This window comes from Pedobacter sp. AC212 (assembly GCF_979258625.1).
Genome location: NZ_OZ409870.1, coordinates 1,268,774 through 1,384,116 on the forward strand (window position 1 = coordinate 1,268,774; position 115,343 = coordinate 1,384,116).

84 protein-coding genes (1 of these 84 cut by a window edge) are annotated in these 115,343 nt (G+C 38.2%); 49 read left to right on the plus strand and 35 right to left on the minus strand.

The genetic code is table 11. The features are described from left to right. Positions 1-553, plus strand: partial view of a PKD domain-containing protein gene (locus tag ACZZZC_RS05565; protein WP_463486704.1) — the end only. The gene continues 572 nt to the left of window position 1, outside the view; 553 of the gene's 1,125 nt are visible here — the last part of the coding sequence; its start codon lies beyond the left edge, outside the window; its stop codon occupies positions 551-553. 199 nt (positions 554-752) lie between these two features. Here ACZZZC_RS05565 and ACZZZC_RS05570 read toward each other — a convergent pair whose 3' ends face one another. The 5 genes from ACZZZC_RS05570 to ACZZZC_RS05590 all read right to left on the minus strand — a co-directional run bounded on the left by ACZZZC_RS05570 (position 753) and on the right by ACZZZC_RS05590 (position 5,847). Next, the gene (locus ACZZZC_RS05570) at positions 753-1,889 is read right to left on the minus strand and encodes a M42 family metallopeptidase (protein ID WP_463486705.1); all 1,137 of its coding nucleotides are present in this window, start codon (positions 1,887-1,889) and stop codon (positions 753-755) included. 136 nt (positions 1,890-2,025) lie between these two features. Continuing rightward, positions 2,026-2,439 (minus strand): GNAT family N-acetyltransferase, encoded by a 414-nt coding sequence (locus ACZZZC_RS05575; RefSeq protein ID WP_463486706.1) that lies wholly within the window; start codon positions 2,437-2,439, stop codon positions 2,026-2,028. Between the two features lie 2 nt (positions 2,440-2,441). After that, a complete protein-coding gene (locus ACZZZC_RS05580; protein ID WP_463486707.1) occupies positions 2,442-3,035 on the minus strand; it encodes a hypothetical protein in 594 nt (197 codons plus the stop codon). Then, positions 3,032-4,210, minus strand: coding sequence for an MFS transporter (locus ACZZZC_RS05585; RefSeq protein WP_463486708.1), 1,179 nt, complete (start codon positions 4,208-4,210; stop codon positions 3,032-3,034). The genes ACZZZC_RS05580 and ACZZZC_RS05585 overlap by 4 nt, the downstream gene beginning before the upstream one ends. A gap of 95 nt (positions 4,211-4,305) precedes the next feature. Next, a complete protein-coding gene (locus ACZZZC_RS05590) occupies positions 4,306-5,847 on the minus strand; it encodes an acyl-CoA carboxylase subunit beta (protein ID WP_463486709.1) in 1,542 nt (513 codons plus the stop codon). A gap of 376 nt (positions 5,848-6,223) precedes the next feature. Between ACZZZC_RS05590 and ACZZZC_RS05595 the strand changes: the two genes are divergently transcribed. The 3 genes from ACZZZC_RS05595 (at position 6,224) to ACZZZC_RS05605 (ending at position 8,960) form a co-directional block, all read left to right on the plus strand. Then, the gene (locus ACZZZC_RS05595) at positions 6,224-6,568 is read left to right on the plus strand and encodes a hypothetical protein (RefSeq protein ID WP_463486710.1); all 345 of its coding nucleotides are present in this window, start codon (positions 6,224-6,226) and stop codon (positions 6,566-6,568) included. Positions 6,569-6,693: 125 nt separating this feature from the next. Beyond that, positions 6,694-8,298 carry a SulP family inorganic anion transporter gene (locus ACZZZC_RS05600; RefSeq protein ID WP_463486711.1) on the plus strand — a complete coding sequence of 535 codons (1,605 nt, stop codon included), beginning with the start codon at positions 6,694-6,696 and terminating at the stop codon, positions 8,296-8,298. A 5-nt stretch (positions 8,299-8,303) separates the two neighbouring features. Next, entirely contained in the window at positions 8,304-8,960 is a 657-nt protein-coding gene (locus ACZZZC_RS05605) for a carbonic anhydrase (protein WP_463486712.1), read from the plus strand. A gap of 53 nt (positions 8,961-9,013) precedes the next feature. On the opposite strand, the gene ACZZZC_RS05610 is transcribed toward ACZZZC_RS05605, so the two are convergent. From ACZZZC_RS05610 to ACZZZC_RS05655, 10 genes are all read right to left on the minus strand, one after another. Continuing rightward, entirely contained in the window at positions 9,014-9,274 is a 261-nt protein-coding gene (locus tag ACZZZC_RS05610) for a hypothetical protein (RefSeq protein WP_463485179.1), read from the minus strand. A gap of 1,165 nt (positions 9,275-10,439) precedes the next feature. Continuing rightward, positions 10,440-12,074, minus strand: a complete 1,635-nt coding sequence (gene pruA / locus ACZZZC_RS05615) for an L-glutamate gamma-semialdehyde dehydrogenase (RefSeq protein ID WP_463485181.1) — start codon at positions 12,072-12,074, stop codon at positions 10,440-10,442. A gap of 98 nt (positions 12,075-12,172) precedes the next feature. Then, positions 12,173-12,721: a 4'-phosphopantetheinyl transferase family protein gene (locus ACZZZC_RS05620; RefSeq protein ID WP_463485182.1), complete on the minus strand. Its 549-nt coding sequence runs from the start codon at positions 12,719-12,721 to the stop codon at positions 12,173-12,175. Then, positions 12,711-12,971, minus strand: a complete 261-nt coding sequence (locus ACZZZC_RS05625) for an acyl carrier protein (RefSeq protein WP_463485183.1) — start codon at positions 12,969-12,971, stop codon at positions 12,711-12,713. The genes ACZZZC_RS05620 and ACZZZC_RS05625 overlap by 11 nt, the downstream gene beginning before the upstream one ends. Next, positions 12,964-14,244: a beta-ketoacyl-[acyl-carrier-protein] synthase family protein gene (locus ACZZZC_RS05630; protein ID WP_463485184.1), complete on the minus strand. Its 1,281-nt coding sequence runs from the start codon at positions 14,242-14,244 to the stop codon at positions 12,964-12,966. Before ACZZZC_RS05630 ends, ACZZZC_RS05625 begins: the two co-directional genes overlap by 8 nt. Beyond that, entirely contained in the window at positions 14,237-14,683 is a 447-nt protein-coding gene (locus tag ACZZZC_RS05635; protein ID WP_463485185.1) for a 3-hydroxyacyl-ACP dehydratase FabZ family protein, read from the minus strand. The genes ACZZZC_RS05630 and ACZZZC_RS05635 overlap by 8 nt, the downstream gene beginning before the upstream one ends. 1 nt (position 14,684) lies before the next feature. Further along, positions 14,685-15,737 (minus strand): type III polyketide synthase, encoded by a 1,053-nt coding sequence (locus ACZZZC_RS05640; RefSeq protein ID WP_463485186.1) that lies wholly within the window; start codon positions 15,735-15,737, stop codon positions 14,685-14,687. Beyond that, entirely contained in the window at positions 15,734-16,447 is a 714-nt protein-coding gene (locus tag ACZZZC_RS05645) for a methyltransferase domain-containing protein (protein ID WP_463485187.1), read from the minus strand. The genes ACZZZC_RS05640 and ACZZZC_RS05645 overlap by 4 nt, the downstream gene beginning before the upstream one ends. Beyond that, on the minus strand, positions 16,447-17,577 hold the full coding sequence (locus ACZZZC_RS05650; protein ID WP_463485188.1) for an NAD(P)/FAD-dependent oxidoreductase: 1,131 nt from the start codon (positions 17,575-17,577) through the stop codon (positions 16,447-16,449). Before ACZZZC_RS05650 ends, ACZZZC_RS05645 begins: the two co-directional genes overlap by 1 nt. 76 nt (positions 17,578-17,653) lie before the next feature. Continuing rightward, positions 17,654-18,793 (minus strand): sterol desaturase family protein, encoded by a 1,140-nt coding sequence (locus tag ACZZZC_RS05655; RefSeq protein ID WP_463485189.1) that lies wholly within the window; start codon positions 18,791-18,793, stop codon positions 17,654-17,656. Between the two features lie 427 nt (positions 18,794-19,220). Here ACZZZC_RS05655 and lpxK point away from each other — a divergent pair, with 427 nt between their 5' ends. From lpxK to ACZZZC_RS05670, 3 genes are read left to right on the plus strand one after another with little or no spacing between them, the layout of a single operon-like run. Beyond that, positions 19,221-20,282, plus strand: a complete 1,062-nt coding sequence (gene lpxK / locus ACZZZC_RS05660) for a tetraacyldisaccharide 4'-kinase (protein WP_463485190.1) — start codon at positions 19,221-19,223, stop codon at positions 20,280-20,282. Then, positions 20,254-21,069 (plus strand): purine-nucleoside phosphorylase, encoded by an 816-nt coding sequence (locus ACZZZC_RS05665; RefSeq protein ID WP_463485191.1) that lies wholly within the window; start codon positions 20,254-20,256, stop codon positions 21,067-21,069. Before lpxK ends, ACZZZC_RS05665 begins: the two co-directional genes overlap by 29 nt. Further along, positions 21,056-23,068: a putative porin gene (locus ACZZZC_RS05670; protein ID WP_463485192.1), complete on the plus strand. Its 2,013-nt coding sequence runs from the start codon at positions 21,056-21,058 to the stop codon at positions 23,066-23,068. Before ACZZZC_RS05665 ends, ACZZZC_RS05670 begins: the two co-directional genes overlap by 14 nt. A gap of 82 nt (positions 23,069-23,150) precedes the next feature. Here the strand turns inward: ACZZZC_RS05670 and ACZZZC_RS05675 are convergent, their stop codons facing one another. Both ACZZZC_RS05675 and ACZZZC_RS05680 read right to left on the minus strand, forming a co-directional pair. After that, positions 23,151-23,858, minus strand: a complete 708-nt coding sequence (locus ACZZZC_RS05675; protein ID WP_463485193.1) for a porin family protein — start codon at positions 23,856-23,858, stop codon at positions 23,151-23,153. Positions 23,859-24,096: 238 nt separating this feature from the next. Beyond that, entirely contained in the window at positions 24,097-25,278 is a 1,182-nt protein-coding gene (locus ACZZZC_RS05680; protein ID WP_463486301.1) for an asparagine synthetase B, read from the minus strand. A 234-nt stretch (positions 25,279-25,512) separates the two neighbouring features. Here ACZZZC_RS05680 and ACZZZC_RS05685 point away from each other — a divergent pair, with 234 nt between their 5' ends. Next, on the plus strand, positions 25,513-25,971 hold the full coding sequence (locus tag ACZZZC_RS05685) for a peptidylprolyl isomerase (RefSeq protein ID WP_010601314.1): 459 nt from the start codon (positions 25,513-25,515) through the stop codon (positions 25,969-25,971). 73 nt (positions 25,972-26,044) lie between these two features. Beyond that, entirely contained in the window at positions 26,045-26,587 is a 543-nt protein-coding gene (locus tag ACZZZC_RS05690) for a DUF5606 family protein (protein WP_265798985.1), read from the plus strand. A 55-nt stretch (positions 26,588-26,642) separates the two neighbouring features. Here ACZZZC_RS05690 and ACZZZC_RS05695 read toward each other — a convergent pair whose 3' ends face one another. Both ACZZZC_RS05695 and rlmH read right to left on the minus strand, forming a co-directional pair. Beyond that, positions 26,643-26,765 (minus strand): hypothetical protein, encoded by a 123-nt coding sequence (locus ACZZZC_RS05695; protein WP_463485194.1) that lies wholly within the window; start codon positions 26,763-26,765, stop codon positions 26,643-26,645. A 68-nt stretch (positions 26,766-26,833) separates the two neighbouring features. Continuing rightward, positions 26,834-27,307, minus strand: a complete 474-nt coding sequence (gene rlmH, locus ACZZZC_RS05700) for a 23S rRNA (pseudouridine(1915)-N(3))-methyltransferase RlmH (RefSeq protein ID WP_265798984.1) — start codon at positions 27,305-27,307, stop codon at positions 26,834-26,836. Between the two features lie 43 nt (positions 27,308-27,350). Between rlmH and ACZZZC_RS05705 the strand changes: the two genes are divergently transcribed. Then, entirely contained in the window at positions 27,351-29,165 is a 1,815-nt protein-coding gene (locus tag ACZZZC_RS05705) for a MutS-related protein (protein WP_463485195.1), read from the plus strand. 1 nt (position 29,166) lies between these two features. Here the strand turns inward: ACZZZC_RS05705 and ACZZZC_RS05710 are convergent, their stop codons facing one another. Beyond that, entirely contained in the window at positions 29,167-31,713 is a 2,547-nt protein-coding gene (locus ACZZZC_RS05710) for a PKD domain-containing protein (protein ID WP_463485196.1), read from the minus strand. Between the two features lie 97 nt (positions 31,714-31,810). Between ACZZZC_RS05710 and ACZZZC_RS05715 the strand changes: the two genes are divergently transcribed. After that, positions 31,811-33,148 carry a GH1 family beta-glucosidase gene (locus ACZZZC_RS05715; protein WP_463485197.1) on the plus strand — a complete coding sequence of 446 codons (1,338 nt, stop codon included), beginning with the start codon at positions 31,811-31,813 and terminating at the stop codon, positions 33,146-33,148. 111 nt (positions 33,149-33,259) lie between these two features. Then, positions 33,260-33,673 carry a putative signal transducing protein gene (locus ACZZZC_RS05720; protein ID WP_463485198.1) on the plus strand — a complete coding sequence of 138 codons (414 nt, stop codon included), beginning with the start codon at positions 33,260-33,262 and terminating at the stop codon, positions 33,671-33,673. Between the two features lie 204 nt (positions 33,674-33,877). On the opposite strand, the gene ACZZZC_RS05725 is transcribed toward ACZZZC_RS05720, so the two are convergent. From ACZZZC_RS05725 to ACZZZC_RS05735, 3 genes are all read right to left on the minus strand, one after another. Next, on the minus strand, positions 33,878-36,157 hold the full coding sequence (locus ACZZZC_RS05725; protein WP_463485199.1) for an aconitate hydratase: 2,280 nt from the start codon (positions 36,155-36,157) through the stop codon (positions 33,878-33,880). 191 nt (positions 36,158-36,348) lie between these two features. Next, a complete protein-coding gene (locus ACZZZC_RS05730; protein ID WP_463485200.1) occupies positions 36,349-39,114 on the minus strand; it encodes a bifunctional aconitate hydratase 2/2-methylisocitrate dehydratase in 2,766 nt (921 codons plus the stop codon). A 437-nt stretch (positions 39,115-39,551) separates the two neighbouring features. Further along, entirely contained in the window at positions 39,552-40,208 is a 657-nt protein-coding gene (locus tag ACZZZC_RS05735) for a polysaccharide deacetylase family protein (RefSeq protein ID WP_463486713.1), read from the minus strand. 20 nt (positions 40,209-40,228) lie between these two features. Between ACZZZC_RS05735 and ACZZZC_RS05740 the strand changes: the two genes are divergently transcribed. From ACZZZC_RS05740 to ACZZZC_RS05755, 4 genes are all read left to right on the plus strand, one after another. Beyond that, on the plus strand, positions 40,229-41,641 hold the full coding sequence (locus tag ACZZZC_RS05740; RefSeq protein ID WP_463485202.1) for a TolC family protein: 1,413 nt from the start codon (positions 40,229-40,231) through the stop codon (positions 41,639-41,641). Between the two features lie 134 nt (positions 41,642-41,775). Next, positions 41,776-43,116, plus strand: a complete 1,341-nt coding sequence (locus ACZZZC_RS05745) for an efflux RND transporter periplasmic adaptor subunit (protein ID WP_463485203.1) — start codon at positions 41,776-41,778, stop codon at positions 43,114-43,116. A gap of 172 nt (positions 43,117-43,288) precedes the next feature. Further along, positions 43,289-44,287, plus strand: coding sequence for an NAD(P)H-dependent glycerol-3-phosphate dehydrogenase (locus ACZZZC_RS05750; RefSeq protein WP_463485204.1), 999 nt, complete (start codon positions 43,289-43,291; stop codon positions 44,285-44,287). Positions 44,288-44,488: 201 nt separating this feature from the next. Next, positions 44,489-44,830 (plus strand): hypothetical protein, encoded by a 342-nt coding sequence (locus ACZZZC_RS05755; protein WP_056848597.1) that lies wholly within the window; start codon positions 44,489-44,491, stop codon positions 44,828-44,830. 66 nt (positions 44,831-44,896) lie between these two features. Here ACZZZC_RS05755 and rimO read toward each other — a convergent pair whose 3' ends face one another. The 6 genes from rimO to rpmB form a co-directional block, all read right to left on the minus strand. Beyond that, entirely contained in the window at positions 44,897-46,228 is a 1,332-nt protein-coding gene (gene rimO, locus ACZZZC_RS05760; protein WP_463485205.1) for a 30S ribosomal protein S12 methylthiotransferase RimO, read from the minus strand. A gap of 83 nt (positions 46,229-46,311) precedes the next feature. Continuing rightward, the gene (locus ACZZZC_RS05765) at positions 46,312-46,686 is read right to left on the minus strand and encodes a GxxExxY protein (RefSeq protein ID WP_463486714.1); all 375 of its coding nucleotides are present in this window, start codon (positions 46,684-46,686) and stop codon (positions 46,312-46,314) included. 65 nt (positions 46,687-46,751) lie between these two features. Next, positions 46,752-47,714: a signal recognition particle-docking protein FtsY gene (gene ftsY / locus ACZZZC_RS05770; protein ID WP_463485207.1), complete on the minus strand. Its 963-nt coding sequence runs from the start codon at positions 47,712-47,714 to the stop codon at positions 46,752-46,754. Positions 47,715-47,796: 82 nt separating this feature from the next. Further along, positions 47,797-47,952 (minus strand): DUF4295 domain-containing protein, encoded by a 156-nt coding sequence (locus ACZZZC_RS05775; RefSeq protein ID WP_010599808.1) that lies wholly within the window; start codon positions 47,950-47,952, stop codon positions 47,797-47,799. 90 nt (positions 47,953-48,042) lie between these two features. Beyond that, positions 48,043-48,225: a 50S ribosomal protein L33 gene (gene rpmG / locus ACZZZC_RS05780; RefSeq protein ID WP_010599807.1), complete on the minus strand. Its 183-nt coding sequence runs from the start codon at positions 48,223-48,225 to the stop codon at positions 48,043-48,045. A gap of 44 nt (positions 48,226-48,269) precedes the next feature. Beyond that, complete coding sequence (rpmB, locus tag ACZZZC_RS05785; RefSeq protein WP_010599806.1) at positions 48,270-48,503, minus strand: 50S ribosomal protein L28; 234 nt, start codon at positions 48,501-48,503, stop codon at positions 48,270-48,272. A gap of 205 nt (positions 48,504-48,708) precedes the next feature. On the opposite strand from rpmB, the gene acs reads away from it, so the two are divergent. Beyond that, positions 48,709-50,619, plus strand: coding sequence for an acetate--CoA ligase (gene acs, locus ACZZZC_RS05790; RefSeq protein WP_463486302.1), 1,911 nt, complete (start codon positions 48,709-48,711; stop codon positions 50,617-50,619). 68 nt (positions 50,620-50,687) lie between these two features. Here acs and ACZZZC_RS05795 read toward each other — a convergent pair whose 3' ends face one another. Together ACZZZC_RS05795 and ACZZZC_RS05800 are read right to left on the minus strand one after the other, a co-directional pair. Then, complete coding sequence (locus ACZZZC_RS05795) at positions 50,688-52,058, minus strand: RagB/SusD family nutrient uptake outer membrane protein (protein ID WP_463485208.1); 1,371 nt, start codon at positions 52,056-52,058, stop codon at positions 50,688-50,690. Between the two features lie 20 nt (positions 52,059-52,078). Continuing rightward, entirely contained in the window at positions 52,079-55,084 is a 3,006-nt protein-coding gene (locus ACZZZC_RS05800) for a SusC/RagA family TonB-linked outer membrane protein (RefSeq protein ID WP_463485209.1), read from the minus strand. A 197-nt stretch (positions 55,085-55,281) separates the two neighbouring features. Here ACZZZC_RS05800 and ACZZZC_RS05805 point away from each other — a divergent pair, with 197 nt between their 5' ends. The 7 genes from ACZZZC_RS05805 to ACZZZC_RS05835 all read left to right on the plus strand — a co-directional run bounded on the left by ACZZZC_RS05805 (position 55,282) and on the right by ACZZZC_RS05835 (position 68,656). After that, a complete protein-coding gene (locus tag ACZZZC_RS05805; protein ID WP_056848604.1) occupies positions 55,282-55,467 on the plus strand; it encodes a CsbD family protein in 186 nt (61 codons plus the stop codon). Between the two features lie 151 nt (positions 55,468-55,618). Next, positions 55,619-59,749: a hybrid sensor histidine kinase/response regulator transcription factor gene (locus ACZZZC_RS05810; RefSeq protein ID WP_463486715.1), complete on the plus strand. Its 4,131-nt coding sequence runs from the start codon at positions 55,619-55,621 to the stop codon at positions 59,747-59,749. Positions 59,750-59,864: 115 nt separating this feature from the next. Beyond that, a complete protein-coding gene (locus ACZZZC_RS05815) occupies positions 59,865-62,939 on the plus strand; it encodes a SusC/RagA family TonB-linked outer membrane protein (RefSeq protein WP_463486716.1) in 3,075 nt (1,024 codons plus the stop codon). 20 nt (positions 62,940-62,959) lie between these two features. Continuing rightward, a complete protein-coding gene (locus tag ACZZZC_RS05820) occupies positions 62,960-64,444 on the plus strand; it encodes a RagB/SusD family nutrient uptake outer membrane protein (protein WP_463485212.1) in 1,485 nt (494 codons plus the stop codon). A gap of 109 nt (positions 64,445-64,553) precedes the next feature. Beyond that, on the plus strand, positions 64,554-65,612 hold the full coding sequence (locus tag ACZZZC_RS05825; protein ID WP_463485213.1) for a glycoside hydrolase family 130 protein: 1,059 nt from the start codon (positions 64,554-64,556) through the stop codon (positions 65,610-65,612). Then, a complete protein-coding gene (locus ACZZZC_RS05830) occupies positions 65,602-66,888 on the plus strand; it encodes an MFS transporter (protein ID WP_265798959.1) in 1,287 nt (428 codons plus the stop codon). Before ACZZZC_RS05825 ends, ACZZZC_RS05830 begins: the two co-directional genes overlap by 11 nt. A 52-nt stretch (positions 66,889-66,940) precedes the next feature. Further along, complete coding sequence (locus ACZZZC_RS05835) at positions 66,941-68,656, plus strand: hypothetical protein (protein ID WP_463485214.1); 1,716 nt, start codon at positions 66,941-66,943, stop codon at positions 68,654-68,656. Positions 68,657-69,002: 346 nt separating this feature from the next. On the opposite strand, the gene ACZZZC_RS05840 is transcribed toward ACZZZC_RS05835, so the two are convergent. Further along, the gene (locus ACZZZC_RS05840; protein ID WP_463485215.1) at positions 69,003-71,936 is read right to left on the minus strand and encodes a M16 family metallopeptidase; all 2,934 of its coding nucleotides are present in this window, start codon (positions 71,934-71,936) and stop codon (positions 69,003-69,005) included. 205 nt (positions 71,937-72,141) lie between these two features. Here ACZZZC_RS05840 and surE point away from each other — a divergent pair, with 205 nt between their 5' ends. The 22 genes from surE to ACZZZC_RS05950 all read left to right on the plus strand — a co-directional run bounded on the left by surE (position 72,142) and on the right by ACZZZC_RS05950 (position 108,495). After that, on the plus strand, positions 72,142-72,987 hold the full coding sequence (surE, locus tag ACZZZC_RS05845; protein ID WP_265798956.1) for a 5'/3'-nucleotidase SurE: 846 nt from the start codon (positions 72,142-72,144) through the stop codon (positions 72,985-72,987). A 19-nt stretch (positions 72,988-73,006) separates the two neighbouring features. Beyond that, positions 73,007-73,279, plus strand: a complete 273-nt coding sequence (locus ACZZZC_RS05850) for a stationary phase survival protein SurE (RefSeq protein WP_463485216.1) — start codon at positions 73,007-73,009, stop codon at positions 73,277-73,279. A gap of 100 nt (positions 73,280-73,379) precedes the next feature. Next, positions 73,380-74,489 (plus strand): lipid-A-disaccharide synthase, encoded by a 1,110-nt coding sequence (gene lpxB, locus ACZZZC_RS05855; protein ID WP_463485217.1) that lies wholly within the window; start codon positions 73,380-73,382, stop codon positions 74,487-74,489. Between the two features lie 249 nt (positions 74,490-74,738). Continuing rightward, on the plus strand, positions 74,739-77,840 hold the full coding sequence (locus tag ACZZZC_RS05860) for a SusC/RagA family TonB-linked outer membrane protein (protein WP_463485218.1): 3,102 nt from the start codon (positions 74,739-74,741) through the stop codon (positions 77,838-77,840). 10 nt (positions 77,841-77,850) lie between these two features. Further along, the gene (locus ACZZZC_RS05865; RefSeq protein ID WP_463485219.1) at positions 77,851-79,494 is read left to right on the plus strand and encodes a RagB/SusD family nutrient uptake outer membrane protein; all 1,644 of its coding nucleotides are present in this window, start codon (positions 77,851-77,853) and stop codon (positions 79,492-79,494) included. A 204-nt stretch (positions 79,495-79,698) separates the two neighbouring features. Continuing rightward, positions 79,699-80,700 carry a LacI family DNA-binding transcriptional regulator gene (locus ACZZZC_RS05870; protein WP_463486717.1) on the plus strand — a complete coding sequence of 334 codons (1,002 nt, stop codon included), beginning with the start codon at positions 79,699-79,701 and terminating at the stop codon, positions 80,698-80,700. Positions 80,701-80,904: 204 nt separating this feature from the next. Continuing rightward, positions 80,905-83,349, plus strand: a complete 2,445-nt coding sequence (locus ACZZZC_RS05875) for a glutaminase family protein (protein ID WP_463486718.1) — start codon at positions 80,905-80,907, stop codon at positions 83,347-83,349. A gap of 92 nt (positions 83,350-83,441) precedes the next feature. After that, positions 83,442-86,627, plus strand: a complete 3,186-nt coding sequence (locus ACZZZC_RS05880; protein WP_463486719.1) for a SusC/RagA family TonB-linked outer membrane protein — start codon at positions 83,442-83,444, stop codon at positions 86,625-86,627. A gap of 12 nt (positions 86,628-86,639) precedes the next feature. Further along, positions 86,640-88,460: a RagB/SusD family nutrient uptake outer membrane protein gene (locus ACZZZC_RS05885; RefSeq protein WP_463486720.1), complete on the plus strand. Its 1,821-nt coding sequence runs from the start codon at positions 86,640-86,642 to the stop codon at positions 88,458-88,460. 106 nt (positions 88,461-88,566) lie between these two features. Continuing rightward, positions 88,567-89,733 carry a glycoside hydrolase family 76 protein gene (locus tag ACZZZC_RS05890; protein WP_463486721.1) on the plus strand — a complete coding sequence of 389 codons (1,167 nt, stop codon included), beginning with the start codon at positions 88,567-88,569 and terminating at the stop codon, positions 89,731-89,733. A gap of 8 nt (positions 89,734-89,741) precedes the next feature. Continuing rightward, entirely contained in the window at positions 89,742-91,919 is a 2,178-nt protein-coding gene (locus tag ACZZZC_RS05895) for a hypothetical protein (RefSeq protein ID WP_463486722.1), read from the plus strand. Positions 91,920-92,128: 209 nt separating this feature from the next. Beyond that, positions 92,129-94,396, plus strand: coding sequence for a GH92 family glycosyl hydrolase (locus ACZZZC_RS05900; protein WP_463486723.1), 2,268 nt, complete (start codon positions 92,129-92,131; stop codon positions 94,394-94,396). 57 nt (positions 94,397-94,453) lie between these two features. Then, positions 94,454-95,341, plus strand: a complete 888-nt coding sequence (locus ACZZZC_RS05905; protein ID WP_463486724.1) for an ROK family protein — start codon at positions 94,454-94,456, stop codon at positions 95,339-95,341. Between the two features lie 785 nt (positions 95,342-96,126). Next, positions 96,127-96,687, plus strand: coding sequence for a discoidin domain-containing protein (locus ACZZZC_RS05910; RefSeq protein ID WP_463486725.1), 561 nt, complete (start codon positions 96,127-96,129; stop codon positions 96,685-96,687). Positions 96,688-96,715: 28 nt separating this feature from the next. Continuing rightward, positions 96,716-99,919, plus strand: a complete 3,204-nt coding sequence (locus ACZZZC_RS05915; RefSeq protein ID WP_463486726.1) for a SusC/RagA family TonB-linked outer membrane protein — start codon at positions 96,716-96,718, stop codon at positions 99,917-99,919. A gap of 10 nt (positions 99,920-99,929) precedes the next feature. Beyond that, positions 99,930-101,762, plus strand: coding sequence for a RagB/SusD family nutrient uptake outer membrane protein (locus ACZZZC_RS05920; protein ID WP_463486727.1), 1,833 nt, complete (start codon positions 99,930-99,932; stop codon positions 101,760-101,762). 165 nt (positions 101,763-101,927) lie between these two features. Next, on the plus strand, positions 101,928-102,908 hold the full coding sequence (locus ACZZZC_RS05925; protein WP_463486728.1) for a basic secretory protein-like protein: 981 nt from the start codon (positions 101,928-101,930) through the stop codon (positions 102,906-102,908). 4 nt (positions 102,909-102,912) lie between these two features. Then, the gene (locus tag ACZZZC_RS05930) at positions 102,913-103,584 is read left to right on the plus strand and encodes a basic secretory protein-like protein (RefSeq protein ID WP_463486729.1); all 672 of its coding nucleotides are present in this window, start codon (positions 102,913-102,915) and stop codon (positions 103,582-103,584) included. Positions 103,585-103,783: 199 nt separating this feature from the next. Next, positions 103,784-104,455 carry a basic secretory protein-like protein gene (locus ACZZZC_RS05935; protein ID WP_463486730.1) on the plus strand — a complete coding sequence of 224 codons (672 nt, stop codon included), beginning with the start codon at positions 103,784-103,786 and terminating at the stop codon, positions 104,453-104,455. A 102-nt stretch (positions 104,456-104,557) separates the two neighbouring features. Continuing rightward, positions 104,558-106,846 carry a GH92 family glycosyl hydrolase gene (locus ACZZZC_RS05940; RefSeq protein ID WP_463486731.1) on the plus strand — a complete coding sequence of 763 codons (2,289 nt, stop codon included), beginning with the start codon at positions 104,558-104,560 and terminating at the stop codon, positions 106,844-106,846. 428 nt (positions 106,847-107,274) lie between these two features. Next, positions 107,275-107,955: a ribose-5-phosphate isomerase RpiA gene (rpiA, locus tag ACZZZC_RS05945; RefSeq protein WP_463486732.1), complete on the plus strand. Its 681-nt coding sequence runs from the start codon at positions 107,275-107,277 to the stop codon at positions 107,953-107,955. Positions 107,956-108,105: 150 nt separating this feature from the next. Beyond that, on the plus strand, positions 108,106-108,495 hold the full coding sequence (locus tag ACZZZC_RS05950) for a LiaF transmembrane domain-containing protein (RefSeq protein ID WP_463486733.1): 390 nt from the start codon (positions 108,106-108,108) through the stop codon (positions 108,493-108,495). A 208-nt stretch (positions 108,496-108,703) separates the two neighbouring features. Here the strand turns inward: ACZZZC_RS05950 and ACZZZC_RS05955 are convergent, their stop codons facing one another. Then, entirely contained in the window at positions 108,704-109,690 is a 987-nt protein-coding gene (locus ACZZZC_RS05955; RefSeq protein WP_463486734.1) for a GlxA family transcriptional regulator, read from the minus strand. A gap of 232 nt (positions 109,691-109,922) precedes the next feature. Between ACZZZC_RS05955 and ACZZZC_RS05960 the strand changes: the two genes are divergently transcribed. From ACZZZC_RS05960 to ACZZZC_RS05970, 3 genes are all read left to right on the plus strand, one after another. After that, entirely contained in the window at positions 109,923-110,339 is a 417-nt protein-coding gene (locus ACZZZC_RS05960; protein ID WP_463486735.1) for a VOC family protein, read from the plus strand. A 421-nt stretch (positions 110,340-110,760) separates the two neighbouring features. Further along, on the plus strand, positions 110,761-112,080 hold the full coding sequence (locus ACZZZC_RS05965) for an alpha/beta hydrolase (protein WP_463486736.1): 1,320 nt from the start codon (positions 110,761-110,763) through the stop codon (positions 112,078-112,080). 383 nt (positions 112,081-112,463) lie between these two features. After that, positions 112,464-113,441: a YihY/virulence factor BrkB family protein gene (locus tag ACZZZC_RS05970; protein WP_463486737.1), complete on the plus strand. Its 978-nt coding sequence runs from the start codon at positions 112,464-112,466 to the stop codon at positions 113,439-113,441. A gap of 103 nt (positions 113,442-113,544) precedes the next feature. On the opposite strand, the gene ACZZZC_RS05975 is transcribed toward ACZZZC_RS05970, so the two are convergent. Together ACZZZC_RS05975 and ACZZZC_RS05980 are read right to left on the minus strand one after the other, a co-directional pair. Beyond that, complete coding sequence (locus ACZZZC_RS05975) at positions 113,545-113,967, minus strand: secondary thiamine-phosphate synthase enzyme YjbQ (protein ID WP_463486738.1); 423 nt, start codon at positions 113,965-113,967, stop codon at positions 113,545-113,547. Between the two features lie 8 nt (positions 113,968-113,975). Further along, the gene (locus ACZZZC_RS05980) at positions 113,976-115,280 is read right to left on the minus strand and encodes a peptidoglycan DD-metalloendopeptidase family protein (RefSeq protein WP_463486739.1); all 1,305 of its coding nucleotides are present in this window, start codon (positions 115,278-115,280) and stop codon (positions 113,976-113,978) included. Positions 115,281-115,343: the final 63 nt, after the last annotated feature.

Here is a 115,343-nt window from a genome sequence, read left to right on the forward strand (position 1 = left end):
TCCACCCTATGCTTTTGCAGAGCCGGGTATTGTAATGGTAAGTCAGGATAAAAACGGTAATGGTTTGCCAGATGATGAGTGGTTTGAACTGGCTGGAAGCGAGTACGAAAAGACAACTACTATTAAAAACTATGAAATTACTTACACTAACCCAAAAGCTGCTGCAAATGTTGCTTGGACAGATAACCAAGGCAATAGTGGTGTTGTAAATAACAGTGCGAAACGCATCAATTTTTATCCTTTGTTTGCTTCCAATCAAGATAAGATTACGTTCAAAGGAACCTTATTGCCTTCGACACTCAGTACTTCGGGCATTGTAACCAATGCTGCGTTCGATTGGGGATACACCGATAGCTATTCAACTGGCGATGATTATAAAACCAAATTGTACAATAGTTTCGATATCGCTTGGGCGGTTGATGGCGCAGGTAAAAAGGTTAGCTTAAGTACAATTGATTTTGTTAAAATTTACACCGCACAGAATGTAAATGCTGGGATTCTCGGAGAAATATCTACCGATGTTAAGGGGGCAACCGACTTAAATATTAAGTAATTTTTTTACGTTTCTCATCAATGACAAAGCGCTGCTTATGGAAACATTTGTAGCGCTTTTGTTTTCAAGAACCTACGGCCTCCGAAAGGTTGCTAACAGTCGTCGAAAGGCTTGTCGAAATTACAATGATGTATTTCGACAAGCTCAATGAGACTAAAATTTGAAAAGGTTGGTCAGCTAGTCAGCTTTTCCCAAATTTTTATTTAAATTCTCTAAAATCCTGACCGTCTTTAATGTTCAACAAGCTTTCGTAAATTAAGCTAATCACATTATCAACATCTTCTTTGTGCACCATTTCTACTGTGGTATGCATGTAGCGTAAAGGCAAAGATATTAAAGCCGAAGGAACCCCACCGTTTGAGTAAGCAAATGCATCGGTATCCGTTCCCGTTGAGCGTGAAGAAGCCTGGCGTTGGAATGGAATTTCGTTTTTCTCAGCCGTTTTGATTAGTAATTTATTCAAATTGGTTTGAACTGCCGGAGCGTAAGAAACCACCGGACCTTTACCTGCTGATAAATCGCCTTGCGTATTCTTGTTGATCATTGGCGTGGTTGTATCATGGGTTACATCAGTTACAATGGCCACATTTGGTTTAATGCGTTGCGCAATCATTTCTGCTCCACGTAAGCCTATTTCTTCCTGTACAGAGTTTACAATGTATAAACCGAAAGGTAGTTTTTTCTTGTTCTCTTTCAATAAACGGGCAACTTCGGCAATCATAAAACCACCAACGCGGTTATCTAAAGCACGACCAACATAATAGCGATCGTTTAATACCATAAATTCATCTTCGTAGGTGATTACGCAGCCCACATGGATGCCCAATTTTTCTACTTCTTCTTTTGTAGTGCAACCGCAATCCAGGAAAATATTTTTCAATTCTGGCGCCTGTTCCTTTTCGCCATGACGCGTATGGATAGCTGGCCAGCCGAAAACTGCTTTAACCAGGCCTTTCTCCGTATGGATATTCACACGTTTCGATGGCGCAATTTGATGGTCAGAACCACCATTACGGATGACATAAATTAAACCATCACTGGTAATGTAGTTTACATACCATGAAATTTCATCGGCATGCGCTTCTATTACCACTTTGTAAGGAGCTTTCGGGTTAATTACACCGACTGCAGTTCCGTAATTGTCTACAAAATGCTCATCAATGTATGGTTTTAAATAGTTTAGCCATAATTTTTGGCCTTCCCATTCGTAACCTGTTGGAGCAGGATTGTTGATGTATTCTTCTAAAAATTGTAACGAATTTTTGGTTACAACAGTTACATGTTTTTTCTTATCCTCCGTTTTTGGCAGGTTAGCGTCTTCTTTTTTCTTAGCCATATTTATTTATGATGTTAGATTCACGATTTTGGATCTGCAGGTAGCAGACCAAGTCATCAATCAGATTATATTTATGATTTTAGCTTTACAAATTCGAACAGGCGAGGTATTAAATCGTCATTCGTCAATCTACAATCTAAAATTCTTTCTCCATTACTACGAAATCATAACCATCTTTAAAAAATGTTTTGTCGGTTTCATAGAATCCAAATTTATAATAAAATTCCTTAGCATTTACCCTTGCATTGCACCAGAGCTTGCTTGCTTTCTGAATTTTACAAAAATCCAAGATATATTCCATTAGTTGTGATCCATAACCAGATTTTTGTGCTTCGTTTAAAATAGCGAGTTTTCTAAATTGGTAAACATCGCCATCATGAAATAATGAAACAACGCCAGTTAATTTGTGATCGGCGTATAAGCCAAAGTGAAGTCCATCAAAATCCTCTGGAAGTTTTACAGCCTCAAAAGGAAGTTCCGGATACATTACTTCATGACGGATACGCCAGGTTAGCGAAGGGAATATTTGTTCGATCTGTACTAGAGGCATGATTATAAAAGAAAGTTAAATCCTAGTTTTCCCCCAGCATTAAAATAGGTATCTACTTTTGTAAATGAAACGATTGGACCAAGTGCTAATTCGAAATTTATTTTTCTGCCTATCCAGGTTTGAAAGCCCCATTGTGGCATTACGTTAATTTGATAGCCATAAATTGTATTGCTTTCCGTTGGAATAATTCCTAAAACATCCAAGCCTAGATAACCGGCATTGTTGTTTATTGTTTTTCTGCCCTTTTTTACTCTTTTCTCGAAGTTGTAATAATGCCTAAATCCTGCATTCAAAACTGGATAAATCTTAAAATCGGATTTTGTATTAGTGGTGAAATTAAAATCGTTATCAAAAAATATCTCTGTTTGATAGATAAAAGTTCCCTCTGCACCACCACCAAAGTAAACTGATGTTGTTTTGCCTACTTTTTGTTCTCTTTCGAAATTAAGACCAAGTAGCGATAGCCTTATTTTATTCAAAGAAACTACTTCTACCGGTTGCGTAACCGTTGTACTATCTTGGGCTTTAGATTTAGAAATAGATAAGCTACAAATTAAAATAGCTAGTGTAAGTTTGATTGCGTTTTTAGATGTCATGTATTGAGTATTGATTTAGATAATTTTTTTCTGCCGTAGAATAGATAAATTAAAATATTGATGAGGATAATTGCCGTCAAGCCGTAGCAAAACATAGCCCAGCCGCCTTGTGACCAAAGCCATAAGCCTAAGGCCGAACCACAACTGGCGCCAATAAAACTAACCGACATAAAAATTGTATTTAAGCGATTTCTCGCCTCGGGTATGAGGGTGTAAATTCTGGTTTGGTTGGTTACATGAATGGCTTGCTGACCAATATCGATGAGTACAATGCCAATCACAAAAAGGTATAAGTGGTTGCCAGTGAAGTAAAATAAAGCTACACTGATGAGTTGCAGGATAAACCCGATCATTAAATTTTTGCGAGGGTTGTTGCCATCGCTTAGTTTGCCTACAAGCGGTGCAGCTAGTGCACCGGCAGCGCCGGCAATGCCAAACAAACCAATTTGCAAGGTTTGAAAATTAAACGGGGGATTGGCTAAAAACAAAACCATGGTTGTCCAGAAAGCACTAATAATAGCGAAGGCCAAAAAGTTGATAATGGAAGTTTCGCGGAGCACAGGTTGAGATTTAATATAGCTAAACATCGAGCTCATTAATTGCTTGTAACTTCCCTTAAAAGCCGGAAAGCTTTGAGGAAAGCGTTTCGCCATTAAGGCAATAAGTAATAAACAAATACCTGCGGCGATATAATAAACTGCCCTCCAGCCAAGCCAGAAACCAATACTTCCGCTTACTGCTCGAGAGGCCAGAATACCTACCAGCAAGCCGCTCATAATCATGCCAATGTTGGCACCACGATTTTCATCAGTACTCAGATTGGCGGCTAAAGGCAGTATTAATTGAGGTACAATGGAGCAGATGCCAATCAGCAGAGAGGCGATTTCCAATAAGAAAAAAGAATGTGAAACGGCTGCTGTTAACAGTGCCAAAATAGCCATACCTGTTATAATCAAAATCTGCTTTTTTCGCTCAAACATATCGCCCAGCGGCACAAGTAAAAACAAACCAAAAGCATAACCAATCTGAGTGATGTAGGTAATTCTGCCTGCGTAAGTTTCGGTTAATTTAAACTCTTCTGCAATTAAAATAACTAATGGTTGGCAATAATAAATATTAGCAACAATGAGGCCGGTGCAGAAGGCCATGAGGAGGATGTCTATGCGTTTTAGCATCTAAAGGAAAAGTTTAAAGTAAAGAATTCAAAGTTGAAAGTGCGGGGGACGAAGGTAGCTAAAGGTTAATGTTTGCTCTTTTATCTTTACTCCATTTACAAAGGTATATTTCCATGTTTTTTACGAGGATTGTTAACCACTTTGTTTTCCAACATTTTAAAAGCTTTAATTAGTTTTATCCGGGTTTGCGAAGGTTCGATAACTTCATCAATAAAGCCACGTTCGGCGGCACGGTAAGGGTTGGCAAAGATATCCGAATACAGTTTTTCTTTCTCCAGCCATTTCTCCTGAGGGTTTTCTGCAGTAGTAATTTCCTTTTTAAAGATAATTTCTGCAGCTCCTTTCGCACCCATCACCGCTATTTCAGCACTTGGCCACGCATAGTTCATATCAGCGCCAATGTGCTTGCTGTTCATCACATCGTAAGCACCGCCATAAGCTTTCCTGGTAATTACAGTAATTCGTGGCACAGTAGCCTCGCTAAAAGCATAAAGCAATTTCGCACCGTTGGTAATAATGCCGTTCCATTCCTGATCGGTTCCTGGTAAAAAACCTGGAACATCTTCAAAAACCAGTAGAGGAATATTAAAACAATCGCAGAAACGAACAAAACGAGCCGCTTTAGTTGAAGAATTGCTATCTAAAACGCCTGCCAGATAAGCAGGTTGATTGGCTACAATACCAATGCTTCGTCCAGCCAAACGGGCAAAACCAACCACAATATTTTCAGCAAAGTCTTTATGAACTTCCAGAAAACTATCTGCGTCAGTAACCTCTGCAATAATTTCGCGAATGTCATAAGGGTGAGATGCATTTTGAGGCATAAAAGTATCTAAAGCAGTTCTGCTTTCGTCGCTACTTTCGTAATGAAGTGGAGTGGGTATTTCCTCGCAGTTCTGAGGCATATAACTCAGGAGTTGCTTAACATGGTTAATGGCTTCAACTTCATTGGCGCAGGCAAAATGTGTCACACCCGATTTTGTGGCATGCGTAGTTGCACCACCCAATTCCTCCGAGGTTACTTCTTCATGCGTTACCGTCTTCACTACATTTGGCCCGGTTACAAACATGTAGGAAGTGTTCTCTACCATCAAAATGAAATCGGTAATGGCAGGTGAATACACCGCACCTCCGGCACATGGCCCCATAATAGCAGAAAGTTGCGGGATAACACCCGAGGCCTGAACATTTTTATAAAAGATATCAGCATAACCGCCTAAAGAAACTACTCCTTCTTGAATTCGGGCACCTCCGCTGTCGTTTAAGCCAATTAAAGGTGAACCATTTTTCATGGCCAAATCCATTAACTTGCAAATTTTTTCTGCATGCGTTTCAGAAAGCGATCCTCCAAAAACAGTAAAATCTTGAGAGAACACATAGGTAAGCCTGCCGTTAATGGTTCCATAGCCGGTGACTACACCATCTCCCAGAAATTTTTCGCGTTCCATCCCGAAATCCGTACTGCGATGGGTAACGAGCATACCAATTTCTTCAAAACTACCTTCATCCATTAAAAAGTGAATGCGTTCCCGGGCCGTAAGTTTACCTTTTTTATGTTGGCTATCTATTCGAGCCTGGCCGCCACCAAGCTTTGCCTGGTTAATTTTATCTTGAAGTAATGCTATTTTCTTATCCATTGCTGATAATATGTGGATTTAAAATTAAAAATTAACAACGGTAATGCAAGCTTAAGTGGAGAAGTTTGTAAGAGAGGGGTCTTCATCTTTCCACTTATAGTTTAATGTCTATAAAACGAAAACTGATGGGACTTTTAATTCTATGCATAATTATAGCGTAAGTAATCCATACATAAAGCGCTCCTTGAACCTGGAAATTTAATTAAAGGCTTGTTAGCTTGATGCTTTAAAACTATTTTACTAAATTGAATATCAGAAGAATACGGGTTTAATTAGCGAATAAATTGTCGTATTACAAATATTTTACAACCCATTGTGCTGAAAAACCAATTATCCGTTTATTTTTGCAAACAACATTAGAATAAGATTAGAAAAAATGTTTTTGAGAAAATACAAATACACAATCGTTGCAGCATTTATGCTAATCTTCTCCGCGAAGATGGCTATTTCTGGTGCGCCTGTGTTTTGTTCCAGTATCGATAAGGAAATTATGAACGCTGTAATCATGCAAATCGAGTTAGAGCATGAAGGCGGTAAAGACTCCGCCAAAGACATTGCAAAATTCTCCGATTTCAAGCTTATCGAGCTAAACCATCCCATCTTTTCTTACGAGTTCTCTTCCAGTCATTTCTTTTTGAAGAGCAGTTTTATTGAGCATTTCAAGCGGTATGTAGATCCATATCATCCTACAGTTCCAACACCGCCACCAAATTTTATCTAGTTTTTTCTTTTTGGGATAGGTTTAATATGCAAACATGTTTAAGCTGCTGAGCAAATACTCAACAGGTTCAACAACACCTTTCCTCGCGATTTATTCGTTAAAATTTACTAGATAATTATATCGTTATGCAAAAGTTTAACCCGGCCTTTTCAGGTTCGGACGTGAAGAAATATTTTCTTGCCAAGAATTTAAAGAAAGATCTTCCATCAAGTATTGTTGTTTTTTTGGTGGCATTGCCACTTTGTTTAGGTATTGCACTTGCTTCGGGTGCACCGTTATTTGCCGGCCTTATTACCGGTATAATTGGAGGGATTGTTGTTGCTTCTGTTAGTGGATCTCAGCTCAGCGTAAGCGGACCGGCCGCGGGTTTAACCGTAATCGTTTTTGGAGCGATCACCTCTTTGGGCCCATATCCAACATTCCTGTTAGCAGTTGTGCTCGCTGGGGTTTTTCAGTTAATTTTAGGATTAATAAAGGCAGGTACCATCGGTAATTATTTTCCTTCGAGTGTTATCGAAGGGATGCTGGCCGCTATTGGTTTAATTTTAATTTTGAAACAGCTTCCGCATGCCTTAGGTGTTGATACCGATTTCAGTGGTGATGAAGGTTTTTTTCAGCAAGATCACGAAAATACATTTTCAGCTATATCAGCAGCAATCAGTCATTTTAGTCTCGCTGCGGTAGCCATCAGTTTATTGTCCATTGCCATACTAATCATCTGGCCGAAAATAAGGCAACTGGCCATTGTACCTGCACCGTTAATTGTAGTAATAATCGGCGTAATCGGAACGATGATTTTTGCCGGTACTGCGTATCCGTTAAGGGCTGATCAGATGGTTAAAATTCCAGTGATAGATGGTTTTAACGGGTTTTTAGGGTTGTTTACTATGCCCGATTTTAATCAGCTAGGAAATAAAAATGTTTACATTGTGGCACTAACCATTGCGGTGGTAGCCAGTTTGGAAACGCTGCTGAGTATAGAGGCGGTGGATAAAATTGACCCCATTAAACGTGTATCCCCAACAAACCGAGAGTTAATTGCTCAGGGAATTGGTAATATTACCAGCGGTATGGTTGGTGGTTTACCAATGACTTCCGTAATAGTGAGAAGTTCTGCAAACGTAAACTCTGGCGGCAGAACTAAAATGTCGGCAATTTTTCATGGCGTTTGGCTGCTGCTTTCATTGCTGTTTATTCCGAAAATCATCAATATGATTCCCCTGTCTTGCCTCGCGGCAATTTTATTGGTAACGGGTTATAAACTCACTAGAATCGGGTTATTTAAACACATGTACCACAAAGGTTGGGACCAGTTTGTACCTTTTGTAGTTACAGTTGTAGCCGTATTGTTTACTGATTTGCTAAAAGGTGTTGCGATAGGCATGTTGGTGTCGATATTTTATCTGTTGCGTACAAACATGCGTAATCCTTACTTTTATAGAATTACCAACGAAGGCGATAAAAAGAACATCAGAATTAAACTGGCAGAAGAAGTTTCTTTCTTAAATAAAGCAGCGATACAAGTAGTTTTAACGAATATTCCTCGCGAAACAAATGTAATAATCGATGGTTCAAACGCCAGGTACATCGACCCGGATGTATTGGAAACCATTTTCAATTACAAGCATAATGCCTATACCAAGGGTATTATTGTAACATTAGAGAACGTACAGAAACATTATACTGTACCGAAATTAACCAATAAAGTAGTAGAGGATATTAATAAATAACAGCCATGTGCGCAAAAACAATAGAGACAGAAAACATCAGTTACGAAACCCTTTTGCAAGGAAACAGAGATTGGGTAAAGGATAAGATTGATCGTGATCCGAATTTCTTTGATAAATTATCCGAAGGTCAAAATCCACCCGTATTATGGATTGGTTGTTCAGACAGCCGGGTTCCGGCAAACCAGATTACAAATACTAAACCAGGCGACATTTTTGTACATAGAAACATTGCCAATGTGGTGGTACATACCGATATGAATATGCTTTCGGTACTGGATTATTCAGTTAATGTTTTAAAAGTAAAACACGTAATTGTTTGTGGCCATTACGGTTGCGGTGGGGTAAAGGCTGCCCTGGGCAATAAACAAGTAGGGATTATAGATAACTGGTTGCGAAACATTCGCGATGTGTATCGTACCCATGAGCGTGAAATGGCAACCATTAAAGATCCCGATCAACGTTTTGATCGGTTGGTAGAATTGAACGCCATTGAAGGGGCATCAAATATTATGAATACTTCCATTGTACAGGCTGCCTGGGCCAACGGTCAGGATTTAGCGGTACATGCATGGGTTTACAGCCTTAAAACAGGCATCATTAAAGATATGAAAGTTACTTGTAGCTGCCTTGATGATGTTACGCCTGCGTTTAAGGTGGGTTAAAAACACATGCCGATAGTATAATTAGTTTTAAAAGCCCTGGTAAAACCGGGGCTTTATTTTTCTTCGGTATTTGGCATATTGCCAGCTTCTCCTTTATTGCCTTTTTCTGCATCTGCACGTGCCTCTTCCGATCCAAAATCACCTCTTCCGAAATCTCTTCCTAAGTGCCCTGCATCAGATTTTATCTTGTTTTTATCGCTCTGCTCATCACTACGATGGCGTGGAACTTGTTGATCGGGCATATTAGATCTCTCTGCTGAATTATCAATATTTTTATCTCCTAAATTCGAGTTTTTTTCTTCCTGATTTTCCATGGTATTTTTATTTATCTATAGAACAGTTAAACCCTGTGATAGTTTTGCGGGATTTGGAAATGAATGTTTCGCACTTTGTGGATACTGTTGCCCCGCCATTCGCTCCAATCTTTTTGTTTGCAAAGTTACTAACTCTAAATATGCACGTGCAAATTAGAGTTAGTAACTTTAAACAGCAACAAAAAGGATTTTCGCTATTGTCGGGTTTAAAAATTAAAAAAAGTGGCTTTTACACCCTGCAGCCCTAAATAGTTGCGAAACATTTTGTAAGTAAACGACATTGCAGCGAAATGTTTTTTTGTTGCAGCAACTCTGGATATGCTGTCATGCTGAGGAACGAAGTATCTGCAACCGCTGAGACAGATGTTTTGTTCCTACCATTAACATTTTTAACTTTCCATCTTTGCCTGCGGCAGGCAGGCAATTACGACCACATTTTCTGCTACTTGTTAGCTCTACAAACCATGAACGGCTTCTATAAACGGTCGTCATCCTCAGCTTGCCTGGGGATCTTATTCTTATTTCCTTTACAGCGCTTTAAGATTCCCGCCTACGCGGGAATGACGAGGTGGCTGTACGCTAATGCTTGCTGGTTCCAAATCATGAAAGATTTTTATAAATGGCCGTCATCTTAAGCTTCCCATAATGGTCGGTGTCTCACCGACCATGAACAGCCGTCATCCTACCGTTGACATTTTTAACTTTCCACGCCTGCCTGCCGCAGGCAGGCAGGCAGGCGATACTAATTTTATCGGGAGAGCTCCCGAGGAATGCCTTTGGCACAATCTCATTTGTGGTATTATTTTATTAAAGGAGATTGCTTCGTGCGTCGCCTGCCAGCCGCAGGCAGGCAATGACGACCGCTCTTCTCCTCATTATATTGATTTTTATGAAATAAATTAACCCTCAGTAAGATAGATGTTTGCAAAGTTACTAACTCTAAATATGCATGTGCAAATTAGAGTTAGTAACTTTAAACAGCAACAAAGAGGATTTTCGCTATTGTCGGGTTTAAAAATTAACAAACTGTACCTTTTATAAAAACCCGACTGTCGTTAAAGTTTCGCCTGCCTTTGCTTTCTAAATCCTTTTAAAAAGAAAAACCCCTGATTGCTCAGGGGTTTTAAAATATATTAATGCTTAGACAAGCCCAGCATGAAAAATATTAATCTTCAGCTAAGAACGGATAACGATAATCAGTTGGCGATTCGAAAACTTCTTTAATGGTGCGTGGAGAAACCCAACGTAATAAATTAATCATCGATCCCGCTTTATCATTAGTGCCTGAACCTCTGGCGCCACCAAATGGCTGCTGACCAACAACAGCTCCGGTACATTTATCATTGATGTAAAAGTTACCAGCCGAATTGCGTAAAGCATGACTTGCCTTATCAATCGCATAGCGATCTTGTGCAATTAATGCACCTGTTAAAGCGTATGGCGAGGTTGTATCAATCACTTCCAAAATGGAATCAAAATCTTGGTCAGCATATACGTAAACTGTTAAAACAGGACCGAACAACTCTTCACACATGGTGGTGTATTTCGGGTCGTCGACCACTAAAACGGTTGGCTCAACAAAATAACCTTTGCTCTTATCATAATTACCGCCGGCAATAATTTCTACGCCTGTATCTTTCTTCGCTTGATCAATGTATTTAGCCAACTTATCAAAAGAGCGTTCATCAATAACGGCGTTAATGAAGTTGGTAAAATCTTCGGTTCCACCCATTTTAAACGATGCGATATCGCGAAGCATTTGTTCTTTAATTTCTGGCCAAAGGCTTTCAGCAATATAAACACGACTTGCAGCCGAACATTTTTGCCCTTGATATTCGAAAGCGCCACGAACAATGGCTGTGCTTGCGATGTCAGTTTGTGCAGAAGGATGAACTAGGATGAAATCTTTTCCACCGGTTTCGCCCACAATACGAGGATAAGATTTGTACTTATGGATGTTGGTTCCAATCGTTTTCCAGATTTCCTGGAACACTTTTGTAGAACCAGTAAAGTGAATACCCGCAAAATCAGGATGATTAAAAATCACCTCGCCTGTTTCTGGTCCGTCGGCGTAAACTAAATTCACAACGCCATCGGGTAAGCCAGCCTCACGGAAAATTTCCATTAAAAGGTTAGCCGCATAAACTTGTGTATCGGCAGGTTTCCAAACCACAACATTTCCCATCATCGCTGCCGAGGCAGGTAAATTTGCCGCAATAGCGGTGAAGTTGAAAGGTGTTAAAGCAAAAACGAAACCTTCAAGTGGGCGTTGTTCCACTCTATTCCAGCTTCCACGAGGCGAAACCGGAGGTTGTTGTTTGTAAATATCAGCCATGTAGCTTACGTTAAAACGTAAGAAATCAATCAGCTCACAAGCGGCATCAATTTCTGCCTGATAAGCATTTTTGCTTTGACCTAACATCGTCGCAGCGTTTAGCTTATAACGGTATTTGCCCGCAATTAAATCAGCAGCTTTTAAAAATATTGCTGCTCTATGTTCCCAAGAAAGGTTTTCCCAATCTTGTTTTGCAGCCAAAGCTGCATCAATTGCTTGTGTAATGTGTGTTTTATCGCCAATGCTAAATTGGGCTAAAATATGTTGATGATCATGTGGTGGAACAACTTTACCTTTTTTATCGGTATGAACTTGTTTGCCGCCAATGTACATCGGAATGTCTTGTTGGTGTGAGCGAGCCTCGGCAAGCGCTTCCTTTAGAAGTACGCGTTCTTTACTGCCTGGGCCATAATTTAATATAGGTTCGTTTACCGGAGTGGGTACGTTAAAAAATCCTTTAAGCATATTTTATTTTTTATGATTTAAACAAAGATAAGGCTTTTTGAGGGATGCAATTCTATTATTCTGTAAAGAAAATAGGGGATTATTCCCGTTTTAGACTGTCAAACTTTTAAAAAAGCGATGCATAAATACCGGCCATCATGGCTAATCGAAGCCATGTGTTTTTGCTGTGTTTTTTTATCTACTACCTCGGGGAGTTGGTTTCTGTCTTTTTGTAATGAACAGTTGGTGGAGTGTGCAAAAGCAACTGAATATGCTGCATCGTTTTGATGATGATGGACAGATAAATGATCCAGCATCAACGTGCCAGAATAAGCGAGTGTATGAACATAATTTTTGCTTATTTCGGTTTTTGTAAAAAAAGATTGACCATTTCGTTTTACCACGCCATTCGCACGATTATTGCAAGAACTGAAAAGTGCACATTCGAAAGCCTTTGGATTAAAAAGCCTTTCGGAAGTTAACCGGTTATAACACTTATAGGCTGCCTCTTTCATGCTCCATAATAGCCACACCATTGTACCTTCGCTTCTGGAACTTTTTATAAGTTGTAGCTCACTGGCGGAAAAAATTTTATTGAGGTAACCTTTTCTCCGCCAATTGTAGTGAAGCTTTGCAAACTTCAGATCTACAATATCATTACCCAGCATTATCCTGACTTTTATTCTCAATAATATCTACTGTGGCTTTAACTGTCAGCATTTTTGCCATTGAATCGTTATCTATTTCGATATTAAACCGATCTTCAATATCAAGCACAATATCAACCAGGTTGGCAGAATTTATTTTTAGATCTTTTAAAAAATCAGTTTCATCATCAATGCTTTGCAAAGCGATAGTTTCTTCGCTGTATGGTTTAATGATATTTTTAAGTTCTGCAATAATTTCTTCTTTACTCATAATTGTATTTCTTAAGGATGATACATGCATTTACATCGCCAAAACCGAAACTTGCCTTGGCCAGGTAATTAAATTGTTTGTTAATCAACTGCTGTGGAATTCGAGATTCGTCGATTAAATCAGCTATGGACGGATTTAAATCTTCGCAGTTAACGTTTGGAAAGATAAAGCCTTCGCTTAACTGGAGCACAGAAGCTACGGTTTCTATGCTTCCGGCTGCGCTAATACAATGGCCAACCAAACCTTTAAGTGAATTAATATAGGGAAATTTATCTTTGGATGTATTTAGGGCAGCTTTCCAATTTTCAATCTCCAGCGCATCTTTAGTGGTAGCAGTTAAATGCCCGTTTATCACCTCTATTTCATCAGCCCGAATGCCAGCATTATCAATAGCTTTTTTGATGCATCTTTGTACGGCAACCGGGTTTGGCGCAGTCATGGTGCCTAGGCCACGTTGGCCGCCAGAGTTTAAATCGCCTCCTAAAACTTCAGCGTAAATTGGTGCTTTACGTAACAATGCGCTTTCAAGGGACTCCAGTACGAGTGCACCAGCGCCACTTCCAGGCACAAATCCGCTGGCAGTTGCGCTCATTGGCCGGCTACCTTTTTCCGGCTCAGCATTGTGTTTGTAGTTGCAAACTTTCATGGCATCAAAGCCACCCCAAATGTAAGGGCCGCTATCACTGGTGCTTCCTGCAAGCATCCGTTTTGCTCTTCCCGATTTAATTCGATCATAAGCCAGTAAAATACTTTCCACACCAGTTGCGCAGGCAGATGAATTGGTGCTCACCTGGTTACCCAGGCCAATTTTGCCTGCAATAAATGCACTTACGCCACTAGCCATCGTTTGCACCACTACAGAACTACCAAGCTTTCGTATTTCCATATCATCGATTTTGTTAATAGCCCATCGAAATTTATCGATCCCGGAGGTGCCGGTGCCAAAAACGGTTCCGCTATCCCAATCTGGTTCATTGGTGTCGCTAAGCTTCAGGCCGGCATTTTCCCATGCATCTAAAGCCGCAATTACACCGTAAACTATGCCGGTACTGTTAAGGTTTCTTAATTCGAGTGGACTGAAATATTGTGCAATTCTATTTTCTGTAATTGGAGGTTTGCCTGCTATTTGGCATGAAAATCCCAAGGCTTCTAAATCGCTTTGATGTGTAATGCCGGAGATGCCGTTTTTAAGCGCATGCACAAAATTGGGGATGTTGGTAGCGTTCGGAGCACAAACACCTAAGCCTGTTATCACTACTCTGTTGTTATCCATTACCCTGTTGAATTAGCATGCCTGCAATAGTTCCTTTACACAATATTTCGCCGATCGAATTTTTCATCACAACCTTGCAGCTTAGTTTATTAAACCTGAAGTATATTTTTTCACTCGTTACCCAAACTTTCTCTCCCGGATAAACAGGTTTCAGAAATTCTATTGAGTTAGAAGTCATAGCAAAAGCCGGTTTGGCGTTAGCCTCCTGATCTTTTAACAAATAAATTCCAAAACAAACCAAGCCAATCTGTGCCATCGTTTCCGTTAATATTACCCCTGGCGTAACTGGATTATTTTCAAAGTGGCTCTCATAAAAGACCAAATCCCTTTTGAATAAATAAGTGCCGGTAATTCCATTTTCGTCGAATTTTAATATTTCATCAACGAAAAGGAAATCTTTCCCATAGGGCATTTTTGCAAGTATTTCCGTCGCGGTCATATCACCATTGTAAAAGGATTCGTTGCGCAGAAAATCCTGGCCCGAAACTTAACATTAATCCGTTTTCTCCTGGTGCAGGTTGTTTATCAAGATACCGTTCCAGGACATATAAAACAGTAGCGCTACTCATATTTCCGTAAAGCCGTAATACTTCCTTGGTTTCATTGATGTTTTTCCCTAGTTCGCTAAACAAAGCTTCCACAACCTGAATTATTTTTTTACCTCCGGGATGAAATATGAGATGGTCGATATCCTTAATTTCAAGATTGTTTTTTGTTAAGAAGGGATGGATAATCTGTGGGAAATGGGAAGCAATTGTTTCCGGAACTTCAATATCCAAAACCATTTGAAGTCCTGAATTGGTCAATTTGAATCCCATCATTTCTTCAGCATCGTAAAAGTGATACATTTCCTCAGCTAAAATTTTTGGCCCTTCGTCATTTTCGTGGGAGCTTAACAATACACAAGCGGCGCCATCACCAAAAATGGCTGCACTCACAACGTTGGCCATCGAAAAGTCGTTCAGCAAAAAGGTTGATGTTGGCGATTCAACTGCAACAACTGCTGCCCGTTTGCCTGGATTGGATTTTAAAAAGTTTTTGGCATAAATCATTCCTGAAACACCTGCGGCGCAACCCATTTCGGTTACTGGCAGCCGCACAATATCTTGCCGGAGCTTCAGGTTGTTGATCAGGTAGGCATCAAGAGATGGGATCATAATCCCTGTGCAACTTACGGTGATGATATAATCTAAATCTTCTGGTTGCCACGCTGCCTTTTCAAGTGCGTTTTTTAAACATTGGCTTCCAAGTTTTATACCTTCTCTTGCATAAATATTATTCCGCTCCTCAAAACTTAAATCACTAAAAACCTCCTCCGGCGACATAAATGAATAACGTCTATCAACGGCAGCGCCTTCGAAAATCTTTTTTACTTTTCTAACAAAGCGTTCATCATGATCTTTTAGCCAGCCATCTAAAAATGGAATAATATCTGCTGTTTCTCGCCAAAAGTCGGGTAAGGCTTTGGCTACTGCTTTTACAACTACGCTCATATTGTCTTAATAATCCATTGATATCGAAAAGCCCACTTCCACTTGATTGAGCTGTAATTAAAATTCAATTCTTTCGTATAGTTTTCTAAATCTTCCCGCTTAAAACCACGGAGAATGGAAACTAAGCCATCTTCTCTTGACATGTGATTTAAGCCGAATACAAAACACAAGGCTTGAAAAAGCCGGTAAGCTAAAGCGCTTCTTTCCAAATCATTGATCACAATACCAACTTTAGCAGAAGATTTAAACCGATTTAAAAGGTGAATTATTTCTTCATCTTTGAAATGGTGCAAGGTTAGTGTACAAATAAAAATGTCACAGTATTCTTCTGTAACCGTATCATCAAAAATATCTCTACACTGATAAGTGATATTGGAATAGTTTTCTGATAAACTTTCTGCGTGATCGATGGTAAACTGATTCGCATCTATTCCGGTTAAACTAAAATTCAAGTTATTTTTATCCGCATAATCTGCCAACGTCCTCAGCATGTCGCCATTGCCGCAACCTATATCAGTAATACGCAGCAATTGGGTTTTCGGTTTGTTTTTTAGTAATGTTTTTATGCCATCGAGGGTAACTTTATTGCCTCCTAATAGCTTGTTAATACTGGCAATTTTGTCTAATGCATCACGCAGAATGTCTCCTTTCATTTCAAAGTCATCCATTAATTCTGGCGCAGTACTTCTAAACTTTGTATTTATAGACATTAGTTGTTTATTGTAATTGGTTGTCCATGGGTATGTTTAATTATCTTGTTCAGTATAAATGGCATTGCATGTAAGGAAATCATGGCTACATTTTCATAAGTATTGGTTTTTAAAATATGGCTTAAAATTCTTCCAAACACTAATCTATTTTTAAAGAGTTTTTGCCATGCTGCCGTATATTCTTTTTCCAGAATGGCTCTTGGTGAGTGATTTGCAATTTGCTTTGCGATTAATTCGCTTGCTATTTTAGCGCTATGGATTGCCATTGCCATGCCGTTTCCACAAAGTGGATGAATTAAACCGGCAGTATCGCCAATCATCAAAATATGGTTTAATATTGGTTCCTTTGCTGCAAAAGATATCTGACTGATCGTTAGCGGTGCATCGAAAAGCATCTCTGCTCCTTGAAGAATTTTTTTTAGATTGTTATTTTTATACAGTACATTTTCTTGAAAAGCCAATATATTTTTTTGTCGTTTAAAGCTTTCGTAATTTGCCAAATAGCAAACGTTTAGATGATCATTTTCGACTTTTGAAACGCCACAGTAGCCCCCATCAAAATTATTTAAACTAACCGTATTATTCGGAAAATCACAGTTGTAGTGTGCTTTAACTGCTAAATAGGGAGATTTTTTATTGATGAAGTTTCGATTTAGTTTTACATCGATTGACGAACGTTTTCCATAAGCACCTATTACATACGCAGCACTGTAATTTTCTCCAGACATTGTTTCTACCAGAAATTCATCTTTAAGGTAAAGCACATTTGATACCGTATTTTCGATCACATTTATCCCTCTGTTGATCGCTAATTTGTACAAGTGATAATCAAGCGTATAGCGGCTCAGGCCAAAACCACCAAGAGGCAGCGCTGTATTAATCTCTTTCCCGGAGATAGAGGTAAACTGTAAGTGGGTAATTTGAGGTGGGAAGAAATTTTCGATATCAATGCCAAGCCAATTAAAATAAGGTAGAACCTCGTTTGAAATGTACTCTCCGCAAACTTTGTGGTGAGGATAAGTAGATTTCTCAATTAAGGTAACGTCAAAACCCAATTTATTAAGGTGGAGCGACGCCGTTAAGCCAGCTAAGCCACCTCCAATAATTAAGATTTCTGTTTTAAGTGGCATAAAGGATTACAGATATACAAGGTAACACTTTATATCTGTCCTTTGTTCAAAATTTGTTAGGGCATTTTATGTGAAGCTATCGGTCACTTCTTTCTTCCATTTTCAGGTCAGTATCAAAGGGACTTTTTGTAAATGGATAAATCGTTTGTTTTACAAAACCTTTCGGGTATTCTGCCTCATGTACCCCAGTTCCTGCAGGCCACTCTTTGCCTGGTAAATAATAGGTTCCGAATATCATATCAATAAATGGAAATATTGATGCGAAGTTATGGCCATAATATTTAGGATCTTCACAGTGGTGCCAATGATGGTATTGGGGTGTGGTAAAAATATACTTCAGCGGACCGAAGTTTATTCTTGTATTGGCATGAATAAGAACAGCGTGAATGGCAATGAAGATGATATAGACGTTAAATACTGTAGAAGAAAAACCCAAAATGTATAACGGGATGAAGGTCATGGCCCGGGTAAAGAAAATATCAATAAAATGAGTTCTGCTTCCTGCCAGCCAATCCATGTTCTGGGTAGAATGATGAATAGAGTGGAAACGCCACAAAGAAACACGTGTATGGAAAAAACGATGTGCCCAATATTGGAATAAATCTGTGGTAAAAAAGGCTAAGAAAAGTGCCACAATAAACGGCAAGCCTTGAATCCAGGTATGTAATTTATCTAGTCCCATCCAGCCAAAGAATAACACAGCCGGTTTTTGAGTGACGATGCCGAAAAACTGGATAAATAAATGACTGATTACAAAGTAGGTTAAATCAGTACGCCATTCCTCATGGAATTTAGTTTGATCATTATTTTTCGGGAAAAACAACTCTAAAGGAACAAAAATGGCGACCATCAATAGAAGATCCAGGATCATCCAATCTAAGCCAAAATGCCAGCTGGATTTAGCAACATCTCTACCTTCAACGCTTAAGGCACCTAATATTACCGCCAGTGCTGCCAAAGCAAAACCAGGCCAGCCGTATTTAAGTTTTTTGCTTAGAATGATACTTAAAGCGGCAAAAAAGAATGAAGCTATAACGCCACCAAGCATCAGCGCTTCCATGCTGTTTTTGGTGTAAATTTCACGAAATTCTGGAGTGGTCAGTTTTTCAGGGTAGTGGAAACACAAAATCCCTAACAATGCTAAGACTGCTAAAAAAATAGAAATATAGCCGCTGATTTGGCCTTGACCGACTACTAAACGCTTATTTCGAGACATTAAATTATATATTGTTAATCAACAATGATACTGAATTTTAAGTATTTATCAGAAACTGAATTTATATTCGTAGTGTATTAAAGTTTCATTCAGCCAGTTGAACGTAAATGTGAATACTTTTTATTTTGCAATATCTGGATCTGCTTGTTGCTATTTAGATTTGCTATGATCGTTTACTACAAAAAAGGATTTGAAAGTTACTAACTCCAATAAGCGCATCGCCTGTTAGAGTTAGTAACTTTACTAATAAAAGATTTAGCAAAAAGCCCGATTAACTAAAATTGAAAGGCAGGTATTGCTTTCCGAGTTTAAAAAATTCTTATCAAAATCCAACAAACCTTTTTGTGTTTTAGAGGTTGCCTTATAGGGCAGGTTTGCCAAGAATGCCTCATATTTTTAAATATTCCCTACTTTTGAAAGCACAACTATGTTACTAAAATATCTACGTCTTTTACTTCTTCCTTTTTCACTGATTTATGGAATGGCAATTACGCTTCGTAAAAAGTTGTACGATTGGGGCATTATGCGTGCTGTCAAATTCGATCTTCCCGTAATTTGCGTAGGCAATTTAGCCGTTGGCGGATCGGGGAAAACGCCAACTACAGAATATTTGGTAAGGCTTTTGGCCGACTATAAAATTGCAATTTTGAGTAGGGGATATGGCCGCAAAACGAAAGGTTTTATCTTGGCGGATGCAAGTGCAACTGCCGAAACCATTGGGGATGAACCTCTACAGTATTTTCAAAAATTCGAAAATGTTACTGTAGCTGTTTGCGAAGATAGGGTAGCTGGAATAGAAAAGTTAAAAGAAAACCACGATTTAATCATTTTGGATGATGCTTACCAACATCGGGCAGTAATGGCCGGTTTCAATATCTTATTGTTCGAATTCAGAAAATTGGGTACCCTTCAGTTTCTTCTTCCGGCAGGAAATTTAAGAGATGTTTTTGCATCACGTAAACGGGCAGATGTTCTATTGGTAACCAAAGCCCCGGTGCCTTTGTTACATGTTGCGCAGCAGGCGTCTATCAACGAGCTGCAACCTAACTCGACTCAAAAAGTTTTGCATTCTTATTTAAAATACGGCAAGCTAGAACATTTATATCACAATGAAAGTCGTTCGTTGGATGATATAAAAGATTTTCAAATCTTCTTACTCACTGGAATCGCAAATCCTGCCCCGCTAATTGAAGAGCTTGAGAAGTATTCCAAAACGATTAAACATGAAGAATTTCCAGATCATTACGCTTTCAAAACAGATGATATAAAGAAATTCAAGGCGGCATTTGATGCGGAGGAGAAAAAAGAAAAAATTATCATCACAACAGAAAAGGATAGCAAACGTTTAAAAGCTGCGGGATTTGAAAATTTACTGATAAATTTACCAGTATATTTTTTACCCATCGAGGTTGAATTATTTGAAGAAGATAAGATTACCTTTGATGAACTTATTTTAAACTATGTTAAGAGCAATAGAAGAAACCGTTGAGTATATAAAACGTAAAACTGAAAACTTTGCGCCAGAAATAGGCATTATTTTAGGAACCGGATTAGGCGGTTTAGTAAAGGAGATAGAAGTAGAACATCAGTTGATGTATTCAAACATTCCAAATTTCCCTATCTCTACCTTAGAATTTCATAGCGGCAAACTCATATTCGGCTCTCTAAACGGGAAAAAAATTGTGGCCATGCAGGGTCGTTTGCATTATTACGAAGGTTACAGTATGCAGCAAATCACTTTTCCTGTTAGGGTAATGAAAGGTTTAGGCATAGAAAACCTAATTGTTTCAAACGCTGCGGGCTCTTTAAATCCTGAGTTTAAAAAGGGCGATTTAATGATTATTGAAGATCACATTAATCTTCAGCCTGATAATCCATTAAGGGGTTTAATTGAAAGCTCTTTGGGACCTCGTTTTCCTGATATGAGCGAACCTTACAACCGTTTGATAACTGCGAAAGCTTTAAATATTGCAAAAACTTTAGACATTAAATGCCACAAAGGGGTATATGTTGCTGTTTCTGGTCCGAATTTGGAAACCAAGGCTGAATATAAATATTTGCGTTTGATTGGTGGTGATGCCGTTGGGATGAGTACCGTGCCAGAAGTTATTGTAGCCAACCACGCCGGTTTGCCGGTTTTTGCTATTTCGGTTTTAACTGATGAAGGTTTTCCTGAAGATTTGCAACCCTTTAACCTGGATGAAATTTTAGAAGCTGCGGCTAAAGCTGAACCTAAAATGACCGAAATTTTAACCCGCTTAATTGCTGAACTATAAGATGCTTAAAGTTGCTCAATTCTGCTTTATTATTTTGTTGCTTTCGGGTTTTCAAAAATCTTTTGCACAAGATTTAAAAACAAATATCAACGATAAATCAGAAGCCGATTCTATTAGAAAAAAACTTGATGCAAAGGATTCTGTCGTTTTTACGGCAAAATTCATTCGCTTTACTAAACTCGGTTTAAGTAGGGATAGTATTGTGTTGTTGCCGCTAGATACGTCGACGAGGAATATTCAGAACTACAGTCCACTGCTACAACCGCAAAATCCAACCATAAATAATGGGAACATGGGTTTGGCAGCCCGCCCTTTACTTTACGAACCCAGCAAACGCATTGGTTTCGATGCTGGTTTTCATTCGTTGGATTACTATGCACTAACCCCTGAAGATATTATTTATTATCAGGCACGCTCACCATATACTAGCTTGTACTTAGTTAGTGCTGGACAAAAGGAGCAGCTCTTTAAAGCCATTCACAGCCAAAATATTAAGAAAAACTGGAATGCCGGCGTCAATTTCAATAGGGGAGATTCGAGGGGATTTTACAGCAGACAGCGGGGAGATAACTTAAATGTTGCCGTTTTTTCCTGGTATCAATCGCCCAGCAAACGCTATAATATGTGGGCTTCTGCAATTTTTAACACCATGCGGGCTTACGAAAACGGATCAACATTAGATTCGACTATCTTCAATCCGGGCTATAATAAAATCAGCAGAGATGCAGAAACTGTGAAGTTAACCACAGCAAGGAATTTGTATCGAAAGAATACAGTGTTTTTAAAACAAACCTATTACGTTGGCCGGATAGATACCTCTGCAAATTTCAACAGCGCTGTTTTACCCACCAACAAAGTAACCTACACGGTTGAATACAATAACGACAGTTACGATTTTGCTAAAAATGAAACCGACAGTTACGGCGTATTGCCGGAAGGGTTTGCAAGTCAAACTTTTACCAACGATTCAACGCATGTTCAACATGTAAAAAATGAATTTCTTTACAGCTTTTTCCTTCGTCCGAAAAATTCAACTGTTATTAAAAATGAACTAAAAGTGGATGCAGGTATTCGCCACGATTATTATCAACACAAATATTTAGGAAATAAAGAAGATGGATCAGCGTATGAACAAAGTCAGTTTGCTTATCAAAACATCACTATTTTAGGAGCCGCAGGTTATCGTTTTACATCGAATATCGATTTAAATTTAGATGTGCAACAAATACTGCAAGGTGAAAATGCAGGCGACTATTTATATGAAGCTAAGAGTAGAATATTGCTCAGTAAATCAGTTGGGAGAATTGAGTTAGGTGCTTATGCGCAAAATCAATCGCCCGCTGCAATATTTAATTATTATCACGGGAATCACTACAGATGGGATAACCAGAACTTTAAGAATACAAAAGTAGCCAATGCTTCTTTCAATTTTATTAATGATAAATATGGTTTCACAGCTGGTGCCAAATATTTTTTAACCAGTAACTATTTGTATTTCGCTGCAGATAATACTTATGGAACAACTGCGATTAAGCCGGTGCAGGAAGGGGAAGATATCAGTTTAATCAGATTCGATCTATCCAAGAAATGGCGTTTTGGAAAGTTTGTTTTAGAAAATTACATCGCTTACCAAAAAACAGATAAAAATGCGATTTTGAGAACACCAGAGTTTTATACCTACAATAGTTTTTATCTGGATCAAACCTTTTTCAAAGTATTAAAAGCGAATATAGGTTTTGATGTGAGGTACAATTCTGAATATGCTAATTACTCTTATTCTCCAGCCACAGCCCAATTTTATGTGGGGAGCGATCGCGTTTTCAAATCAGAACCTGTTATAGACGTATACATCAAAGCAAATTTAAAACGGGCGAATCTGTTTATTAAATACGATTATGTTAACCAGGGATTGTTCTCTCCAGGTTATTATACCGTTAATCGATATCCTATGCAAGATGCTTTGTTGAAGTTCGGAGTGAGCTGGAATTTTTATGATTAACCAAAACTTACTCGCATAAAAAAATGGCATTCTGAAGAAACCAGAATGCCATTTTTTTTAAGCTTTTATTAATTACTTAGGCTTAGAAAGAATAACCAACTGAGAAACCTAATACGCGGTTAGTTAATTTACCATCACCAGATCTTGAATCTTTAGGAACCAGGTTTGATAAACCTAAACCATAATTTGCACCTACTAAGAAGCCAGAGTTAGTACGATATGCTAAACCAAAGTTAGCACCGAAATCTGTTGAAGCGTAATCTTTATCTGTGCTGCTACCAAATTCTAAATCATTTTCATCGGAAACTGTTCCTGCAGCATTACCACCAGTAGTTACTGTTTCAAACTTGTTTTTTCCAGAGATATTAAAACCAACGTAAGGACCAGCTGAAATCTGGATTGCTCCAGCATCACCTGTAGGAATTCTGAATACTGCATTGATAGGCACTTCAATAGCCATTAAATTTACTTTGTTTGAAGTAGTATTGGTAACCCCAGCAATAGTATTAGTCTGCTCAAACTTAGCACCTTTGTTTTGAAGCGATACTCCTGGTTGAATAAAGAAATTGTTTCCTACTCCAAAATCGGCGAAAGCTGTAACGTTAAATCCTACATTGTTTTGTACGTTATCGTTAAATTCTTTGCTGCCATTAAAATCGCTTGCACGGAATTTAGATAAATTGACACCCGCTTTTATTCCAAATCTTGCGTCAGATCCTGTCATTGTTGATTGGGCAAATGCACCTGTTGCTAATAAAACTACAGAGGCGCTTAGTAATAACTTTTTCATGATATTTTTTCTTTAGGTAAAAGAATTTTTGTTTTCAATGTTAATTACCTGCCACTTTCCAAAAGCTGTGCCAAACTATATATTGCTGATCGCTTAATCAGTATAAATAATTGGTTAACAGTGGTTTTTATTTGATTTTTATCACTCGAAGTTGTATAGTAATGACTGACTACTCAATGTTTTATTTTGTATACAGAACAGGAATATTCGCTGATAGGAGACAAACTTAGCTGTTAGATTATGTTTTTTGGGGTTTCTTTTTTGCCGCGGGGAACAAAACATTGTTTAAGATTAACCGATAACCTGCAGAATTTGGATGTAAATTTAAATCGGTAGGTGGGTCGCCAACGGCATGCTGGTAATCTTCAGGATCATGCCCTCCATAAAAGGTAAATTGCCCTTTGCCTATTTCTCCGTGAAGATAACGTACTTCTGCGGCACCTTTGTTTTCCCCTAAAACAGTTACGCTTGGTTTCACAACCGATTTTTTAAATGCTGTCGTTTGACCCATGAAACCTTTGATTACCTTATAGTGGTTTTGGGTAAGCATGGTTGGAACCAAATCCCACTTGGCAGAGAAATCAAATAATGTAAAGTAGTCATTGCTCTGATTAAGCGATCGGTTTTGGGTAACATCAATATCCGAAAATTCATAATTCATCGGGTTGTTATCCAGTTTGAAGTTTTGGAAAGCCAGGCTTTTATTAAAATCTAATTTCGATTGTGCATTTGGGTCAGCAGCATCTCCATCAAACATTTGGGCGCAAATATCAACCCCATCTGCAGCTAGGGCAATGTCAAAACTATCCGTTCCGGAGCACATGGCAAACATAAAGCCACCACCGGCACAATATTCTTTAATGTGTTTGGCTACTGAAAGTTTCATTTCTGAAACTTTTTTGAAGCCCAATTTTTTAGCCAACGCTTCCTGGTTTTTTACATCTTCCTGGTACCAGGTGGCATATCGAAATGAAGACCAGAAGCGACCATATTGTCCAGTGAAATCTTCGTGATGCAAATGGAGCCAATCGTATTTGGTAAGTTTATCCTGTAGAATATCATCGTCGTAAATTACATCGTATGGTATTTCCGCATAAGTTAAAACCAGTGTCACGGCATCATCCCAGGGTAATTTGCTTTTAGGCGAATAGACGGCAATTTTAGGTGTTTTCTCCAGTTTTACCATCTCCATATTAACTGATGGATCGCTAATTTCGTTTAAAAGATTAACCACTTTAGCATCAGACATTACTTCATAAGAAACGCCCCTGATTTTAAGCTCGTCTTCAACTGTTTTATTATACTTGATTAGAAAACTTCCGCCACGATAGTTCAAAAGCCAATCTACTTCCACCTGTTTGCTGATGGTCCAGTAGGCAATGCCGTAAGCTTTAAGGTGGTTTTTTTGATCTTCATCCATATAAACCAATAACGATGAGGCATGAGCAACAAAACTGCTTAACAGGCAAATGAGTAAGATATAATATTTATTTTTCAAATCGATGGAGTGTAAAACACTAAAATACCTCATTTAAATTGTTTAGAAAAATTTAATGCTGTATGAGTTCTACAATTTTGCTATTTTTGCCCTCTACTTTTAAAAACACGGAGTTTTTAAGGTGATCAAAATTTAAAACCAGTACACACAATTGATATGAGTAAAGCAATAATAAAAACTGAAAAAGGAAATATGACTGTTGAGTTCTTTGAACAAGATGCTCCGAAAGCAGTTGCAAACTTTAAAAAATTAGCAAACGAAGGTTTCTATGATGGTGTAACTTTTCACCGCGTAATTCCTGATTTCATGGTTCAAACAGGTTGCCCAAATTCTAAAGATGGTGCAACAGGAATGCCAGGTACAGGTGGTCCGGGTTATAAAATAGATTGTGAGTTAACTGGCGAAAACCAATATCATGATCGTGGTGTGTTATCAATGGCACACGCTGGCCGTAACACCGGGGGTTCTCAATTCTTTATTTGCCATAGCAGAACAAATACTGCACACTTAGATCGCAACCACACTGTTTTTGGTAAAGCAGTTGAAAATGTTGACCTTGTGGACGATATCCGCCAGGGAGATAAAATTTTAGGAATTGAAATTATTGAAGATTAAATTGCGTTGAGCGTTTGGCGATAAGCGTTTAAACCGCTAAACCCCAACCGCTAACCGCTTAACAAAATAGAATATGAATTTAAGAGGAATTGTTGCCGTATCTGGCAGACCAGGTTTATTTAAGCTGGTTGGACAAAATAAAGTAGGTTACATTTTGGAGGGTTTAGATGCCCAAAAAACTAAAGTTGTAGCTAATATTACCAATACTAAGTTAGCTTCGTTAGAAGATATTACGGTTTATGGTGAGGAAGAAGAAATTAAATTGGCTGATATTTTTGCTAAAATTTCTGAAAAAGGATCTACTCCAGATTTAAAAGGTGATTTACGTTCGTACTTTTTGGAAGTGGCTCCAGGTCACGATCAGGAAAAAGTATACGCTTCTGATATGAAGAAAATCATCACCTGGTATAACTTATTGAAAGATTTACCTTTGTTTACCGAAGATACACCTGATACTCCAGGTTCTCCGGCTGAGGTTAAATTGGCTGAAGAAAAAGTTGCTGCTGATAAGAAAACAAAATCAACTGCTACAAAAGCATCTGGAAGCGCGAAAGCAACTACAAAAACATCTGCTCCTGCTAAAAAAGCAAGCATGACAAGTAAAAAAGGCGTTTAGTTTTTTCTAAATGTTATCTAAAACACCAGGCAAAAGCTTGGTGTTTTTTTTTGCCTTAAAAGAAATAATACAGGATTACCACAATAATTAATGAAATGATAATGCTGATCCAAAGCATTTTATTGTTGCCACTCTGGTTACTTCTATATCGGTAATTGCGTTTATATTTATCTAACATATCTTTTTATTTTATGATGTTTTTGGAATGCCGATTCCATATTTTACCTCTCGTTTCTCTCCTTCAGGTTATGCATGGTGATAGGGTTCACCTTTCAAAATGCTAAATCCTCGATACAACTGCTCTACAAAAAACAAGCGGATCATTTGATGTGAAAAAGTCATATCAGATAAGGAAATAAGCCCATTTGCCCGCTTGTAAATGGTTTCGTCAAATCCGTATGGCCCGCCAATAATAAAAATTAAATGTTGAACACTGCCAATCATTTGCTTATTCAGGTAATTGGAAAACTCGATTGAAGAATATTTTTTACCTTTCTCATCCAATAGAATAACAACATCGCCATTATTAATTTGTTTGTGCAGCAATTCAGCCTCTTTTGCTTTCTGCTGCGCCTCGCTTAAATTCTTAACATTTTTCACATCAGGCAAAGGCAAAAATGTAAAGTTTATATAGTGCTTTAATCTATTGATGTATTTTTCAATCCCCTCAATTAAATACTTATCCTCCGTTTTGCCAATGGCGATTAAAGTAATCTTCATTTAATATTTTGCTATCTTTAGAATTTTCTGCCATTCAAAGATAATGTTAAAAACACAAGCACAAATTATATCTGGCTATAGCCAAAAAATTAATGAGGTTACAACTAAGATTGAAGCAACAAAAAAGCTTATCGATCAGCTTTCGCTGGTACGAATAGGTCTATTTTTAGCTGAAATATTGTTCTTTGTTTCACTGTTAAATTCTGCCGATGATAACAGCAGAACATTGATCCAATTTGCGTTGCTGCTTCCGGTGATAGGGTTTGTATTTGTGGTAAGGAAACAAGCAAGATTAGACCGTGAAATTGACTATCAAAAGCAATTATTATGGGTTTACCAAAACGAATGGAACCAACTGAATGGCAAACTAAATGGTTATGAGGATGGGAGTGTGTTTGAATCTGAATCTCATCCATATTCATCAGACTTAGATATTTTTGGCCGTGCCTCGCTATTTTCTTTGGTAAACAGATGTTATACTAAAACCGGCAAAGATTTGTTAGCAGAGCGTTTATCGCATAAATCAATCAAAGCTGAAATTTTGGCCCGACAAGAAGCCATTAAAGAAGTACAGGAAAAAATTGAAGAAACATTTGATTTTAGAGCCAACTTACACGGTCATAATATTGAGAAAATTGAACAGATTAAAACGCAATTGGCAGGAGATTTGGGACTGCAACTTGCCTTTGTCCGTAAAAAATTGCTGCGGGTTTACGTTGCCGTTGCTCCATATATTACCTTTGGCTTAGTTTTATCCTCCATTTTTATTGGCGGTTTATCTGGAAATATTTTAGGGCTTTTTGTTTTTATTCATTTAGGCATAAATATCTTTTTAAATTCAAAAATTAATCTGGTTTTTTACAGTTTTGGTGGCGGTTCAGGATTATTAAACAGTTACGCCGAGGCCATAAAGTGGACCGAAAATCAACCATGGAAAAGCAGCTATATTCTGCAGTTATTTACCTCAAAGATTCCGGTAAGTAAAGAAATCAAGACATTATCAAAAGTAATTCAGAAGTTTGATGCAAGGCTAAATCTGATTGTTGGAGGCTTTTTGAATGGATTATTTCTGTGGGATTTGCAATGTTGTATCAGTCTGGATAAATGGTACCAAAGCTCTTCAAAAGATGTTATTTCGGCACTCAACCATTTGGGTGATTTCGAAGAAATTATTTCATTGGCCACTTTAGCTCATAACCAGCCAGACTGGGTTTTTCCTTCAATCGATGAAGGTTTTCAATTGAGCGGAACTGAAATTGGGCACCCGCTAATTTCTGTTGAGCGAAGGGTTAACAATGATTTTTACCTTGAAACAAAGCCAACAGTCGACATTGTAACCGGATCAAATATGGCAGGGAAAAGTACTTTTCTGAGAACGCTCGGCATCAATATGGTTTTAGCTTATGCAGGCGGTCCTGTTTGCGCCAGGTCATTAAGATTATCTGTTTTTTCCATTAACAGCTATATGAGAATTAAAGATTCTTTAAATGAAAGTACCTCCACTTTTAAAGCTGAGCTAGATCGTTTGAAAATGATTTTAAAGAATATCGAACAAGACAAAAATACGTTTGTACTTATTGATGAAATGTTGCGTGGAACCAATAGTAAGGACAAATATTTAGGGTCGAAGGTTTTTGTAGAAAAGCTGATTGCAGAAAAAACGCCAGGTTTATTTGCCACACACGATTTACAATTGGCCGATTTGAAAGAGGATCATTCTACTACTTTAAGAAACTTTCATTTTGATATTCAAATCATAAACGGAGAAATGGAGTTCGATTATAAACTGAAACAGGGACCTTGTTCTACCTTTAATGCCGCAATTTTATTGAAACAGATCGGCTTAAGCTTAGATTAATTTATCGCAATAGCGTAACCGATCCTGTATATTTAACGGTATTATTGTTTAAATGAGTTCCGAGAATTACATAATAATAAACACCTGTTGGTAGCTCGGTATTTTTAAAGGTTCCTTTCCAATTGTCGAAAATATTATCGGTAAAAAATAACTGATTGCCATATCGGTTATAAATTTGAATTCTATACCTTTTTAGATTAGTAATGCCTACTACAAATTCATCGTTTACACCATCGCCGTTTGGCGAAAATGCATTTGGTGTAAATATTGAAGCTTCTTTTCTTACGATCAAATCGCCTTGAGTGATCGAATTCCAACAACCATTATTTGAAAATGCCGTCAAAGTAATCTTAAAAGTCCCATCCGTTTGAAAGGTATGTGTAGGGCTTTTTTCAGAGGAAAAAGTTCCATCACCAAAGTGCCACTCAAAATAATCTCCAAATTGAGAAGTATTTGTAAAAACGATTGGGGCAGGCACTGAAAACTTGACATTAAAAGAAGGTTCGGTATAGAAACCCGCTATCGGGATTCTGGCGATTGGAGGTACAATTATACTTGTAGGATCAGAGCTGCAAGTTCCTAAAGTGAGTACAATTTTGTATTCTCCGGCTTTGTTGAAATTAGCTACCGGTATTTCCACGCTACTGTTGGTTGCCGTAAAATTGTCTGGGCCTGTCCACAGGTAACTCATGTTTTCCTGTTGGGGAACGGAAAGTCTTATTAAATCGTTTATGCAGAAAGCTGGTTTGTTGATCGAAATTTCTGGAATTTCAGGCTTCAACTCTACCAGAATTTCTTGGGTAGCGATAGCTACACAGCCGTTGTCAGTTTCAATGGTTAAAGTAATCGTTTTCAGTCCTGGCGTATCAAAAGTGATTACTTTACCGTTGTTTGCAGCATCGGTATTTGTTCGCACTGATAAACCGAAATCCCATTTAAGCTTGGTATAATTTTTAGATGCATTCACGAATGAAAAACTCTGATTCGCTTCACATTTGTTATTTACTACAATAGAGAATGCCGCCTCTGGTTTCAAATCAACGGAAAGAATTTCCAATGAATTTTCTTCACTAATGCAGTCTCCAACTTGTACATATAGTTTATAAATTCCAATATGTTCAGGACCCACGTTCGGTATAGCCGGGTTTTGTTCGGTAGAAGTGAAGCCATTTGGTCCGCTCCAGTGGTAAGTAGCAAGGTTCAGAAATGGTGTTGAAAGTTGCAGCACATCGCCTTGGCATAAGGTCAAATCAGATGCTGTGATAGTGGGTTTATCGGGCGTTTTAGCGACGATAAAGTTCTTTGTGGTTATCACACTACAACCATTGCTCCCTTTGGCTTCGAGCACAACAACTTTTTCTCCCGGTGTGTTGTAAGTGATGGTGTAGGGGCCAATGCCATCTGCGGTTGCTAAACTTGCACCTTCACCAAATGACCATTTTAAGTCTGCATAATTAGCGGCAATACTTTCAAATACATACGCCTGGCTATCTGTACACGGGTTTAACTTCTCTACAGCTATTTCAGCACTTGGTCCTGCTAAATCTGCATCTCCCCCAAATTCTAAAGTGAAGCCATTGTTCGCCTGATCAAAATTATTAATCAGAATAGCATACACATGATCTTCAATTAAATCAACATATTTCAAAAAACCATTTTGTCCTAAGCCACACCCGCTCTGCTCTGTTAAATCCGTTTCAGTTAAACTAAGTCCAGTTTTGAAATAGCTTGGTGTACAGGTAACCCCACTACCGGCAGCACATCTTATCGCAGTTGAAGGATTCATGTTGCCACAATTTCCATTCAATCCCAAATCATAAAATATCCAGTCAATATCGTTGGTAGTAACGGTTGGTGTAATTGTAAAAGTGAAACTACCTGCTTTAGAAGCTTTGAACATGTACCAGGCGGTGTTGGCTTCATTACCATCCAGGCAAGTGCCAACAGTTTCACTCAGATTGTTACCTCCACCTGCTACATTAAGTTGAGTAAAAGTTTCTTTGCTGCAGAGTATTGAAAACGTACCGCAATCTTGTCCAGGCTGAAGGGGTGGGAAATAATTGTCTACACAAAGTTTAAAAGTTCCTGTATTATCATTCTGTGCGCTAACTCTAATGTAATATATCTCGCCAAGTTTTAAACCTCCTTTGTATAATACGTTTACATTATTTGATGGAGTTGTTGAAACAGGTATTTCTGATACAGCGTTACTAAGAGGGTCAAAGGTATAGAGTGCTATTAGGGGATTTAATAGTGTATTGGTGCTGCTCGAATTAACCTGGCCACTTACTGAAATATTAACATCATATTTTGTAGCGGTAAACTTAAACCAAACATCTTTTCCGATTGCTACCCAACTTGTAGGTTTATTATAAATAGTCGATGCGGTGGCTTCAACATTACTATAGGCCGCATCAACGCTACAGAATCCGGTAGTGTTTGGGATGTTTACTGCATTTACTAATTCATCATTTATTGGCGGAGAAAAATTTGCCCAAAGTTTCGAGCAAAATATTAAGAATAAAAAGAGAATTAATGAAAAGCGCATCAGTAAAACTATTAAAAAATGTTTTCTTTTTGTGCTGTAATGTAAGTTAATGTTTTGTTAATATTAAAGTTGCAACTTGAGGCAGTAAGATAAGACTATGATTAAAGCAAGTGATTTTGGATCGGACTTTTTATGGGGAGTAGCTACAGCGGCACCACAAATTGAAGGCGCTACCAGTTCTTATGGTAAGGGGCCGTCCATTTGGGATAACTTTTCCAATCGAAATGGGAAAATTAAAAATGGTCATAAGATGAATGTTGCCTGCGATTTTTATCATCGTTATCAGGAAGACATTGCTTTGGTGAAATTATTAGGTTTTAAGATATTCAGGTTTTCCATTGCATGGTCGAGGATTTTACCTGCTGGCAGAGGAGAGGTTAACCAAGAGGGATTACGTTTTTACCATCGTATAATAGATGAATGTTTAAGTCATGGAATTACGCCTTATATCACACTCTATCATTGGGATTTGCCTCAGGCTTTGGAAGATGAGGGTGGATGGACCAGTTTCAGTATTAATGCAGCCTTCAATGCATTTGTGAGTATTTGTGCGCTCGAATATGGCGACAAAGTCAAAAATTGGATCGTGTTGAATGAGCCGTTTGGTTACACTTCACTGGGTTACATGCTAGGCATCCATGCACCAGGAAAAACCGGATTAAGCAATTTTTTTCCTGCTGTGTTACATACTGCTCTAGCACAGGCTGAGGGTGGGAAAATCTTGAGGGCAGAGGTCAGTAATGCCAATATCGGAACCACTTATTCTTGCTCAGAGATTATTCCTCACACGCATAGCGATAACGATTTACTGGCTGCCAAGCGAGTAGATTGTTTGATGAATAGACTTTTTGTAGAGCCGGCACAAGGTTTGGGCTTTCCAACTGGAGATTGGGAAGTTTTGGAGAAATTTCAAATGGAATATGGAACCTGGCGTTTGCAGGATAGGATGAAATTTGATTTCGATTTTATTGGTTTGCAGAACTATTTTCCACTAACAATTAAATACAATGCATTTATTCCAGTAATCCAGGCCTGGGAGGTAAAAGCCAAAAGCCGTAAAAAACCACATACCGCAATGGGTTGGGAAATTAATGCCAATAGTTTTTACAATATCATTAAGCAATTTGCTGCCTATCCGAACATTAAGAATTTGATGATTACCGAAAATGGAGCCGCCTACCATGATAAGGTAGACAATGGCAATATTGTAGATGCAGAGCGGATTGAATATTTTAAGATATATCTGGAGGCGTTACTTAAGGCAAAAAGCGATGGAATTAACATCACGGGTTATATGGCCTGGACATTAATGGACAATTTTGAATGGGCTGAAGGCTTCAACGCCCGCTTTGGGCTTGTTCACACTGATTTTAAAACATTGAAACGCACCATCAAGTATTCGGGTTATTGGTGGCAGGAATTTTTGAAAAACTAAGGCTGTTTTCCCGCAGATCTTCGCAGATAAGAAACGCAGATTTAAAAAATCGGAGAGAATCTGCGGTCTTATCTTTTTTAGATCTGTTAGAAATATGATTATCTTGAACTCATGAACGACAAGACCATAGTTTATAGTACTTACTACGATCCAATGGAAGCCAATATTATCAGGGCTAGACTAGAAGATTCGGGTTTTGCGTGTTTCCTTGCCGATGAAAATGTGGCCACGATCAACCCGCTCTACAATCAGGCCATAGGAGGTATTAAGCTTATCGTTTTTGAAAGGGACTTTGAAGCGATTAATAAGCTGTTGATAGAAGATCACCAGCTTGAAGATATTGACAGCCAAGTGGAGGAAAACCCCATGGCTGAAGAGTTGGTCATTTGTCCAAAATGCGGATCTAAAAATCTTCACCGATCAGAAAAAAGGTATAACAAATTTAACCTATTCGGAATATTTAATTATCGGCTACCGAAAATAGAAGTGATCCGATGCCTTGATTGTGGTCATGAATTTGAGTAGGTTTTTCGCAACAGTCTAAGTACCTAAACCCGATATTCGCGAAAAGCTCCCGATTTTCTTCGGGGCTTGTAGCATTAGCGGGACCGAACCGTTAAAAAAATCACTGCATCTGCTTTCCAAATAAAAAAATCCCGCCCTGATTTTGCTCAAAGCGGGATTTACAATATGTAAACTGCAGACTTCTGACTGAAGACTCAAGACTAACTAAAGTCCAGCTTTCGCTGCAGCCTCAGCTCTGATGATATTTAACGCACCGCCGGCCTTAAACCAGTCGATTTGCTGTGCATTATAACTGTGATTAACCGGGAAAGATTCCTCAGTTCCATCTGCATGGTGTAAAACCAAAGTGAGTGGCTTATCTGGAGCAAACTCTGTCAACCCTAAAATATCAACTGTATCGCCTTCTAAAATTTTGTCGTAATCGTCTTTATCAGCAAAAGTTAAACCTAACATTCCTTGCTTTTTCAGGTTGGTTTCGTGGATACGGGCAAAAGATTTTACTAAAACTGCACGAACTCCAAGATGACGAGGTTCCATCGCGGCATGCTCACGTGATGAGCCTTCGCCATAATTTTCATCACCAATAACGATCGATCCGAAACCTGCTGCTTTATAATCGCGTTGTGTTGCCGGAACAGGACCATATTCTCCTGTTAATTCATTTTTAACACTGTCTGTTTTATCGTTGAAGTAATTCACTGCACCGATTAACATGTTGTTCGAAATGTTATCTAAGTGACCACGGAATTTTAACCACGGACCAGCCATTGAAATATGATCTGTTGTACATTTGCCTTTTGCTTTGATTAAAAGTTTCAAGCCTTTTAAATCTGTGCCTTCCCAAGGTGTAAATGGATCAAGCAATTGCAAGCGGTGAGAGGTCGGAGAAACTAAAACTTCTACCTTTGAACCATCTTCTGCTGGCGCCTGATAACCCGCATCTTCAACAGCAAAACCTTTAGTAGGTAATTCAAAGCCGGTAGGAGGGTCTAATTTAACTTGTTCACCTTTATCATTTGTAAGCGTATCTGTTAATGGGTTAAAACCTAAATCACCCGCAATTGCAATGGCAGCAACCATTTCTGGCGATGCAACAAAGGCGTAAGTGTTCGGGTTACCATCGGCACGTTTTGCAAAGTTTCTGTTAAACGAGTGAACGATCGTGTTTTTCTCTGCCTTTTCTGCACCGGTTCTATCCCACATTCCAATACATGGGCCGCAGGCATTGGTGAAAATTGTAGCGTCCAAATCTTCGAAGGTTTTTAAATAACCGTCACGATCAGCCGTGTAACGTACTTGCTCAGAACCAGGATTGATGCCAAACTCAGCTTTCGTTACCAAACCTTTTGAAATAGCCTGGTTAGCGATGGATGCAGCTCTTGACAAATCTTCGTAGGAAGAATTGGTACAAGAACCAATTAAGCCCCATTCCACTTTCAAAGGCCATCCGTTTTTCTCTGCCTCTACTTTCATCTGCGAAACCGGAGTAGCCAAATCTGGCGTAAACGGACCGTTTAAGTAGGGTTCTAATGTATCTAAATCAATTTCGATTACCTGATCGAAATAGTTTTCAGGGTCAGCATACACTTCAGCATCACCAGTTAAATATTCTTTTATCTTATTGGCTTCGTCAGCTACTTCATTGCGATCAGTTGAGCGTAAGTAACGTTCCATGCTTTCATCATAACCGAAAGTAGATGTGGTTGCACCGATTTCAGCCCCCATATTGCAAATGGTACCTTTACCTGTACAGCTTAAGTTGATTGCACCATCACCAAAATATTCCACAATTGCACCGGTACCACCTTTTACGGTTAAGATACCTGCAACTTTTAAAATCACATCTTTTGCTGCGGTCCAACCGTTTAATTTACCGGTTAACTTAACACCGATTAATTTAGGGAATTTAAGTTCCCAAGGTAAACCCGCCATCACATCGCAAGCATCGGCACCGCCAACACCAATTGCAACCATGCCCAAACCACCAGCATTAACGGTGTGTGAGTCGGTTCCAATCATCATTCCGCCAGGGAAAGCATAATTTTCTAAAACTACCTGGTGAATAATACCTGCACCTGGTTTCCAGAAACCGATTCCATATTTATTGGATACAGAAGATAAGAAATCAAAAACTTCTGCACTTTCTGTCCTTGCATGAGGAAGATCTATCGCTGCACCTTCTTTAGCAGTAATTAAGTGATCGCAATGAACCGTTGATGGAACAGCAACTTGTGGACGACCAGCTTGCATAAATTGCAAAAGTGCCATTTGTGCGGTAGCATCTTGCATTGCTACACGGTCTGGAGCGAAATCTACATAATCAGTTCCACGAGAAAATGATTTTTTAGGATCGCCATCCCAAAGGTGGGCGTATAATATTTTTTCTGATAATGTTAAAGGTCTGCCTACAATTTTACGGGCCGCATCTACACGCGGGCCGAAATTTGCGTAAACCTTCTTAATCATGTCTATGTCGAAAGCCATACTTTATTTTTTAAAAATTATTATCAATTTCAATACAAACTAAATTAAACATTTTTTGACAGACTTATTTTTATGATTTGTCAAAAAATCTAATTTAAAAACATTCTATGCTGTTTTTGCATAATTAAAGAGGCTATCTGATAAGTCAGACAGCCTCTAATTTAATAACAATAAATGCAGATTTTTGTTTCTTATAATTTGGTAGAAACAGGGGTAAACTTGGTTAAGTTAATACCTTCAACTGCAGTTTTATATTCTTCAATACTTGGAATACGACCTAAAATTGCAGAAAGAACGACTACAGGAGTGGAAGCCAATAAAGACTCACCTTTTTTACCATCTCTATCTTCTACCACACGGCCCTGGAACAAGCGGGTTGAAGTTGCCATGACGGTATCTCCTTTTGCTGCTTTTTCCTGGTTACCCATACATAAGTTACAGCCTGGACGCTCTAAGTACATGATGTTTTCATATTCTGTACGGGCTGAACTTTTCGGCAATGCATCGCTAAATTCAAATCCAGAATACTTTTGCAGGTATTCCCAATCACCTTCCGCTTTTAATTCATCAATGATATTATAAGTAGGGGCAGCAACCACTAACGGAGCTTTGAAAGAAACTGTTCCTGTTTTTTGCTCTACATTTCTTAACATTTGCGAAACGATTTTCAAATCGTCTTTGTGAACCATGCAAGATCCAACGAAGCCAAGGTCTACCTTTTTATCGCCTCCGTAGAAAGTTAAATCTCTGATGGTATCATGGGTGTAGCGTTTAGAAACGTCAACATTGTTCACATCCGGATCGGCAATCATTGGCTCTTCAATTAAATCCAAATCAATGACTACCTCTGCATAATATTTCGCATTATCATCTGGCATTAAAGCAGGTTTGATGCCTGTTTTTATTTCCTCAATACGTTTGTTTGCTTTGTTGATTAAGCCTTGTAGCACCTGGTTATGGTTGTCCATACCTTTGTCTATCATGATTTGAATCCGATTTTTAGCAATTTCTAAAGATTGAATTAAAGTATCATCCTGTGAAATGCAAATAGATGCTTTTGCTTTCATCTCTGCTGTCCAATCGGTAAAAGTAAAAGCCTGATCGGCTAATAAAGTTCCAATGTGAACTTCAATAATACGACCCTGGAATACATTTTCGCCATCAAATTGCTGCAACATTTGTAATTGGGTCGCGTGTACCACATCACGGAAATCCATGTGCGTTTTCATGGCACCTTTGAAAGTTACCTTAACCGATTCAGGAATTGGCATTGAAGCCTCACCAGTTGCCAGCGCTAGTGCCACAGTGCCAGAATCGGCACCGAAAGCCACGCCTTTAGACATACGGGTGTGCGAATCGCCACCGATAATGATTGCCCATTCGTCAATGGTAATGTCATTCAGTACTTTATGAATCACATCGGTCATTGCGTGGTATTCACCTTTAGGGTCGCGGGCGGTAATTACACCAAACTCATTCATAAATTTCATCAATTTAGGAATGTTGGCTTGGGCTTTTTTATCCCACACAGATGCCGTGTGGCAACCCGATTGGTAAGCGCCATCAACAATTGGTGATATGACAGTCGCAGCCATTGCCTCTAACTCCTGGGCGGTCATCAAACCGGTGGTATCCTGAGAACCAACAATGTTTACTTCCACACGAACATCAGAACCAGCGTGTAAAATTTTACCTTGAGTTAAACCCACAGCATTTCTGTTGAAGATTTTTTCTACAGCAGTTAAACCTTGGCCTGCAATAGAAACTTCTTTAGCTGGGGCAAAAACGATTGGAGCTTCAATACCCAAAGTTTTAGCTGCGAAGGTTTGGATTTTTTTACCAAACACAATAGCGTATGAACCGCCAGCTTTGATAAACTCCATTTTTTGCGGAGTTAGCGCTTTTGAAATATCAATTAATTCAAACTCGCCGTTATATAATTTTTTTGTTCTGGTATTGATGGTCAGTACAGTGCCTGTTTCAATGGAATAAACCTGTTCCAAGATAGGTTCATCGTTTTCATTGCGGATCACGTTGCCATTTTCATCAATCTTTTTTACCCAGTTTTTAAGGTCGATACCAATACCACCTGTTACATCAACTGTGGTAAGGAAAATTGGGGAAATGCCATTAGTACCACCAACAATAGGCGCTATGTTTACAAATGGAATGTAAGGACTAGATTTTTTACCTGTCCAAAGGGCTACATTGTTTACTCCCGACATGCGAGAAGAACCCACGCCCATCGTACCTTTTTCAGCAACTAACATCACACTTTTATCCGGATGCTGTGCCTGTAAAGCCTGAATTTCTTCCTGAGCTTCTGGCGTAATCATGCATTTTCCATGCAATTCACGGTCAGAACGGGAGTGCGCCTGATTTCCTGGAGACAATAAATCTGTAGAAATGTCGCCAATACCAGCAATAAACGTTACTACTTTAATTTCTTCGGCTACCTCAGGGAGTTTTGTGAAAAACTCAGCCTGTGCATAGCTTTCCAAAATCTCTTTAGCGATCTCATTTCCATTATGATAAGCCTCTTTTAATCGATCTGTATCTGCATCGTATAAGAAAACCTGTGTTTTAAGCACATTAGCAGCTTTATGGGCTTTATCGCCATTATCTGCCAGAGCGATATCTAATAAAACTTTGATAGAAGGTCCGCCCTTCATGTGCGATAGCAGTTCGAAAGCAAAATCTGGAGTAATTTCTGCAACTACCGCTTCACCTAAAATTATTTCTTTTAAAAACTGTGCCTTTACAACTGCTGCGCCAGTGGTTCCGGGCAAAGTATTGTAGATGAAAAAATTAACAGCTTCTTCTCTGTTAAAATTATTTACGTTTTTAATTTGCGTGATGATTTCACTCAGCAGCTCAGCGCCATCAATAGGTTTAGGGTGAAGACCTTGAGCTTTTCTGTCTTCAATCTCCTGGATATAATCGTTATAAATACTCATCTTAGATATTTTATTCTCTTTCTTGTAGGTTTAGGTAGCGAAAATGCTTATTTCCTGTCGTGTGAAAAAGAATATGTTGTTGTAAATTAATTTGTGTTATTAAGCCAATTAAGCTCAATATTTTGGTCAAAACAAAAATAGCAAAAATAACCCTTAAATATAATTCGGGCAGGCTATTAAGTAATTTGGAATTGTTCTAAATTACTGTAAATGATTGAAAATGAAGTCATGAAAACGTAGTAATTATTTCTTCATTTAGCTCAAAGAATAAATTTAAATAACCCCTCAGTTATACCTTTTAGTATAAGTTATATAACTGTCCATAAACGAACATTAATGTTCATTTACGAACGTATCTTGAAATGCATTCATGCTATTATAACCTTATACAGGGAACTAACGACGCTAATTTTCTATGGCACAGGATTGGCTAAAGGCTACAGCGTTGAAAAAGTGAAACCTTTATCCGAAAAATATTTTAACACCCTTGGCAATGTGAACTCCAAACGATCGAAAGCTTTCAAACTATCATGAAATACCACTATCGAACCATTTTCGGTGTGTTTGATCACGTTTTGGAAGCACTTTTCGGGCGAAAGATTAATGTCAAAATCGCCACTGAGTACATCCCACATTACGATGTTGAGTCCAGAGTCTTTAGTTTTTAGTCTTGAGTCGGATTGCGTTTTGAGAACTAATGACTGCAGACTTTTGACTTGAGACTTTTTTATCCTTCCATAAGGAGGCCTGAAAAGATGGGTTTGGGTGATTTCCTGGCACTTAAGGATATTTTCGATATAGGTTTCATTGTCGGTTTTCCATCCTTTTAAATGGTTAAAAGTGTGGTTTCCGATGGCATGTCCGTCGTTTATTACACGAGCGTAAACTTCGGGATGTTTTACAATATTATCGCCAATACAGAAAAATGTGGCCTTTGCGTTAAAAGCTTTCAAAGTTTTTAAAACAAAATCTGTAACATTGGGTATAGGTCCATCGTCAAAGGTCAAATAAATAACTTTTTCGGTGCGGGATTTATTCCATAACAATGATGGATAATACCATTTTAGCAGAAGCGGCGATTTGATCAGGTACATTTTACAACCAAAGTTAGTAAATGCCTGTACAGATTGAAATTATTAAAGTTGTTTATATAGATTTGAAACAAATTATGAAAATGTTTACCAAGAATAAGTTACTTACCGGATCTGCATTGTTATTAGCACTAAGCTTTGGTCAAAATGTTAAGGCGCAAGAAGTAATCACCATTGAACAAGCGGTTGAAAATACGCTGAAAAATAACTTAAACATTAAACAAGCTGCTTTTAGTGCGGCGCTGAGTGAAGAAAATTTAACACAATCTAAATATGCACTTTATCCAAATTTGAATGCCAGTATAAATCCAAATTTAACTTTTGGTCGTGGTTTGGATCAAACTACATTTCAGGTTACCAACCAAACCTCATTATTTACGAGTGGTAATTTAAGTACCAATGTCGATTTATTTCAGGGGTTAACAAAAATTAACCAGATTAAACAAAACAAAACGCTTTTGGAGGCGGATAAGAGTAACGTAGAAAAAATCAAAAATGATTTGATTTTAAATGTTGTTACCGCCTATCTTCAGGTTTTGTATAATTCAGATTTAGAAAAAGCTTCTAAAGAACAATTGGATATTGCCAATAAAACTTTAGTAAGAGAAAATGCTTTATTGGATGCAGGTAATAAAACTCTGGCAGATATTTCTCAAGCAAAATCTCAAGTGGCAACTGCAGAGTTAAACCTTACAAATGCACAAAACGCACTTTCCATTTCCTACTTAACACTTGGACAATTGATGGAAATGCAACCTAACCAACGTTTTGTTGTGCAGGCGCCATTGATTGACAATGTTAAAGCAGCAGTAACGAATACCAGCGCAGAAGAAATTTACAATAATGCCTTAAGTATATTTCCAGATATTAAATTAGCGGGTCTGAGGTCATTGGCGGCCAAACAAGCAATTGCGGTAGCTAAAGGTGCTTACTATCCATCGTTAAGTTTAGGAGCAGGTTTAAATACATCTTATTCTTACCAATTTAATTATGCTGGCCAATTTCCCCAGTCATCTTTTGCCGATCAAATCAATCAGCGCTTGGGGCAGAGTATAGGTATGAGCTTGCAAATTCCAATATTTAATGGGTTTTCTGCCCGCTCAAGTGTTCGTCGGGCGAAAATTACTTATCAGAACTCGTTAACATCTGAGCAGCTGGCAAAAAACAACCTTAACAAAGTTATTTTTCAAGCTACAACAGACTTAAGAGCAGCTGAAAGTCGTTATAGATCGACTCAAAACGCATTTGATGCACAGAAAGATGCTTTTTATGTGGTTGAACAACGTTACAATGTCGGATTGGTAAACTCACTGGATTACAGTACTGCACAAACAAATAGAAACAAAGCTGAGATCGATTTTATACAAGCCAAATACGATCTTTTATTTAGAGCAAAAGTAATTGACTATTACCTGGGGAAACAAATTACTTTTTAAATAAGAGCAAGGAATGAGGATCAAAGAATAAAGATCTAAAACTAAAGTAAAAAAACACAATAATCTGTGAAATCACTAAATCAGTGTAATCATCCGCGAAGCGAAAATAAAACAACGAAATACATTAAACAATTATGAAACTGAAGCACATATTAATTACCATTGGTGTCATTCTTGCCATTTTAGCCGTGTTGGCGGTAACTGGCGTTATAGGTGGCGAAAAAATTGAAAAAGTTACTGTAGATAAAGCATCAGATAAAACTGTGGTAGAAACAGTAACTGCAAGTGGTAAAATTCAACCAGAAACCGAAGTTAAATTAAGTTCTGAGGTATCGGGAGAAGTGGTAGAACTGAAAGTTAAAGAAGGCGATATTGTTAAAGCCGGCCAATTACTTTGTAAAGTTCGTCCAGATATTTTGCAATCGGGTTATGAGCGTACAGTGGCTTCATATAACGCTCAGAAAGCAAGTGTTGCTGCCGCACAACAACAATTAGCTCAAAATCAAGCTAATTTCGTTAATGCAGAAGCTACGTATAAACGTAATGTAGAATTGTTTAATAAAAAAGTGATATCAGCATCAGAATTTGATGCCGCCAAAGCTGCCTATTTAACAGCTAAAGCAACCTTAGCCAGTGCAAAAGAAAATGTAACTGGTGCTAAATTTACTTTAGAGCAAACAGGTGCAAATGTAAAGGAAGCAGGGGCAAATTTAGCAAGAACGACCATTTATGCTCCGGCAGATGGTGTAGTTTCAAAACTATCAATCGAATTGGGCGATCGTATTTTGGGAACCTCGCAAATGGCTGGTACCGAAATTATGCGTATTTCCAATCTTTCATCAATGGAAGTAAATGTAGATGTAAATGAAAACGATATTACCCGTGTTAAAGTGGGCGATAAAGCTTCTATTGAGGTTGATGCTTTTGCTGATAAAAAATTTAGAGGTGTGGTAACAGAAATCGCAAGTTCATCAACAGCGGTTGGAACAACTACTTCAACATCAGTAGATCAGGTAACAAATTTCTCTGTAAAAATCAGAATTACAGAAGTAATGGAAGGCAAACAACAATCTATTTTCCGCCCGGGAATGTCGGCCACTGTTGACATTGAAAGCGAAACCGTTAATGGTTTAGCTGTTCCAATTCAGGCCGTATTCACCGAAAGTGGTAAGGCTGGCGAAGGCGACAAAAATAGCGGGAATCAGGAAAATACCGATAAGCAGAAGTCGAAATTAACCGATAAGAAAATAAAACAATTCGTATATACTTTTGATGCCAAAACGAAAAAGGTGAAGAAAGTTGAAGTGAATACAGGAATCCAGAATGATCAGTTTATCATCGTTAAATCGGGTGTAAAAGCTGGCCAGGAAATTGTAACAGGTCCTTATTCAGCAATCCAAAATAAGTTAAAAGACGGTATGGTTGTAGAAAAAACAGCTAAAGACCAGTTGTTTAACAAAGACGGCAAGAAGTAGTTTATAATTAATCGCAAGAAATAGTAACTTGCGCAATGGTTTAAGTTGTAAACCAAGGTTAGGGGTGTAAGGTTTAAGGTTTAGAGACATCAAGTCTATACCTTAAGGCTTACACCTTTTACCTTACATCTTTTTCTTGAAACACCTTTTACCTTAAAACCTTTTTTATAACATGGTACCTAAAATAGCGATGATAGGGGGCGGGAGCTGGGCGACTGCCATTGTTAAAATGCTTTCTGATAATTTATCCGAAAAAGAAATTTATTGGTGGATGCGCAATGAAGTGGCTATCGATCACATTAAAAAGTTTAAGCATAACCCACACTACTTAAGTTCTGTTGAGATAAAATTGGCAGATGACCACTTGTCTTCAAACGTAAAAGAAATTATTAGCGCTGCTGATTTTGTGATCCTAAACGTACCTGCCGCCTTCATAAAGGAAACGCTTTCGGCAATTACTAGTGATGATCTAAAAGGGAAAAAGATTGTTTCTGCGATTAAAGGTATCGTACCAGAAGATAACCTGATTATTGGAGAATTTTTACATGAGCGTTACGCCATTCCATATCATGATATTTTGGTGGTTAGCGGCCCTTGCCATGCCGAAGAGGTTGCTTTCGAAAAACTATCTTACCTCACTATTGCCTGTACAGATATTGAAAAGGCCTCAGGTTTTGCGTCATTATTAAATACCCATTACATCAAAACCAACGTTTCTGATGATATTTTCGGGACAGAATACGCTGCTGTTTTAAAAAATATTTATGCTGTAGCCAGCGGAATTTGTCACGGTATAGGTTACGGCGATAACTTCCAGGCGGTATTAATTAGCAATGCCATTAGAGAAATAAAACGTTTCGTTGATGCCGTTCACCCCATCAACCGCGACATTATGGAATCTGCCTATTTGGGCGATTTATTGGTTACAGCTTATTCTCAATTTAGCCGCAACCGTACTTTTGGCAATATGGTTGGCAAGGGTTATACTGTAAAATCAGCGCAGCTAGAAATGAATATGATTGCTGAGGGCTATTATGCGGCCAAATGTATGCACATTAAAAACCTTGAATTTAATGTAGATATGCCAATTAGTAAAGCCGTTCACAATATTTTATATGAAAACCGATCGCCTCAAATGGAGATGAAGTTACTTGCCGAGAAAATAAATTAATAGCTGTAAAGCAATGAACTGTTAATCGGTTACTGCAGTCCTTTTTTTCGTTTTATCTTTTTGTTTGTGATACTGCTGGGATTAAAATTTTTGCGCCAAAAAGGATATCACTTCAATAAGGTTTATTTAACATTTTATAGTAATCCTAATTAAAACAAATTGGCTGTTATTGCGTTCTACACTAAATAAAAAATAACTGTCATGAAAAAGAAATTTGCAATAGGATTATTAACACTCGCATTATTTGGCGGTGTAAGCTTAAGTGTTAATGCACAAGAGAAAAAAACAGATGTTGGTAAAGCACTAGATAAAACCGGTAAAGCCATTGGAAAAGGTGCAAAATCGGTTGGTAATAAAACTGCCGAAGTTGCAGTGAAAGGCGGTTCGAAAGTAGCGGATAAAACCTGGAAAGGCAAAATGGCACCAGATGGTTCTGATGTTTACATCAATGCTAAAAACGAAAAGTATTACGTAAACTCAAAAGGTGCAAAAATTTGGTTAAAACCAAGTCAAATCAAAACCAGAGTAGAAAAAAAGAACTAAAATAATGAACAGCAAAAAGCCTCGGTTGAAAATTTCAAACCGAGGCTTTTTTATTTTATAAATTTTTTAAACTATTGTTCCGTATAAATCAAAATCTTCAGCTCTGTCTATTTTAACATTTACAAAACTGCCATTTGCAGCATAACCTGTTGCAGCATCGATTAAAACCTCGTTATCTACTTCCGGTGAATCAAATTCTGTTCTTCCAACAAAGAAATCGCCCTCCTTTTTGTCAACCAAAACTTTGAAAGTCTGCCCTACCTTTTCCTGGTTAATATCATATGAAATGCCTTGCTGTATTTCCATGATCTCATCTACACGTTGTTGTTTAACTTCATCAGCAACATCATCAACTAGGGTGTGTGCATGAGTTTTCTCTTCATGAGAATAGGTAAAACAACCTAAACGATCAAACTTGGTTTCTTCAACCCACTGTTTCATTTCCTCAAAATCGTGTTCTGTTTCGCCCGGATAACCACAAATTAAAGTAGTTCTCATCGCAATATTAGGCACCTTATCTCTAATTTGGTTCACCAAATCAATGGTTTTTTGTTTCGTTGTACCACGACGCATTGATTTCAACATATTATCTGTAATGTGTTGAAGCGGCATATCCAGATATTTGCAAATATTATCACGCTCATTCATGGCATCCAAAATTTCCATCGGGAAACCAGAAGGGTAGGCGTATTGTAAACGAATCCATTCAATACCAGGAACATCAGATAAACGACGCATAAGCTCATCTAACTTTCTAACGCCATACAGATCTAAGCCGTAGTAAGTTAAATCCTGTGCAATTAGAATCAACTCTTTTGTGCCGTTTTTAGCTAGAATTTTGGCTTCATTAACCAGCTCTTCCATCGGTTTACTCATGTGTTTTCCACGCATCAGCGGGATAGCACAAAATGAACAAGGACGGTTACAACCTTCGGCTATTTTGAAATAGGCAAAGTGAGATGGCGTAGTTAATAAACGTTCGCCAATAAGTTCATGTTTGTAGTTTGCGCCTAACTCGTGTAGTATATTTTGTAAATCGTTGGTGCCAAAAAAAGCATCCACGTTGGTAATTTCCGATTCTAGTTCTGGTTTGTAACGTTCAGACAAACATCCTGTTACTACCACTTTGCCAATTTTGCCTGCTTCCTTTAGTTCGCTGAATTGGAGAATGGTATCAATAGATTCTTGTTTAGCATTATCAATAAAACCGCAGGTATTGATTACTACAATATCATCTTTCCCCATCTTATCAGACTCGTGAACAACGTTTAAGTTATTTCCACGTAGCTGCCCCATCAATACTTCCGAATCGTATATATTCTTAGAGCAACCCAAAGTAATTACGTTTATTTTGGGTTGTTTAATTGCGGTTTTACTTTTTACTATTTTGGTATTCATAATATTATTATTTACGCTTCCTTGCGGGTTGATTCCACAGATTCTATGATTTCACAGATTTTAGCGTGTATTTATTTGAAAGATTATACCGATATTCTTTTGACTTCACAACTGGTGTTTCCAAAATTGATCAATAAACCTGTTTTAATTTTGCTCGCTTTTAGATAAGAGATCAATTGATTTTGAAATAATTTTGGTTGATAACCAGTTACTGATTTAAGCTCTACGATGATTTTTTCTTCCACTATAAGATCACATCTAAACTTACCTATTATCTGATCTTCGAACAACACTATATATTCTTTCTCTATCTCGAATTTTAATCCGGTCTGCTGTAATTTAATTTTAAGGGCATTTACATAGATCTTTTCCAGAAAGCCTGGACCTAGATACGTATGCACCTTATAACAGCATCCAATTATAGTTTGTGTTAGCTCGTCATTTTCATATTCCTCCATTAGTGAATTTACACAAAAATCAGTGTAATCATTGAATCGGTGTAATCAAACACGAAGTGCATTCATTATTTAAACAAGCTATTCACAAACTCTTTCTTATCAAAAAGCTGCAAATCGACTATCTTTTCTCCTACGCCAATATATTTTACTGGAATTTTAAACTGATCGGAAATGCCAATTACCACACCACCTTTAGCCGTTCCATCTAATTTAGTAATCGCTAAAGCATTTACATCGGTAGCTTCGGTAAATTGTTTGCATTGCTCAAAAGCATTTTGCCCGGTTGAAGCATCTAATACAAGCAAAATTTCATGTGGCGCACCCGGAACAACCTTTTGCATCACCTGCTTAATTTTGCCCAACTCATTCATTAAGCCGACTTTATTGTGTAAACGTCCGGCAGTATCAATAATTACTACATCTTCGCCATTGGCCACAGCCGATTGTAAAGTGTCAAAAGCAACAGAGGCAGGATCAGATCCCATCGGTTGGGCAACAACTCTTACACCAACACGTTCTCCCCAAAGTTTAATTTGATCTACAGCAGCAGCTCTAAAAGTATCTGCAGCACCTAAAACAACTTTAAGGCCAGATTCTTTTAACTTGTGAGCCAACTTGCCAATGGTGGTTGTTTTACCAACGCCATTAACACCAACCACCATAATTACATAGGGTTTGTGGTCGCCATACTCAAATTGACGGAAATCGTTGCTGTTATTTTCAGAAAGTAGTAATTGAATTTCATCTCTTAAAATGAAATTTAATTCAGACGTGTTAAGGTATTTGTCTTTAGAAACGCGTTCTTCAATCCGTTTGATGATTTTTAACGTGGTGCTTACTCCAACATCAGAAGTAACCAAAACCTCTTCGAGATTATCGAGTACTTCGTCATCAACTGTTGATTTTCCGGCAACAGCTTTGGTAATTTTATTAAAGAAACCATCTTTAGTTTTTTCTAAACCTTTATCCAAAGCTTCTTGAGCCTCTGGAGCAGTTTCCTTCTTTTTGAAAAAATCAAATAAGCCCATATCTAAATTTGCTATAACAAAAAAAGCCCTCCCGGTTAAAACGGAACGGCCTTTAATATTTTCTGATTAAAAAATATTAACCTTATTTAGATGCGATAGCATCTTTTACGTGGTCGTTATGAACGATAAGTTCTTTGAATGAGTAAGCACCAGTTTTTGGTGATTTAACCATTGTGATCACTTTCGAATATTCTTTACCTGTACCTGTTTTAAGGGTTGCAACTACTTTCTTTGCCATGTTCTTATAATTTTAATGATTGAATGATAGATTGATAGAATGATAGAATGGGGGTTCCTCACCCTAACCTTCTATTATAAATCACCAATCTTATTTAATTTCTTTGTGTACGGTTACTTTTCTCAATACCGGGTTGAATTTTTTCAATTCTAAACGCTCAGTAGTGTTTTTACGGTTTTTCGTAGAAATATATCTAGACATACCTGGCATGCCACTTTCTTTGTGCTCAGTACATTCTAAAATAACCTGAACTCTGTTACCTTTTTTTGCCATTTTAATATTAATTGTAAACTGTTAATCTCAACAGTTAATGTTTTTTACAAAAATCCTTTTTTTACGAAACGGTTAATCGCTTCGCTAATACCCACTTTATTGATGGTTTTAATCGCTGAAGTAGAAACTTTCAACGTAATCCAACGGTCTTCTTCAGGGATATAAAATTTCTGAAGTTTCAAATTAGGATAAAATTTGCGTTTGGTTTTAACGTTCGAGTGTGATACGTTATTACCTTTCATTGCCATTTTTCCTGTTAAATCACAAACTCTTGACATGACTTGTAAATATAGTTGTTAAAATATCGTCGCTTAATTTTTTTAAGAGTGTGCAAATATCTGAATAATAATTGTAAACAACAAGAGGGGCTGTAAATATTTTCTATATTTTTTCAATTTTCATTGGCCATATCCATTTTGATACGATTTGAATATTTGCGCTAATAATTATTTATTTAAATTAGCCGCTAGTAATCCCAAATATATAACGAGCACCATGCAAATTACATCTTTTAAACAATACGAAGAAGATTATAAAAAAAGTATCGAAAACCCAGAACAATTTTGGGGCGAGGTTGCACAGAACTTTCAGTGGAGAAAACCTTGGTTTAAAGTTTTATCATGGAATTTTAACGAGCCAGACATTAAATGGTTCGAGGGCGCCAAACTAAACATCACCGAAAACTGCCTGGATCGTCACTTAGAAAAGAACGGTGATAAACCTGCCATCATTTGGGAGCCCAATAATCCTGAAGAAGAAAGTGTTACCCTAACGTATAAGATGTTGCACGAACGAGTGTGCCGTTTTGCCAATGTTTTAAAACGTAACGGAGCAAAAAAAGGCGACCGGATTTGCATCTATATGCCTATGGTTCCTGAGCTGGCAATTGCAGTGCTGGGTTGTGCCAGAATAGGAGCCGTTCACTCGGTAATTTTTGGTGGTTTTTCTGCTAAATCCATTGCCGATCGGATTAACGATTCGCAATGTAAATTGGTAATTACTGCAGATGGTGCCTATCGCGGAAATAAACAAATTCCGTTGAAAGATGTAATTGACGATGCGCTCATCGGCTGCCCTACCGTAGAAAAATGTATTGTGCTTACGCATGTGCGTACGCCGGTTTCCATGTTGAAGGGTAGAGATGTATGGTGGGAGGATGAAGTTAAACATGTTAATGATATCTGCGAAGCCGAAGAGATGGATGCAGAAGATATGTTGTTCATTTTGTACACTTCGGGCTCTACAGGTAAACCAAAAGGCGTGGTACATACTTGCGGCGGATACATGGTTTATGCTGGTTATACCTTCACAAATGTATTCAATTATCAACCAGGAGAAGTTTATTTCTGTACCGCTGATATCGGTTGGATTACAGGGCACTCGTACATCGTTTACGGACCGCTTTCTCAAGGGGCAACATCTGTATTATTTGAAGGGATTCCAACTTACCCTAATGCTTCTCGCTTTTGGGATATTGTAGAAAAACATAAAGTAAATACATTATACACCGCACCAACTGCTATACGTTCATTAATGAGCTTTGGCGAGGAACCGTTACAAGGAAAAGATTTAAGTTCTATTCGTGTGCTCGGCTCTGTAGGAGAACCTATAAACGAAGAGGCCTGGCATTGGTTTGACGAAAAAATTGGACATGGTAAAGCACCAATTGTTGATACCTGGTGGCAAACCGAAACCGGAGGAATTATGATCTCGCCAATCGCCACGGTAACGCCGACAAAACCAAGTTACGCCACTTTGCCTCTGCCAGGTATTCAGCCTATTTTGGTAGATGAAAATGGTAAAGAAATTGAAGGCAATGGCGTAAGTGGAAATCTTTGTATTAAGTTTCCATGGCCTGGAATGTTACGTACCACCTATGGCGATCATGAGAGATGCAAGCAAACCTATTTTTCCACTTATGAGAATTTATATTTTACTGGAGATGGCTGCTTACGCGATGAGGATGGATACTATAGAATCACTGGTAGGGTTGATGATGTTTTGAATGTTTCTGGTCATAGAATTGGTACTGCGGAAGTAGAAAACGCCATCAATATGCATGCTGGCGTGGTTGAAAGTGCAGTGGTAGGCTATCCGCATGATGTAAAAGGACAAGGAATTTATGCTTTCGTAATTAATCCAGAAATGCATGGTGAAGCAGAACTGACTAAAAAAGATATTTTGCAAACGGTTACCCGGGTAATTGGTGCCATTGCCAAACCAGATAAAATCCTTTTCGTGTCTGGCTTGCCAAAAACACGTTCGGGTAAAATTATGCGTCGAATTTTAAGAAAAATTGCTGAGGGTGATACCGCTAATTTAGGCGATACTTCAACTTTGTTGGATCCAGGCGTGGTAGAAGAAATTATAGCGGCTTCTAAAGCGCTGAAATAGATTTAAACATTCAAAGTAACAAAAAATGCCGATCATTTGATCGGCATTTTTGGTTTAATAAATTGTGGTTAATATCCTGGATTTTGAACTAAACCTTTATTAGCAGATAACTCACGATCTGGTATAGGGAAAACAAGTTTAGGATCGTTATAAACAAAGGTACCTAGTGTACGCTTTGTACGTTTGTAATCATGCAATCTAAATCCTTCATAAGCTAATTCTTTTTCACGCTCATTTAGTATTATGGCAAGTGTAGGAACCACATTACCTAGGCCAGCTCTTGTTCTTAATCTGTTGATGTCAGCAGCTGGTGTAGCTCCAATTACTGTACCTAATCTAAAGTTGCATTCTGCTCTAATTAAGTATTGTTCTGTAATGCGGGCAACAGGAATGTTTCCAAAATAATCATACCATTTTTTAGTGAATAAACCGTTTTTTGCACCTGTACCTGTATAAATTAAATCTGTTTGTCTTTTATCGCCAGTTTCGAATGCATTATAAAAAGCAGTGTTAACACTTGCATCTCCACGACCAACGTTGCCGCCAGTTGAATTTTCATAACTTGCATAGAAAGTGGCTAATCCATCATTTGATGAGCCTGCATTGCTCTGCTCATTTTGAGCGATTTCAAAAATACCTTCACTTGAATTTCTGGTTCTAAATGGAGCTTCTAAAGATGTAATTATTAACGAATACGAACTGTTGTTAATAATGTCATTAGCAAGATCTCTAGCCAATGCATATTTTCCTTCTTGAAGATATACTCTGGCCAAAAACGCCATTGAAGCATACTTTTCATCGGCACCTTCAAGTTTTGTAATTGATGATTTAAGATCATTTTCGACAGCTGTATAAACATCTGCAATAGTATTTCTTGGTACATTAGTAACAACATCACTTGTGCTTTGCACTGCTTTCGTAATAATTGGTACACCTGGGCCATTGTTTGTTCCTGCAGCATCAAAGGGTTGCGCATATAATCTTACGAGTTCAAAATGCATAATTCCTCTAATGAATAGAGCTTTGCCCTCAATATTATTTTTGGTTGTTGCATTGCTAACCACGCTCGAAGCTGATAAAACTGTATTTGCTACGTTTATGGCCCTATAAGCAGATACCCATGTTCTTAATACATCAGCATTAGTAGAGATAATTGCTTTATTTGAGATATCTCTGTAGGTACTAAATGAACCTGTCCAGTTCAAATATCCATTGCTGGCATATATATCTGGAAGAAAAACAAGGTTAGTGCCGTATAAATCTCCAGTTGCTAATACTGTATATGCACCTATTAATGCGTTTTGAACATCAGCTGTTGTAGATAGCGCCACATCAGATGAAATTGATTGCTTTGGCTCGATTTCCAATTGCTTTTTACAAGAGGAAGCAGTTAGTATAATAATACTAGCGGCCAATATACTTTTATAATAATTTTTCATATTTCTAATATTTATATCCATTAAAGCCCAATGTTTACACCAAAAGTTATTGTTCTGGCTTGTGGAGGTGTATAAAAATCGTGTCCTATTTGGATATTATTGGTTTGTAGAGATGAACCCGCAGGCGTATTTACTTCGGGATCATATCCATTATATCCGGTGATTGTGAATAAATTCTGTGCCGAAGCGTAAATTCTAACATTCTGTAATTTGTATTTTGTTATAAATTCTTTTGGTAAATTATAACCGAAAATGACACTCTTAACCCTTAAATAAGAACCGTCTTGAATGTACCTCGAAGATGGTCTTGTACCATTTGCAGAATCAAATCTAGGTTGTGGTATAGATGTAATTCTATTTGAGGTTGTCCAATAATTTAGCTGATCAATTGTTTGGTTGTCAAAATAATCTCCATTGGCAGATTGAAAACCACCAGCCATATTATAAATATCATTGCCCTGAACAAATTGGGTTTGAATATCTAAATCAAAATTTTTGTATGAAAAACGATTTCCAAATCCCCCGTAATATTTTGCATTTGGATCGCCGATTTTTTGGTTTTGTGCTGTATTGTAGCTATTTGTGGTTGCAGTTCTACTTGCATCGATATAATAAATAGCATCACCATTATTTGGATCTACACCAGCGTAAGCTTTCCCATAAAAATATCCAAATGGTTCACCCTCTGCAATTCTGCCCAGAAATCTTCCGCCAGTAAAAATTGGCTGGCCATCTACCAAACGTAGAATTTTGTTTCTATTAAATGCAATATTAAATGAAGTAGTCCATTTAAATTCGCCTACAAAATTTCTGGTATTTAATGAGAATTCCAAACCTTTATTCTGCATATCGCCAATGTTCTGTGTAATTGAAGTAAAGCCATTGGTTGCTGCAATTGGAACATTAAGTAATAAATCTGTGGTTTTTTTCTTATACGCTTCAATAGTACCTGTAATTCTATCTGATAAGAAACCAAAATCTAAACCGATGTTAAAGTTTGATGTGTTCTCCCATGTTAAGTTAGGATCGCCAAGCTGATTTGGAAGAGTTCCTGCAGTACCTGCATAGTTAACGCCGCCATACAATGTTCTCGATGCGAAATTTCCGATTTCCGCATTACCAGTTAATCCATAACTTGCTCTAACTTTCAATAAACTCAGCCATGTGCTTGTTTTTAAAAAGTCTTCATTTGTTGCAATCCATCCCAATGATGCTGCCGGGAAAGTACCATACCTGTTGTTTGCCCCAAATCTTGATGAACCATCTGTTCTAACCGAAGCACTTACTAAATATTTGTCATCATATTTGTAATTTACTCTAGCCAGATATGAAACAAATGAGTATTCGGTTTCAAAAGAACTTCCTGCCGAAATTGTTGCTGCACTGGCAATTTTAACAAACCTATCAGACGGAAAGCCTGTTCCGGTTACTGTGCCATATCTAAATTTGGTATCTTGAAAAGTAAAACCACCTAATACGTTTAGGCTATGTTTTTCATTAAATACTTTGGTATAGTTTAATGTATTATTGGTATTAAAGTTAATCGATTTTGCATTGTAATCATTTCCATACCCACTTGTACTACCACCATCTTGCGTTTTTGAGCCAAGATATTGCTCTTCTTCCAAATTGTTGAAATCGAAACCATATTCGCTTCTAAAAACCAAATCAGGTGTAATTTTTAAACTGGCGTAAGCATTTGCAAATGTTCTGTATGTGGTAGATAGGTTACTGCCGTTTGCAATATCAATTAATGAGTTATAATAAACTGTATTATTATTTAGTTCACCAGATGCATCGTAAATAGGTTGTATTGGAGGCAGCGCATTTAATTGCAAAGGATTTGAAAATGCATTGTCTGTAGGGATACGATAATTATCTACTTTTGATATGTTTATTGCCCCACCAATATCAAGAAATTTTGAAACTGTATGGTCTAGGCTCATTCTACCGCCAGTACGAACATATCTGTTGCTCACAATGATACCATCATTATTACTGTAATTACCAGAAATTAAAAAACGAGTTTTGGCATCACCTCCATTAATATTCAAGTTATATTGTTGTACATGGCCTCTTCTAAAGGATGCATCTACCCAATTTGCATCTGCAGTGCCATCCCAATCATTTGTTCCTGTATAATCTGCCCACAATTCAGAAGAATTAGCATAACCATCGTAATCAACGTTCTTGAATGATTCTTCCATTAATTGTTTATACTGTGCAGCGTTTAAAAATTCGCCTTTTTTCGTCGGATCGCTAAAGCCTGCATAATATCCAAAGTCAATATTGGTTCTGCCTTGTTTACCTTTTTTGGTCGTAATTAAAACAACTCCATTTGAACCCCTTGCCCCATAAATAGCCGCAGAAGCCGCATCTTTTAGTACTTCCATTGATTCTATATCATCAGGACTAATAGCTGCAAGTGGATTGTCTGCCTCAGTGTAAGTTCCTAAGGCATCACTAACAATTGGGACACCGTCAATTACAAATAAGGGTTGGTTGCTAGCGGAAATAGATGATATTCCTCTAACCCTAATCTGAAGCGCTTGGCCTAACTTGCCACTGCTTGAATTTATAAATACACCTGGCGCTTTTCCTTGCAATGCACTTTCGATAGTAGCAAGGGGCCGATCTTTCAAATCTGCAGATGTAATTTTGGCGATCGAACCTGTTACATCTCGACGATTCTGCGTCCCGTAACCCACTACCACCACATCAGATAAGGTGGTATTTTCTTCGTCTAAACTGGCATTGACTGTGCTGCCTGTTATAGCTATTTCCTTGGTTTTAAATCCGATAAATGTGAAAACCAATGTTTTTGCGTTTGCTGGTACGCTTAGTTTGTATGAACCAGTTGCATCGGTTTGAGTACCATTTGAAGCGGCTCCTTTTACGTACACACTAACACCAGGCAAAGGCCCTGAACTGTTAGAGGTAACTTTCCCGGTTATGACTTTATCTTGTGCGAAAGCAAGCGAAATCAAACCGAAAGATAAAATCATACTTAATAGTAGTTTTTTCATCAAATTTTAGTTTTAGTTAATAATGGTTTATAGTTAGAGGAATGATAAATCAATGTAACAAAATTTTTATTTAAAACATTTAAGAATGATTGGTTTTAACATTTAATATCGTTTCAAAAGCGCATTTCGAAACAAAAGTTGGAGATGGTTGTTGATAAAATAGATTAAAATTTGATTTACTTAAAAAAAAACTCAAAATGGATAAGTTAGAAATTAAAGGAAAGTGGAACGAAATAAAAGGAAAAGTTAAACAAGCTTATGCCGATTTAACTGATGATGATTTGAAGCACGATGAGGGGCAAGATGATGAGTTATTAGGGAGACTTCAGCAAAAAACAGGTAAAGGAAGAGACGAACTGGTAAAGTGGATTAATTCCTTATAATCATTTGTTATGATGATGAAAAACAGGCGGTCAAATTTGACCGCCTGTTTTCGTTTAAGCATATTTCTGTCCGGCTAATTCAATTTTTTTGAGTAGTTTTAATCATCCCAAGTTTATAGCCAACCAACAAGTTTTTAATTGCAAGCCTACTATGAGTAAAGCGTTTGTTGTCTTTTTGTTTTTGATGGGATTTATCTCGTTAGAGCATATTTATGCGGAAGATGTGAAGCCGAAAGTTTCTTTCTATTATCGCCAGCTCGATAATCGAAATGGATTATCAAACAGCTCAATTAATTCAATATTTCAAGATAAAGACCAGCTTTTATGGGTTGGCACCTGGGATGGTTTAAACCGGTATGACGGAGCTAATTTTACTGTATACAACCATAATATTGATAAAATAGAGAACAGCATAGGGAGCAATGTAATTTTATCCATTAAAGAAGATCAAAAAAATAATATCTGGATAAATACCATCGGTGGTATTTCTCGCTACAATAAAGTTTCAGGTAAGTTTAGCCGTTATTTTTATAAAAATACCTCACCACAGAAAATAAGAGAGAATGAATACGACCTTATTATAAGCAATGATGGGATGGTTTTTTGTTTTTCAGCAAATGGAGTTTTAAGCAGATACGATTTTGAAATAGACCAATTCATAGCCTTTCAACAATTCAAGAGCCATGAAGTCATTGTTAAAATGAATTTTGTGGGCAATCAACTTTGTTACCTTAATAAATCTGGAGAACTTAAGTTGGCCAAAGTTGGGCAGAAGACTTTACAGATTGAAAAAAGGTTCACCAATCCTAAGGGAATAAGCAATTTCTTTATCATCAATGGTAAAATTATTTTCACAACTACTACCGAAAGCCAATTTCTACTTGATCAAAACTTTGCTGAAGTGCCCATTGACTGGCCAAAAAAAAAGATCAAAGCAGTTTCGTTTTATAAATCTCATTATATAATTGCATGGGAAAACCAGGGCTTGAGTGTTTTTGATTCAGACTTCAAAGCATCAAGTTTTTTAAAAAATGAAGTTGCTGCTGTCGACAACCTTAAAATTACCGCTTTAAATGTAGGTACCGATCAGATATTATGGTTAGGTACAGACGGGAATGGTTTGGTTCAGATTTACCCAAAAGAAAATTTTTTCGGCTTATTAACCAAAGTAAACGGTACCAATATCAATAAACCCATAAGAGCTTTTGCAGAAGAGGGTGGAAATTTATGGGTTGGGACCAAAGGAAACGGTGTTTTAATTTTTAACAATTTTTGGTCGGAGGATAGGGCAACTAACAAGCCGAAAAAAATTGATGTGAACTCCGGGTTAGAAAACAACTCCGTTTTTGCAATTCAAAAAGGTGCAAACCAATTTATTTACATAGGTACTGATGGTAAAGGACTTTCTGTGTTTGATTTAAAGTTGAATAAACTATTCAATTGGAAAGATATTCGCAATACTAACAAGCTTCCTGAGTTTAAGTCGGTTTATGCTATTATTCAAGATCCTGATGGTTCTATTTGGATGGGAACCAGTGGTTATGGTTTGGTTCACCTCAAGCTCGTTCGAAATCCGGATCAATCGATTTCCATTCAGCATTTTAAGCAATACTCGTCTTCATCAGTGGAAAAAAATGGACCCGTAAATGATATTATTTATGCCTTGGCTCAAGGAAAGGACAATCGCTTATGGATTGCTTGTAGGTATGGGGGATTAAGCGTATTGAACAAAAAAACCGGAAAGTTTAAAACCTATAAGGCTTTTGGCTATGAAGGGAGCTTGTCGCACAGTGATGTTTTATCACTATTTTATGATCGTAAAAACCGGCTATGGATTGGTACCAGTTATGGCCTTAATTATTTATCGTACGACGAATCTTTAAAAGATAAACCGAAATTTATAAAAATAACAACCGATAAAGGATTACCAAATAACACGATCCATGCCATTCAGGAAGATGTGATGGGAAATATTTGGCTAAGTACCAATAAAGGTTTGGCCAAAATAAATCCAGCCAACAACAGCATAGCCAACTATCAGGAAAGCGATGGTTTACAAAGCAATGAGTTTAGCGATGGAGCAGCTTTTAAAACAGCAAATAATAACCTGCTCTTTGGGGGGATTTATGGATTTAATTATTTCTTGCCAAAAAATATTGTCGAAAACACCAAACAGCCCAACTTGTTGATTTCTGATTTGCAGCTTGGTGGAAAGGAATTTCAAAATAATCAGTACCTTATTGTTAAGGGTACACAGAAAAGCGCTCCAACATTCGAGTTGGAGCGTAAAAGCAATTTCTTCCAATTCTCTTTTAATGCGCTCAACTATTTTAGTGCATCCAAAAATGAGTTTGCCTATAAACTTCAAGGCCTTGATCAAAACTGGCGTTATACCGGTACCGATGGAAAAATCGCCTACTACAATATCCCTCCGGGTAAATATGAACTGTTGGTGCGTTGGAGTAATGGCGAAGGAATCTGGACCAAGGACGTTGTTGCGCTTAGGCTAGATGTAAGACAATATTTCTGGCTAACCTATCCAGCTTATGCATTTTATCTGTTCCTGTTAATTATTGGTGGATATGCCTTTCATGTATACCGAAAAAACAGGTTGGAAATGAAATTTAAGCTGGAGCGGGAGTATCTGTTCAGGCAAAAAGATGAAGAAGTGCATTTACAACGAATTAATTTCTTTACCAATATAGCCCACGAAATTCAAACCCCTTTAACGCTCATTCTAGGCTCTGTAGAGCATTTCATGCAAAAGCGTAATACGCTAGATAAATCAATTGATAAGAATTATTTTCTCTCGATTGTGCATCAACACACCGCCCGCTTAACTTATTTGGTGCAGCAATTATTAGAATTTAGAAAAGCTGAAGCCGGCTATTTAACACGTAGCGACGATTATTTCGATATTAGCAAGTTACTGAATAGCTTAACTCAACTTTTTGTGCCTGCTGCAGAAAAAAACCAACAAAAATTTGCCCGCGATATTCAACAAGGAATTGCTGGATTTATAGATAAAGATAAGTTTGAAAAAGTGCTTTTTAATTTGCTTTCGAACGCATTTAAACATTCAGGTAAGGAGCAGGAAATTGTTTTTAAAGCAAATTTTGATTCCGAAACCCAGGATTTGGAAATCGTTGTAGGCAATTCTGGCTGCCAACTTAAAGAGGCAGATTTAAAGCATATTTTTAAAGAATTCTACATCGGTGGTGGCAATCAGTTTGAAAAACAAAGCACGGGCATTGGCTTAGCCTTTACAAAAGAACTGATCTCGATTATGGACGGGAACATTCAGGTCTATTTAGAAGACGATTGGATCTATTTCAATTTCAAACTTAAACTTCAGCAAACTATAGAAGGCAAAGAAAATGAGGTTGTGGCCTCGGCTCCATCTTATTTATTTGAATCGATACTGAAGCCCTACAACGAAGAAACTACCGAAGAAAATAATAAAATTGCTTTAATTGATGATTTAAAAGGCTTTGCCCCATCGAGTATTTTAGTTGTTGAAGATGATGCTTCCTTGCGATTCTTGATTAGAAACATCTTGAAAGATTTATACATTGTTTACGAAGCCGAGAACGGTAGGTCGGCACTGGAATTTCTAAAAAATAATACGCCGGATATTATCATTAGCGACGTAATGATGCCGGATATGGATGGGCTTGAACTCTGCAAGCACGTTAAAACAGCACCTTCAACCTGCCACATCCCTTTTATCATGTTATCGGCCAAGGGTACGGAAGAAAGCAAAATTGAAGGTTATGAAACTGGGGCTGATGCCTATATTTCAAAGCCTTTCCATGTCAACTATTTACAAATGCGGGTGCGGAAACTATTAGACTACCGAAACCGCATGAATCATTTAATTAAAGACCGAAATATAAACAACCAATTTGTGGATGTTGATTTGGAGCAGGGTGATAAAGAATTTCTAAATGCGTTGGTAAAAGCGGTGGAGGATAATTTAGCAGAACCAGATCTAGATGCCTCGAAACTGGAAGATATTTTATGCATCAGCAAAATGCAATTGTATCGAAAATTAAAAACTTTGGCGGGGATGACACCCTCTGAGTTCATCAAAAGAATTCGGTTAAAACATGCTGCGGTTTTACTCCAAAATTCGAAACTGAATGTGTCCGAAATTTTCTACTTAACAGGTTTTAACAATAAATCTTACTTCTTCAGGGAGTTTAAAAAGATTTATCATCTGGCCCCAAATGAATACCGCCAGAAACAGCACGAGGGAACAAGCCCAACAGAAATTTTTTAAGCAAAATGCCTTCAAAACGCTCTTTTGAAATAATAGTGAACTAAAATGTTATTATAGTACACTATTGTTGCACAGCTTCCAGGCTATATTTGCTCTCAATCAAATATAAATCTTTATGAAAAAAAACAGACGTATCTATGCATCGTTGGTTTTCTTGTTCTTAGCCGTTACGGGTTTTACAAGTTATGCGCAAACTAAAATAACAGGTAAGGTTACAGATGAAACTACTCAGCCTTTGCCTGGTGTTGTGGTGATGCAAACCAACACACAAAACAAAACTTCTACCGATGGAAATGGAGTATATGTTTTAACCCTTCAGCCGGGTTCAAGTCAAACAGTAACTTTTACTTATATAGGCTACAACGCCACCACTTTATCACCGACAGGCGGGAGTTTGAACATCTCTTTAAAACCCTCATCACAATCATTAAACGATGTAGTGGTAGTTGGTTATACCTCTCAAAAGAAAGCGGCAATTACAGGTTCAGTTGCAACGGTTGATATGAACGATTTGCAGAAAACCAGAATTGTTGATGTTGCTCAGGCACTTCAAGGTCAGGTTGCAGGTGTATTTGTTGCTGCCAATACAGGTGCTCCAGGTGATGGTATAAAGCTTAGAATTAGGGGCGAGGGTACTTTAGGTAACAACGATGTACTTTATGTAATTGATGGGGTACCTACCCGCGACATTTCTTTTTTAAACCAGAGCGATGTAAAATCGATGACGGTTTTAAAAGATGCTGCTGCAGGTGCTATTTATGGATCTCGTGCGGCTAATGGTGTGGTTGTAATTACGACTATTAGTGGCAGTAAAGGAAAGGCAAACATCAATGTTGAGTACTTTGCAGGCTTTCATCAAGCCACAAACTTGCCAAAAATGCTTAACGCCGACCAATACTTAACAATAAAAGACAGGGCATGGCACAATACTTTAGGCAATGCAGCAAATGCAGTAAGTCCATATCAGGCTGCCAGAAGTAGGAATGATTTATCCGATACAGATTGGTTAGGGGAATTATTCGAAACTGGAAAATCGAAAAATCTTCAGGCTTCTGTAAATGGGGGCTCCGATCAGGTTCAGTATTTAATTTCAACTGGCTATTACAAGCAAGATGGTATTGTGGTTCAGGATCATGATGGTTACGAACGTTTTAATTTCAGATCAAATGTAAATGCCAATATCACAGATCGTTTTAAAGTGGGCACAAACCTACAATTAAGCTTTGCTAAGCAGGATAAACTGTCTTCAAGTGGTGATGTACCGGGGGTTATCCGCCATGCATTATTGCGTCCGCCAGTTTTGGGGGTATATAAACGTGTAACTGACCCTACTTATTCGGCAGCAAATCCCTACACCGATTTACCTTTTTATACGGGCAATAATAACGGCTGGGATAAAAATTTCGAATTCAGTTCAAATCCTATCGCTATCGTCAATTTTACCAACGATAAGCGTAAAACCTTCCAAACTTTTGGAAACCTCTATGCGGAATATGCGTTCTTAAGCGATAAATCTTTAACATTCAGGTCAAGTGTAGGTGTAGATATCAGTTTTACGCATAATAAAAACTTCGCTCAAAATTATGGAGATGATAACGACAACAATCCTGATGAGCTTTATCCAGGTAAGGGCAGAAACAACAAGCCCAATAATTTAGATGAAAACAGAGGTGAAGTAATGAACTTTACTTTTACAAATACCTTAAATTATGTAAAAACCTTTGCGCAAAAGCACAATGTGAATTTCTTATTAGGTGCTGAAAATATTTCCAGCAAGTCGTCTGCAATTGGTGGCAGCAGACAGAATTTTGATAAAAGTACTTCAGGTTTTCAGTACTTGGATTATGGAAGCTTGACTAATATTTACAATTCGGGTTCGGCAAGTGAGTTTAATTTGGTATCGTTTTTTGGTAGCGGAACTTACAATTTCGACAATAAATATTTTGCTACAGCCACTTTAAGGGCTGATGGTTCATCCCGTTTCGGACCAACAAACAAGTGGGGCTATTTCCCATCGGCGTCTGCCGGATGGATTATCTCCAACGAAGAGTTTATGAAAGATGCGCAATGGATTTCTGAATTAAAACTGAGAGGAAGCTGGGGCCAGGCTGGTAATCAGGAAATTCCAAATAACACTTATCAAACTTTGGTTTCAGAATCTGGAGGCATCGTGAATGTAGTACGTTACGGTAATCCGGATGTGAAATGGGAAACCACTACACAAACCAACTTCGGTATCGATTTCGGAGTGCTTAAAAACAGACTATCATTTACTGCAGATTATTTTGTAAAGAAAACGGATGATATCTTATTAACGGTTGGTTTGCCAGCGGTGTCTGTTGGTGTTATCGATCGTACCTACGTAAACGCAGGCGAAGTGACCAATAAAGGTTTTGAGTTTGGTTTAAATTTTAGAAACCAGGAACATGCTTTTAAATACAACGTGAATGCAAACATTGCTACTTTAACAAACCGAGTTAATAAACTGCAAGAGTTTGTAAAAAACATCAACGATGATAGAACACATACCAGAACAGAAACTGGACAGCCAATTAATTCATATTTTGGTTTAGTATTCGATGGTATTTATCAAACACCAGCAGAAGTAAGCAGCTATTTATATTCGAATGCGAATGGTGCTTTGCCAGGCGATATCAAATTCAAAGATTTGAATGGCGATGGTCAGATCAATGCTGATGATAGAACATTTATCGGAAATCCGGTTCCAAAATTGACTTACGGATTTGCTTTCTCCTCATCATTTAAAAAGTTCGATTTCTCATTCTTATTACAAGGTGTACAAGGGGTAGATCGCTATAACGATTTAAAACAGATTATCAACTTCGACAGCCGTCCGTTTAATTCGATGACATCGGTTTTGGATAGCTGGAACGGACCTAGTACGAGTAATACTTTACCTCGAGTAACCTTCAATAACAATGGTGGTGGTAACGTTTCCAGCGTATTTGTAGAAGATGCGTCGTACTTAAGACTGAAAAACATCGAAGTAGGTTATACTTTCGATGTGAAGAAGATTGGCGTTAGAAATGTGCGTTTGTATGCATCAGGGCAGAATTTATTAACAGTAACAGATTATACAGGTTTAGATCCAGAGTCGACCTCATTAATTGATCAAGGCACTTACCCACAATCGAAAGCATTTATTGTTGGTTTAAAAATTAGTTTATAAACCTTTTTTGCACAAGTATTATGAAAAGAATATTATTTATAAGCGCAGTGTTTAGTGTATTAACATTTGCGGGTTGCAAAAAGCAACTTACTACCGAAGCGATAGGTTTAACTACCTTAGAACAGGTAAATACCACCCCAACACTTGGAACAGTAGAAAACTCCGTTAACTCTGCCTATCAGTTATTATCTAACCGCTTAAATATTTTAGCGCAATGGGATTGGGCAGGAGGCTTAGTTTTTCAAAACGATTTGGTGATGCAGGATATTGCCTCAGATGATATGGAGAAGAAGTGGAATCCAGATGGTGATCAGCCTTGGATGGATGATGTAAACAATTTCACATTTACATCTACCAATGGCGGACCTAATGGTTTATGGAAATATGATTATGAAGGGATAAAAAGATTAAATATCGCCATCGAATTATTAACTAAAACCGATATTGAGGCGATTACAGGAATAACCACAGCTCGTAAAAACCAGCTCCTTGGAGAAGCTTATTTCTTAAGATCGTATTATTATTTCTCATTGGTTACCAATTTTGGCGATGTGCCATTGATCTTAAAACCAGTAAGTACATACCAGGAAGCATTTGAAGTTGCTGTTAGGGCAGAGAAAAACTTAGTTTGGGATAGAATTAAAGCTGATTTAAATTTAGCAAAAGGTTTATTGCCAAATGCAAAATACAGCTCGGCAACTGAGAGATGGAGAGCAAATAAAGGGTCGGCTATTGCACTGTTGGCAAAATCAGCGTTATATACCGAAAAATGGGCTGATGTAGTAACGAGTGTAAATGAACTTCAAGGATTAGGTTTTTATAGCTTAAACGCAAATTATTTCGATAGCTTTAATCAAACGAAAGAGTTCGCCGAAAATGAAAATATCTTTGTTTACGATCATCAGTCAAATCAAAATCCACTAAAAGGCAATGGTATTTGTGCGCCATTGGGTTGGGGTTTCTTCGCTCCGAGTACCGATTTTCTAAATGCTTTTGAGGCCAACGATCCAAGAAAACTTTATACGGTTGATGTGCCAAATCAAAACGTAAATAAGTTATTGGGTAGTACAAATGGATCGAACAAAGGAAACGATGATGCTGCCAACAACAAAATTTACATCAGATATGCTGATGTATTGCTATGGAAAGCTGAGGCTCAAAACGAATTGGGTCAATATGCTGATGCAGTAACCATTATTAATCAAATTAGGGCAAGAGCAAGAACAAGTGTAAGTGCTTTAGGTGTAATGCCACCAGCAGGTACATTGCCAGATCGTGCTGCCTCAAGCGACAAAGCAACTATCAAAAACTGGATAGTCTCTGAACGCAGAGTCGAATTGGGTTTCGAATCGCAAAGAATGTTGGATCTTAAACGCTGGAAATTAGCGAAAACGGTAATGACTGGTAAAGGCAAAAATTTCCAGGATAAGCATTATCTATATCCGCTACCACAGGCTGAGGTAGATGCTTCTGCAGGGACACTAAAACAAAACCCAGGTTACTAACCGTTAATTAATTGTTGTTTGTTATTGATTTGGCAGGCAACAATTAATTTTTTCAAACGCTATTCAAGTCGGTTTTTTATCGGCTAATGGATAACTATTCACTAATATTATGACAGATAGTGCTAAAAGATTTCTGCAGAACCCTATTTTATCTCCAAAGGATTTAGTTCCAAGTATACCAGGATTAGAGATTGCTTGTTTGCTTAATCCCGGAGTTTTTACGTTCCAAAATAAAACCTGGTTACTCATTCGCGTAGCGGAAAGGCCCGAGCAAAAAAATGGAATTATATCATTTCCGGTTTTAAAAGGCAATGGTATTGAGATTATTGCAATAAAAGAAAATGATCCCGATTTGGTAGCTGATGATCCTCGGGTAATCAATTATAGAGGAGCAGATTATTTAACCACCCTTTCGCATTTGCGTTTGGTTTGTAGCGATGATGGCATTAATTTTTATCAGCCAGAAGGCTACCCTTTGTTACAAGGTGAAGGCCCTGATGAAGCTTTTGGTATCGAGGATTGTCGCGTAGCGTTAATTGATGGTACTTACTATTTAACTTTTACCGCCGTTTCCGAGCATGGCGTGGGTGTGGGGATGCGAACCACAAAAGACTGGAAAACCTTTGAAAAACATGGGATGATTATTCCTCCCCATAATAAGGATTGTGCCGTTTTCGAAGAAAAAATCAATGGGAAATTTTATACCCTTCATCGCCCTAGCAGTGTAGATTTGGGGGGTAACTACATCTGGTTGGCCGAATCTCCTGATGGAATCCATTGGGGAAACCATAAATGTATCATCAAAACCCGCAAAAATAATTGGGATAGCAAACGGGTTGGTGCAGGTGCGGCTCCAATTAAAACTGATAAAGGTTGGTTGGAAATTTACCACGGCGCAAATGCCGAACATCAATATTGTTTAGGCGCTTTTTTGATGGATTTGAACGATCCTTCGAAAGTACTGGCACAAACGGATGAACCGATAATGCGTCCGACGGCCGAGTATGAAATGTGTGGCTTTTTCGGTCAGGTGGTTTTTACAAACGGCCATACCATCAATGGTGATGAACTCACTATTTATTACGGTGCTGCCGATGAATTTGTGTGCGGTGCCAAGTTTTCTATTCAAGATATTTTATCGCAATTAAAATATAGCCATGCTAACTAAACTAAAATCAGAAATTGCGCACTTCAAAAATCAGTCGTACAATTTCAGGGTACTTACTTTAACCAACTTGATTTACAGTATTGTACTTCCTGTAATCGATATTTTTGTGGCGGCTTATGTAATGCGAAGTTCCAACGATCCAGTTAAAGTTGTAATTTATCAATTGACAATTTATACCGGTATTCCAATTACGTTTTTCTTGAATGGCTATTTGCTGAGTAAATTCTCTATTAAAACATTGTATTCCCTGGGTATGATGTTAAGTGGAGTTTCGATGATGGTGATGATGTCGTTAACCACTTTGGATAATACCGGAATTGGTATTGCAGGATTGATTATGGGCATGTCGTTCGGTTTTTATTGGGCCAACCGAGATTTCCTTGCATTAGCCATTACCAATGATGAAAACCGAAACTATTATTATGGTTTAGAAACCTTTTTCTACACCATTATCGCGGTGGTGATTCCCGTACTTATTGGGTGGTTTATCGAATTTAATGCTGTAACTGGTGGCGCACATTTGGCTTACAAAATTGTAACGGGAATGGTTTTCGTGATTACGATTCTGGCTTCCATCATGTGTTTCAGAGGCAACTTTCAAAATCCTACAGAAAAGAAATTTGTTTATTTTAAATTCGATCCGTATTGGTATAAATTACTGCGTTTGGCTACTTTAAAAGGGTTGGTTCAAGGCTTTTTGGTAACCGCACCTGCCATGTTAATTATGCTTTTAGTTGGTAAAGAAGGTGCGTTAGGTACGGCGCAATCTATCGGTGCCATTATTGCTGCGATAGCGATGTACATTATAGGTAGAAATACTTCGGCTAAACACCGTCTTTATATATTTGGGACAGGCTTGGTGCTCTTTGCAATTGCTGCGGTAATTAACGGGGTTTTGTACAGCAGCCTGGGGGTAATCCTTTTTATGTTGTTCTTGTTACTGGCCAAACCGTTGCTGGATTTAGCGTATTTCCCCATTCAGTTTAGTGTAATCGATATCTTGACCAAGAAAGAGAAAAGAAGCGAATTTGCTTATATCTTAAATCATGAAGCAGGTCTTTATATTGGCCGATTAACAGGAGCGGGTACATTTTTGATCTTAGCTTATTGTTTTTCTGTTGAAATTGCTCTGCGTTATGCCATTATTATTGTAGCAATTTTACAGTTAGCCTCTTATTGGGTAGCAAAAGGAATTATTAAGCAGGGCAAAATAGAAAATATAGAAGAAGCACCCATTTTAAGTAATGAAGAACCTGGTGTGGTTGCTCCCATATAAAATAAATTGATCAATCTTAGTCGGTATTTTCACCGACCGAAATACAGAAAATATGAGATTTAATTTCAAAATTCTTTTCGCATTGTCGCTTGCCTTGAGTTATGGCGTAGCGCAAGCACAAGTAAAACAGCTTAAGTTGAGTAGGGTAGAAGAGATGGCAAATCTGCCTCAGCCATTAAAAATTATTGATTGGAAATTGATGGCCCAAAACTTCGATAAAACCGTTTACGATCTCAATGCCAAAGGCGAATATTGGCCAATGATTTGGATGGATAGCACCCGCAAAAATTTCGATCAGCCAGTGATGGGGATTTATACCGCTGTTGGTGACGTTCGTCAGGGGAAGAACAACAAAGGCATGTTTCACGAGGCTTTGGCCAACATGGGTGCGGTGATGGGTGCCAGCTTAATCGGGATTGATAAGAGTAAACAGAACGGAGTAAACTACGCCGCCATGCTGAAAAACTACTTTAACCGCGATACCAAGTGGAATATTATGATGAATAATACTGCTCCGGAAGTGGCACTTTTAGGTGGCGGTTATGGTAGAGACTGGTGGTATGACGTTTACCCGAATGTGTTGTTTTATGCTGTTTACGAGCAATATCCTAATGAAAAAGATTTCGACTGGATTGCCAAAAGTATTGCTGAGAAGTTTTACAAGGCAGATTCTATTCTGAAAGGCGATTACAACTACTCGTATTTTGATTATGCAGCAATGAAGCCCATGAAAAACCAGATTTGTGCACAACAAGATGCCGCTGCTGGCCATGCCTGGGTATTGTATTCGGCTTATAAAAAGTTTGGCGATAAAAGATACTTGAAAGGTGCCATTAGTGCGATGACAGCGCTGGAAAGCAATAAGATTAATCCAACTTACGAACTGCTGATGCCTTTCGGAGCCTATTTGGCGGCAAGGATGAACGTTGAGCAAGGAACAAATTTTGATGTTCAAAAATTATTAGGCTGGACGTTTGATGGAACCGCGGTTTGCCGCGAAGGTTGGGGCGTTTTGACTGGGAAATGGAATGGCTACGATATTTCTGGTGTGGTAGGAAGCACGGTAGATCATGGTGGTTATGGCTTTTTGATGAATACATTCGATGCGGCCTGGCCATTGGTGCCAACTGTTCGCTATGATCCGGCATATGCCAACGCCATTGGAAAATGGATGTTGAATGCGGTAAATGCTTCGCGATTTTTTTATCCGCAATATATTCCTGCCGATAGGCAAACTATTCCTGAGAAAGTAGCAGTTACGAAAGGTGTAATTGCTTATGAGGGTTTTGCCAAAACTTCTACTTTCGATACGCTTTACATGGATAAAAAAGGTCCGGTGGCACAAGGCGATGGACCGAAGTGGGTGCCAGGCAAAAATCCTGATGTTTCTCAATTTAGTGTTTATGGAAGCGGCCACGTAGGTATATTTGGTGCAATTGTAGAAAAAACAAATGTAGAAGCCATTTTAAAATTAGATGTTCTAGCTACTGATTTCTATAAAAACAAAGCTTACCCAACCTATTTGATTTACAACCCTTATGCCCAAAATAAAGCTCTTGTTTACAAAGTAAAGGGAACAAAAAAAGTAGATCTATATGATGCCATTTCGCAAAAATTTATTGCCAAAAACGTAACCTCCAAGAGTAGTATTTCTATTGCTGGCAATCAATCCGTTTTAATTGTAGAAACACCTGCAGGAAGTAAGTTAGCAAGTGCGAACAAAAAGCTAATGGCAAATGGCGTGGTGATTGATTATATGAAGAAATAAGGTTTTCAATAACGCTCATTCCTGGTGAAGCACTGCCTTTCGGTGGTGCTTTTTTTGCACACAACAATGTTATTAAACCCAATAGAAGCGGCAGCTCCCGATTTTTTCAAGCGGGACTACAGCGGATAGTGGGACTGCTTTATCCATAGTCTACTGCACAGTCATTTTCAAATTGAGCCGCATATCACTTTGAATCTATTGTGGTTCTTGATAGATAGACTGTTCGCTTTTTTTATAAAAATGGCCAATAAAAAAGCGTTCCGGCTTTTATACCAGAACGCTTTCAATTATTTAAGGACCTTGGGCTTTTACCTTAAACCCTCCGCCTTTTTACCCTCAACCTTTCTTAGTATCCAAATATCTGCTCTAAACTTAATTTAGTAACAGCGCCATATTTGGCTAAATCGGCCATGTTAATTTTTTTCTCTGAGGCTACCACACAATAGTTGTAAGGCTTGCCTGAGATATTTCCATTGTGAAATGATTTTACATCTGCGAAGCTTAAGGGTTTCAACGCAGCATATTCATCAATACGAGAATCATGATCGAAACCTAATTTTTTATCAGCTAAATAGGAATAGATAATGCCATCTTTGGTTATCCTTGCAGTTTCAATTCCATTTAAAGAGTTGTTTTTCGAAAGATCGAAAGATTTGTCCGACTCCGGCAATACCGTTAAAAGTTCGTTCATTCCAGCTACGGCTTCATTCATTTTATCGGCTTGCGTACCCACATAAGCCACCATGCTATTCTCTTTGTCTTTGCTATTTGGTGAAGAATAAACCGCGAAAGTAGAATAAGCCAAGGCTTTAGATTCGCGAATGGTTTGGAACACGATAGAGCCCATGCCACCACCAAAATAATTGTTAAACAGGCCAATTTTAGCTGCGTTGGTAGGATCGTATAAGCCCGCATTGCGTACCCAGCGAATTTCTGCCTGTACCATATCGTAATCTGCAAAGTAAACTTTGTTAGAATCTGTCGTGGTATAAACAAATTTTTTCATTGGTGCTGCTGGAGTAAAATCCTTACCCAAAGCATGAACCTTCGCTATGTCTGCCGAGAAGGCATCTAAAGCCTTCGGACCGAAATAAGTAATCGTGTGTTTGTAGTTGGTTAGGTTGTGCAACAAATAAATCAAATCAGACGATTTCAGGTTTTTGATTTCATCATTGCTTAATCCATAGTTAAAAGGATTGTCCGCACCATATTGGGCGTAGCTCATCAAGCCACCTAAAATTGATGATTTATTTAATTTCGCATTTTCTCTTGATTTTAATAAACGGCCTTTTAAATCTTCGAGTGCTTTTTCGTTCGGCTTACAATTCGCTAAAACATCTTCTAAAAGGGCTACAGCTTTATCAAAGTTTTCTTGCAAACCGCTTAAAGAAACAGTTGTCACTTCTGTACCAACATTAATATTGTAGTTACAGGCCAAGTTATAAAAAGCCTTGCTAATATCTTCTGCCGAATATTTATCGGTACTTAAAAAAGCAAAATATTGAGCCGCGTAAGGCAATAACTTGTAATTATAAGAACCCATTTCAAAACGATAGCCCATTCGGAAAATACCGTTTTCTGTGTTCTGCACAGAGATTACATCAGCTATGCCAGCTTTACCAAAATTTAAGTCCTTTTTGTAATCTAAAAATTTAGGTGCAATGGGTTTAATTGGAGAACTGATAATTGTTTTTGTGAAAGGAGAAACCTCGTTTGCATTAGTTTTTACAGCAGTAATCGTCGGTTTTTCTACTTTCATGATGCTTTTGTCTTCTCCTTTATGTTTGAGAAGAACCGCATAGTTGTTGATGAAAAACTGGTTGGCAAAATCAACAATTTCCTTTTTGGTAACCTTTGCCATTGCATCGGTAGAGGCCAGCGTTTTGTCCCATTCTGTACCGCGGTTTTGGATAAACGAATTCATTGTGGCATCAGCTCGAACATCGTTGTTATCGTAACCTTGCAATTCAGCTAATTTAATGTTGGCAACAGTAGCCTTAATTAAGCTTTCATCAAATTCACCTTTTTTAAGTAGATCTACTTGTTCTAATAACAGTTTCTGAGCCTCTTCTAAAGTTTGTCCGGCTTTTGGCGAACCTGATAAAATGAAAACGCCATAATCTTTCATTGAATTATAACCCGCGTTAGCCCTCAACATTTTCTGTTGTTTATTGATGTTGATATCCATTAAACCAGCTTTTCCGTTTGATAGGATACTGCCGATTAAATCCAATAGCAAACTTTGACGGGTATTTTGGGCATAACCGCGGTAAGCAATGTAAAGGTTTTCTGCACTCGGACCATAAATATCAACCTTTTGTATCTGAGTAAGTGGTTTCTCTGGTGCTGGATTATACAGTGCCAATGGCTTCGAAACCATATAAGAGAAATTCTTATCGATTTTTTTGATCAAATCATCATAATTAATATCTCCAGACATGATTAAGGCCATATTATTTGGCACATAATATTTGTTGTAATATTTTCTGATTTCTACCAGCGATGGGTTTTTTAAATGCTCAATAGTACCAATTGTGGTTTGTTGGCCGTAGTTATGTGTTGGAAATAGGGCATAAAGCATTTTCTCATACATTTTACGCCCATCGTTGTCCATACCAATGTTTTTCTCTTCGTAAACGGCTTCCAATTCGGTGTGGAAAATACGGAAAACTGGGGCACGGAAACGCTCTGCCTGAAGAGATAAAAACCGATCAATATTATTCGATGGAAGATCTTCTTCGTACACTGTTTCCTCGACTGAGGTGTGCGCATTGGTAGAGTTACTGCCAATGGCTTTCATCATTTTATCATATTCATTTGCAATAGAATATTCAGATGCTTCGCCAGAAACCTTATCAATTTCTTTGTAAATCTCCTTGCGTTTAGCCGGATCAGTTGTTTTGTTATAAGTTTCGTAAAGTGCCTCCACTTTGTCTAGCAGAGGTTTTTCTTTCGCATAGTTTAGGGTTCCAAATTTATCGGTCCCTTTAAATAGAAGGTGCTCCAAGTAGTGGGCTAAGCCGGTATTTGTTCTCGGGTCTGTATTGCTACCAGCCCTTACAGCCATTTTATAAGTAATGTTTGGTTCTTTATTATTCTGCGATAAAATTACAGTAAGTCCGTTTTTTAGCGTGTAGAAGCGAGATTTTGTAGGATCGTTGGTTACGTATTTATAGCTGTAACCGCCTGAGGTTCCTGTTTTCCATTGGTAAGCAGTTTGGGCCTTAGCCGCCGAACTTGCAACAAGAAAACAAGCTAATGTAAATAGTTTGATTTTCATTCGTTTGGTTTATGATAGTGATTGAAGTACTGAACTTTTAAATCCAATCCTCACATTAATAAGTTGTTTAATCAAATATATATGCTTTCCGGCATCGAATGAAATGCTTTAAAAAATATATTCTTTTAGATAGTTAATAAATGATTTTCGCAGATAAAATAGCGCTTTATTGTGCCTTGATTTTATAATCTGTATTTTTACCAGCATGACAAAGCACAAAGCAAAGCCAACTATTTTAGTAGTAAATGACGATGGTATTACCGCTACCGGAATTAAAAATTTGATGGAGGTAATGCAGGAAATTGGACATGTGGTTGTGGTTGCGCCGGATAGTCCACAAAGCGGAATGGGGCATGCAATTACTATCGGTAAACCCATTCGTTTTGATAAAGTAAATCTTTATGATGGTGTGGAGATGTACAAATGTAGCGGCACTCCAGTAGATTGTGTAAAGCTTGGAGTAAATAAAATTTTCAAGGGCAAGAAGCCCGATCTTTGCGTTTCGGGTATTAATCACGGTTTAAATAACTCCATTAATGTTTTATACTCAGGTACCATGTCTGCCGCGGTTGAAGGTGCCATCGAAAAAATCCCTTCTATTGGGTTTTCAATGGATGATTTTGCTGCCGATGCGGATTTTAGTCATACCAAAAAGTACATTAAAGATATTTGTCTCCAGGTGCTTGAAAATGGTTTGCCAGAAGGCGTTTTGTTAAACGTAAATTTTCCGAAGGGTGATCAACTCAAAGGCGTAAAAGTTTGTAGGCAAGCTAATGCTAAGTGGATGGAGGAATTTGATGAGCGTGTTGATCCATACAAACGACCATATTATTGGTTAACAGGTGTTTTTGAAAATTTTGATAAGGGTGAAGATACAGATGTTTGGGCATTGGAACATGGCTATGTTTCAGTTGTGCCAGTACAGTTCGATTTAACGGCGCATCATGCCATTCAAACTTTAAATGGATGGAATTTTATTGATGGTGATATTTCGAAATCCGATCAAGGAAAAACCACTATTTCTGCTCCTGATGGAATCAATTTAGGCTAATCTTAATCTCTACATAAGTATGAGCGATAAGTTAAGGAAACTCACTGATTCTGTCTGGATTGGTCTGGCGATAGGTTTAATATTACCAGCCATTTTATGTGGACTGGCTTGGTATATCATTCATCACGTGGCATCGCTGGCTAAGGCCGATTTGCTTTACATCGGTGGCATTGCTGTTAATGCTTACGCGATGCAACATTTTTTTAAATACAATAAGCTTAATATTGGCAGAGGAATTTTAGCTGCAACATTTTTGTGTGCATTTATTTTCTTCGCCTACAAGGTTTTTTAATAAATATAACCGTTTATTGCGAGGCACGAAGCAATCTCATGAAGTACATCCGCCTTAAGATTGCTTCGTGCCTCACAATGATGATAAGTGATATACCAAAATGAAATACTACCTCGTAGCCGGCGAAGCATCAGGCGATTTACATGGTGCAAACTTAATGAAGGCATTAAAGCTCGAAGACAGTGAGGCTGTGTTTCGTTATTTTGGCGGCGATAAAATGCAGGCCGAAGGGGGCGAGTTAGTAAAGCACTATGCTGATATGGCCTTTATGGGTTTTACGGAAGTAGTGTTGAATTTAAGAACAATTTTTAAAAACCTTAAAAAGTGCAAAGCTGATATTTTAGGCTGGCAACCCGATGTATTGATCCTAATTGATTTTCCAGGCTTCAATTTAAAAATAGCTGAATTTGCCAAAGAAAATAACATCCGGGTTTGTTATTATATCTCTCCAAAAATTTGGGCCTGGAATCAGAAGCGGGTGCTTAAAATCAAAAAGGTTGTTGACCATATGTTTTGCATCTTACCTTTCGAGGTAGATTTTTATAAAGAATGGGGTATGAAAGTGGATTATGTTGGAAATCCACTTTTGGATGAGCAAGCTGCCTTTTCTCCTGATCCAGATTTTATCTCCCAAAACAATTTAGCTGAACAGAAAATCATTGCGTTATTGCCTGGGAGCAGAAAACAAGAAATTGAGCGTTTATTACCGGTAATGCTCAGCATTACAGATCAATTTCCCGCCTATCAATTCGCCATTGCTGCCGCACCAACTTTCGATGAACGTTATTATCAGCAGTTTATAGGCTCCAAAAAAGTTAAACTTTTATTTAATAACACCTATAACTTATTGCATCATGCCCATGCTGCAATTGTGGCCTCGGGCACAGCTACCTTAGAAACTGCTTTGTTTAAAGTTCCGCAGGTGGTGGTTTATCGTGGAGGGGCAATTTCTATTGCTATCGCCAGGATGTTAGTGAAAATTAAATTCATTTCCCTGGTAAATTTAATCGTGAATAAAAAGATTGTAACCGAGCTTATTCAGGAAGATTGTAACACTAAAAAAGTGGGCGAAGAGCTTCAAATTATTGTGGAAGGCGATGGCCGAGAAATAATGCTTCACAACTACCAGGAGTTACTCCGTTTGATGGGAAAACCGGGCGCATCTGCCAAAACCGCGAAGCTGATTTATCAATATTCATCGAAAAAATAGTTTCTCAAAAAAAACTTTTTCATTTTTTTTAAAACAAATGTCTCTTTTAAGCGTTACTAAATCGTTTTGCGTAATTCTAATCGTACCTAATTAATCATCCCTCGCCCTCGTTAATTAAGAGAAAGTTAGACGCATAGCGTAACTAATTATAAACTAAACTAATGAGTGCCAATGAGAAACATTCTACTCAGGATTGCAGGATTCCTATGCCTGTTCCTAATTTCGAGCCCCCTGTTGTTTGCTAAATCGATGGGAGAAACCAAAAGTTTCAATCATTATTATTTTCAGCAAGACACCACAAAAAGAGACACTACTAAAAAGGTCCCAACGCCAGTACCTGCAGATTCTGTTAAGGCACCGGTAAATCCATTAGGTGGTGCAAGTCCGGTGCAGGCAGCACCGCCAAAAGATGGCCCCGCTACTGCACCAGCCAGTGCCGCCGGACAAAAGACAATTACCGGCGTGGTTTTAGACGAAAAAAAAATCGGTTTACCTGGAGTTGGAATCAAAATTCAAGGTAAAACCGGCGGTTCTGTGACTCAAGAAAATGGGCGATTTTCTATAGCTGTTACTGCTCCAACTGATGTTTTAGTATTCAGTTATATCGGTTATCAAACCAAATCTATTCCTGCTGGTAATGGTACAGCACCATTAACAGTCAATCTTGTACCATCAGCTTCGCAAAAATTGGATGAAGTGGTAGTAGTGGGTTATGGTACCCTAAAGGCCAAAGAGGTAACATCGGCAATTGCCACGGTAGATACTTCTCAATTTAGGCAAAGTGGGTCGCGAAACCCGCTGGATTTATTACAAGGTAAAGTTGCAGGTTTGCAAATTACCCGAACGGGCGGATCTAACCCAAATTCAGGTGTAGGTGTGCAGCTTCGTGGGGTAACATCTGTAACGGGTAGCCAAAGTCCGCTAATTGTTATTGATGGAATTCCGGGAGGAAATTTAGATCTTTTGCAGCAAGATGATATCGCATCATTTAGTGTGCTTAAAGATGGCTCGGGTGCCGCAATTTATGGTACAAGGGCAAATGCCGGCGTAATTCTAGTTACCACTAAAAAAGGTAAAGCAGGGCCAGCACGTTTCGATTATTCAGGCTATTTGCGTAAAGAATATTTGTATCAAAGACCAGATTTTTTAACTGTAGATGAATTCAGAGAGAAAATCCGAAGTGGACAGTTCGATCGCCAGGATTATGGTGCTTCGCTTGATCCATTTAATGATTTAGTGAATAAGGAAAACTTAAGTCAGAACCATAACCTTTCTATGTCTGGCGGTTCTGAAAAGACAAGTTACAGGGCCAGTATCAACTATCGCGATTTACAGGGTTTTGCAAAAAATAATCGTCGTACGGAATACGGGATAAGATTGAACTTAAACTCTAAAGGTCTTGACGATAAATTATTTACACAGGTAAACTTATCGACCAATTTTAATAAAGGAGATTTGCTGGGCGGCGGTGGCTGGGAAAATCAGTTAACCAGGAACCCTACCCAATCTTATTACAACCCTGACGGGAGCTGGTTTTTTGATCCGAATGCAACCAACGAATTGGCCAGGTTAGAGCAAGAAACCAACAAAAGACAACAACAAACCAGCTCTATTGATGCTAAAGCAGAATACGAGATTTTTAAAGGTTTCAAAGCTTCCGTTTTTGGTGCCGTTCAACGCAACAGCTACATTGATGGATCATATCGCTCGGTATTTGGCGAATATTCCTTAGAGAATGACATTTATAAAAATGGAGGTTATGCCGCCAGGTCAACTGTTTTGGAGCAGAATTTTAACGTAGAGCCAACTTTACAATATGCAACTACATTTGGCGACGACCACAGCTTGACCGCAATTGGTGGCTATAGTTACCGCTATGAAGTTAATGAGGGTTTTAACGCCGGAAACTTAGGTTTCTTAAACGACCAGTTCCAAGAAAATAATTTAAATGCAGGTAATCAATTGTCTGCTGGTAAAGCATTTCTAGGAAGTTTTAAAAATGACAATACGCTAATTGCTTTTTTCGGAAGGGTGAACTACACCTTCAAAAACAGGTATTACTTACAAGCCATTTTGCGTAGAGAAGGCTCATCACGTTTTGGTGTAAATAATAAATGGGCAAATTTCCCTGCCGTTTCTGCCGGTTGGACAGTTACCGAAGAAAAATTTATGGAGAACGTGAAATGGGTGAATAATTTGAAAGTGAGAGTTGGATATGGCGAAACTGGTAATTCAGGTATTTCGAACTATGCATCTTTGGTAACATTAGGTACCGGTGGAGTTTATCTTTATCCTGATGGCCAATATCGCGAAACCTATGGTCCGAACACCAACCCAAATCCAAATTTGAGATGGGAAAAGAAACAAGAGATTAACTTAGGTTTAGATTTCACGCTTTTTTCGAGCCGTCTTTCCGGATCATTAGATTTGTTTAAACGCGTAACCAAAGATTTATTGGATAATTACGATTCACCACAACCGCCATTTGTGCGTTCGTCGATTTATACAAACGTAGGATCGATTTCTGCAAAAGGTATTGAGCTGGCATTAAGCTATCAAGCCGTTAAGGGAAAAGATTTTAAATACAACATTGATTTAGCTGCAAGTACCACAAGCAATAAATTAGATTCTTATTCAAATAGCGAATATAAAAGAGATTATCTTTCTACATCTGGGATAGGCGGTTTTGGAGATTTAGGTAACTCCATCCGTATTTACGAAGGCGGTAAGATTGGCGATTTCTGGGGTAAACGCTTCGCTGGCTTTACTGCCGATGGAAAATGGTTATTCTTTAATAGAAATGGTCAGCCGGTGAGGAATGACCAAATCAATAACTCATTTAATAGAGATCAAACAGATTTGGCGGTGATCGGTAATGCTATCCCAAAATATTATTTATCGTTAACCAATAGCTTTAATTATAAACAGTTCGATTTGCGTGTTTTCTTAAGAGGTAAATTTGATTACCAAATTTTAAATACTACTGCACTTTCTTACGGTAACAAAGTTTCGGGTACCAATTTGTTAAGTTCTGCATTTGATAAGTATGCTCAGATTAATGATACCTACATGTACTCCGATTATTATATCGAGGATGGTAGTTTCTTAAAAATTGACGAGGTAACCTTCGGATATACTTTCAAGCTGAAATCGAAAAACATCCGAAATTTGAGAGCTTATATCACTGGACAAAACTTGGCCACTTTTACAAAATACACAGGTAACGACCCGGATTTTGTTAAGGATACAGGCTTAGGCCAACCAGCAAACGATGGTGTTTTAGGTGTAGATGGTAGAGGGCCTTACCCAAGCACCTCATCTTTCTTATTAGGTGTAAGCTTTGGATTTTAAACTGAATAACATGAAAACATTAAATAAAATATATTCATCGTGTTTAGCAGCAATGCTGTTAATTACGGCAAACGGTTGTACGAAACTAGATGAGAATTTGTATGATACCATTAGTAGTGAGAATTTTTACACCAACAAAAATGAAATTATCTCTGCTGTTTTGAGGCCATATACGCATGCAAATGCATGGGGAACTTCAGCAGGGCAGGATGGCTGGTGGCGCTTAGCCGAGCTTTCTGCCGATCAACTTGCCTGGCCAACCAAAGGTCGCCACGGTGAGGATGGTGGTAAATGGAAAAGACTACATTACCACACCTGGACGGTTGATGAAGGTGGAATAAATAATGCCTGGTCGCTTATGTATTGGGGTGTGGGTTTATGTAACGTGCCAATCGAAAATTTAGAAAAACGGGATGCTGGACAGTTGGGAATTACTCAACAGGAGAAGGATGCTTTTCTAGCCGAACTTAAGTTGTTCAGGGCTTATCATTATTTAAAATTGATGGATTTGTTTGGTAACATCCCGGTAGTTACTGTGGTTGGAGAGCCAGCTAGGCCATCTACAATGAGCCGAACTGAAGTGTTTAATTTCATTGAAAAAGAAATTAAGGATAATATAGAAAAAGCGCCAAAACTATCAAAAGCCATGTTAGGTAGAATGAGCCAGGCTGGAGGTTATGCCATGCTGGTAGAGCTTTACTTAAATGCTGAAGCATGGACAGGCACTGCCCGTTGGGATGATTGCATCGCAGCTGCGGATAAAATAATTTCCAACCAAGCTGGTGGAATGAACGGCAACATGGCTTTGGATCCTAATATCACCGATCAGTTTAAACCTGATAATGATTTAAGTAAAGAAACTATTTTCTCTGTAGCATACGAATTTCAGAGAGCTAATTTTCAACCAGGTTTTCCAAGCGATTTTTACCACTTTAATCAGCAGTTTATTTATGGCGGAAGTAGAAATGGTAATGATGGTATTGTAGTTGTGCCAGGAAATTTTACCAAGTATGTTGATGCCGATTTAAGAAAAAGAACATGGTTACTGGAAGGTAAAATGACACGTTTTGATAACGGCCAACCACTAATTGCAACTGGTGGAAATGAATATGATGGTAAGCAGTTGGAGTTTGTGGATAATATACAGAAAAATAAAACTGGATCTACTGTTTCTAACATGAGCGAAGGTGAAGAAAACAGCGGTGTACGTTTTAATAAATATAAACTGGGTAATCAAGTTGCAAACGCAACTACACAACCGAGTAATGTTTATAACAATACGGATTGGAACATCTATCGTTTAACATGGATTTATTTTGCCAAAGCAGAAGCTTTAATGCGTAAAAATGGGGGCACGGCCACTGCGGAGGCGGTAAAGTTGATTAACGATTGCAAAGTAAGAGCTTTTGCAGCAGCAGATTGGCCTGCAAATCAATATACAACGACAACGTTAACTTTAGATGAATTGTTGGTAGAGCGTGGACGTGAGTTCATTTTTGAAGGATTCCGTCGCGACGATTTGATACGTTTTGGAAAATTTGCAACAACGGATTGGTGGGATCATAAGCCAACCAATGCAAACAGACAATTATATCCAATACCACAGCAACAAATTGCACTTAACCCAAACCTAAAACAAAATCCAGGTTATTAATTCAACAGAAAAGGCACTTAAATGTGCCTTTTCTGTTTTAACTAAACCTTAACAATCAGGTATGAATATTTTACAAAACCGCAGAACCTAAATCCATTAATATTAAGAAAATATTAATCAAGATGCTTTATATTAGCAAAAATTGAAAAATCCCGGTATAAATACGGGAGACTTATCACAATACATTATCTGAAGCGCTAAAAAATGAAAACCCTTTCCATAAAAGATATCGCCGTTAAGGCAGGTGTATCTATCACAACAGTTTCATTTATCATAAATGGTAAAGCAAAAGAGAAATCGATTAGCGAAGCTGTGATTAAGAAAGTGGAAGAGATTATTAAAGAAAGTGGTTATAAACCCAATCAAATTGCCAGGAGTTTACGTACAGGTAACTCGAACATTATCGGATTAATTATTGAAGATATTTCCAACTCATTCTTTTCCCGTATTGCTCGCTTAATAGAAGATAAAGCGTATAAAAAGGGCTATAAAATCATTTATTCCAGTACCGAAAATGATGTTGAAAAGGCTAAAGACTTAATCAACATGTTTAAATCGAGGAAGGTTGATGGTTATATCATCTCACCTACAAAAGGAATCGAAGAAGATATTAATGCTTTACTGGCGGATAATAAACCTGTGATTTTGTTCGATAGAAATTTATCGGATGTGGAAACTCATTATGTAGGTGCCGATCATTTTAAAGCCTCTTATCAATCTATAGAAAGTTTCATCAAAAATGGTAAGCGAAAAATTGCCCTTGTAACTACTGATATCGATGTAGAACAAATCGTGGAACGTTTTGATGGTTATAAACAAGCTTTGATCGATCATCAGATTACCTATTCGGACGAGCTGGTACTCAAAATTCATTTCAATCAGGATGAAACCGAAACCATAGAAGAAATGAAAAACCTGTTCCTTTCAAAAGAAATCGATGCGGTACTATTTGCTACCAATTATTTAGCCATTAGTGGTTTAAAAGCCCTAAAACAACTTAATAAGCAAATAGGAGATGACTTTTCGGTTATTGCCTATGATGATCATGAGGTTTTTGAACTTCATACGCCTAGTATTTCTGCTGTTCAACAACCCCTCGAAGAAATTGCCGAAACTGTTATACAACTCATTCTAAATCAGCTCTCTTCTAAAGCCAAAGCAGAAAATCAAAAGGTGATTATTCCTGCAAAACTCATTGAAAGATAGTTTCTGTTTCCTGTAACTAAAATGTTGCGTTCCGTCTATTTTAATATGGAATTTAATTCTTTAATATTGGATTAGTAAAACGTTTTATGTTTTAGGCCTAGGTCAATCTCAAATCAATATTTAATTTTTTTTCTTTTAACTTAAATTGAAAGAAAGTGATTTGTCAGATTAGTAAAACGTTTAACGTAACCAAATATTCTGTTTATGAGAAAACTATACTTCTTTGCGTTTTGCTGCATCTTACATTTTAATGTTCAAGCTCAAGATAAGGCTCCAGCTTATCCCTTAATTGCTCACGATACCTATTTAAGCATTTGGTCTTTTGGCGATGGATTAAACAATTCGGTAACCAAACATTGGACAGGCAAAGAACAATCGCTTTTAGGTGTGGCTAAAGTTGATGGCAAGTTTTATCGTTTTCTAGGAGCTGAATCGAAAAACTATAAAACAATTTTGCCAGCTGCCGATGAAACCGGTTACCAGGCTAGTTATACATTTAAAAAGCCGGCAACAGGTTGGAACAGCTTAGGTTTTGATGACAGCGATTGGAAAAAGAATGAGGCTCCATTTGGCGACGATAATACGGCCAAGACAAAATGGAATACAGATGAAATTTATTATCGCAGAAAGTTTTCAGTTAGGAAATCTTCATCAGCTAAAAAATATTTAAAACTTAGTCATGATGACAATGTTATCGTTTATCTAAATGGTAAAACGATTTATGAGAAAGACGGTTGGGTACACGAATACATTTATATTCCTATTGAAGAGGGCATTTTAAATCCTGGCGAAAACCTTTTAGCTATTGACTGTAAAAATACAGCAGGGGGAAGGCATCTTGACGCAGGAATTGTAGAAGAAATTCCGAATGGTTCTCAAGTATTAAAAGCAACACAAACCAATGTAGCCGTTGAAGCCACCAATACCATTTACGATTTTAAATGCGGTGGTGTAAACTTAAAAGTAACTTTCACTTCGCCACTGTTATTAAACGATATCAAATTAACGGCAAGGCCGATTAGCTATATTACTTACGCTGTAAAATCTGCTGATGGGAAAGCACACAAGGTTGATATCTATTTTAGTGCTTCATCCAATTTAGCCGTTAATACGCCTAATCAGGCTGTTTCCGTTTGGAAAAATACCAACAATAATTTATCCATTTTAAAAGCAGGTACGGTAGAACAACCGATTCTAAAAAAGAAAAATGATGATTTACGAATTGATTGGGGGTACATGTATGTTGCTGTTCCAACTAAATTTGGTGCAAAACAGTTCATCGGTAATCAAATTGCGAATTTAAATAGTTTTAAGTCTGGTCAATACCCGCAAGCTTCACAAGCTGTAAATGTTAAAACACAAGATTTGAGCACTGTTATCCCTTTTGGTTCCGTTGGCGCAAAGTCAGTTGAAAAATATGTGATGCTGGGTTATGATGACCTAAAATCAATTGAATATTTCGGAGATCAATTATTGCCAATCTGGAGAACTTCTCCATCAAGCACTTTTGAGAGCCAACTTACACAAGCTAATGATGATTACCCAATACTTAAAGCAAAAACAAAAGCTTTTGATGCTAAGTTAGACGCCGATGCCACTAAAGCTGGTGGCAAGGAATATGCCGATATGTGCAAATTGGCTTATCGCCAAAGTATTGCAGCGCACAAAATTGTCTATGCCCCAAATGGCGATATTTTATTTCTGTCGAAGGAGAATTTTAGTGGCGGTTTTATCAATACCGTAGATGTTACTTATCCATCGGCACCGCAATATTTGCTTTACAACCCTGAATTATTAAAAGGAATGCTCAATGGAATTTTCTACTATTCAGAAAGCGGAAAATGGAATAAGGATTACCCAGCGCACGATATTGGTACTTATCCTGTAGCCAATGGGCAAATTTATGGCGAAGATATGCCGGTTGAAGAAGCGGGAAATATGATCATTTTGGTGGGTGCCATTGCCAAAGCCGAAGGTAATGCCGGTTATGCAGAGAAGCACTGGAAAGAAATGTCGAGATGGGCTAACTATCTTTTGAAAGAAGGTTTCGATCCAGCGAACCAATTATGCACCGATGATTTCGCTGGTCATTTGGCTCGAAACGCGAATTTATCGGTAAAAGCAATTGTTGGCTTGGGTGTTTATGCACAGCTTGCGGAGCAGTTGGGCAAAACAGATGTAGCCTTGAAGTATAGAAATGCTGCATTGGATATGGCCAAAAATTGGCAAAAACTTGCCGATGCCGGCGACCATTACGCATTAACCTTCAATGATAAAAACACCTGGAGCCAGAAATATAACCTGATTTGGGATAAACTATTGAAGCTGAATTTATTTCCGAATGATGTTTACCGCAAAGAAATCAACTACTATTTAACCAAGCAAAATGCTTTTGGTTTACCGCTTGATAGTCGCAAAGCTTATACAAAATCTGATTGGATTATGTGGACAGCAACCTTGAGCGACAATCATCAGGAATTTCAAAAGTTTATCAAACCCATACACAAATTTGCCAGTGAAACTTCGGATAAGGTGCCATTAAGCGATTGGCATGAAACCATCAGCGGAAAAAAAGCGGGTTTTCAGGCGAGGAGTGTGGTAGGCGGATACTTCATCAAAATGCTTGCTGATCACTGGGCTAATAAATAAACAAATTATTCACTTACTAAATAACATAAACGAACAAAAAAACTAACAAACCCATCTGAAAAGATAACTAACCAAGTACAAAACCAACCAATATGAACAAAAAATTTACTAGGCTCATTAAGCTCACGCTTATGACGAAGGAGAGCGCCTGCAAGTTAGGTGCACTATCCTTGGCACTCGGATTAACATTTAATGCATCGGCAAATGCAATAAATATTAATACATCGCCAAAGGCAACAAAGGAACTAAAAGCACCTTTTGCCGACATTGTAATCAGAGGTATTATTAAAGATGAAACCGGAACCCCAATTCCAGGCGCCAGTGTGAAGGTCAAAGGATCTTTAGCTGTTGCGGCTACTGATATAAATGGAGCATTTAGCATCAGTGTGCCTTCAGAATCTTCTGTATTGATCATTTCTTATGTAGGCTACGAGCCAAAAGAAGTAACTGTAGGTAGTCAGAAAAATCTTGCGATTCAACTGGTTCCAAGTTCTAATTCTTTAGAGGAAGTTGCAGTTGTGGGTTTCGGTACGCAACGTAAAGTTTCCTTGATTGGTGCACAATCTACCATCAATTCAAAAGAATTAAAGCAACCCGTAGCAAGCGTAACTCAATCATTAGCAGGTAGAATTGCGGGTGTAGTTGGAGTACAAAGATCTGGTGAGCCGGGAAGAAGTACCGCAGATATCTGGATTCGTGGTATTGCAACTTTTAGTGGTTCTAGTGCGCCTTTAGTTTTGGTAGATGGAGTAGAACGTTCGATTTCGGCAATTGATGCAGAAGATATTGAGTCGTTTACCGTTCTAAAAGATGCATCTGGTACAGCCGTTTACGGAGTTAGAGGTGCAAACGGGGTAATCATTGTTAAAACTAAAACTGGTAAAGTGGGTAAACCTGCCATCTTTTTCGATTATAACGAAGGTTTAAGTACATTCGTTAGACATCCTGAAGCTTTAGATGGTGTTACTTACATGAATCTTGCGAATGAAGCCTTGACGGGAAGAGGTCAGGCTGCAAAATATTCGCAAGACTATATTAACAGAACGGCTTCAGGTGTAGATCCGTTGGTTTACCCTAATGTAAACTGGATGGATGAGTTGTTTGATAAATATAGCAGTACTCGAAGAGCAAACTTAAATGCAAGTGGTGGTGTTGATAATGCCCAATATTATGTCTCCTTAGCGTATTACAACGAAGGTGGTTTCTTAAAAACGGATGATTTGGCCCAATATAATTCAGCATTAAATTATACCCGTTACAACTTCACCAGTAATTTAAATTTAAAGCTGACTAATACCACCAAATTGGATTTAGGCATCCAAGGTTATGTTTCAACGGGTAATTATCCTGGAGAAAATACCGAAAGTATCTTTACATCAGCATTGGATGTATCTCCAGTAGAATATCCAAAAATTTATCCAGGTGGTTTAATTCCAGGTCGTTCTTCTAACGGAGGTTTTAGAAATCCTTATGCTGATTTAACTAGAAGAGGTTATCGTACAGAATTTAGAAATCAATTGTACACCAATATGAGGTTAACTCAGGATTTGAAGATGGTAACTGAAGGTTTAACTGCAACTGCAATGGTAGCTTTTGATAACTATAATGAAAACTTTATCAGAAGATCAAAAAGAGAGAGTACTTACTTCATTAGAGATATTAATAACCCTTACAAAGCAGATGGAAGTTTAGATTTATTTCAATCGTTTACCAGTGGGGGTAACTATTTAAGTTTCGAGCCATCAAGAGGTGGAAACAGAAAGTTTTATACGGAAGGTGCCGTAAACTATGATAGAGCCTTTGGAAAACACCGCGTTGGAGGTTTGATTTTAGCTTACACACAGGATTATACCAATCCATTTGCAGGCGATTTTACCGCTTCAATTCCGGAAAGATTTATTGGGGTTGCCGCTCGTGGTACCTATTCTTATGATGACCGCTATTTTGTAGAAGCCAACTTTGGATACAACGGCTCAGAATTATTTTCGCCAGATAACAGATACGGTACATTCCCAGCTTTCGGAGTGGGATGGATTCCATCAAACGAGAAATTTTGGGAAGGCATGAAAAACACCATTTCATTCTTAAAATTTAGGTACTCTGATGGTATAACCGGTATTGGTAAAATCTCCAATGCTGATTTGGTTGGAAGAAGATTTGCTTATTTGACGTTAGTATCTGATGGTGCTGCCGGATATCAATATGGTAAAGGCTACGATAACGGAATAAGCGGAATTAACGTAACTGATTATGGTGTTGATGTAGTTTGGGCCGAATCGCGTAAGCAAGATTTAGGTATGGAAATCAGAACATTGAAAGACAATCTTTATTTAATTGTCGATTTATTTAAAGAGCAACGTACCGGTATTTTCTTTCAGCGTCAGTCTATCCCAGGTTATGTTGGGTTAACCAATCAGCCTTATGGTAATTTAGGTGAAGTGGATAACCGTGGTATCGATGCGACTTTGGAGTATAACTTTAAAGTGGGTCAAGTTGATTTTGGTGTACGAGGAACCTTTACTTATAATAAAGATAAAATTATTGCTGATGATCGTCCTGCACAACCTTATCCATGGATGAACCGTGTTGGAACGAATGTATTATCAAGATTTGGTTACGTTGCAGAGAAATTATATGATACACAAGCCGAGATCGATGCAAGTGCAGCGCCAGGATCAAAAAGCAATCTACGTCCTGGTGATATCAAATACAGCGATTTAAATGGTGATGGATTAATCAACGATTATGATAAAACTCAAATTGGTAGAGGTGATGTTCCAAATAAAGTTTATGGTTTTGGCTTAAGTGCATCATACAAAGGTTTTGCATTAAGCACGTTTTTCCAAGGTACTCACGGTGCTGACATTATGTTAGGTGGTTCAGGTATATTTCCATTTAATGGTGGTGGCGGTTTAAGTAATGCTTATGAAATTGCAACCGACAGATGGACACCATCAAGCCCAAGACAAGATGCTTTTTATCCCCGTTTAGCTTATGGTGAAGCTGACAATACCAACAATACTTTAGAGAGCTCATGGTGGGTTAAAGATGTTAACTTCTTGCGTTTAAAATCAGCTCAATTGAGCTACAATCTTCCAACAAAATTTGCTGAGAAAATTTATCTAAAAAATGCAGCAATTTATTTGATTGGAAACAACTTGTTAACCTTCAGTGATTGGAAACTATGGGATCCGGAGTTAAATACTGGCGGAAGAGCAAATGGTTCGAAGTATCCAATCACCAAAACATTGTCCTTAGGTATTAATGTTAAATTTTAAGAATCAGAAATCATGAAAAAATACATATTTATTGCATTTGTAGCTTGCTTAACTTTGGCTACATCTTGTAAAAAAGGTTTTCTAGATCAGGTGCCTAATGATAGGCTAACCCTCGAAGAAACCTTTACTAACCGTGCTACGGCAGAAAAATTTTTAGCAAACGTTTACAGTTTAATTCCTGATGAATTTGGTCAAAGAAATCCGGATGTAGGTAGAAGCGCTGGTGTTTGGACAGGCGCATCAGACGAAGCTGAATTTGTTTGGGGCTTTAACCAGGCGAATAACGTAAATATTGGTAGTTGGGATGCAAACTCCGGCTTCGTTAATGGGTATTGGAATAATTTTTACAGAGGTATTCGTTCTGCGAGTTTCTTTATGGCAAACATTGATAAAGTTAGCCAGGATATCACGCCTCAGTTAATCAATCAATACAAAAACGAGGCAAGAGCACTTAGAGCAATTTATTACTTTTATTTAGTTCGTATTTACGGTCCGGTAATCATTTTAGGCGAAAATGTAATCGAACCTGATGCGCCAACTGAAAGTATCCGTTTACCTAGAAATAGCTTTGATGAATGCATCAACTATATCACTTCCGAATTGCAAAGTGCTGCAGATAATTTACCAGTTGCAGCAGGTAACGACAGGGATTATGGAAGAATTACCAAAGGACAAGCATTAGCCTATCGCTTACAAGCTTATTTGTTGGCAGCAAGTCCACTTTTCAATGGCAACGCCGATTTAGCTAACCTTAAAAACAAAGACGGAAAACAACTGATTAGTCAAACCTACGATGCAACAAAATGGAAAAGAGCTTCTGATGCTTACAAGGCCTACATTACCCAGTTTGTACCGGGTACATACAGCTTATTAAGAAAAAACAATGCAGATGGAAGCTTAAATGCTTATTTATCTTGTCGTGATGTCTTTTTAGATAAATTCAATAGTGAAATTATTATGTCCAGATTGGATGCTTCAATTGGTGGCAGGCAATATGAAATGACACCTTACCACAGTGGTTCAAACTCGGAAGTAAGGGGATCTGCAGGCTTAGGCGCAACCCAAAATCAGGTAGACGCTTTTTTTACTGCAAATGGTCGTAGCATTACCGATCCGCTATCAGGTTACGTAACTTCTGGTTTTACTAACTATCAAGCGCCAGGGAGTCCGATTGCAACAGAAACTTATAACCAATGGGTTAACCGTGAACCACGTTTTTATGTAAATATTACCTACCATAACAGTGTTTGGTTGAATACCAGGTTTGGTAATGTGATCACACAATTCAATAACAATGGTAACTCTGGTAAAGCCACTGGTGGTAACGATTATACCGTTACTGGTTATGCGGTTAGAAAAGCAATGGGTTTAGGCAACTGGAATGAGAGTAACCGTGCTGGTATCCTGTATCGTGTAGGTAATTTATTTTTAGATTATGTAGAAGCTTTAAATGAATCTACTCCAGGCGATCCTGATATTTTAAATTATTTAAATCAAATCAGACAAAGAGCGGGTATTCCTCAATATGGTTCAGGTACAGGTCAGATTACGGCTCCGGCAGATCAGGCTGCAATGAGACAAGCCATCAGAAATGAGCGCAGATCGGAATTGGCTTTTGAAAACGTAAGATATTTTGATACCAGAAGATGGAAAATTGCTGAAACTACAGATAATGGACCAATCTATGGCTTAAATATCACTCAAAATTTACCAAACTTTTTAACGGTGATTCCTTTCGAAACCAGAACTTTCACTAAGAGGCATTACTTATTCCCAATTCCTGCAAAAGATGTTAACTCTGATGATTTAATGGTGCAGAATCCAGGTTGGTAGTTTCAGAAATGAAACATCAAAATAACTAAAATCAGGTGGTGCTTACATGATTTACCTATGTAAGTGCCGCCCTGATATTCTTTTCATGCCATAAGAACCACATATTATGGAAAATAGATCTTTACCTAAAAATCTTCGCAAACTTAAAATACTAATTGCGTTTTTAAGTTTAACTATCGCAATTTCAATCAGCTCTTGTAGCAAAAAAGGCACTGAAGCGCCTGCAACAAAACCACCAACTTTACCGCCACCCACCCCAACAAGTTTTACTGCTGCCGAAGCCACTATCGCTTTCAATTCCTTCAATACCATTTACTATAGTCCTGCAGATAAACTTTATTACAGCACTACCGAAAAAAAAGGTCTAGCCGCCATTTGGACCCAAGCCATTTACTGGGACAACGTAATGAATATTTACGAGCGCACTAAAGACCCCGCTTACTACAAATTGATTACTGATATGTACGACGGAGGCGCCAAACGTTACGATAATTACAATTGGGATAACTCGGTTGAGTGGTTTATTTATGATGACATGATGTGGTGGATTATGTCGCTTACCCGTGCTTATGAAATCACCAAAAATCAAGCCTACCTTGACAAGGCTAAATCTGGCTTTGCTAAAGTGTGGAGCGGTTCTTACGATCCGGTTAAAGGTGGTATGTTTTGGGATTTTAAGCACAGTGGCAAAAACGCCTGCATAAATTTTCCAACAGTCATTGCAGCAATGCGTTTGTATAATATCACCAAAGAAGAAGCTTATTTAACCAAAGCGAAAGAAATTTACGCATGGTCACGGATAAACTTATTCGATATTGCCAAAGGCAGGGTAGCCGATCATAAGGTTGGCGATAACAACCCTGGCTTCGAAGATTACACTTACAACCAGGGAACGCTCATTGGCGCTGCGGTTTTATTGTATAAAAATACCAATACGCAAAGTTATTTAGACGATGCAAAAATCGCCGCCAATTATACCAAAAATACCATGAGCGACCCGAGTGGTATTCTGCCTGCCGAAGGAGATTGGAATGAGCAAGGGGTACTAAAAGCAATTTTTGCCCAATATTTATCCGATCTGGCCAAAGCTTATCCGGCAGGTGATTACGCTAAATGGGCAATTTTTAACGCCAATACAGCCTGGGGGAACCGTGATTTTGGCCGCGGAATTATGCACCGCAATTACAAAGCACCCTGCCCAACAGGCATTGTTCAATCTTACGAATCAAGTAGTGCGGTGACTTTCATGCAATTATTCGCTCCTGCTAACTAGACATCGATATGAAAAACCTCAAGTTTTATGTGGCTCTTTCGGCATTGGCGACTGGTTTAACTTCGCAAGGCGATGTATTTGCCCAAATCAAATCGAAGCAGAAAACTTCATTTCAAGTTTCGGCACCATGGAGCCCGGATTACGATGTTCGATCGGACATTGCAATGGTTTACGGCATTAACGATGATGGCGGGAAATTTGAAGAACGTGTTAAAGGCTATCGCGATAAAGGTTATGAAGTACAATTTATGACCGGTATTGCGTGGGGCCAGTACAAAGATTATTTCTTAGGCGAATGGGACGGAAAAAACCACTTGGATGAAGGCCAGATGATGCATAATGGCGAAACCATTTGGCATGGAAAAGATGTACCCTATATCGTTCCTACAGCGAGTTTTCTGACTTATATGAAGAGCCACGTAAAGCGGGCCATTGATGCCGGTGTCACTGCGATTTATTTGGAAGAACCCGAGTTTTGGGCCCGTGCAGGTTATAGCCAAACCTTCAAAAATGAATGGCAAAAATACTATGGTTTCCCCTGGATGGCCCAGCATGAATCGCCTGAGGCCACTTACTTATCTTCCAAACTTAAATATCAACTCTATTTCAATGCATTAAAAGAAGTGTTTACCTATGTAAAAACCTATAGCGAAAGCAAAGGAAAAAGAGTAAAATGTTTCGTGCCAACGCACTCGCTCATTAATTATTCTTCATGGCAAATTGTAAGTCCGGAGGCAAGCTTGGCTAACCTGGAAGGGATGGACGGTTACATTGCTCAGGTGTGGACAGGTACCTCTCGGGAGCCAATTTATTACGACGGGTTGATGAAAGAACGGGTATTTGAAAATGCATTTTTGGAGTATGGTTCTATGGTTTCGATGACGGCACCAACTGGTAGGAAAATCTATTTTTTGACAGATCCGATTGAAGATAGAGCAAGATCTTGGGATGATTACAAAGTGAATTATGAGGCTACATTCACTGCTGAATTACTGTATCCAATGGTCGATAATTACGAAGTAATGCCATGGCCAAACCGCATTTATAGAGGTAAGTTTCCGGTGGAAGGAATGAAAGAGCGTCAGTCGATTTCCCCAGCCTACGCCACTCAAATGCAAATCATGGTCAACTCTTTAAACCAAATGCCACTTTCGAAAAACACATTAAATGGGAGCCATGGTATTGGGGTTTTACTTTCCAATTCCATGATGTTTCAACGTTTTCCAACTCATCAGGGCTACGATGATCCTCAGTTGTCTAACTTTTATGGAATGGCCATTCCATTACTTAAACAAGGCATTCCGGTAGAAACTGTTCATATTGAAAACCTCGCCAATAAAAATACTTTAAAAGATATTAAAGTCTTGATCATGAGTTACGCCAACATGAAACCGCTTTCTGCTGATTTCCACCAGGAGTTAAGCAAATGGGTAAAAGCGGGCGGCGTTTTGCTTTATTACGGTAGAGATAACGATCCATTCCAGAATGTGAAAGAATGGTGGAATAGCAATGGAAACACCTTCAAAGCCCCATCAGAGCATTTATTCGGTTTATTGGGTGTGCCTTTAAGCGAAAGCGGCGGGATTTATGGAGTGGGTAAAGGCAAAGTTTACCTGGTACGCAAAGACCCAAAGGAGCTGATTATGAAAAAGAGCGGTGATGAGGGATTTATGGCTACAGTTAAAAAAGCTTATGAGAATGATGCAAAAGCAGGAAATTTGGTTCTAAAAAACAACTTTGTTTTAGAACGTGGACCATTTGTTATTGCCGCAGTATTGGATGAAAGTCAAAGCAAATTGCCAGTAACTTTGAATGGAACTTTCATCGATCTTTTTGATCCTGCGCTACCGATTTTGAATACAAAAACCATTAAACCCAATTCACAGGCTTATTTATTTGATGTAGATAAAGCAGAGAATAAAAGCAAACCTCAGGTTTTGGCTGCGGCGGCAAGGGTAACGGATGAGGTTTCGACAAAAAAATCTTATCAATTTTTAGCAAAAAGCCCTTCAAAAACCAATAACATTATGCGCATTCTTTTGGCGAATAAACCAACAAAAGTTACGGCAAGCTCAAGCGGAAAAGAATTATCCCTTACCAAATATGAGTGGGATGAAAAATCAAGAACACTGTTGTTAGGCTTTGAGAATTTCAGTGAAGGTGTACAGGTTAACATCAGCTGGTAAGCAGAATAAACATTTGAAATGAGCTTTTAGCGATGGAGAAATCTCATTAGAAGGATTGATTTTTGAAGTGAGATCTCTCCTCAATCAATGAAAAATTGATTTCGTTCGAGATGACGAGAAAAGAGCGAAAATTAATTTCGTTCGAAATGACGATAGATAATTAAAGATTGATTTCTTTCGAGGTAATTAGTAAAAACAAACACACACAAATGAAATTTAAATTTTTAACTACCATTTTAATTTGCCTTGCAGCCAAAGGGTTATTGGCACAGCAAAAAGATTTGGTTAATTATGTAAACACGCTGCAAGGAACAAATTCCAAGCACGAATTAACAAGAGGCAATACTTATCCAACCACGGCTTTGCCTTTCGGCATGCATACCTGGACACCTCAAACCGGTAGAAATGGCGATGGATGGAAATACCAATATTTCAAAGATAAAATAAGGGGGTTTCAGCAAGCACACCAATGCAGTTCATGGAGTAGAGATTATGCGGTTTTTTCTTTGATGCCGATGATAGATGAGTTAGTAGTTGATGAAAACAAACGTGAAACAAAGTTTAGTCATGCCGATGAAGTGGCAAAGCCAAATTATTACAAAGTTACATTTGAGAATAAAATCACAACCGAAATTTCTCCGTCAGAACGTGGGGCACATTTACGTTTTACTTATCCCAAAGGCAAAAAAAGCTTTTTAATTCTTGATGGCTACACCAGGTTAAGCGGGGTTCAGATTTATCCGAAGGAAAACAAAATAACGGGTTATGTAAACAATGGCGAAGGCTTTAAAAAAGGCTGGAAAAGTTATTTCGTATTAAGATTTGATCAGCCGATAAAAGCGTATGGCACCTGGGAAAATAAAGGGAATACGGTTAAAGCAGATTCGACTTTTGCTGATGGCCTAGGGAAAGGTGCCTATATAGAATTTAAAGCAGGCGCCAAAGTGCAGGTTAAAACTGCTTCTTCTTATATCAGCTTAGCTCAAGCAGAGTTAAACTTAAAAACCGAATTAGGCGCAGACAAAACTTTGGAGCAAACAAAAGCAAAAGGAGCTGTCGTATGGAATAAATCGTTGAATAAAATTGTGGTAGAAGGTGGAACGCAAGCCGACATGGAGACATTTTATTCGTGTTTTTTCCGTGCCAGCCTTTTCTCGCGAAAATTTTACGAGATAGATGCAAGTGGCAAACCGCATTATTTTAGTCCTTACGATGGGACGGTACATGCAGGTTACATGTACACCGACACGGGTTTTTGGGATACTTTTAGGGCGCAGTTCCCGCTAAATACTTTACTTCATCCTGAAATGCATGGCCGATACATGCAGGCCATGATTGAAGCTTACGAACAATGTGGTTGGTTGCCATCCTGGTCTTTTCCAAGTGAGGCTGGAAGTATGATCGGGAACCATGCCATTTCTTTATTTGCGGATGCGTGGGCAAAGGGCTTCCGCACTTTCGATCCGAAAAAAGCATTGGAAGCCTACCTACACGAAGCTACCAATAAAGGGCCTTGGGGGCCAGCAAATGGCCGTGACGGTTGGCGTGACTATTATCAATTGGGTTATGTGCCCTATCCAAAATATCGTGAAGCAACTGCTAAAACATTAGAGTATGCCTATGATGATTATTGTGGATATGAGCTAGCGAAAATGACTGGAAATAAGTTTTACATGGATATTTTTGAGCGCCAGATGTATAATTATAAAAACGTTTACGATCCTGCCACTCGCTTTATGAGAGGCAAAGATTCAAACGGGAACTGGGCACCAAATTTTGATCCTATTGAATGGGGTGGGCCTTTTACCGAAGGTAATGCCTGGCATTGGCAATGGTCGGTTTTTCAAGATACAAAAGGCCTGATCAACATGATGGGCGGAAATGAAAATTTTGTTGGTAAGTTAGATTCCGTATTTTCGCAGCCTAATGATGTAAAGGTGGGTACATACGGCGGTATGATTCACGAAATGACAGAGATGGTAATGGCAAACATGGGCCAATATGCGCATGGCAACCAGCCCATTCAGCACATGGTATATCTGTATAATTATGCCAACCAACCTTGGAAAGCACAGTTTCACGCCCGTGAGGTGATGAGCAAGCTCTACAATGCAACTGAAAATGGTTATCCGGGCGACGAAGATCAGGGACAAACCTCATCTTGGTATGTATTAAGTGCATTAGGCTTTTACAGCGTTACACCGGGAACAGGCGAATATGTGTTTGGCAGTCCGATGTTTAAGAAAACAACTATTAACCTAGAGAATGGCAAACAATTTATTATTGAAGCACCAGAAAACAGCGCAACAAATGTGTATATCAAATCGGCAACGTTAAATGGTAAAACATACACCCGAAATTTTATAACACACCAGGATTTACTTAATGGGGGTACATTAAAACTGGAAATGAGAAACAAGCCTGATTTAAATAGAGGTTTATTGAAGGCTGATAAGCCATTTTCGTTAACTAATTAGTTTAACGTTTTAGTAATAGCTAGAAATGATTATTTTTACAGAAATATAGAGAAAAGAATGGAAAAGCCTGTGGCATTAGGTGTCGATATTGGCGGTTCGCATATTACGGCCGCACTGATAGATTTAGAAACGAGAAGCTTAATTACGAATTCAATTAAACGTAGTGCTGTCAACTCACAAGAGGATAAAGAAGTTATATTAAAGGCTTGGGTGGAAATTATTAATGATGCTTTTGAGGGTGTAGCAAAAGATTCAAGGTTTGTTGGAATTGCGATGCCAGGGCCGTTTGATTATGAGAATGGCATTTCACTTATAAAAGATCAGGATAAATTTAAGTCGTTGTATCAAGTAAATGTGAAAGATGAATTAGCTGCCCACCTGGATATTCCTGCTGATCATATTCATTTTATTAATGATGCTGCAGGCTTCTTGCAGGGAGAAGTATTTGCGGGAGCAGCAAAAGGTAACGCGAATGTTTTAGGCTTAACATTAGGTACTGGCTTAGGTTCATCCATTTGTATCAACCAGAAAGCAACCGATGCTGATTTATGGAACTCATCATTTTTAGATGGTATTGCAGAAGATTATCTGGCAACCCGTTGGTTTGTAAAAAGGTACAAACATTTGAGTGGAACTAATCTAGATGGCGTAAAGGAACTGGTAGAAGCAGTGAAGACTGATCATCTGGCTACTCAGGTTTTTATGGAGTTTGGTTATAATCTTGCACAATTCTTAATTCCAATTATCAATAAAAATAAAATTGATACGGTAATCGTTGGAGGAAATATTGCTCAGGCATTTAATGAATTTTCGCCTGAACTTATTGCAACTTTAAAAGGAAATGGTATTCATGCAGCAATCAAAATTTCAGAATTGAAAGAGCATGCAGCATTAATTGGCGCAGCAAGCTGTTGCGATGAAAAGTTTAACTCTATTAGTTCTTAAACCTTGGAATAACAAGTAAATAGTACAACTTCAGGAGGTTTTTTTAGGTAAAATCTGATTTAAAGCTTTATTTTTTCATTGTAACAAATTTTTGACTTTGCAAAAACTCTTAAAGTGCTTATTATTGGAGTAATAAAACGTTTTAGCATTTTTCGATTTCTTAAATGTCCGCCAATGTGCGGGTTTTTTTTAGAGATTTATACTAAAACGTTTTAGCATGTTTTAGTATATATTCTTTAACATGTATCCCTGTTCCAATAATAAGCTTAATATAATTTAACCAACAACCTAAGCCAACCAATATGAAAAAAACCAAACTCACACCATTTCCCTGATAAGGATGAACGATCGCAATTCTTTTTCCAGCAAGAAGGATTGTAGAGATGCATAACTAACATCTCGAATGATATGGCGATTAAATTACCTAAATCAGATTCTTATTAGAGAAGTTACCAAACGAACTACAGAAATTCAATAATTATCAAGACTCATTAATAGTAAAAGATTAGTGATGTTATGGTATATCTTAATCCTTAAAATAAGCTGCCTGACAAGTAGAGCCGGATTGATTTTTCAAAAATTAAAATCATCATCAAGTTGCTCGATATCAGGGTAAGTAATTTTTGAGTGAATACTTTTTACGTTGGAAATAGCGATAAAGCTAAAGAACCACGTAATGTATTCATGTGGACGAAGTTTGCGTGCTAAATTCTTAAAAATTCTGCAAAAGGTTTTATCTGCTGTATTCTCATACGCAACCAACTAACAATTTTAATTTATTAATTATGATTTTTTTTCAAAATGCTAAGAAAGCTTTCTGCCTTCTTGCAGTATTTACCTTGCTTCTTGGGTGTGGTAAGGAGGAATATCCTACCGTCGATCTTTTTACCTGGAAGGCCAAAGTAGATGTTACCGCAAAAGCAATACTATCGGTAAACATCGAAAATGGCGCCGGATCCTCAGGAGGCGAAGGGTCTGCGAAAGTGATTGATAACGATTTCAATTCGAAATTTTTAATCAATCCCTATCAGACTAATTTCTACATGCAATTATCTTTTCCATCACCTCAACAAGTGGCTTCTTACACCTTAACATCGGGTGGTGATGCACCTGGCAGAGATCCGAAAGATTGGAAGTTTAGTGGATCTACAGATGGAACCACTTGGGTTGATTTAGACACCAGAACTGGCGAAACATTTTCTGGTCGTAACCTGACGAAAACTTACAGCTTTAAAAACAAAGTGCTTTACAATCATTATCGCATCAGCATTTCTGCTGTTGGGAGTGGTTCGCTTTTCCAGTTATCAGAATGGCGTTTAATTGAAGTACCTGAAGAACAACAATAACCTGAACAATTTATACTAACAAAAAATTATGATGAAAAAACTTACAAATTTAACGGAGGGTAAGCTCAGGTTTAAAAATTTTGCTTCAAAGGCTATTGCAGTTGCATTGGCTTTGAGCAGCGGTTTTTATGCTACAGCCAACGCATCTGCTATTAAAATAAATAGTTCGGTTTTGCTATCGCAGGCCAAAGCCGATATCGTGATCCGTGGTATTATTAAAGATGCTGCTGGTTTACCATTACCAGGTGCAGGAGTTAAAGTAAAGGGCGCATCTATTAGTGCTGCAGCCGATGTAAATGGTGCTTTTACTATAACAGTGCCAGATCAAAATGCTGTACTTGTTATTACTTATGTAGGTTACGATACCCAGGAAATTACAGTAGGTACGCAAACGGTGCTTGATATCCGTTTAATAGAAACTACAGGTGCAGACTTGAAAGAGGTTGCAATTGTAGGTTTCGGTACGCAGAAAAAGGAAAGCTTAGTTGGTGCACAGTCATCAGTTAAAGCATCAGAACTAAGACAACCAGTTTCTAGTATGAGTCAGTTGTTGGCTGGTCGTATTCCGGGTGTGGTAAACGTATCAAGAAATGGTGAGCCTGGTGCTACCGGCTCAGATATTTTTATTCGTGGAGTATCCTCTTTAACCGCAAACGATAGAGGCCCGCTGGTAATTATTGATGGGGTTCCAAACCGTAACCTAAATGATATCAGTGTTTATGATGTAGAAAACTTCACTGTACTAAAAGATGCTGCTGCAACTGCCGTATATGGTATTCGCGGTGCAAATGGGGTAATCTTGATCAATACCAAACAAGGTAAAATTGGCGCCCCTCGTATTAATGTGGAGTATTACGAAGGCATTAGCAGATTCACTAAAAAACCAGATTTGATTGATGGGGTAGATTATATGAATTTAGCCAATGAAGCCAAATATTCTGACTATTTAAGAGCTGGTGCTGCAGGTGCTTTTACGCCAGCATACTCTATTGATGCCATCCAAAAAACGCAATCGGGTGCAGATCCAATTCTCTATCCAAATGTTGACTGGTTCGACGCCATTTACAGGGATTTTGGTAGAAACAGATCGGTTACCGCCAACTTATCTGGTGGTGTAAGTAATGCAAAATATTATGTTTCATTAGGTTATTATGGCGAAAATGGTTTATTTAAAACCGATGAGGCCGTAAATGATGCTGCTAAACAAAATTTTGAACGCTATAATGTAAGTGCTAACTTAAACTGGGATATTACCGGTACTACTAAGTTAGATCTAGGGATTAAAGGGATTTTGGCCCAAACCAGTTATCCAAGTAACTTGCTGGCACAAGATATTTTTAATCAGGCGTTTTTAATCAATCCAACTTCATTCCCGATATTATATCCGAACGGAAGTTTACCAGGAATCAGTCCACAGGCCGATCAACGTAACCCATATGGTGATGTAACCAGAAATGGATATAGAGTAGGATACAGCACTCAGCTTTATTCGAACATCCGTTTAACTCAGGATTTAAAAGAAATTACTCCGGGTTTATCAGCTACAACCATGTTCTCGTTTGATGTGAATACCAATAGTTCGGTGAACAGAACCAGAAGAGAAAGTTTGTATAGAATTAATCCTAACGATCCCTATATCGTACCTGGAAATCCAGCTTCGGGCTACAAATATGGGTTGATCCTTCAAGGCCAGGAATTTTTAAATTATGGTATTGGTAATGGTGGAGATAAGAAAATATATGTGGAGGCTGCCATTAATTACAACCGTACTTTTGGTAAACATGCCGTAACGGGTTTATTGTTGTATAACCAAAATGATAATACTACGCCATTTGCAGGTAATTTAACGCTTTCGCTCCCATATCGTTTACAAGGTATTGCCAGTCGTGCTACTTATGCTTATGATGATAAGTATTTCTTCGAAGCAAACGTAGGTTATAATGGTTCTGAAAACTTTGCGCCAGATAAACGCTACGGATTTTTCCCTGCATTTGGTTTGGGATGGCTATTATCAAACGAGAAATTCTTTGAGCCATTAAAAGATGCAATCCAAATGGTTAAATTCCGCTATTCTGATGGTATTGTTGGTAGTGGAGGCAGTGGCGGAAACTATGTAATTGATGAAAGTCAACGTTTTTATTATTTAACCAAGGTAGGCAGTGCAAGCGGTTATACTTTCGGTCAAAATGGAGGCATTTCTCCGGGTGGTTTAGGAGTAACGGCTTATGGTGTAGATGTAACCTGGGCTGAAACACGTAAACAGGATTTAGGATTCGAGTTAAAAACATTTAACAATAACCTATCATTAATTGTCGATTTCTTCCAGGAGAGGAGAAAAAATCAATTCATTACCAGGGGAACAGTGCCAAATTACATTGGCCTGGCGAACACGCCAATTGGAAATCTCGGTGTGGTAGAAAATAAAGGTATCGATGGAACGATTCAATATGATGCACAGTTGGGTCAGGATTGGGGCTTAAACTTAAGAGCTAACGTTACATTTAATAAAGATAAAGTAATTGAAAACGATCAGGCGCCACAAGCTTACCCGTGGATGGAACAACGTGGATTTAATGTGCTGGCAGCTACCCGTGTAGGTTATATCGCCGAGAAATTGTTCGATAGTCAGGCAGAAATCAATGCAAGTCCAACGCAGTTTGGTACCCTAATGCCAGGTGATATAAAATATAAGGATTTAAATGGAGATGGTAAAATCGACTCATTTGATAGAACAATTATTGGTAGAGGAGATCTTCCAAGTACTACTTATGGTTTTGGTTTCTCGTTAACGTACAAAAACTTCGATTTCGGATTATTCTTCCAAGGTCAGGATAATGCCGATATTCTTTTAAACATTCCTTCATTCGCAAACTCTGGTGGTTTAGGCAATATGTTAGCGGTTGCAGCAGATCGTTGGACGCCAACCAACCCTCGTCAAGATGCTGTTTATCCTCGTTTATCGTACGGCGGAACAAATAGTAACAACTATCAGTCGAGTACTTGGTGGCTTCGCGATATCAGTTTCATTAGATTGAAAAACGCAGATTTCGGTTACACCCTAAAAGAAGGCATCAAAAAATTAGGTATCAAACGCCTAAGAATTTACGGCATGGGATACAACGTGTTTACCATCAGTAAATTTAAACTCTGGGATCCAGAGCTTAACACAAATAATGGTACCCGTTATCCACTAACGTCTAACTACTCTTTGGGTTTAACCGCTAATTTTTAATAATAACAGCATGAAAAAGATATTTATATATACAGTTGGGACTTTACTGATCATTGGTAATTACGGCTGTAAGAAATTTTTGAATCAAGTGCCTGATGATCGGTTGACATTCGAACAACAGTATCAAAGAAAAAGCACTGTAGATCAGGCGTTAGCAAACGTTTATTCAACTTTACCTGATCAAAATCAAGATCGTTCACCAAGTGCATTGGGCAATAGTGGTCCTTGGACAGCCGCATCTGATGAAGCAGATTACACCTTGCCAAATTTCACCGAAAACGTTAATACCGGTGCCTGGGATGCAACCAGCGGACAAGTGAATTATCACTGGCAAAACTATTACCGCGGTATTCAGGCGGCTAGTACATTTATGGCCAATGTTGCCAAATGTACCGATTGTAATATTGGTGGTATCGATTTGGTAACCCGTTATTTAAATGAAGCTAGAGCACTTAGGGCGATTTATTATTACCATTTAATCAGACAATACGGCCCTGTGGTTTTATTGGGTAATGAGCCAATTCAATCGGATGCACCGCTTGAAGCCATTAGTAAGCCACGTAACTCGATGGATGAATGTGTAGATTATGTGGTAAGCGAGTTAACAGCTGCAGCGGCAGGTCTTCCAGCTACACCACAGGCAAATGAAGATTTTGGTCACATCACAGCATCAGTTGCCGACGCTTATAAAATTAAAACACTGCTAACGGCTGCTCGTCCGTTATTTAATGGAAACGCAGATTACGCTGGTTTGAGAAATCAAGATGGAAAACAATTGATCAATCAAACATACAGTGTAGCAAAATGGACCAAATTGGCTACTGCTGCAAAAGCATTTTTAGATAATCCAAATTACTCTAGCTATGCACTTTATAATATTTCGGCAACACCATCTGGTTTGCCAAACACAGCTTTCAACAGGGCTTTTATCGCTACAAGAGATGTGTTTTTAAATGGATGGAATTCAGAAATCATCTTTGGTAGAGGTGGTGATGTAACGCTTTACCAATATTCATTGGCGCCGAATCATAACGGTGCATCCGGAGGTGATAAAGGCGGCTCATTTTTATCTCCATCGCAACAACTGGTTGATGCATTTTTTACAGCAAATGGCTTACCGATAGAAAATGATCCAACCTATACTGCTAACGGATTTTCTAATTATCAGGCCCCCGATCCCAATGATCAAAATGCGACCAGGTCAATCAGCAATATGTTCGTAAATCGCGAGCCGCGTTTCTACTCGAGCATTACTTATAGTGGCCGTAAATGGATCAATCCTCAATCAAACATCATTACAGATTTTACCAATAGCGGTAATGCTGGTAAAGGTGCTATTGCGAATAATGACTATACAAAAACGGGTTACACATCAAGAAAGCACCTTACTGTTGCAGGATGGACAACTGGTAGACCGATTTTCACTGTGATCAGATTGGTAGAAATTTATCTGGATTATATCGAAGCATTGCAAGAATCCAATCCATCTGATCCAGATATTCTCGTGTACCTAAACAGAATCCGTACAAGAGCGGGCATCGCCCCTTATGGAAGCGGCGCAGGAGCAATTGCAGTTCCTGCAAATATGCGAGAAGCTATCCGCCGAGAAAGACGTGTGGAGTTAGCTTTTGAGTGGGATCGTTATTTCTATACCAGAGAATGGAAGATTGCAGAAACAACTGATACTCAAATTAGAGGCTTAAACATTACACAAAATGCACCAGGATTTTTTACTCCGGTGGTGGTTGAAAATAGGGTATTTCAAAAGAAACACTATCTGTGGCCAATACCAAATGGAGAAATTCAAAAAGTTCCTGTAATTGTTCAAAATACAGGTTGGTAAATAATTTACACCGGGTTTAGGCCCGGTGTTTTTTTATTTATAAAGAATAATTGATTTAATATTAGTTCGATAACTTCATTCAGTTTAAATTCTATTGATGTTTTAAATGCAGATCATCAATAAATGATACCTCGAATGGTGGTAGTTAAAATAAAAACAAAAATAATGATAAAAAGAATATTGCTTTTCGTTCTGATTTCCTGCTCATTAGGTGCATTGGCTCAGAAAAAACGAGAATTTGCCATTACAATCTCCGATCCTTCAAATTTATTAAGTGCTGAAACGAAAAGCCATTTAACATTAGCTTTTAATATGCAATACCCTTATTTCGCATCAGCTGATGGTTACCGAACGAAACGTGATGTAGTGCTCGAAATCGCCAATGGCGAAACAGAAACGATTAAAGCGAAAGCAGGAGAGATTAAAGTAAACAGCGATTGGATCAAAGGAAAACCTTTAAAAAAGATTAATAAGGAGTTGCAGGTAGCTCTAACCAGAAGCTGGTCTTTTTACAGTACCAAGAAGAAGAAAGGTTATAGGCTTACATTCATTAGCAAAGATCCAAATCTGGATCCAACGGTAAGACAAAATTTAATCGATACTTATTTTGAAATTTATCCAACACTGGTTAAAACCTTCAATAATAGATCGACTAAAGATGTCCTTTTTGTGGTTGATACGGCTTATAAAGCGGTTGCAGAAGCCAGCGGTAATAGAATTTTGTTTAGCGCAGGGTATATGAAGGCACATCCAACTGATATTGATGTGGTTACACATGAAACGATGCATATTGTTCAGGGTTACGGCTATTCGGCTGGTCCGGTATGGTTAACAGAAGGAATTGCCGATTATGTTCGTTATAAAAATGGCGTTGATAATGTGGGTTCAAAATGGAGTTTGCCCGCATTTAATGATAAACAGAGCTATACCAATAGCTATAGAATTACAGCCAGATTCTTCGCCTGGCTGGAGCAAAATGTGAAACCGGGTTTAATTGCGGCATTGGATCAGCAGTTAAGAGCCCACCAATATACAGGAGAATCCTGGACAAACTTAACGGGTAAAACTATTGATCAACTTTGGGAAGATTACAGTAAAAACCCGAATCAGGTGGAATTAAAATACAGCGACAAAAAATCAAAATAATCATATGAAAAAATCTATCTTAATACTCTCTTTCATTGTTTTTCTACTAAACTCAAAAACATTTGCACAAGGTGATCAACGGATCAAACGTGGGGAATATACCCTTGAATTTTTAGATAACTCCACATTTATCACAGAGGAATTGGCGCAAAAACTAGCCAATACTTTCTTCGAGGTTTACCCTAAAATGGTTAAGGCTTTTAATCCAGATGCCACCAAAACGGTTATCCTTTCTATTGATACCAATTATAAAAAAGTGGCTATTTCAGGCAAGGGCAAAATATTGATTGGTGCCAACTGGCTATCGCAGCATCAGGAAGATACCGATCTGGTTACCCATGAGCTGATGCATATTGTGCAAGATTTTAAAGCGATGGGTCCGGAGTGGCTTTTAGAAGGCCTGGCAGATTGTGGCCGGTTTCAGTATGGACTTAATAATGTTGCAGCAGATTGGAGTTTACCTCCAGTTGATCCTAGGCAACATTACAGAATGGGCTATAGGGTAACTGCCCGATTCTTACTATGGGTAGATAAATACCAAAAGCCAAATACCATTGCTCAGCTTAATACACAACTTAAAAATAATACCTACACATCCGATTCGTGGAAGCAAATTACTGGGAAGAATGTTGACGAATTATGGGCCTTATATCTTACAAATAAGGATATAGATTAGTGTGATTTCGAAATGAATATATAAGAGCCAACGGATTTAATACTCGATGGCTCTTTTATCGTTTGAGGTTTTTTTTAGCCTTTAAATTCTCCCAATCAAAAATGTTATAAAAATAAATAGCAGTTTACTAAAACGTTTTACATATTATTTTTATTTTGCAGGATAATAATGCTAACCACAACAAAAACTTAGATATCCAATGAAAAAAACATCAGTCCTGATATTCTTATTTACCATAATAAGCGCCTCGTTATTTCATTTAAAAGCACAAGAAATGATTAAGCGTAAAGGCTATACTTTAACGTTTGAAAGTAACTTTGCAGCACTCGATCCACAACTAAAAAAACGCATGATCGAAACTTTTTTTGAGGTCTATCCTGAATTAGCAAAGGAATATAATCCTAAAACGTTGAAAACTGTTAAGTTCTTCGTTGATACAGCATACAAAGGTGTTGCCGCAACGGCCAATGGCGTGGTAACTTACAGTTCTATTTGGATGGTAAAACACCCAGAAGATATTGATGTAGTTACTCACGAAGTGATGCATATTGTTCAGGATTATGGTAGCAGTGTAGGGCCAGGCTGGTTAACCGAAGGCATTGCAGATTATGCCCGATATAAATTTGGTGTAGACAATGCTGGTGCCAAATGGACGCTACCTGCTTTAAAACCAGAACATACATACAAAAACAGCTACAGAATTACAGCTCGTTTTTTTGCCTGGATAGAGAAAAATGTAAAAGCAGGAACCATCAAGGCTGTCGATAAATCATTAAGAGATCATAGCTATAAAGCTGACATTTGGACTAAATTAACAGGTAAAGATTTAGATACGCTTTGGTCTGATTACATCAAAAATCCAGAAATTTAAACTCATATCAACATAAAAATCAATGATGATTATTGCATCAGCAAATGTACGGTCAGCGACTGTTAACAATAATCTCAATATTATCTCAAACACACCAAATAAATGAAAAAGTTATTTATCGCTCTGTTAAGCTTTGCAGCTACTGCTGGTTTTGCACAAACAGTTGGCAAAATTACCGATCCGGTAGATTGGATCAATCCTTTAATGGGAACACAATCTAAACCTAGTTTATCAAACGGAAACACTTATCCTGCCATCGGTTTACCATGGGGAATGAATATGTGGACGCCACAAACCGGCAAAATGGGCGATGGCTGGGCCTATACTTATGATGCTGACAAAATCCGTGGATTTAAACAAACGCACCAGCCTTCGCCATGGATGAACGACTATGCAGCTTTCACTATTATGCCTGTTACTGGTAAATTAAGGTTCAATGAAGACGACCGTGCGAGCTGGTTTAGCCATAAAGCAGAAGTTTCCAAGCCCTACTATTATAGTGTTTATCTGGCTGATGCAGATGTAACCACTGAAATTACCCCTACGGAAAGAGCTGCTCAATTCAGATTTACCTTTCCTAAAACGGATAGTTCTTATGTGGTTGTAGATGCCTTAAACAAAGGATCGTACATTAAAATTATCCCTGCTGAACGCAAGATTATTGGTTACACTACTAAATACGCCCGTGGTCCATTACCAAAAAACTTTAAAAATTACTTTGTAGTCTATTTCAACAAAGATTTTAAACTGGCTAAAACCTGGAGCGGCAAAAATCTTAAAGATGATGAACTGGAATTGGAAAGCGATCATAGCGGTGCCATCATTGGTTTCAGTACTAAAAAGGGTGAGCAGGTTACTGCTAAAGTAGCTTCATCATTTATCAGTTTTGAGCAAGCTGATTTGAACCTAAAAAGAGAATTGGCGAACGATGGCTTCGATGCTACAAAAGCTAAAGGAAGAGCAATCTGGAACAAAACGTTAAACAAAATTGCGGTTGAAGGTGGTTCAATTGATCAAATGCGTACTTTTTATTCTTGCTTATACCGTACATTATTTTTCCCGAATAAATTATATGAGGTTGATGCGAGTAACAAAGTTGTACACTGGAGCCCTTATAATGGCAAAACACTTCCTGGTTATATGTTCGCTGGAACTGGCTTCTGGGATACATTCAGAGCATTATATCCTTTCTTAAACTTGGTTTATCCATCCATTAACAAAGAGATGCAGGAAGGATTAATTAATGATTATAAAGAAGGTGGTTGGCTGCCAGAATGGAGCAGCCCAGGTTATGCCAACATTATGGTGGGTAACAACTCGGCTTCGGTAGTTTCTGATGCTTACATTAAAGGCTTGCGTGGCTACGATATTCAAACTTTATGGGATGCACTAAAACATGGTGCCAATAATGAAGGTCCGGTGGAAGCCGTTGGTCGTGATGGCGTGAAGTACTACAATGAATTGGGTTACGTGCCTTTTGATGTGAAGAAAAATGAAAATGCGGCCAAAACGTTAGAGTACGCTTATGATGATTTTACGATTTATCAGTTGGGTAGAGCTTTAGGTAAACCTGCTTCAGAGATTAATATCTACAAAAAAAGAGCAATGAACTACAAAAATCTTTTTGATCCGGCTTCGGGATTGATGAGAGGCAAAAATCAGGATGGTACTTTCCAGAGTCCGTTTAGCCCTTTTAAATGGGGTGGTGCATTTACAGAAGGCAACAGCTGGCATTACACCTGGTCAGTTTTCCAGGATGTTGATGGATTAGCGAAGCTGATGGGTGGTCACGATAAATTTGTAACCAAACTGGATTCAGTTTTCTCTATGCCTCCAGTGTTTGATGAAAGTGCTTATGGGGGTGTGATTCACGAAATTCGTGAAATGCAGATTGCAAACATGGGTCAGTATGCACATGGAAACCAGCCGATTCAACACATGATTTATTTGTACAATTATGGGGGTGCACCTTATAAAACACAATATTGGGTTCGCGAAACGATGAATAGAATGTACAAAGCTACGCCAGATGGTTATTGCGGAGATGAAGATAACGGACAGACTTCTGCATGGTATGTTTTCTCAGCTATGGGATTTTATCCGGTAACGCCTGCGGTTGATCAATATGTGTTAGGTGCGCCATTATTTAAAAAGGTAACGCTAACACTAGAGAACGGTAAACAAGTGGTTATTAATGCTGCTGCAAACAGCGATAGCAACCGTTATGTGCAGTCGCTGCAAATGAATGGTAAGCCATATTCTAAAAATTGGATCAGCCACAGTGGATTGCAAAAGGGAGCTGTGTTAAACTTTAGCATGGGAGCAACGCCAAATAAAGTTAGAGGTTCAAAACCTGTAGATTTCCCTTACTCTATGTCTACGGAGAGATAAAAAAAAATCGGACTGAAGCTTGCTACCTTCAGTCCGATTTTTAACCCAAAAATAAGATCTAAAAGAAATGGGGATTCCACATTATCGCAGAATCCCCATCATCTAAATTAACGCTCTCAATTATATAAACGTTAAAAAAAGGAATTATTGCTTAATGGCAATAATTTTTTTGTTTTAGCCTGCGCTCGTTTCTAGCTAGTGCATCGATAACAAAGCGATTTAATCGTTTGAAACAATCGTAAAATACGATTAACTATTCCACGCTCGTTAGAAACGAGCGTGAGCATTGCCGAAATTCTTGCCTGCGCTCGTTTCTAACGAGCGCATTAATAACAAAGCGATTTAATCGCTTAAAATAATAGTAATAGCACAAAAATAATCTGCAAATCTGTGGCTACTAAAACGCATAATTCTCTATTTTTACTTCCATGGAAACCACTCAACAAGATGCTGAAAAATTAGCTGCAGCTAAAGCCGCAATAAAATTTGTAAAAGAAGGAGATTTAGTTGGTTTAGGTACGGGCTCTACGGCAACATTTGCTATAAAAGAACTCGGTAAAATGGTACAAGATGGCTTTAAAATTCAAGCCGCCACAAGTTCTATTCATACCGAAGAATTAGCTAAATCTTTTGGTATCGAAATTCTCCCACTTGGCGATTTATCATCTATTGATATTAGTATCGACGGTGCTGATGAATTTACCGAATCGCTCGATTTGATTAAAGGTGGTGGAGGAGCGCTGTTCCGCGAAAAAATTATGGCATCCTTGAGCAAAAAATCAATTATTGTTACCGATGCTTCAAAAAAAGTGACTCTACTAGGCGCTTTTACCGTTCCAATTGAGGTGATCCCGTTAGCCTACCAATACGTTTTTAATCAAATAGAAAAACTAGGGGGTAAAGGAAATAAAAGAATTAAAAATTCCCAGCCTTTCATCACCGACAATGGTAATTTTATTATCGATGCAAATTTCGGACTCATCAATAATCCTACTCAATTAAGCCACGAACTGAATCAAATTGATGGTTTGCTCGCTCACGGGCTGTTCATTGAGCTTACTTCTACTGTGATCATGAGTAAAGGTGATGAAATTATCATTTTCGAATAATTTTACCGAGAAAATGACCTCCTTCAAAAAAATAAAAATATTTTAACCGACGGTTTTGTTTCACTTACCGACGTTTTAAACTTATTCAGAGGAAAGCCATTTCCCACCTCCTGTTTCTGTGATACATTTGAATCATAAAACAAAACGGTTATGGAAACTTTCTTCAAAAAAAATCAAGCAGATAAACAATTAGGGTTGGGCATTTTAATTGTCGCTATCGGAACAGTATTCTTATTAAGAAATTCAGGTTTAGATATTCCACATTGGATTTTAAGTTGGCATACCATTATGTTAGGCGCTGGCTTATGGCTAGGTTACCGTAAAAATTATCAAGGCAGTAGCTGGTTGGCATTAACTATTATCGGCGCAATATTTACATTAAAGCATATTGTTGTTTTCGATTTTGAAATCTCCAGAATTACAGCGGCTTTAGCCTTTATTGGAGTAGGTTTATACTTAATATTAAAACCAAAAAGATTGAAAAGTGTTAATGATTATACTCAAAAGAAAACTGCTGATTTTTCTGATGTGAACAACTAAAATTCTTACCTCCATCATATATCAAAAAGGGACATTTTATAAAATTATCCCTTTTTTTATGCCCTATAATTTCGAAAAAACTGCTGCAAAAAGAAACGGGGATCCCACCATTAAGGCAGTATCCCCGTCATCTAAATTAACGCTCTCACATACATAAACGCTGAGAATTGAAATTATTGTATGGTGGTATCTTTTTTTTGAAAAAAAGTTAAGCTTGCAACACCGGAACTTCTTTATGGTACTTATTTCTATATTCAATTGGTGTACAACCCGTAATTTTTTTAAAAACATCTCTGAAAGATTTATTGTCGGTATAGCCCACATCAAACATCACCTCAGTGATGTTTTTTCGGCTCGATTCAAAGCTCCGTTTGGCGGCTTCTATTTTAACCCGTTGAATATATTCGATTACTGTATTTTTCGTGGCACTTTTAAAACGGCGCTCAAAACTTCTTCTTCCTAAAGCCAGGAGATCGGCCAATTGGTCTACCGTAATTTTTTCCTGATAATTGCCATCAATAAACTCCTGCGCCTTTTTTATCTTTTCATCTTCATGACCTTTTTGGCCTTGAAACATCATAAAAGCCAGCTGACTTTCTCTATCAATATCTATCGCAAAATATTTAGCTGCTAAAATCGCGGTATCCCTGTCCGTATATTTCTCTATCAGGTACAAAAGTAAATTCCAGTAGGAGTTGGCGCCTCCGCTGGAGTAGATTCCCTGCGATTCGGTAATAATACTTCCATCAACTAAATCTACGTTCGGAAACATGGCCCTAAACTGGCTGGAAAATAACCAATGCGTAGAACATTTTTTACCGTCTAACAAACCTGTAGATGCCAATAAAAATGCACCCATGCAAAGTGATGCCACCTCCGAACCCCGGGCGTGGTGTTTTACAATCCATGGAAAAAGGATTTCATTTGATTCAATTGCATTATTCACGTTTCCGCTTATGGCCGGTATAAAAATCAAGTCAGTTTGATCTATATCTTCTAAAAGCTTATCTGGGTGGACCGAAAACAGATTATTGTTTAATCTTACTTCTTTTGATGCGGCGACAAGCTCCACTTTAAAAAGCGGTTGTTTTCCAGATGCCTGTAAAAATTCATTCACTGCAGTAAATAAATATCTAGGATCCGCGATGGCTTCAATGACAGCAGTTTCCGGAACTAAAATCGATACATGTTTCATTCAATTTTTTTGTATTTGGTTATCTACCTGTTTTTCATCGGTTTCGACTAAACAAATATAACAACGGTCTTTGTCGTAAACAACCCCAATAATTGTCGTTTCTTCTTCTTTTGGTCTTACATTAAGCAGTTATTTTTGTTCAAGCTAAAAATTCGGGGGAGTATGGAATCGAACAATATCAACAAAGTCGCGATTTGCGCCGCATGGTTGGAGATTAAAAGGAGGAACTAAATTGGCTAACATCAACTCATATTTAACCTTTAACGGAAATTGTAGAGAGGCCATGCGCTTTTACCACGATTGCCTTGGTGGCGAGTTAACATTTCAAAGCATCGGCGAATCGCCAATGGCAGGCAATATGCCTCAAATTATGGCAGATAAAATTTTGCATGCGGTGCTTACCTCCAACGAGATAGTAATTATGGGAACCGATATGGTGGTTGATGCTGGTTTGGTCAAGGGCAATGCGGTTTCACTAATGCTAAATTGCGATTCGGAAGAAGAAACAATAGCCTTTTATGAAAAACTTTCAAAAGGAGGGATACCAGTAAACCCATTACAGAAAACTTTTTGGGGCGCCTTGTTCGGCGATTTAGTAGATCGATTTGGCAATACCTGGCTAATTAATTTCGATAAAAAATATATTTAAAAACGTTTGATTCCCATTTTGTGAAGCGCAAAGCTTGTTCTCGCTATTTTCTTTCTTCCTGTGCTTTGCTTGTACGCTTCGCTTCGGTGGTTTCCCCACCTTGCTGCAGGGTACCGCTTCGCCCAGGGCTAAGTGGCCAAAATTGTTCTGGTTTTTAACGTGGGAGCGTTAAAAGGCAATACTCCAGCCAGGTGCATTTGGTGCTGAATAAATCCTACAGACTCTATTTTTATATATATGAGTCACCTATAAATTTGAAAAAAACGAAGCGTATTTTGTGATTGTATTTTACCGCTAACTTTATGGTAGAGAGGTGGAATGTTAAAAAACGTTAAAACCTATTCTCCCTTCATTAATCCCTTTTTAAAAGGCAAATATTCTTAACTTTGATACTTGTGAATTCCAAACCGACACAAGATTTATGATGAAGAGAAGTATTTTATTTGTTATTGCATTGCTGTTTACCACTACAGCATTTTCTCAGAATGTAATACAATTGTTTAACAGCGCAAACGATTTTTTTAAAGTGCTACAGGAAGAGAAATTTAATGATGCACATGCATTTTTTGATGATACCTTAAAAACAAAACTCAGTGAAGAAAATTTAAAGAAACTTTGGTTTGATATAGGTACCAAATATGGTAAGGCAGAAAGTTTCGATGCCATTCAAAGTAAAGCACAAGGCCAGTTTTTCGCAGTAACTGTTGAAGGAAAATTTGCTAACGGCGCACAAAATTTTATTCTTGGGTTTAATAAAGCACAAAAAATTGTCGGTATTTTCCTTGCGCCAGCTAAAAGTAATGTGGCTTATGCAAAACCGGTTTATGCTGATACCAACTTATATAGCGAGAAACAGGTGTATGTAGGTGTTGCCGGCAAGCAGTTAGCGGCAATAGTAACCACGCCTAAGAATGTAAAAAACTTTCCGATGGTGGTTTTTGTGCATGGTTCGGGCCCCAGCGATATGGACGAAACTATAGGTGCCAATAAGCCTTTCAAAGATTTAGCAGGCGGTTTGGCCTCCAAAGGTATTGGTTCTGTTCGTTATGTAAAAAGAACTCTAGTTTATCCTAATGAATTTTCGAAACCTTATACTGTAAAAGAAGAGGTTTTGGACGATGCAGCAGCAGCAATTACAGCAGCTAAAGCCGTTGTAGGTGCAAACCCAAAAAGCATTTATGTTTTTGGCCACAGTTTAGGTGGCATGTTGGCACCAAAACTTGCAGCAACTTCTCCAGATGTAACTGGAATTATATTGGCTGCTGCCCCTGCCAGAAAGTTGAGTGATATTATTGCAGAACAAAACAAATATATGTTCGATTTGTCGAAGGATACGACTGCAGAAAACAAAAAATATCTGGATGATGCCATCGTACAAATCAATAAAAGCAGAATCACACAATTGGGTACCACCATCAAACCAGATTCATCTATATTGGGTTTGCCTGCTAAGTATTGGGTCGATTTAAATACTTACAATCAGGTGAATACCGCTAAAAGTTTAACTAAAAAGATTTACGTGCTGCAAGGTGGAAATGATTTCCAGGTGAGCAAAACTGATTTCGATTTATGGAATTCGGCGTTATCGAAGAAAAAGAATGCCACGTTAAAATATTATCCTGATTTGAATCACTTGTTAAGTCCGCAAACAGAAAAAGGAAGTATGGGCCAATATCAAACACCGGTAAATGTATCTGAAGGTTTGGTAAATGACCTGGCCGTTTGGATAAAGGCGAAATAAATAAAGAATACTCGTTACCAAGAGGTTGTCTCATAAATCAGTTTATCTTTGAATTTTGTCACGTTGAGCTTGTCGAAACGCCCAAAAGGCGTATTTCGCAAACCCTTCGACAGGCTCAGGATGACATTCTTATTTATGATACAGCCTCTTTAATTTTTAGTGAGAATCTCAACACAATCGTATCTGCTATATTCAAAACCGTTTGAATAATCATCATCTATAAATCGGTTCGAAAGAATGTTTTGAATGTTAGTTGGAGCATCTCCATGTCAAAGAATAAGTGGCTGGATATCGAATTCCTGTTCTGATAAATCGATAAAATACAAACAATTCAAAATATACACGGTTTAGAGTTTAGATCATTCATCTTACTCTACGTATTTATGGCAAAGCAAAAGGTAACATTAAAAGGAATTTGGGGCGTATTAAAAGCATCATTTACTGGCTTTGGCGATCATAAAGTAACCAAGCTAAGTGGTTCTCTTGCGTATTATACCGTGTTTTCTATGGCTCCGCTATTGGTTGTGATCATTTCGCTATGCGGCATCTTTTTAGGTAGAGAAATTGCAGAAGGTAAGGTGTACGAACAATTAGTTGGTTTTCTCGGTCGCGAATCAGCTACCTCACTACAAGAACTAATTAAAAATGCCTATTTGGATGACAAAGGTACTATTGCCCTAATCATTGGTATTGTGACCTTGCTTATTGGTTCTACCACTATTTTCGGCGATATACAAGATTCAATTAATACCATTTGGGGCTTAAAAGCCAAGCCAAAACATGGTTGGGTGAAAATGCTACAAAATAGGTTTTTATCTTTTTCAGTAATTATCAGTTTGGGCTTTGTACTATTGGTTTCCTTAGCGATATCATCAGTTTTAGATGGATTTAGCGACAGGCTCCAAGCCCGCTTTGCCGATGTTTCTTTCTACATATTTTATGTGATTAACCTGGTGGTTACCTTGAGCGTAATTACTTTAATTTTTGCAGTTATCTTTAAAGTTTTGCCAGATGCCATCATCAAATGGAAAGATGTTTTGGCCGGAGCTGTGGTAACGGCTGTGCTTTTTATGATTGGTAAGTTTGCCATATCCGTTTATATTGGACAAAGCGATGTTGGGGGTACTTATGGTGCAGCAGGGTCATTAATTATTGTACTTTTATGGACTTATTATTCTTCAATCATTTTATATTTTGGAGCAGAATTTACTAAAGCTTATGCCATTGCCTACGGATCGGAAATTTACCCGGCACACTATGCTGTTACCACAAAAGAAGTGGAGGTGGAGTCAACCAGAAAATCGATTCAGGATAATCATCCTGAGATAGTAGAACAAGTAAAGAAAGAAGAAGATAAATAGATTCGACCAATTCCTCATTCACAATCGAGAAATATGATTTAAGATGTAAATGCGGTTGCCGCCACAGCCAAATGAAAAATTGGCTTCGCAATGACGAACATATTTATTCACCCCAGGCCGTAACCACTAATTTTCTTTGGCCGCCTCTGTTGCGGTGTTCACAGAGGTAAACACCTTGCCAGGTACCCAACGCCAATCTTCCGTTACGAATAGGGATAGTCACCGAACTTCCCAAAAGTGCCGATTTTAAATGCGCTGGCATATCATCCGATCCTTCGTAATCATGTTCATAATCCGGATCGTTTTCTTTAACTGTTTTATTAAAAAACATTTCAAAATCCATACGAACCGTTGGATCTGCATTTTCATTTATCGTTAGCGAAGCGGAGGTGTGCTGAATAAATACCTGACAGATTCCCACCTTTAGTTCTAAAATTTCGGGAAGCGCATCCTCTATTTCGTCAGTAATGATATGGAAACCGCGTCTTCTCTCTCGAAGCGCAAAGGCTTGCTGAAATATCTTCATGCCCAAAATTACTTAACTATCCAGCCAATTTGCGAATTTTCATCGCTGATTAATTGATAGCTGTTGAAATTACCCAAAACATTTACCGTGGCTCCAGTTTTTAAATTCAGCTTCACTGCTGCAAGGCTGTCTGGCTGATCGAACACTTTTTGCTGGTTCATATTTATTCTTATCTTTTTTAATGGTTTGGTAGTTTGAACAAGCGATTTACTGTCGATAAAACCAGTAGTTCCATCAGGCAGTTCCGCTTTATACAAATTTTCTGTTGCGGAGTTGACGTTAATAATTGTACCCGAATTTAGCGTTGCGATAGTGCCACTTTTTTGGGTGGAGCTATAGAAAGTACTTTTCGATGATGTTCTCAAAGTTTTGTTCAGGTTCGAAATGGCGGCAGAAATGTTAGCTGGGGTTTTGGTAACCGGATCGATAAACGGTAAGGGATTTATTGCGCCACCGAAAGTGTAAATGCCAAAATGAAGGTGTGGAGCGGTAGTTTTTGCATTCCCCGTATTCCCCATTAAACCCAAGGTATCTCCTAGTTTTATTTCCCGACCTTCCACTGCAATTTGCTTGTCCAAATGCGCATAATAGAGGGTGTAATCTTTTCCTTTTGGGCGTAACCAAACTACTCTTCCGCCTAAATTATTTTCATTTACCCGGGTGATGGTTCCATCGGCGCTCGCTAAAACCGGACTTCTCGCCGGTCCGAAGATATCAACGCCTTCATGTTTACGGGCATTGTTATCTCGTCCATCGCCCCAAAAACTGCCAATACTTTTGCTTTTTGATGTGGTCGGAAAAGCCAGCGATGGGCCAGTAGTAATGGTTATCGTGTATTCCACACTTTGTAATAGTTCGGGCTGCAATCTGATCAAATAATTTCCGGTATCCTCAATTTCATGCTGGATGGGACTGTTAAGGGTATCAGCCGAAGCGATTCTTTTTGGGTTGTTGATATCGGCAAGGTACCACAGATCCAAATAAAGCGCTGATGCTGCAGGTTTTTTCTCCAAACTGATGGTGAGTTTTTGTCCTTTTGTGGCTGAAAACTGATAAGCGGCTGCTGGAATTTTTCCAGCGTCAAAATAACCCGTTTCCTTGTAAGGAATTTTGATGGTCAGTGCTTTCTGCATGCTGGCCGATGAGGCATTAATCCAAGCTGATCCCATGGCGGTTTTATCCAGTCCTGCGGTTTCTAGTTTGCGTTTATATTGTTCATGCGGGCTAGCCGCTTTAAATAAATTGACAGTGCCTGATTTACAAGAGACGAGCGAGATATAGACGAAGAAAATAAATATAAAACGTAGCTGCATACCGGATGATTTACTTAAGGAAACAAAATTTCGCACTACAAGTTTTCATCATCTTACTCCCGT

Bases quoted from the DNA above. Each gene is read 5' to 3' on its own strand.
- ACZZZC_RS05570 (WP_463486705.1), bottom strand. From the start codon at position 1,889: ATGGCTAAGAAAAAAGAAGACGCTAACCTGCCAAAAACGGAGGATAAG.
- ACZZZC_RS05575 (WP_463486706.1), bottom strand. From the start codon at position 2,439: ATGCCTCTAGTACAGATCGAACAAATATTCCCTTCGCTAACCTGGCGT.
- ACZZZC_RS05580 (WP_463486707.1), bottom strand. From the start codon at position 3,035: ATGACATCTAAAAACGCAATCAAACTTACACTAGCTATTTTAATTTGT.
- ACZZZC_RS05585 (WP_463486708.1), bottom strand. From the start codon at position 4,210: ATGCTAAAACGCATAGACATCCTCCTCATGGCCTTCTGCACCGGCCTC.
- ACZZZC_RS05590 (WP_463486709.1), bottom strand. From the start codon at position 5,847: ATGGATAAGAAAATAGCATTACTTCAAGATAAAATTAACCAGGCAAAG.
- ACZZZC_RS05595 (WP_463486710.1), top strand. From the start codon at position 6,224: ATGTTTTTGAGAAAATACAAATACACAATCGTTGCAGCATTTATGCTA.
- ACZZZC_RS05600 (WP_463486711.1), top strand. From the start codon at position 6,694: ATGCAAAAGTTTAACCCGGCCTTTTCAGGTTCGGACGTGAAGAAATAT.
- ACZZZC_RS05605 (WP_463486712.1), top strand. From the start codon at position 8,304: ATGTGCGCAAAAACAATAGAGACAGAAAACATCAGTTACGAAACCCTT.
- ACZZZC_RS05610 (WP_463485179.1), bottom strand. From the start codon at position 9,274: ATGGAAAATCAGGAAGAAAAAAACTCGAATTTAGGAGATAAAAATATT.
- pruA (WP_463485181.1), bottom strand. From the start codon at position 12,074: ATGCTTAAAGGATTTTTTAACGTACCCACTCCGGTAAACGAACCTATA.
- ACZZZC_RS05620 (WP_463485182.1), bottom strand. From the start codon at position 12,721: ATGCTGGGTAATGATATTGTAGATCTGAAGTTTGCAAAGCTTCACTAC.
- ACZZZC_RS05625 (WP_463485183.1), bottom strand. From the start codon at position 12,971: ATGAGTAAAGAAGAAATTATTGCAGAACTTAAAAATATCATTAAACCA.
- ACZZZC_RS05630 (WP_463485184.1), bottom strand. From the start codon at position 14,244: ATGGATAACAACAGAGTAGTGATAACAGGCTTAGGTGTTTGTGCTCCG.
- ACZZZC_RS05635 (WP_463485185.1), bottom strand. From the start codon at position 14,683: ATGACCGCGACGGAAATACTTGCAAAAATGCCCTATGGGAAAGATTTC.
- ACZZZC_RS05640 (WP_463485186.1), bottom strand. From the start codon at position 15,737: ATGAGCGTAGTTGTAAAAGCAGTAGCCAAAGCCTTACCCGACTTTTGG.
- ACZZZC_RS05645 (WP_463485187.1), bottom strand. From the start codon at position 16,447: ATGTCTATAAATACAAAGTTTAGAAGTACTGCGCCAGAATTAATGGAT.
- ACZZZC_RS05650 (WP_463485188.1), bottom strand. From the start codon at position 17,577: ATGCCACTTAAAACAGAAATCTTAATTATTGGAGGTGGCTTAGCTGGC.
- ACZZZC_RS05655 (WP_463485189.1), bottom strand. From the start codon at position 18,793: ATGTCTCGAAATAAGCGTTTAGTAGTCGGTCAAGGCCAAATCAGCGGC.
- lpxK (WP_463485190.1), top strand. From the start codon at position 19,221: ATGTTACTAAAATATCTACGTCTTTTACTTCTTCCTTTTTCACTGATT.
- ACZZZC_RS05665 (WP_463485191.1), top strand. From the start codon at position 20,254: ATGTTAAGAGCAATAGAAGAAACCGTTGAGTATATAAAACGTAAAACT.
- ACZZZC_RS05675 (WP_463485193.1), bottom strand. From the start codon at position 23,858: ATGAAAAAGTTATTACTAAGCGCCTCTGTAGTTTTATTAGCAACAGGT.
- ACZZZC_RS05680 (WP_463486301.1), bottom strand. From the start codon at position 25,278: ATGGATGAAGATCAAAAAAACCACCTTAAAGCTTACGGCATTGCCTAC.
- ACZZZC_RS05685 (WP_010601314.1), top strand. From the start codon at position 25,513: ATGAGTAAAGCAATAATAAAAACTGAAAAAGGAAATATGACTGTTGAG.
- ACZZZC_RS05690 (WP_265798985.1), top strand. From the start codon at position 26,045: ATGAATTTAAGAGGAATTGTTGCCGTATCTGGCAGACCAGGTTTATTT.
- ACZZZC_RS05695 (WP_463485194.1), bottom strand. From the start codon at position 26,765: ATGTTAGATAAATATAAACGCAATTACCGATATAGAAGTAACCAGAGT.
- rlmH (WP_265798984.1), bottom strand. From the start codon at position 27,307: ATGAAGATTACTTTAATCGCCATTGGCAAAACGGAGGATAAGTATTTA.
- ACZZZC_RS05705 (WP_463485195.1), top strand. From the start codon at position 27,351: ATGTTAAAAACACAAGCACAAATTATATCTGGCTATAGCCAAAAAATT.
- ACZZZC_RS05710 (WP_463485196.1), bottom strand. From the start codon at position 31,713: ATGCGCTTTTCATTAATTCTCTTTTTATTCTTAATATTTTGCTCGAAA.
- ACZZZC_RS05715 (WP_463485197.1), top strand. From the start codon at position 31,811: ATGATTAAAGCAAGTGATTTTGGATCGGACTTTTTATGGGGAGTAGCT.
- ACZZZC_RS05720 (WP_463485198.1), top strand. From the start codon at position 33,260: ATGAACGACAAGACCATAGTTTATAGTACTTACTACGATCCAATGGAA.
- ACZZZC_RS05725 (WP_463485199.1), bottom strand. From the start codon at position 36,157: ATGGCTTTCGACATAGACATGATTAAGAAGGTTTACGCAAATTTCGGC.
- ACZZZC_RS05730 (WP_463485200.1), bottom strand. From the start codon at position 39,114: ATGAGTATTTATAACGATTATATCCAGGAGATTGAAGACAGAAAAGCT.
- ACZZZC_RS05735 (WP_463486713.1), bottom strand. From the start codon at position 40,208: ATGTACCTGATCAAATCGCCGCTTCTGCTAAAATGGTATTATCCATCA.
- ACZZZC_RS05740 (WP_463485202.1), top strand. From the start codon at position 40,229: ATGCCTGTACAGATTGAAATTATTAAAGTTGTTTATATAGATTTGAAA.
- ACZZZC_RS05745 (WP_463485203.1), top strand. From the start codon at position 41,776: ATGAAACTGAAGCACATATTAATTACCATTGGTGTCATTCTTGCCATT.
- ACZZZC_RS05750 (WP_463485204.1), top strand. From the start codon at position 43,289: ATGGTACCTAAAATAGCGATGATAGGGGGCGGGAGCTGGGCGACTGCC.
- ACZZZC_RS05755 (WP_056848597.1), top strand. From the start codon at position 44,489: ATGAAAAAGAAATTTGCAATAGGATTATTAACACTCGCATTATTTGGC.
- rimO (WP_463485205.1), bottom strand. From the start codon at position 46,228: ATGAATACCAAAATAGTAAAAAGTAAAACCGCAATTAAACAACCCAAA.
- ACZZZC_RS05765 (WP_463486714.1), bottom strand. From the start codon at position 46,686: ATGGAGGAATATGAAAATGACGAGCTAACACAAACTATAATTGGATGC.
- ftsY (WP_463485207.1), bottom strand. From the start codon at position 47,714: ATGGGCTTATTTGATTTTTTCAAAAAGAAGGAAACTGCTCCAGAGGCT.
- ACZZZC_RS05775 (WP_010599808.1), bottom strand. From the start codon at position 47,952: ATGGCAAAGAAAGTAGTTGCAACCCTTAAAACAGGTACAGGTAAAGAA.
- rpmG (WP_010599807.1), bottom strand. From the start codon at position 48,225: ATGGCAAAAAAAGGTAACAGAGTTCAGGTTATTTTAGAATGTACTGAG.
- rpmB (WP_010599806.1), bottom strand. From the start codon at position 48,503: ATGTCAAGAGTTTGTGATTTAACAGGAAAAATGGCAATGAAAGGTAAT.
- ACZZZC_RS05795 (WP_463485208.1), bottom strand. From the start codon at position 52,058: ATGAAAAATTATTATAAAAGTATATTGGCCGCTAGTATTATTATACTA.
- ACZZZC_RS05800 (WP_463485209.1), bottom strand. From the start codon at position 55,084: ATGAAAAAACTACTATTAAGTATGATTTTATCTTTCGGTTTGATTTCG.
- ACZZZC_RS05805 (WP_056848604.1), top strand. From the start codon at position 55,282: ATGGATAAGTTAGAAATTAAAGGAAAGTGGAACGAAATAAAAGGAAAA.
- ACZZZC_RS05810 (WP_463486715.1), top strand. From the start codon at position 55,619: ATGAGTAAAGCGTTTGTTGTCTTTTTGTTTTTGATGGGATTTATCTCG.
- ACZZZC_RS05815 (WP_463486716.1), top strand. From the start codon at position 59,865: ATGAAAAAAAACAGACGTATCTATGCATCGTTGGTTTTCTTGTTCTTA.
- ACZZZC_RS05820 (WP_463485212.1), top strand. From the start codon at position 62,960: ATGAAAAGAATATTATTTATAAGCGCAGTGTTTAGTGTATTAACATTT.
- ACZZZC_RS05825 (WP_463485213.1), top strand. From the start codon at position 64,554: ATGACAGATAGTGCTAAAAGATTTCTGCAGAACCCTATTTTATCTCCA.
- ACZZZC_RS05830 (WP_265798959.1), top strand. From the start codon at position 65,602: ATGCTAACTAAACTAAAATCAGAAATTGCGCACTTCAAAAATCAGTCG.
- ACZZZC_RS05835 (WP_463485214.1), top strand. From the start codon at position 66,941: ATGAGATTTAATTTCAAAATTCTTTTCGCATTGTCGCTTGCCTTGAGT.
- ACZZZC_RS05840 (WP_463485215.1), bottom strand. From the start codon at position 71,936: ATGAAAATCAAACTATTTACATTAGCTTGTTTTCTTGTTGCAAGTTCG.
- surE (WP_265798956.1), top strand. From the start codon at position 72,142: ATGACAAAGCACAAAGCAAAGCCAACTATTTTAGTAGTAAATGACGAT.
- ACZZZC_RS05850 (WP_463485216.1), top strand. From the start codon at position 73,007: ATGAGCGATAAGTTAAGGAAACTCACTGATTCTGTCTGGATTGGTCTG.
- lpxB (WP_463485217.1), top strand. From the start codon at position 73,380: ATGAAATACTACCTCGTAGCCGGCGAAGCATCAGGCGATTTACATGGT.
- ACZZZC_RS05860 (WP_463485218.1), top strand. From the start codon at position 74,739: ATGGGAGAAACCAAAAGTTTCAATCATTATTATTTTCAGCAAGACACC.
- ACZZZC_RS05865 (WP_463485219.1), top strand. From the start codon at position 77,851: ATGAAAACATTAAATAAAATATATTCATCGTGTTTAGCAGCAATGCTG.
- ACZZZC_RS05870 (WP_463486717.1), top strand. From the start codon at position 79,699: ATGAAAACCCTTTCCATAAAAGATATCGCCGTTAAGGCAGGTGTATCT.
- ACZZZC_RS05875 (WP_463486718.1), top strand. From the start codon at position 80,905: ATGAGAAAACTATACTTCTTTGCGTTTTGCTGCATCTTACATTTTAAT.
- ACZZZC_RS05880 (WP_463486719.1), top strand. From the start codon at position 83,442: ATGAACAAAAAATTTACTAGGCTCATTAAGCTCACGCTTATGACGAAG.
- ACZZZC_RS05885 (WP_463486720.1), top strand. From the start codon at position 86,640: ATGAAAAAATACATATTTATTGCATTTGTAGCTTGCTTAACTTTGGCT.
- ACZZZC_RS05890 (WP_463486721.1), top strand. From the start codon at position 88,567: ATGGAAAATAGATCTTTACCTAAAAATCTTCGCAAACTTAAAATACTA.
- ACZZZC_RS05895 (WP_463486722.1), top strand. From the start codon at position 89,742: ATGAAAAACCTCAAGTTTTATGTGGCTCTTTCGGCATTGGCGACTGGT.
- ACZZZC_RS05900 (WP_463486723.1), top strand. From the start codon at position 92,129: ATGAAATTTAAATTTTTAACTACCATTTTAATTTGCCTTGCAGCCAAA.
- ACZZZC_RS05905 (WP_463486724.1), top strand. From the start codon at position 94,454: ATGGAAAAGCCTGTGGCATTAGGTGTCGATATTGGCGGTTCGCATATT.
- ACZZZC_RS05910 (WP_463486725.1), top strand. From the start codon at position 96,127: ATGATTTTTTTTCAAAATGCTAAGAAAGCTTTCTGCCTTCTTGCAGTA.
- ACZZZC_RS05915 (WP_463486726.1), top strand. From the start codon at position 96,716: ATGATGAAAAAACTTACAAATTTAACGGAGGGTAAGCTCAGGTTTAAA.
- ACZZZC_RS05920 (WP_463486727.1), top strand. From the start codon at position 99,930: ATGAAAAAGATATTTATATATACAGTTGGGACTTTACTGATCATTGGT.
- ACZZZC_RS05925 (WP_463486728.1), top strand. From the start codon at position 101,928: ATGATAAAAAGAATATTGCTTTTCGTTCTGATTTCCTGCTCATTAGGT.
- ACZZZC_RS05930 (WP_463486729.1), top strand. From the start codon at position 102,913: ATGAAAAAATCTATCTTAATACTCTCTTTCATTGTTTTTCTACTAAAC.
- ACZZZC_RS05935 (WP_463486730.1), top strand. From the start codon at position 103,784: ATGAAAAAAACATCAGTCCTGATATTCTTATTTACCATAATAAGCGCC.
- ACZZZC_RS05940 (WP_463486731.1), top strand. From the start codon at position 104,558: ATGAAAAAGTTATTTATCGCTCTGTTAAGCTTTGCAGCTACTGCTGGT.
- rpiA (WP_463486732.1), top strand. From the start codon at position 107,275: ATGGAAACCACTCAACAAGATGCTGAAAAATTAGCTGCAGCTAAAGCC.
- ACZZZC_RS05950 (WP_463486733.1), top strand. From the start codon at position 108,106: ATGGAAACTTTCTTCAAAAAAAATCAAGCAGATAAACAATTAGGGTTG.
- ACZZZC_RS05955 (WP_463486734.1), bottom strand. From the start codon at position 109,690: ATGAAACATGTATCGATTTTAGTTCCGGAAACTGCTGTCATTGAAGCC.
- ACZZZC_RS05965 (WP_463486736.1), top strand. From the start codon at position 110,761: ATGATGAAGAGAAGTATTTTATTTGTTATTGCATTGCTGTTTACCACT.
- ACZZZC_RS05970 (WP_463486737.1), top strand. From the start codon at position 112,464: ATGGCAAAGCAAAAGGTAACATTAAAAGGAATTTGGGGCGTATTAAAA.
- ACZZZC_RS05975 (WP_463486738.1), bottom strand. From the start codon at position 113,967: ATGAAGATATTTCAGCAAGCCTTTGCGCTTCGAGAGAGAAGACGCGGT.
- ACZZZC_RS05980 (WP_463486739.1), bottom strand. From the start codon at position 115,280: ATGCAGCTACGTTTTATATTTATTTTCTTCGTCTATATCTCGCTCGTC.